The organism is Streptomyces fulvoviolaceus, assembly GCF_000718165.1.
In the GTDB taxonomy this organism is placed as follows: Bacteria; Actinomycetota; Actinomycetes; order Streptomycetales; family Streptomycetaceae; genus Streptomyces; species Streptomyces fulvoviolaceus.
This window is the reverse complement of sequence record NZ_JOEY01000020.1, coordinates 1-112,323: the sequence shown is the minus strand read 5'-3', so window position 1 is coordinate 112,323 and position 112,323 is coordinate 1. Positions and strand designations below refer to the sequence as shown.

105 protein-coding genes, 1 pseudogene and 1 riboswitch (1 of these 107 only partly in view) are annotated in these 112,323 nt (G+C 70.8%); of the genes and pseudogenes, 60 read left to right on the top strand and 46 right to left on the bottom strand.

The window, feature by feature from the left end; all coding sequences use genetic code 11:
* Positions 1 to 339, bottom strand: the beginning of a protein-coding gene (locus IG08_RS0122225; protein WP_030605251.1) for a FecCD family ABC transporter permease. 702 nt of this gene lie to the left of the window's left edge; 339 of the gene's 1,041 nt are visible here — the first part of the coding sequence; the start codon lies at positions 337 to 339; its stop codon lies off the left edge, out of view.
* Complete coding sequence (locus tag IG08_RS0122220) at positions 336 to 1,328, bottom strand: FecCD family ABC transporter permease (protein ID WP_030605248.1); 993 nt, start codon at positions 1,326 to 1,328, stop codon at positions 336 to 338. Before IG08_RS0122220 ends, IG08_RS0122225 begins: the two co-directional genes overlap by 4 nt.
* Before the next feature lie 189 nt (positions 1,329 to 1,517).
* On the opposite strand from IG08_RS0122220, the gene IG08_RS0122215 reads away from it, so the two are divergent.
* Positions 1,518 to 2,354 carry a (2Fe-2S)-binding protein gene (locus IG08_RS0122215; protein ID WP_030605245.1) on the top strand — a complete coding sequence of 279 codons (837 nt, stop codon included), beginning with the start codon at positions 1,518 to 1,520 and terminating at the stop codon, positions 2,352 to 2,354.
* Here the strand turns inward: IG08_RS0122215 and IG08_RS0122210 are convergent.
* The 4 genes from IG08_RS0122210 to IG08_RS0122195 are packed head-to-tail and all read right to left on the bottom strand — an operon-like array spanning position 2,351 to position 7,765.
* Complete coding sequence (locus IG08_RS0122210; RefSeq protein WP_030605242.1) at positions 2,351 to 4,105, bottom strand: ABC transporter ATP-binding protein; 1,755 nt, start codon at positions 4,103 to 4,105, stop codon at positions 2,351 to 2,353. The two genes, IG08_RS0122215 and IG08_RS0122210, sit on opposite strands and share 4 nt — an antisense overlap.
* A gap of 32 nt (positions 4,106 to 4,137) precedes the next feature.
* Positions 4,138 to 5,646: a TIGR00730 family Rossman fold protein gene (locus tag IG08_RS0122205; protein WP_234342939.1), complete on the bottom strand. Its 1,509-nt coding sequence runs from the start codon at positions 5,644 to 5,646 to the stop codon at positions 4,138 to 4,140.
* A 5-nt stretch (positions 5,647 to 5,651) separates the two neighbouring features.
* Positions 5,652 to 6,998, bottom strand: a complete 1,347-nt coding sequence (locus tag IG08_RS0122200; RefSeq protein ID WP_030605236.1) for an FAD-binding protein — start codon at positions 6,996 to 6,998, stop codon at positions 5,652 to 5,654.
* Complete coding sequence (locus tag IG08_RS0122195) at positions 6,995 to 7,765, bottom strand: isopentenyl transferase family protein (RefSeq protein WP_052424827.1); 771 nt, start codon at positions 7,763 to 7,765, stop codon at positions 6,995 to 6,997. The genes IG08_RS0122200 and IG08_RS0122195 overlap by 4 nt, the downstream gene beginning before the upstream one ends.
* Positions 7,766 to 8,019: 254 nt before the next feature.
* Here IG08_RS0122195 and IG08_RS0122190 point away from each other — a divergent pair, with 254 nt between their 5' ends.
* The 5 genes from IG08_RS0122190 to IG08_RS0122170 all read left to right on the top strand — a co-directional run bounded on the left by IG08_RS0122190 (position 8,020) and on the right by IG08_RS0122170 (position 11,863).
* Positions 8,020 to 8,619 (top strand): hypothetical protein, encoded by a 600-nt coding sequence (locus tag IG08_RS0122190; protein WP_030605230.1) that lies wholly within the window; start codon positions 8,020 to 8,022, stop codon positions 8,617 to 8,619.
* A 134-nt stretch (positions 8,620 to 8,753) separates the two neighbouring features.
* A complete protein-coding gene (locus tag IG08_RS0122185; protein WP_030605227.1) occupies positions 8,754 to 9,842 on the top strand; it encodes an S-(hydroxymethyl)mycothiol dehydrogenase in 1,089 nt (362 codons plus the stop codon).
* Positions 9,842 to 10,471 (top strand): MBL fold metallo-hydrolase, encoded by a 630-nt coding sequence (locus IG08_RS0122180; protein WP_030605224.1) that lies wholly within the window; start codon positions 9,842 to 9,844, stop codon positions 10,469 to 10,471. Before IG08_RS0122185 ends, IG08_RS0122180 begins: the two co-directional genes overlap by 1 nt.
* A gap of 24 nt (positions 10,472 to 10,495) precedes the next feature.
* Positions 10,496 to 10,870, top strand: a complete 375-nt coding sequence (locus tag IG08_RS0122175) for a DUF4180 domain-containing protein (RefSeq protein WP_030605222.1) — start codon at positions 10,496 to 10,498, stop codon at positions 10,868 to 10,870.
* Between the two features lie 78 nt (positions 10,871 to 10,948).
* Positions 10,949 to 11,863 carry an SDR family oxidoreductase gene (locus IG08_RS0122170; protein ID WP_030605220.1) on the top strand — a complete coding sequence of 305 codons (915 nt, stop codon included), beginning with the start codon at positions 10,949 to 10,951 and terminating at the stop codon, positions 11,861 to 11,863.
* Here the strand turns inward: IG08_RS0122170 and IG08_RS0122165 are convergent.
* Complete coding sequence (locus IG08_RS0122165; protein WP_030605219.1) at positions 11,854 to 12,405, bottom strand: hypothetical protein; 552 nt, start codon at positions 12,403 to 12,405, stop codon at positions 11,854 to 11,856. The two genes, IG08_RS0122170 and IG08_RS0122165, sit on opposite strands and share 10 nt — an antisense overlap.
* Positions 12,406 to 12,455: 50 nt before the next feature.
* On the opposite strand from IG08_RS0122165, the gene IG08_RS0122160 reads away from it, so the two are divergent.
* The 3 genes from IG08_RS0122160 to IG08_RS0122150 all read left to right on the top strand — a co-directional run bounded on the left by IG08_RS0122160 (position 12,456) and on the right by IG08_RS0122150 (position 15,405).
* Positions 12,456 to 13,253 (top strand): SDR family NAD(P)-dependent oxidoreductase, encoded by a 798-nt coding sequence (locus IG08_RS0122160; protein WP_030605217.1) that lies wholly within the window; start codon positions 12,456 to 12,458, stop codon positions 13,251 to 13,253.
* A 57-nt stretch (positions 13,254 to 13,310) separates the two neighbouring features.
* Entirely contained in the window at positions 13,311 to 14,576 is a 1,266-nt protein-coding gene (locus IG08_RS0122155) for an MFS transporter (RefSeq protein WP_030605215.1), read from the top strand.
* A 133-nt stretch (positions 14,577 to 14,709) separates the two neighbouring features.
* Positions 14,710 to 15,405: a L,D-transpeptidase family protein gene (locus tag IG08_RS0122150; protein ID WP_030605213.1), complete on the top strand. Its 696-nt coding sequence runs from the start codon at positions 14,710 to 14,712 to the stop codon at positions 15,403 to 15,405.
* 26 nt (positions 15,406 to 15,431) lie between these two features.
* Here IG08_RS0122150 and IG08_RS0122145 read toward each other — a convergent pair whose 3' ends face one another.
* The 4 genes from IG08_RS0122145 to IG08_RS0122130 are packed head-to-tail and all read right to left on the bottom strand — an operon-like array spanning position 15,432 to position 19,928.
* Positions 15,432 to 16,631, bottom strand: a complete 1,200-nt coding sequence (locus IG08_RS0122145) for a Gfo/Idh/MocA family protein (RefSeq protein ID WP_030605211.1) — start codon at positions 16,629 to 16,631, stop codon at positions 15,432 to 15,434.
* A 26-nt stretch (positions 16,632 to 16,657) separates the two neighbouring features.
* Positions 16,658 to 18,001, bottom strand: coding sequence for an ABC transporter substrate-binding protein (locus tag IG08_RS0122140; RefSeq protein WP_234342942.1), 1,344 nt, complete (start codon positions 17,999 to 18,001; stop codon positions 16,658 to 16,660).
* Between the two features lie 16 nt (positions 18,002 to 18,017).
* The gene (locus IG08_RS0122135) at positions 18,018 to 18,947 is read right to left on the bottom strand and encodes a carbohydrate ABC transporter permease (RefSeq protein ID WP_030605208.1); all 930 of its coding nucleotides are present in this window, start codon (positions 18,945 to 18,947) and stop codon (positions 18,018 to 18,020) included.
* 15 nt (positions 18,948 to 18,962) lie between these two features.
* Positions 18,963 to 19,928 (bottom strand): carbohydrate ABC transporter permease, encoded by a 966-nt coding sequence (locus IG08_RS0122130; RefSeq protein WP_030605206.1) that lies wholly within the window; start codon positions 19,926 to 19,928, stop codon positions 18,963 to 18,965.
* A gap of 168 nt (positions 19,929 to 20,096) precedes the next feature.
* Between IG08_RS0122130 and IG08_RS0122125 the strand changes: the two genes are divergently transcribed.
* Positions 20,097 to 21,257, top strand: coding sequence for an ROK family transcriptional regulator (locus tag IG08_RS0122125; RefSeq protein WP_030605204.1), 1,161 nt, complete (start codon positions 20,097 to 20,099; stop codon positions 21,255 to 21,257).
* A 111-nt stretch (positions 21,258 to 21,368) separates the two neighbouring features.
* The gene (locus IG08_RS60700; RefSeq protein ID WP_199820888.1) at positions 21,369 to 21,521 is read left to right on the top strand and encodes a hypothetical protein; all 153 of its coding nucleotides are present in this window, start codon (positions 21,369 to 21,371) and stop codon (positions 21,519 to 21,521) included.
* Between the two features lie 61 nt (positions 21,522 to 21,582).
* Here IG08_RS60700 and IG08_RS0122115 read toward each other — a convergent pair whose 3' ends face one another.
* Positions 21,583 to 22,959, bottom strand: a complete 1,377-nt coding sequence (locus tag IG08_RS0122115; protein WP_030605201.1) for a S1 family peptidase — start codon at positions 22,957 to 22,959, stop codon at positions 21,583 to 21,585.
* Positions 22,960 to 23,090: 131 nt separating this feature from the next.
* Complete coding sequence (locus IG08_RS0122110) at positions 23,091 to 24,116, bottom strand: hypothetical protein (protein ID WP_030605198.1); 1,026 nt, start codon at positions 24,114 to 24,116, stop codon at positions 23,091 to 23,093.
* Between the two features lie 25 nt (positions 24,117 to 24,141).
* Between IG08_RS0122110 and IG08_RS0122105 the strand changes: the two genes are divergently transcribed.
* Together IG08_RS0122105 and IG08_RS0122100 are read left to right on the top strand one after the other, a co-directional pair.
* Complete coding sequence (locus IG08_RS0122105; RefSeq protein WP_030605195.1) at positions 24,142 to 25,320, top strand: MalY/PatB family protein; 1,179 nt, start codon at positions 24,142 to 24,144, stop codon at positions 25,318 to 25,320.
* A 49-nt stretch (positions 25,321 to 25,369) separates the two neighbouring features.
* Complete coding sequence (locus tag IG08_RS0122100; protein ID WP_030605192.1) at positions 25,370 to 25,750, top strand: PPOX class F420-dependent oxidoreductase; 381 nt, start codon at positions 25,370 to 25,372, stop codon at positions 25,748 to 25,750.
* 48 nt (positions 25,751 to 25,798) lie between these two features.
* Here the strand turns inward: IG08_RS0122100 and IG08_RS0122095 are convergent, their stop codons facing one another.
* Entirely contained in the window at positions 25,799 to 28,546 is a 2,748-nt protein-coding gene (locus IG08_RS0122095; protein WP_234342938.1) for an alpha/beta hydrolase, read from the bottom strand.
* A 209-nt stretch (positions 28,547 to 28,755) separates the two neighbouring features.
* Here IG08_RS0122095 and IG08_RS0122090 point away from each other — a divergent pair, with 209 nt between their 5' ends.
* Complete coding sequence (locus IG08_RS0122090; RefSeq protein WP_030605188.1) at positions 28,756 to 30,105, top strand: Gfo/Idh/MocA family oxidoreductase; 1,350 nt, start codon at positions 28,756 to 28,758, stop codon at positions 30,103 to 30,105.
* Positions 30,106 to 30,148: 43 nt separating this feature from the next.
* Here the strand turns inward: IG08_RS0122090 and IG08_RS0122085 are convergent, their stop codons facing one another.
* Together IG08_RS0122085 and IG08_RS0122080 are read right to left on the bottom strand one after the other, a co-directional pair.
* Positions 30,149 to 30,562, bottom strand: coding sequence for a Zn-ribbon domain-containing OB-fold protein (locus tag IG08_RS0122085; RefSeq protein WP_030605185.1), 414 nt, complete (start codon positions 30,560 to 30,562; stop codon positions 30,149 to 30,151).
* Positions 30,563 to 30,750: 188 nt separating this feature from the next.
* Entirely contained in the window at positions 30,751 to 31,458 is a 708-nt protein-coding gene (locus IG08_RS0122080; protein WP_078655688.1) for a TetR family transcriptional regulator, read from the bottom strand.
* 174 nt (positions 31,459 to 31,632) lie between these two features.
* Between IG08_RS0122080 and IG08_RS0122075 the strand changes: the two genes are divergently transcribed.
* The 7 genes from IG08_RS0122075 (at position 31,633) to IG08_RS0122045 (ending at position 39,726) form a co-directional block, all read left to right on the top strand.
* Positions 31,633 to 32,724 (top strand): substrate-binding domain-containing protein, encoded by a 1,092-nt coding sequence (locus tag IG08_RS0122075; protein ID WP_030605180.1) that lies wholly within the window; start codon positions 31,633 to 31,635, stop codon positions 32,722 to 32,724.
* 116 nt (positions 32,725 to 32,840) lie between these two features.
* On the top strand, positions 32,841 to 34,148 hold the full coding sequence (locus IG08_RS0122070) for an ABC transporter substrate-binding protein (protein ID WP_030605178.1): 1,308 nt from the start codon (positions 32,841 to 32,843) through the stop codon (positions 34,146 to 34,148).
* A 193-nt stretch (positions 34,149 to 34,341) separates the two neighbouring features.
* The gene (locus IG08_RS0122065; protein ID WP_234342937.1) at positions 34,342 to 35,310 is read left to right on the top strand and encodes a carbohydrate ABC transporter permease; all 969 of its coding nucleotides are present in this window, start codon (positions 34,342 to 34,344) and stop codon (positions 35,308 to 35,310) included.
* Positions 35,307 to 36,230: a carbohydrate ABC transporter permease gene (locus IG08_RS0122060; protein ID WP_030605174.1), complete on the top strand. Its 924-nt coding sequence runs from the start codon at positions 35,307 to 35,309 to the stop codon at positions 36,228 to 36,230. Before IG08_RS0122065 ends, IG08_RS0122060 begins: the two co-directional genes overlap by 4 nt.
* Positions 36,231 to 36,232: 2 nt before the next feature.
* Positions 36,233 to 37,288: a hydroxyacid dehydrogenase gene (locus IG08_RS0122055; RefSeq protein ID WP_052424826.1), complete on the top strand. Its 1,056-nt coding sequence runs from the start codon at positions 36,233 to 36,235 to the stop codon at positions 37,286 to 37,288.
* 64 nt (positions 37,289 to 37,352) lie between these two features.
* A complete protein-coding gene (locus IG08_RS0122050) occupies positions 37,353 to 38,822 on the top strand; it encodes an HAD-IA family hydrolase (RefSeq protein WP_030605168.1) in 1,470 nt (489 codons plus the stop codon).
* A 76-nt stretch (positions 38,823 to 38,898) separates the two neighbouring features.
* Positions 38,899 to 39,726 carry an ATP-grasp domain-containing protein gene (locus IG08_RS0122045; protein WP_030605163.1) on the top strand — a complete coding sequence of 276 codons (828 nt, stop codon included), beginning with the start codon at positions 38,899 to 38,901 and terminating at the stop codon, positions 39,724 to 39,726.
* Positions 39,727 to 39,729: 3 nt separating this feature from the next.
* On the opposite strand, the gene IG08_RS0122040 is transcribed toward IG08_RS0122045, so the two are convergent.
* Positions 39,730 to 42,162 carry a polysaccharide lyase 8 family protein gene (locus IG08_RS0122040; protein ID WP_030605160.1) on the bottom strand — a complete coding sequence of 811 codons (2,433 nt, stop codon included), beginning with the start codon at positions 42,160 to 42,162 and terminating at the stop codon, positions 39,730 to 39,732.
* A gap of 190 nt (positions 42,163 to 42,352) precedes the next feature.
* Here IG08_RS0122040 and IG08_RS0122035 point away from each other — a divergent pair, with 190 nt between their 5' ends.
* Positions 42,353 to 43,015 carry a peptidoglycan-binding domain-containing protein gene (locus IG08_RS0122035; protein WP_030605157.1) on the top strand — a complete coding sequence of 221 codons (663 nt, stop codon included), beginning with the start codon at positions 42,353 to 42,355 and terminating at the stop codon, positions 43,013 to 43,015.
* A 254-nt stretch (positions 43,016 to 43,269) separates the two neighbouring features.
* Here the strand turns inward: IG08_RS0122035 and IG08_RS0122025 are convergent, their stop codons facing one another.
* The 3 genes from IG08_RS0122025 to IG08_RS0122015 all read right to left on the bottom strand — a co-directional run bounded on the left by IG08_RS0122025 (position 43,270) and on the right by IG08_RS0122015 (position 47,660).
* Complete coding sequence (locus IG08_RS0122025; protein WP_030605154.1) at positions 43,270 to 45,681, bottom strand: SpoIIE family protein phosphatase; 2,412 nt, start codon at positions 45,679 to 45,681, stop codon at positions 43,270 to 43,272.
* Positions 45,682 to 45,912: 231 nt separating this feature from the next.
* On the bottom strand, positions 45,913 to 46,299 hold the full coding sequence (locus tag IG08_RS0122020) for a hypothetical protein (protein ID WP_030605152.1): 387 nt from the start codon (positions 46,297 to 46,299) through the stop codon (positions 45,913 to 45,915).
* Between the two features lie 437 nt (positions 46,300 to 46,736).
* Complete coding sequence (locus IG08_RS0122015; protein WP_030605149.1) at positions 46,737 to 47,660, bottom strand: MurR/RpiR family transcriptional regulator; 924 nt, start codon at positions 47,658 to 47,660, stop codon at positions 46,737 to 46,739.
* Positions 47,661 to 47,850: 190 nt separating this feature from the next.
* Here IG08_RS0122015 and IG08_RS0122010 point away from each other — a divergent pair, with 190 nt between their 5' ends.
* The gene (locus IG08_RS0122010; protein WP_052424824.1) at positions 47,851 to 48,291 is read left to right on the top strand and encodes a DUF3662 domain-containing protein; all 441 of its coding nucleotides are present in this window, start codon (positions 47,851 to 47,853) and stop codon (positions 48,289 to 48,291) included.
* Here IG08_RS0122010 and IG08_RS0122005 read toward each other — a convergent pair.
* The 3 genes from IG08_RS0122005 to IG08_RS0121995 all read right to left on the bottom strand — a co-directional run bounded on the left by IG08_RS0122005 (position 48,279) and on the right by IG08_RS0121995 (position 53,088).
* A complete protein-coding gene (locus IG08_RS0122005; protein WP_078655686.1) occupies positions 48,279 to 49,979 on the bottom strand; it encodes a phospholipid carrier-dependent glycosyltransferase in 1,701 nt (566 codons plus the stop codon). The genes IG08_RS0122010 and IG08_RS0122005 overlap by 13 nt on opposite strands.
* Before the next feature lie 93 nt (positions 49,980 to 50,072).
* Entirely contained in the window at positions 50,073 to 52,007 is a 1,935-nt protein-coding gene (locus tag IG08_RS0122000) for a phosphatase PAP2 family protein (RefSeq protein ID WP_030605142.1), read from the bottom strand.
* A 172-nt stretch (positions 52,008 to 52,179) separates the two neighbouring features.
* Positions 52,180 to 53,088: an N-acetylglucosamine kinase gene (locus IG08_RS0121995; protein WP_030605139.1), complete on the bottom strand. Its 909-nt coding sequence runs from the start codon at positions 53,086 to 53,088 to the stop codon at positions 52,180 to 52,182.
* Positions 53,089 to 53,407: 319 nt separating this feature from the next.
* On the opposite strand from IG08_RS0121995, the gene IG08_RS0121990 reads away from it, so the two are divergent.
* The 6 genes from IG08_RS0121990 to IG08_RS0121965 all read left to right on the top strand — a co-directional run bounded on the left by IG08_RS0121990 (position 53,408) and on the right by IG08_RS0121965 (position 61,675).
* Positions 53,408 to 54,541, top strand: coding sequence for an ROK family transcriptional regulator (locus tag IG08_RS0121990; RefSeq protein WP_234342936.1), 1,134 nt, complete (start codon positions 53,408 to 53,410; stop codon positions 54,539 to 54,541).
* Between the two features lie 276 nt (positions 54,542 to 54,817).
* Positions 54,818 to 56,140, top strand: a complete 1,323-nt coding sequence (locus IG08_RS0121985; protein ID WP_030605134.1) for an extracellular solute-binding protein — start codon at positions 54,818 to 54,820, stop codon at positions 56,138 to 56,140.
* Between the two features lie 122 nt (positions 56,141 to 56,262).
* Positions 56,263 to 57,174 carry a carbohydrate ABC transporter permease gene (locus IG08_RS0121980; RefSeq protein ID WP_030605132.1) on the top strand — a complete coding sequence of 304 codons (912 nt, stop codon included), beginning with the start codon at positions 56,263 to 56,265 and terminating at the stop codon, positions 57,172 to 57,174.
* Positions 57,171 to 58,073: a carbohydrate ABC transporter permease gene (locus tag IG08_RS0121975; protein WP_030605129.1), complete on the top strand. Its 903-nt coding sequence runs from the start codon at positions 57,171 to 57,173 to the stop codon at positions 58,071 to 58,073. The genes IG08_RS0121980 and IG08_RS0121975 overlap by 4 nt, the downstream gene beginning before the upstream one ends.
* Positions 58,074 to 58,075: 2 nt before the next feature.
* Complete coding sequence (locus IG08_RS0121970) at positions 58,076 to 59,794, top strand: hypothetical protein (RefSeq protein ID WP_030605125.1); 1,719 nt, start codon at positions 58,076 to 58,078, stop codon at positions 59,792 to 59,794.
* A gap of 51 nt (positions 59,795 to 59,845) precedes the next feature.
* The gene (locus IG08_RS0121965; protein WP_030605121.1) at positions 59,846 to 61,675 is read left to right on the top strand and encodes a hypothetical protein; all 1,830 of its coding nucleotides are present in this window, start codon (positions 59,846 to 59,848) and stop codon (positions 61,673 to 61,675) included.
* A gap of 39 nt (positions 61,676 to 61,714) precedes the next feature.
* On the opposite strand, the gene IG08_RS0121960 is transcribed toward IG08_RS0121965, so the two are convergent.
* Positions 61,715 to 62,377, bottom strand: coding sequence for a nucleoside/nucleotide kinase family protein (locus IG08_RS0121960; protein ID WP_030605118.1), 663 nt, complete (start codon positions 62,375 to 62,377; stop codon positions 61,715 to 61,717).
* A gap of 88 nt (positions 62,378 to 62,465) precedes the next feature.
* Here IG08_RS0121960 and IG08_RS0121955 point away from each other — a divergent pair, with 88 nt between their 5' ends.
* The 4 genes from IG08_RS0121955 to prcB all read left to right on the top strand — a co-directional run bounded on the left by IG08_RS0121955 (position 62,466) and on the right by prcB (position 66,582).
* Positions 62,466 to 62,861, top strand: coding sequence for a YybH family protein (locus IG08_RS0121955; RefSeq protein WP_030605115.1), 396 nt, complete (start codon positions 62,466 to 62,468; stop codon positions 62,859 to 62,861).
* A gap of 357 nt (positions 62,862 to 63,218) precedes the next feature.
* On the top strand, positions 63,219 to 64,715 hold the full coding sequence (locus IG08_RS0121950) for a membrane protein (RefSeq protein ID WP_030605112.1): 1,497 nt from the start codon (positions 63,219 to 63,221) through the stop codon (positions 64,713 to 64,715).
* Entirely contained in the window at positions 64,712 to 65,653 is a 942-nt protein-coding gene (locus IG08_RS0121945) for a lysylphosphatidylglycerol synthase transmembrane domain-containing protein (protein ID WP_030605109.1), read from the top strand. Before IG08_RS0121950 ends, IG08_RS0121945 begins: the two co-directional genes overlap by 4 nt.
* Before the next feature lie 74 nt (positions 65,654 to 65,727).
* Positions 65,728 to 66,582: a proteasome subunit beta gene (gene prcB / locus IG08_RS0121940; protein ID WP_030605106.1), complete on the top strand. Its 855-nt coding sequence runs from the start codon at positions 65,728 to 65,730 to the stop codon at positions 66,580 to 66,582.
* 262 nt (positions 66,583 to 66,844) lie between these two features.
* Here the strand turns inward: prcB and IG08_RS0121935 are convergent, their stop codons facing one another.
* The 4 genes from IG08_RS0121935 to sthA all read right to left on the bottom strand — a co-directional run bounded on the left by IG08_RS0121935 (position 66,845) and on the right by sthA (position 71,504).
* Entirely contained in the window at positions 66,845 to 67,435 is a 591-nt protein-coding gene (locus tag IG08_RS0121935; protein ID WP_030605104.1) for a GrpB family protein, read from the bottom strand.
* Positions 67,436 to 67,462: 27 nt separating this feature from the next.
* The gene (locus IG08_RS0121930) at positions 67,463 to 68,422 is read right to left on the bottom strand and encodes a hypothetical protein (protein WP_030605103.1); all 960 of its coding nucleotides are present in this window, start codon (positions 68,420 to 68,422) and stop codon (positions 67,463 to 67,465) included.
* Positions 68,423 to 68,433: 11 nt separating this feature from the next.
* Positions 68,434 to 69,906, bottom strand: coding sequence for an APC family permease (locus IG08_RS0121925; protein WP_030605100.1), 1,473 nt, complete (start codon positions 69,904 to 69,906; stop codon positions 68,434 to 68,436).
* A 194-nt stretch (positions 69,907 to 70,100) separates the two neighbouring features.
* Positions 70,101 to 71,504: a Si-specific NAD(P)(+) transhydrogenase gene (sthA, locus tag IG08_RS0121920; RefSeq protein ID WP_030605097.1), complete on the bottom strand. Its 1,404-nt coding sequence runs from the start codon at positions 71,502 to 71,504 to the stop codon at positions 70,101 to 70,103.
* A gap of 161 nt (positions 71,505 to 71,665) precedes the next feature.
* On the opposite strand from sthA, the gene IG08_RS0121915 reads away from it, so the two are divergent.
* Positions 71,666 to 72,796 (top strand): sulfite oxidase, encoded by a 1,131-nt coding sequence (locus IG08_RS0121915; RefSeq protein ID WP_030605094.1) that lies wholly within the window; start codon positions 71,666 to 71,668, stop codon positions 72,794 to 72,796.
* 37 nt (positions 72,797 to 72,833) lie between these two features.
* On the opposite strand, the gene IG08_RS0121910 is transcribed toward IG08_RS0121915, so the two are convergent.
* The gene (locus IG08_RS0121910; protein ID WP_030605091.1) at positions 72,834 to 73,040 is read right to left on the bottom strand and encodes a hypothetical protein; all 207 of its coding nucleotides are present in this window, start codon (positions 73,038 to 73,040) and stop codon (positions 72,834 to 72,836) included.
* 237 nt (positions 73,041 to 73,277) lie between these two features.
* Here IG08_RS0121910 and IG08_RS0121905 point away from each other — a divergent pair, with 237 nt between their 5' ends.
* Positions 73,278 to 75,548 (top strand): MMPL family transporter, encoded by a 2,271-nt coding sequence (locus IG08_RS0121905; RefSeq protein WP_030605088.1) that lies wholly within the window; start codon positions 73,278 to 73,280, stop codon positions 75,546 to 75,548.
* Here IG08_RS0121905 and IG08_RS0121900 read toward each other — a convergent pair.
* Both IG08_RS0121900 and IG08_RS0121895 read right to left on the bottom strand, forming a co-directional pair.
* Positions 75,505 to 76,605: a PP2C family protein-serine/threonine phosphatase gene (locus tag IG08_RS0121900; protein ID WP_030605086.1), complete on the bottom strand. Its 1,101-nt coding sequence runs from the start codon at positions 76,603 to 76,605 to the stop codon at positions 75,505 to 75,507. The genes IG08_RS0121905 and IG08_RS0121900 overlap by 44 nt on opposite strands.
* Positions 76,606 to 76,659: 54 nt before the next feature.
* Positions 76,660 to 77,850: a beta-1,3-glucanase family protein gene (locus IG08_RS0121895; protein ID WP_030605084.1), complete on the bottom strand. Its 1,191-nt coding sequence runs from the start codon at positions 77,848 to 77,850 to the stop codon at positions 76,660 to 76,662.
* 320 nt (positions 77,851 to 78,170) lie between these two features.
* On the opposite strand from IG08_RS0121895, the gene IG08_RS0121890 reads away from it, so the two are divergent.
* Positions 78,171 to 79,076 carry a GNAT family N-acetyltransferase gene (locus tag IG08_RS0121890; protein WP_030605083.1) on the top strand — a complete coding sequence of 302 codons (906 nt, stop codon included), beginning with the start codon at positions 78,171 to 78,173 and terminating at the stop codon, positions 79,074 to 79,076.
* Positions 79,077 to 79,170: 94 nt separating this feature from the next.
* The gene (locus IG08_RS0121885) at positions 79,171 to 79,503 is read left to right on the top strand and encodes a hypothetical protein (protein ID WP_030605082.1); all 333 of its coding nucleotides are present in this window, start codon (positions 79,171 to 79,173) and stop codon (positions 79,501 to 79,503) included.
* A gap of 6 nt (positions 79,504 to 79,509) precedes the next feature.
* Here the strand turns inward: IG08_RS0121885 and IG08_RS0121880 are convergent, their stop codons facing one another.
* A complete protein-coding gene (locus tag IG08_RS0121880; RefSeq protein ID WP_030605081.1) occupies positions 79,510 to 80,397 on the bottom strand; it encodes a Gfo/Idh/MocA family protein in 888 nt (295 codons plus the stop codon).
* Between the two features lie 284 nt (positions 80,398 to 80,681).
* On the opposite strand from IG08_RS0121880, the gene IG08_RS0121875 reads away from it, so the two are divergent.
* Entirely contained in the window at positions 80,682 to 81,539 is an 858-nt protein-coding gene (locus IG08_RS0121875; protein WP_030605080.1) for an aldo/keto reductase, read from the top strand.
* Between the two features lie 58 nt (positions 81,540 to 81,597).
* Here IG08_RS0121875 and IG08_RS0121870 read toward each other — a convergent pair whose 3' ends face one another.
* Both IG08_RS0121870 and IG08_RS0121865 read right to left on the bottom strand, forming a co-directional pair.
* Complete coding sequence (locus IG08_RS0121870) at positions 81,598 to 82,170, bottom strand: dihydrofolate reductase family protein (protein WP_030605078.1); 573 nt, start codon at positions 82,168 to 82,170, stop codon at positions 81,598 to 81,600.
* 89 nt (positions 82,171 to 82,259) lie between these two features.
* Complete coding sequence (locus IG08_RS0121865) at positions 82,260 to 82,823, bottom strand: CGNR zinc finger domain-containing protein (RefSeq protein ID WP_052424823.1); 564 nt, start codon at positions 82,821 to 82,823, stop codon at positions 82,260 to 82,262.
* A 26-nt stretch (positions 82,824 to 82,849) separates the two neighbouring features.
* Between IG08_RS0121865 and IG08_RS0121860 the strand changes: the two genes are divergently transcribed.
* The 5 genes from IG08_RS0121860 (at position 82,850) to IG08_RS0121840 (ending at position 87,267) form a co-directional block, all read left to right on the top strand.
* Complete coding sequence (locus tag IG08_RS0121860; protein ID WP_030605074.1) at positions 82,850 to 83,353, top strand: GNAT family N-acetyltransferase; 504 nt, start codon at positions 82,850 to 82,852, stop codon at positions 83,351 to 83,353.
* Complete coding sequence (locus IG08_RS0121855) at positions 83,350 to 84,591, top strand: MFS transporter (RefSeq protein WP_030605065.1); 1,242 nt, start codon at positions 83,350 to 83,352, stop codon at positions 84,589 to 84,591. The genes IG08_RS0121860 and IG08_RS0121855 overlap by 4 nt, the downstream gene beginning before the upstream one ends.
* Positions 84,579 to 85,796, top strand: coding sequence for an MFS transporter (locus tag IG08_RS0121850; RefSeq protein WP_030605063.1), 1,218 nt, complete (start codon positions 84,579 to 84,581; stop codon positions 85,794 to 85,796). The genes IG08_RS0121855 and IG08_RS0121850 overlap by 13 nt, the downstream gene beginning before the upstream one ends.
* A 111-nt stretch (positions 85,797 to 85,907) precedes the next feature.
* Entirely contained in the window at positions 85,908 to 86,546 is a 639-nt protein-coding gene (locus tag IG08_RS0121845; RefSeq protein ID WP_030605060.1) for a hypothetical protein, read from the top strand.
* 106 nt (positions 86,547 to 86,652) lie between these two features.
* Positions 86,653 to 87,267 carry a sigma-70 family RNA polymerase sigma factor gene (locus IG08_RS0121840; RefSeq protein ID WP_030605059.1) on the top strand — a complete coding sequence of 205 codons (615 nt, stop codon included), beginning with the start codon at positions 86,653 to 86,655 and terminating at the stop codon, positions 87,265 to 87,267.
* A gap of 5 nt (positions 87,268 to 87,272) precedes the next feature.
* On the opposite strand, the gene IG08_RS0121835 is transcribed toward IG08_RS0121840, so the two are convergent.
* Positions 87,273 to 87,752 carry a MarR family winged helix-turn-helix transcriptional regulator gene (locus tag IG08_RS0121835; RefSeq protein WP_030605055.1) on the bottom strand — a complete coding sequence of 160 codons (480 nt, stop codon included), beginning with the start codon at positions 87,750 to 87,752 and terminating at the stop codon, positions 87,273 to 87,275.
* 407 nt (positions 87,753 to 88,159) lie between these two features.
* Here IG08_RS0121835 and urtA point away from each other — a divergent pair, with 407 nt between their 5' ends.
* The 5 genes from urtA (at position 88,160) to urtE (ending at position 92,958) form a co-directional block, all read left to right on the top strand.
* Positions 88,160 to 89,413 carry an urea ABC transporter substrate-binding protein gene (gene urtA / locus IG08_RS0121830; RefSeq protein WP_030605052.1) on the top strand — a complete coding sequence of 418 codons (1,254 nt, stop codon included), beginning with the start codon at positions 88,160 to 88,162 and terminating at the stop codon, positions 89,411 to 89,413.
* An 86-nt stretch (positions 89,414 to 89,499) separates the two neighbouring features.
* Complete coding sequence (urtB, locus tag IG08_RS0121825; RefSeq protein ID WP_030605050.1) at positions 89,500 to 90,387, top strand: urea ABC transporter permease subunit UrtB; 888 nt, start codon at positions 89,500 to 89,502, stop codon at positions 90,385 to 90,387.
* Positions 90,384 to 91,490: an urea ABC transporter permease subunit UrtC gene (gene urtC / locus IG08_RS0121820; protein WP_030605047.1), complete on the top strand. Its 1,107-nt coding sequence runs from the start codon at positions 90,384 to 90,386 to the stop codon at positions 91,488 to 91,490. Before urtB ends, urtC begins: the two co-directional genes overlap by 4 nt.
* A complete protein-coding gene (gene urtD, locus IG08_RS0121815; RefSeq protein WP_030605045.1) occupies positions 91,487 to 92,260 on the top strand; it encodes an urea ABC transporter ATP-binding protein UrtD in 774 nt (257 codons plus the stop codon). Before urtC ends, urtD begins: the two co-directional genes overlap by 4 nt.
* 5 nt (positions 92,261 to 92,265) lie before the next feature.
* Positions 92,266 to 92,958: an urea ABC transporter ATP-binding subunit UrtE gene (gene urtE, locus IG08_RS0121810; RefSeq protein WP_030605042.1), complete on the top strand. Its 693-nt coding sequence runs from the start codon at positions 92,266 to 92,268 to the stop codon at positions 92,956 to 92,958.
* A 39-nt stretch (positions 92,959 to 92,997) separates the two neighbouring features.
* Here the strand turns inward: urtE and metE are convergent, their stop codons facing one another.
* Complete coding sequence (metE, locus tag IG08_RS0121805) at positions 92,998 to 95,322, bottom strand: 5-methyltetrahydropteroyltriglutamate--homocysteine S-methyltransferase (protein WP_030605039.1); 2,325 nt, start codon at positions 95,320 to 95,322, stop codon at positions 92,998 to 93,000.
* A 156-nt stretch (positions 95,323 to 95,478) separates the two neighbouring features.
* Positions 95,479 to 95,695, bottom strand: a riboswitch (cobalamin riboswitch).
* Between the two features lie 146 nt (positions 95,696 to 95,841).
* On the opposite strand from metE, the gene IG08_RS0121800 reads away from it, so the two are divergent.
* Positions 95,842 to 96,660: an SAM-dependent methyltransferase gene (locus tag IG08_RS0121800; RefSeq protein ID WP_030605036.1), complete on the top strand. Its 819-nt coding sequence runs from the start codon at positions 95,842 to 95,844 to the stop codon at positions 96,658 to 96,660.
* Positions 96,661 to 96,711: 51 nt separating this feature from the next.
* Here IG08_RS0121800 and IG08_RS0121795 read toward each other — a convergent pair whose 3' ends face one another.
* Positions 96,712 to 97,635 carry a helix-turn-helix domain-containing protein gene (locus IG08_RS0121795; RefSeq protein WP_030605033.1) on the bottom strand — a complete coding sequence of 308 codons (924 nt, stop codon included), beginning with the start codon at positions 97,633 to 97,635 and terminating at the stop codon, positions 96,712 to 96,714.
* A gap of 130 nt (positions 97,636 to 97,765) precedes the next feature.
* Positions 97,766 to 97,996 carry a DUF397 domain-containing protein gene (locus tag IG08_RS0121790; protein WP_030605030.1) on the bottom strand — a complete coding sequence of 77 codons (231 nt, stop codon included), beginning with the start codon at positions 97,994 to 97,996 and terminating at the stop codon, positions 97,766 to 97,768.
* Positions 97,997 to 98,274: 278 nt separating this feature from the next.
* On the opposite strand from IG08_RS0121790, the gene IG08_RS0121785 reads away from it, so the two are divergent.
* From IG08_RS0121785 to IG08_RS0121775, 3 genes are all read left to right on the top strand, one after another.
* Complete coding sequence (locus IG08_RS0121785; protein WP_106980996.1) at positions 98,275 to 98,769, top strand: ATP-binding protein; 495 nt, start codon at positions 98,275 to 98,277, stop codon at positions 98,767 to 98,769.
* Positions 98,770 to 98,798: 29 nt separating this feature from the next.
* A complete protein-coding gene (locus tag IG08_RS0121780; RefSeq protein ID WP_030605023.1) occupies positions 98,799 to 99,341 on the top strand; it encodes a hypothetical protein in 543 nt (180 codons plus the stop codon).
* Positions 99,342 to 99,470: 129 nt separating this feature from the next.
* Positions 99,471 to 101,240, top strand: a complete 1,770-nt coding sequence (locus tag IG08_RS0121775) for an ABC transporter ATP-binding protein (RefSeq protein WP_030605021.1) — start codon at positions 99,471 to 99,473, stop codon at positions 101,238 to 101,240.
* Positions 101,241 to 101,259: 19 nt separating this feature from the next.
* Here IG08_RS0121775 and IG08_RS0121770 read toward each other — a convergent pair whose 3' ends face one another.
* Positions 101,260 to 101,607 (bottom strand): hypothetical protein, encoded by a 348-nt coding sequence (locus IG08_RS0121770; RefSeq protein WP_030605018.1) that lies wholly within the window; start codon positions 101,605 to 101,607, stop codon positions 101,260 to 101,262.
* A gap of 172 nt (positions 101,608 to 101,779) precedes the next feature.
* Between IG08_RS0121770 and IG08_RS0121765 the strand changes: the two genes are divergently transcribed.
* Positions 101,780 to 102,025 carry a DUF5133 domain-containing protein gene (locus IG08_RS0121765; RefSeq protein ID WP_030605015.1) on the top strand — a complete coding sequence of 82 codons (246 nt, stop codon included), beginning with the start codon at positions 101,780 to 101,782 and terminating at the stop codon, positions 102,023 to 102,025.
* Positions 102,026 to 102,049: 24 nt separating this feature from the next.
* Here IG08_RS0121765 and IG08_RS0121760 read toward each other — a convergent pair whose 3' ends face one another.
* On the bottom strand, positions 102,050 to 103,021 hold the full coding sequence (locus tag IG08_RS0121760) for a GlxA family transcriptional regulator (protein WP_030605014.1): 972 nt from the start codon (positions 103,019 to 103,021) through the stop codon (positions 102,050 to 102,052).
* A 194-nt stretch (positions 103,022 to 103,215) separates the two neighbouring features.
* On the opposite strand from IG08_RS0121760, the gene IG08_RS0121755 reads away from it, so the two are divergent.
* Together IG08_RS0121755 and IG08_RS0121750 are read left to right on the top strand one after the other, a co-directional pair.
* Positions 103,216 to 103,686 carry a hypothetical protein gene (locus tag IG08_RS0121755; RefSeq protein WP_030605011.1) on the top strand — a complete coding sequence of 157 codons (471 nt, stop codon included), beginning with the start codon at positions 103,216 to 103,218 and terminating at the stop codon, positions 103,684 to 103,686.
* 115 nt (positions 103,687 to 103,801) lie between these two features.
* Positions 103,802 to 104,014: a hypothetical protein gene (locus tag IG08_RS0121750; protein WP_030605008.1), complete on the top strand. Its 213-nt coding sequence runs from the start codon at positions 103,802 to 103,804 to the stop codon at positions 104,012 to 104,014.
* A 10-nt stretch (positions 104,015 to 104,024) separates the two neighbouring features.
* On the opposite strand, the gene tgmB is transcribed toward IG08_RS0121750, so the two are convergent.
* The 3 genes from tgmB to IG08_RS0121735 form a co-directional block, all read right to left on the bottom strand.
* Positions 104,025 to 105,008 (bottom strand): ATP-grasp ribosomal peptide maturase, encoded by a 984-nt coding sequence (tgmB, locus tag IG08_RS0121745; protein WP_030605005.1) that lies wholly within the window; start codon positions 105,006 to 105,008, stop codon positions 104,025 to 104,027.
* Positions 105,009 to 105,024: 16 nt separating this feature from the next.
* Positions 105,025 to 105,216: a putative ATP-grasp-modified RiPP gene (gene tgmA, locus IG08_RS0121740; protein WP_030605002.1), complete on the bottom strand. Its 192-nt coding sequence runs from the start codon at positions 105,214 to 105,216 to the stop codon at positions 105,025 to 105,027.
* Positions 105,217 to 105,348: 132 nt separating this feature from the next.
* A complete protein-coding gene (locus tag IG08_RS0121735; protein ID WP_030605000.1) occupies positions 105,349 to 105,666 on the bottom strand; it encodes a YkvA family protein in 318 nt (105 codons plus the stop codon).
* A gap of 215 nt (positions 105,667 to 105,881) precedes the next feature.
* Between IG08_RS0121735 and IG08_RS54330 the strand changes: the two genes are divergently transcribed.
* Entirely contained in the window at positions 105,882 to 106,907 is a 1,026-nt protein-coding gene (locus tag IG08_RS54330; RefSeq protein WP_030604998.1) for a hypothetical protein, read from the top strand.
* Between the two features lie 180 nt (positions 106,908 to 107,087).
* Positions 107,088 to 107,657 (top strand): maleylpyruvate isomerase N-terminal domain-containing protein, encoded by a 570-nt coding sequence (locus IG08_RS54325; RefSeq protein WP_234342934.1) that lies wholly within the window; start codon positions 107,088 to 107,090, stop codon positions 107,655 to 107,657.
* Here the strand turns inward: IG08_RS54325 and IG08_RS0121720 are convergent.
* Positions 107,650 to 108,777 (bottom strand): hypothetical protein, encoded by a 1,128-nt coding sequence (locus IG08_RS0121720; RefSeq protein ID WP_043454867.1) that lies wholly within the window; start codon positions 108,775 to 108,777, stop codon positions 107,650 to 107,652. The two genes, IG08_RS54325 and IG08_RS0121720, sit on opposite strands and share 8 nt — an antisense overlap.
* A gap of 334 nt (positions 108,778 to 109,111) precedes the next feature.
* On the opposite strand from IG08_RS0121720, the gene IG08_RS0121715 reads away from it, so the two are divergent.
* From IG08_RS0121715 to IG08_RS0121705, 3 genes are all read left to right on the top strand, one after another.
* On the top strand, positions 109,112 to 109,732 hold the full coding sequence (locus IG08_RS0121715; RefSeq protein WP_030604993.1) for a hypothetical protein: 621 nt from the start codon (positions 109,112 to 109,114) through the stop codon (positions 109,730 to 109,732).
* Positions 109,733 to 109,857: 125 nt separating this feature from the next.
* Complete coding sequence (locus IG08_RS0121710) at positions 109,858 to 110,214, top strand: PadR family transcriptional regulator (protein ID WP_030604992.1); 357 nt, start codon at positions 109,858 to 109,860, stop codon at positions 110,212 to 110,214.
* Positions 110,211 to 111,212, top strand: a complete 1,002-nt coding sequence (locus IG08_RS0121705) for a hypothetical protein (RefSeq protein ID WP_030604990.1) — start codon at positions 110,211 to 110,213, stop codon at positions 111,210 to 111,212. The genes IG08_RS0121710 and IG08_RS0121705 overlap by 4 nt, the downstream gene beginning before the upstream one ends.
* 18 nt (positions 111,213 to 111,230) lie before the next feature.
* Here IG08_RS0121705 and IG08_RS0121700 read toward each other — a convergent pair whose 3' ends face one another.
* Entirely contained in the window at positions 111,231 to 111,725 is a 495-nt protein-coding gene (locus tag IG08_RS0121700) for a lamin tail domain-containing protein (RefSeq protein WP_030604985.1), read from the bottom strand.
* 87 nt (positions 111,726 to 111,812) lie between these two features.
* Positions 111,813 to 112,121: pseudogene (locus IG08_RS0121695) on the bottom strand (FAD-dependent oxidoreductase); the annotation flags it as partial.
* Between the last annotated feature and the right edge of the window lie 202 nt (positions 112,122 to 112,323).

Here is a 112,323-nt window from a genome sequence, read left to right as displayed (position 1 = left end):
CAGCGAGGCACCGCCGGTCACGCCCATGACATCGGGAGACGCCAGGGGATTGCGGAACAGCCGCTGCAGCACGCATCCCGCCGCCCCCAGCCCCGCACCGGCGACGATCGCCGCCACGGACCGGGGCGCCCGGAACTGCTGCACCACCAGCACATCACCCGGGTCCCCGAGCCCGACGAGGGCGCGCAGAGCGGTGGTTGCGGGGATGCTCATCTCACCCGTCGTCAGGGACACGGTGAGCAGGACGAACAGAGCAGCGGCACCGGTGGCGGTGAACGCCAGGACACGGCGACGGAGGCGAGCACGCGAAGTGGCCCCCTTGCGAACGACGCTCGTCATCGGGCCACCTTCCGGGCGAGCAGCGCCAGCAGAGGCGCACCCAGGAACGCGGTCACGATGCCGACCTCCAGCTCCGAGGGGCGGATCACCAGCCGGCCGAGCACGTCGGCCGACAGGAGCAGCAGCGGGCCGGCGATCAGACAGCCGGGCACCAGCAGCCGGTGGTCGCCGCCGAGCAGGGGCCGTACGAGATGGGGCGCGGCGAGGCCGATGAAGGCGACCGGCCCGGCCACGGCGACCGCCGATCCGGCGAGCAGCACGACCGCGATGCCGCCCGCGAGGCGGATCCGGGTGACGGGAACCCCGAGCGCCTGAGCCGAATCGTCGCCCAGGGCAAGGGCGTTGAGTGCGGGGGAGACGGCCAGTGCGATCACCAGGCCGAGCATCAGGGTCGGCAGCACCGGCCACAGCACGTCGAGGGGCCGCCCGGACAGCGATCCGGCGAGCCAGAAGCGGGCCTCGTCGAGCGTGCGCTGGTTCATCAGCATCACCGCCGACGTCCAGGACAGCAGCACGAGTTGGAGCACGGTGCCGCCGAGCGCGAGCCGTACGGGATCGATGTCCCCGGCCCGGCGGGCCAGCGCCTGGGCGAACAGGGCGGCACCGGCCGCACCGGCGAACGCGAACCACACGTACTCGACAGGGTCGTTGAGCTTCAGCGCGAAGATCGCGACGACCACCGCGAAACCGGCGCCCGCGTTGATGCCGAGCGTGGTCGGCGACGCGAGCGGGTTGCGGGTGATTGCCTGCGCAACGGCTCCCGCCACGCCGAGCGCCGCGCCGACCGCGAGGCCGATGACCGTGCGCGGCAGGCGCAGGCCGGTCACCACGAGCGCGTCCCGTCCGTGGGCGTCGCCGAAGAGGGCGTCCGTCACCGTGGACAGGGGCACGGAACGGGCGCCGAGGGCGAGGCTCAGTGCGGTGCAGAGGGTCAGGGCTCCGAGGCCGACGAGGAAGAGGGTTATGTGCCTGAAGGCACGAAAGGGCACACCTGTGGTGGGTGCGCCCCGTTGGGTCGCGGTCACGAGGTGTGAGCTTAGGTTAGCCTTGCTTTACATTTCAACTGCCTGTGCGAGCGCCTTGACATGGAACTCCCTTGATCGCCCGCACGTTGATCTTAGGGGTAAGGTGAGCCTTACCTATCCAATTCTCTATGAATTCCTTGTGCAGGAGTGCCGATGTCCGTGGTTCTGAAGACTCAGCCGGACAATGCGGTCACGCACGCCCTCGGGGAGGTGTACCGGCGGCTGGCCGACGTCTGCGAGGCCTTGACCGTGCGCGTGGTGGACGGGACGGTTCAAGCGGGCGTGACAGCCGCCGATCTGATGGCGGACCAGGACCTGCTCGATGCCTTCGTCGACGCCGAGGCGACCCGAATTCACAATCGCTACGGTGTGCGCGTCCGCCGGGACGTCGCAGCCTCGCGCGCCCTGCACGACTACGCCTGGACCGTCGGCGTACTGATGGGCGGTGCCTGGTACCTGGAACGGCGGGTGCCCCGGATCCGTCCCGAGGACCTTCGGCTCGATCTCGCCACAGGTGCGTACGCGCTCACACCCGGCACCGAGCTCGCCTGTCTGGCCGGCGATCCCGTCGCCGGCCTTCCCGGAGTGCTGATGCTCCCTCAGGAGGAGCTGCTGAGGGCACAGTTGCGCATGGCGGTCGCCGACCACATGCGCCCGCTGCTGGCCGTGATCGGTCCCGTCGCACGACGCCGGGCGCGGGCCCTGTGGGGCATGGTCGCGGACGATCTCGTCTCCGGCATCTGGTATCTCGGCCGGATGCTCGGCCAGGAGGGCGCGGCCGTCCGCGCCGCCACCGAAGTGCTCCCGATCGGTGTGCCCCCGTACCCGGACGGCGCCGGCTTCCGGTACCTGGTGGGGGAGGACGGCCGACGGCACGCGACCCGGACCCGCACCGGATGCTGCATGTTCTACGCGATCCGTCCGGCCGAGGCATGCGGGACCTGCCCCCGTACGTCCGACGCCGCACGGCTGCGCCGACTGGAGAACTAGCCGGCCGTCGCGAGGAACTGCGTCGCCGCCAGCTCCGCGTACAGCGGATCGGCGGCCACCAGTTCGCGATGGGTTCCCACCGCGCGGACCCGGCCCGCGTCCATCACGACGATCCGGTCGGCCATCGTCACCGTGGACAGCCGGTGCGCGACGACCAGAACCGTGGTCGTACGGGAGACGTCGGCCACGGTGTCGCGCAGCGCCGCCTCGTTCACCGCGTCCAGCTGCGAGGTGGCCTCGTCCAGGAGCAGCAGGCGGGGACGGCGCAACAGGGCACGGGCGATGGCCACGCGCTGGCGTTCGCCGCCCGACAGCCTGGTACCGCGGTGCCCCACCAGCGTGTCCAGGCCCTTGGGCAGGCGGGCGATCATGCCGTCGAGCCGGGTCGTCTTCAGCACACGCGTGAGGGCGTCGTCGTCCGCGTCCGGGTTGCCCAGCAGCAGGTTGTCCCGCAGCGAACCCGACAGGACGGGCGCGTCCTGCTCCACATAGCCGATCGCGGAACGGAGCTGGGACAGCTCCCAGTCCGCGAGGTCCCGGCCGTCCAGCGTGACGGTCCCGGACTCGGGGTCGTAGAACCGCTCGATGAGCGAGAAGACGGTGGTCTTGCCCGCGCCGGACGGGCCGACGAACGCCGTCATGCCCTGGGCGGGTACGGCGAACGTCACCCCGTGGTGGACGTACGGCAGATCGTCGGCGTACCGGAAGCGCACGTCGTCGAAGGCCAGGGCGGCGGGTTCCGCCGAGGGGGCGGGCAACGGCGAGGGCAGGGAGGCCGGTTCGGCGGGCAGGCTCAGCGCCTCCTGGATACGGGCGAGGGCCGCGGCACCCGTCTGGTACTGGGTGATCGCGCCCACGACCTGCTGGATCGGCGACATGAGGTAGAAGACGTACAGCAGGAACGCGACCAGCGTGCCCACGTCGATGGCATCGGTCGCGACCCGTGCCCCGCCCACCGCGAGCACCGTGATGAACGCGATCTGCATCGCCAGCCCCGCCGTGTTGCCCGCCGCCGCCGACCACTTGGCGGCCCGCACGCTCTGCCGCCACGACTCCTCGGCGGCCGCGTGCAGCGTGCGCTCCTCCCGGTGCTCGGCGCCGGACGCCTTCACCGTGCGCAGCGCGCCGAGGATCCGCTCCAGCGAGGCACCCATCACGCCGACCGCGTCCTGCGCCTGCCGGCTGGCCCGGTTGATGCGGGGCACGATCACGCCGAGGATCGTGCCCGCGGCCAGGATCACCGCCAGCGTGACGCCCAGCAGCACCGGATCGACCAGACCCATCATGGCCACCGTCGCGACCAGTGTGAGGCCGCCGGTGCCGAGGCCTACGAGCGAGTCGGTGGTCACCTCGCGCAGCAGGGTGGTGTCCGAGGTGATGCGGGCCATCAGATCGCCCGGCTCGCTGCGGTCCACGGCCGTGATACGCAGCCGCAGCAGATACGACGACAGGGCCCGCCGCGCACCGAGCACCACCGACTCCGCGGTGCGCCGCAGCACGTACGAACCCAGCGCGCCCACCGCCGCGTTGGCGACCACCAGCCCCGACATGAGCACCAGCGCACCGGTGATGGTGCGGTCGTGCGAGAGATCGTCGATCAACTCCCGTGCCACCAGCGGCAGCAGCAGCCCGGTGGCCCCGGTGACGAGCGAGAGGAGGGCGCCCGCCAGCAGGGCCCACCGGTGCGGCCGTACGTATCCGAGGAGCAGCCGCCACGCGGGCGGACCGGTTTCCGACTTGGTGATGCTCACGGCGCTCCTTCGGGCCTGCGGGTGCGGCGCGTTCAGGCTACGTCGGCGTCCTCCCGCGGTGCCTGCCAGTTACGGGCGACGGACAGCACGAGCGGCCGGGCACCGCCCGGGGGCAGGCAGGCGCCGAGCATGCCCGCCAGCACCTCGCCCGGCCCCAGTTCCACGTAGGCGGTCACGCCGTCGTGGTGCATACGGCCGACCGCGTCCGCGAAACGGACGGGTTCGCGGACCGTGCGCACCCAGAAGTCGGGTGCGGTGGCCTGCTCCGCCGTGACCGGCTCGGCGGCGGTGTCGGAGAGCAACGGGCGGCGCGGAGCGCGCAGGTCCATGGTGAGCAGGGTGCGGCGGTACTCGTCCAGCAGGGGGTCGAAGCGTGGGGAGTGCGGCGCGACGTCGGCGCGCAGCACCTGCGTGCGGCGCCCGCGCGTCGCCCACTCCTCGCACACCTCGGCCACCGCCTCGGCGTCGCCCGACACGACCACGGACCGCGGTCCGTTGACCGCGGCGACCACCACGCCCCGCCCCAGGCGCAGTTCGCCCGGGGACGCCTCGACGGCCGCCATCCGGCCACCCTCCGGCAGCCCGGCCATCAGCCGCGACAGCGTGCCCATCGCACGGCAGGCGTCCGGCAGCGAGAAGACGCCCGCCGCGTGGGCGGCGGCCAGGTGTCCGGCCGAGTACCCGAACAGCACGTCCGGTTCGAGCCCCTGGCTCTCCAGGAGCCGGTACTGCGCGACCTGCAGAGCGAAGATCGCCGGAGCACCGAACGCGATGCGGTCGAGGAGCGCGGAGGTGGACGTGCCGGCAGGTGCGAACATCACGTCCCGGAGCGGCAGTTCGAGGTACGGGTCGAGGAGTGCGCAGGCCTCGTCGAGAGCCGCCGCGAACACCGGGAACGCGGCGTGGAGTTCACGGCCCATGCCCGGCTGCTGCGAACCGGCCGCGGAGAACAGGAACGCGGTCCGGGCCCGGGGGAGCGGCACCGGGACCGTGCTGGTCTTCACGGGAGCCGCCAGACGGTCGACCACATCCCGGGCCGAGCGGCACACCACGATCCGCTCCAAGTCGCCGGGATGCAGGAACCCCTCGTCCTGCGCGTGCTCCAGGAAGGACAGCAGCGGCTCGTAGAAACCGGACGGATCCAGCAGCAGACACGGCTTGTCATGGATCCGCAACTGCGCCCACGACAGCACCTCGATCAGCTCCTCCACGGTGCCCAGCCCGCCCGGCAGCGCCACGAACGCGTCGCCCAACTCGCCCATCCGGGCCTTGCGTTGATGCAGGTCCCCGACCACGTCCAGCCGGGTCAGCCCGGTGTGCGTGAGCTCGTACGGCAGCATGCGGCGCGGCACCACGCCGGTCACCGTCCCTCCGGCGCCCAGGGCCGCGTCCGCGAGCGCGCCCATGAGCCCGGTGCGGGCGCCGCCGTAGACCACTCCCAGGCCGGCCTCCGCGAGCGCGCGGCCGAGCTCCTCGGCGTTCCGCAGATGGTCGGGGCGACGGCCCGGGGAGGCGCCGCAGAACACGGTCACGGTGGTCACGGCGTTTACGGCCACAGTCCGTACCCCCGGGTGAGGATCCGGTACGGGTCGTGGCGGTCCTTGGCGTGGGCGAGATCCTGCCAGGCCGGGCCGAAGTGGCCGTGCCAGTCCGACGGGGTCATCGGGAGCGCGCTGACCGGGTGCAGGACTCCGCCGACGGCCCTGGCCCGTTCGTAGACCGTGCGGTTGGCGGAGACCAGCCGCCGTACTGCGGCCGGGTCCGTGGGCGGGGCCGTCCGCATCAGGGTGAGCAGGCACAGGCGCTCGTCCGGGGGCCTGCGCAGCAGCGGGGCCCGGAGCGTACGGCCCGTCAGCGGGCGGAGCTGGACCACACCGCAGGTGCGCAGCCCCTGTTGGTCCGGGTCGGCCAGCACGGCCGGCACGAAGGAGGCGGCGGCGTCCTCCGGGAGCAGCAGCGACAGCCACGGGTGCGGGCGCTGCCACTCGCCCGTGGCGCGCAGGAGGCGCTCGTCGCGGTCCGGACGGTGCAGGTACTCCTCGTAGGAGAGATCCTCGATCTCCACGGTGTCGCGGTCGTGGCCCAGGTTCCCGATCAACAGGTCGTCGTCGACGGGCAGTTCGGGTGTGTGCGGGGCGACCGCCTCGATCATGCAGGTCCAGGTGCCGCCGACCGAGGGCCGGACCTGTCCGCAGACGTGGCTGAAACGGCCGTCACGGCAGAGCCGCCGCTGGTCGGTGAGGTAGCTCTCCGGCGCGGCGTGGTACAGGCGGAAGCGCCGGACGTGTGCGGGGGCGGGGAGCAGCTGGAGGGTGGCCCGGACGATCAGCGCGCACTGGCCGAGACCGGCGAGAACGGCGTCGAACAGGTCGGGATGCCGCTGCCGCGAGCAGGTCAGCAGCTCGCCGGCACCCGTGACGACGTCCAACTCCCGTACCCAGTCCGCGACCAGGCCGTGCCGGTGACTGGTCGCGCCGAAGCCTCCGGTGCTCAGCACCCCGCCGAGGCTGGTGCCGAGATGGTCGGGGATCACCGGCGGCGCGAGCCCCTCGGCCAGGGCGGTCCCCACGACATCGCTCCACGTCGCGCCCGCCCCGGCGCTCAGCGTCCGGTCGCCCGGCTCACAGCGCACCTCGTTCAGCCGACCCGTGTCGACGACGTATCCGCCGTGCGCCTGCCCCTGGCCGTACAGCGCGTGTCCGCCGCCGCGCGCGGAGACCGGGAGTCCGCGCGGACCGGCGAAGGCCACCAGTTCCCGGATCGCGTCGGCGGAGTGCGCCGCGAGGACGCCCAGGGGCCGGGAGCCGACGATGTGACCGAAGTCGTCCGCCGCGCCCGTCATACGCTCGGCACGGGCGTCGGGCAGGGAAAGGAGATCGGATATTCCCTTCATGCCGCCCGCCCCCACGAACCGTGGCCGAATTCAGGTCCCGAAATCCGGTCCCCGAAGATGTCGCCGAAGATCCGGTGCTGCAGAAGTCCGTGCTCCGCGTGCCGTTCCGCGATCAGCGCGGCCATTCGGGTCAGGACGTTTTCGGACAGTTCCCCGTCGGCGACCTTCTCCACATCAAGTGAATACTTGGCGCAACATTCGAGCACGGCCTCAAAACCGTTGACGGAGGCCGCGAGCCGCCGCTGCCGGGGATCGTGCCAGAGTGCGGCCAGCTCATCGAGGAGGCTCCGGCCGGGGGCGGCCGGAGCGAGCATCGTGAACGCCCGGCGGGTGAGGGCGGCGACGTACGAGTCGTGGTCGGGAAGCGGGAGGACGCTGACCGTCAGCCGCCAGGGCAGCTCGGCCCGGCGGGCGGACAGCTCCCGCAGGAGCGAGATCGACCCCCCTTCGATGATCACCGACGGATGCTCCGCACCGAGCCGGTCCACCAGCTCGACCAGGGCATTCGTCGCCTCGACCGCGGACAGGTCGCCGTCCGCGAAGGTCCGGTCCCCGAGCCAGTGCCTGCACACGCCCGGCTCGTCTGCGCCCGCCCGGGCGCTTGTCGTGGCCAGGTCGGTGAAGCACTGCAAGCGGTCCGCGACGACGATCGGTGCCCCGCTCGCGCGGGCCAGCTCGGTGGCCGCCGCGCTCTTTCCGACGCCGGTCGGCCCCGCGATGAGATGGACCTGCGGACGCGCCTCCTGAGGCGTTTCCCTCTCCGTCATGACGGTGTCCCCTTCCGCTTTGTGTGCAGGGAAAGACGAGCGTCAACCTACGCGCGAGATGCGTGATCACGAACCAGGCGCGGACCTGGACGGGGCAAAGAGATAGCCACATTTCTGTGAGCTTGTTAAAGGTTAAAGTGCCCGGCTTTGCAAGCTTGCTGGAAGGGAATCCAGATCTATATGAATGAGCGTCCACGGAATTCTTGTCGAATTCTTGCCGTGCTCACGGAACTCACCCGCAGGAGGTCGCTCCCATGCAGTCCGACATGCTGCTCGCCGTCGCCGAAACCGTTCCCCCGTCCCCGACCGGTGATGGCAGCGTCGTCGTCGGCTACGGAACCGTGGAGGAACTGACCCGGTTCGCCGCCGACCCGAACTGGACCCTTCACGTGCCCGGACACCCCGTCGAGGTGCGGCAGGCGATCCTGGGCGCCGTCCGGCGCGGGGAGCGGGCCTACGTCCATGTCTCCGCCGAGTCCAACGCCGAACCGCGCGCCGCGACCGAAGGCTTCGAGCTGGTCCGGGAAGGGCTCGCCGGCGTGGTCCTCGCGGTGGGCGCCACGCTCGATCCGGTGCTCCGTGCCACGGCCGGACTGGACCTGGCCGTGCTCTACGCCCGCACCCTGCGGCCCTTCGACGAGGTCGGCCTGCGGACGGCCGTACTCGCCGCCGACCACGCGGACGTGGTGCTCGTCGGACCAGGGCTGCCCGGCACCTCGGCCCGCCATGTCGCCGAGACGCTGGTCCATGTGCCACACCGGTTGCTGTCCCTGGACGGCCGGGGCGGCCAGGACGGCCGGAGCGGCCTGGACGAGGAGGCCGTCGCGGGGGCCGTCCGGGACTTCCTGCGGTGACGGGCGTGGGCTTGCCGGGGCCACGGCCGTGGGCTTCCCGCGGGCACGGCCGTGACCGACGATCCATGCCGTTACTGATCAGTTACCCGTAGGGTCGGAAGGACGTACACCGGTCGAACGAAGGGGTCAGGACCATGGCGCAGGAGGTACGCGGGGTGATCGCACCGGGGAAGGACGAGCCGGTGCGGATCGAGACGATCGTCGTCCCGGACCCGGGACCGGGCGAGGCCGTGGTGCAGATCCAGGCCTGCGGCGTCTGCCACACCGACCTGCACTACAAGCAGGGCGGCATCAATGACGAGTTCCCCTTCCTGCTCGGCCACGAGGCCGCGGGCGTGGTGGAGTCGGTCGGCGAGGGCGTGACCGACGTGGCGCCCGGCGACTTCGTGATTCTCAACTGGCGGGCGGTGTGCGGGAAGTGTCGGGCCTGTCTGCGCGGGCGGCCCTGGTACTGCTTCGACACCCACAACGCGACGCAGAGGATGACGCTCGCCTCGACCGGGCAGGAGCTCTCCCCGGCGCTGGGCATCGGCGCGTTCGCGGAGAAGACGCTGGTCGCGGCCGGGCAGTGCACCAAGGTCGACCCGTCGGTCTCCGCCGCGGTGGCCGGGCTCCTCGGCTGCGGAGTGATGGCCGGCATCGGCGCGGCGATCAACACCGGCCAGGTCGGCCGGGGTGACACCGTGGCGGTGATCGGCTGCGGCGGGGTCGGCGACGCGGCCGTCGCCGGGGCCAGCCTGGCCGGCGCCGCGAAGATCATCGCCGTGGACATCGACGAGCACAAGCTGACCAAGGCGCGCGAGATGGGCGCCACCCACACCGTCAACTCGCGCGAGACCGACCCGGTCGAGGCGATCCGCGAGCTGACCGGCGGCTTCGGCGCCGACGTGGTCATCGAGGCGGTCGGCCACCCCGAGACGTACAAGCAGGCCTTCTACGCCCGCGACCTGGCCGGCACGGTCGTCCTGGTCGGTGTGCCCACCCCGGAGATGAAGCTGGAACTCCCGCTCCTGGACGTGTTCGGGCGCGGCGGTTCGCTGAAGTCCTCCTGGTACGGCGACTGCCTGCCGAGCCGTGACTTCCCGATGCTGATCGACCTGCATCTGCAAGGCCGCCTGGACCTGGAGGCGTTCGTGACCGAGACCATCCAACTCGACGAGGTGGAGAAGGCGTTCGAGCGCATGCACCACGGCGACGTCCTGCGCTCGGTGGTGGTGCTCTGATGACCGCGCGCATCGAACGCCTCGTCACCTCCGGGCAGTTCAGCCTCGACGGCGGCACCTGGGACGTCGACAACAACGTGTGGATCGTCGGTGACGACCACGAGGTCGTCGTCATCGACGCCGCCCACGACGCCGACGCCATCGCCGAGGCCGTCGGCGACCGTCGGCTGACCGCGATCGTGTGCACCCACGCCCACAACGACCACATCGACGCCGCCCCGGCCCTCGCCGACCGCACCGGCGCCACGATCTGGCTGCACCCCGACGACCTGCCGCTGTGGAAGCAGACCCACCCCGACCGCGACCCCGACGCGCACCTCCTCGACGGCCAGGTGATCGAGGCTGCCGGAGTCGATCTGAGGGTGCTGCACACCCCCGGTCACGCGCCCGGTGCGGTCTGCCTCTACGACCCGGGTCTGGCGACCGTGTTCACCGGCGACACCCTCTTCCAGGGCGGTCCCGGCGCCACCGGCCGCTCCTACTCCCACTTCCCGACGATCATCGACTCGATCCGCGACCGCCTGCTCGCGCTCCCACCCGAGACGAAGGTCCTCACCGGCCACGGCGACCCCACCACCATCGGCGCCGAGGCCCCGCACCTTCAGGAGTGGATCGCCCGCGGGCACTGATCGACCGGCGATACGCCACCTGCCATGACCTCCGACGAACTCGTGAACCTCCATGGCGTGGGCGTGCTGCGCTGCGCTTCCGACGGGCCGCAACTCGACGGCGAGGGCGCGGCGCTCGATCTGATCGGCGACGCGATGGGGCGGGACGCGCAGGTCGTCGCAGTCCCCGCGGAACGGGTCGGCGAGGAGTTCTTCCGGCTGCGGTCGGGGATCGCGGGCGCGATCATGCAGAAGTTCGTGAACTACCGGGTACGGCTCGCCGTCGTCGGGGACGTCTCCCACCACGTGGCCGGGAGCACGGCTCTGCGTGACTTCGTCCACGAGACGAGCCAGGGCGGCCACATCTGGTTCCTGGCGGATCTCGACGCTCTGGACGAGAAACTGCGCGCGGCCGGGTGATCCGAAAGAAAAGGTGACAGAGGTTGTCCGGCTTTCCGGTCATGCTCGATACGACATCGGGCACACGGGAGGTCGGACATGTCACAGCCGCTGCAGGGCAAGGTCGCACTGGTAGCCGGAGCCACCAGGGGAGCCGGACGCGGCATCGCCGTGGAGCTCGGGGCGGCCGGTGCCACCGTGTACGTCACCGGGCGCAGCACCCGGGAGCGGCGCTCGGAGTACGACCGCCCGGAGACCATCGAGGACACCGCCGACCTGGTCACCGGGGCCGGCGGCCACGGCGTCGCCGTACCCACCGACCATCTGGACCCGGCGCAGGTCCGCACGCTCGTCGACCGCATCGCCGCCGACCAGGGCCGCCTCGACGTCCTCGTCAACGACATCTGGGGCGGCGAGAAGCTCTTCGAGTGGGACAGCCCCATTTGGGAGCACGACCTCGACAACGGGCTCAGGCTGCTCAGGCTCGCGGTCGAGACGCACGCCATCACCAACCACCACGCCCTGCCGCTGCTCCTGCGAAACCCCGGCGGACTGGTGGTCGAGATGACCGACGGCACCGCGGACTACAACCGCGACACCTACCGCAACTCCTTCTTCTACGACCTCGCCAAGGCGTCCGTCCTGCGCATGGCCTTCGCCCTCGGCCATGAACTCGGACCACGCGGAGCCACGGCCGTCGCCCTGACCCCCGGCTGGCTGCGTTCGGAGATGATGCTGGACAACTTCGGGGTGCGCGAGGAGAACTGGCGCGACGCCCTCAACCGCGTCCCGCACTTCGCCATCTCGGAGACACCCCGCTACGTGGGCCGCGCCGTCGCCGCGCTCGCCTCCGACCCCGACGTGGCCCGCTGGAACGGCGAGTCCCTCTCCAGCGGCGCACTCGCCAGGACGTACGGCTTCACGGACCTCGACGGCAGCCGCCCGGACGCCTGGCGCTACCTCGTCGAGGTCCAGGACGCGGGCAAGCCGGCGGACACGACGGGCTACCGCTGAGGCTCAGGCCCTGTGCCGTTCACCGGCAGCGGCCAGCGCGCCGAGTGGCCGGGCGGCAGCGCCAGATCGTCCCGTACGGCGGCGTAGTAGCCCTCGCGTCCGGCGCGCTGCCGCTCCAGCAGGGCCTGCCACGCCGCCGGATCCCGCGTCCCCTCGCGCAGGAACCTCTCCATCTCCACGACCACGACGACCCATGCCCGGGCCCGCTCCACCACATCCGTGCTGCCCAGCAGGATCAGCGCCTCCCCGGCCGGGTCCCGCGCGACATCGGCCTCGGCCAGCAGCGGCGCGGCCTCCTCCGGAGACAGGGAATGCGGGTTCGGATCGTTGCCGAAGTGTGCGGCGAGCCGGTAGGTCAGCGTGACGGACCTCTTCACCGCCCGCGCGTACTCGGTGTACACCGCGAGTTTCCGCTCCTCCCAGCGCACCGCCTGCTCGCCCTGGAACCGGACGCGGTCGCCCCGGACGACCGCGAGATAGGAACCGAGCGCGCCGATGACGACGCCGATGAGCGCGGGGAGTTGCTGTATGAACGCGGACATGGGCGCACGCTATCTGCCCGGTTGATCTTTCCGGGACTACCTTCGAGCCCATGACGCACACAAAGCGCTTTGAGGGGTACGGAGTTCTCGTCACCGGAGCGGCTCGCGGTATCGGCGCGGCCATCGCCCGCAGGCTCGCCGAGGAAGGGGCGAGGGTGCTGCTGACCGACAGGGACGGCCCGGTGGCCGAGAAGACCGCGGCGGAGCTGCGCGAACAGGGGCTGACGGCGGAGGCGTTGGAGTGCGACGTGGCGGACCGGACATCCGTCGAGGGGGCCGTCGCCCACGCCGTCGACGCGTTCGGCTCGCTCGACGTCCTGGTCAACAGCGCCGCCAGCTGCACCCCCGCCGCCCCGCTCTTCGAGGACGAACCCGACGAGACGTGGGCACGCGACCTGGACATCACCCTGACCGGCCCGTACCGCTGCTGCCGCGCCGCCCTCCCGCACCTGGCCGCCTCCGGACGGGGCGCGGTCGTCAACATCGGCTCCGTCAACGGCCTCCAGGACTTCGGCAACCACGCCTACAGCGCCGCCAAGGCCGGTCTCGGCTCCCTGACCCGCACCGTGGCCGGACACGCGGCCGCCCGCGGAGTGCGCGTCAACCTGGTCGTGCCCGGCACCGTCCGCACCAGCGCCTGGGAGGGACGCGACGACGAACTCGCCGAGATGCGCAAGCTGTATCCGCTCGGCCGGGTCGGCGAACCCGAGGACATCGCGGCCGCCGTCGCCTTCCTCGCCTCCCGCGACGCGGCCTGGATCACCGGCACGACAGTGGTCGTCGACGGCGGCCTCACCGCGGTCAACAACGGATTCCACGCAGCGGTCCGACACGGTAGCGACACTTAAGGATCGCTGGAGATCTTTTCACTTGTCCTGTGAGGATCTCTCGGGCAGCGTTCTCGTGTGCCGACCGAATCCCCTTGGCGTACCGCCGACTTCCGCATCCTGTTCGCCGCGAGCACGCTCAGCCAGCTCGGCACGAACGTCAGCTACGTCGCCGTACCCCTGATCGCCGTCGTGGCCCTGGACGCCGACCCCGGCCAGGTCGGCGCCCTGGCCACGCTCAGCACCCTGGCGTTCCTGCTCATCGGGCTGCCCGCCGGGGCGTGGGTGGACCGGATGCGACACCGCGGGGTGCTCATCGCGGCGGACCTGGCCCGGGCGGTGCTGTTCGCCTCCGTCCCGCTCGCCTGGTGGGCGGACACACTCACCCTCGGCCAGCTCTACGCGGTCGTCCTGCTGAACGGCTGCGCGACCGTCTTCTTCGACGTCGGCTCGCAGAGCGTCCTGCCCGCGCTCGTGGGCCGTGAGGCCCTCGTGCCCGCCAACGCCGCCATGGTCAGCCTGCAGGCGGTCGGCAACATCGGCGGACGCAGCGCGGGCGGCGCCCTCGTCCAACTCCTCGGCGCACCCGTCGCCGTGCTCTGCGCGGCGGCGACCTATCTCGCCTCCGCGCTCCAACTCACCTTCGTCCGCCGCAAGGAGGCACTTCCCGCCCCGGCACACGACACCGGACTGCGCGCCCAGATCGTCGAAGGCCTGCGGCACGTCTTCGGCAACCCGGAGCTGCGCGCCCTCGCCCTCACCGCCACCCTCACCAACCTGGGCATGCAGACCATCAACACCATGCTCCCGGTCCTGTTCGTGCGTGAACTGCGGCTGCCCGCCGGTGCGTTGGGCCTGTTCTGGGCGGCCGGCGGGCTCGGCCTCCTGGTCGGCGCCCGCTGCGCCCGGTCCCTCGCCGGGCGCCTCGGGTACGGCCGTACGCTCGGACTGGCCGGAGCCGTCCTCGCACCCGCCGGACTGCTGGTTCCGCTGATCGACCGCGGACCCTGGCTGTGGCTCGCGGGCGCGGGCTGGATGCTGGCCCTGTTCAAGACGGGCACGGACAACGTCCTCGGTGTGAGCCTGCGCCAGCGGATGACCTCGGACGACCTCCTCGGCCGTATGAACGCCACGTTCCGCTGCGTGCTCACCGGAGCGCTCGCCATCGGCGGCGCCCTGTCCGGCCTCGTCGGTGAACTGGCCGGGGTGCGCGCCACGCTGTGGGTGGGCGGAGTCCTGCTGAGCGTCGCGTTCCTGCCGGTCTTCCTCTCCCCGGTCCGCACCCGCCGTGAACTCCCCGCCCAGCAGACCGTGTCGGCCGTCAGGCAACCGGCGGCGAGGTGAAGGGCGCCGAGCAGACGCGGAGGCCCTGGGTTTTTGTCACCGTTTTGTCGCAGCGCGTCCAGCAGTACAACGAAGGGGAGCGGGCACCGGTCTAGCTGGCAGGGATCACAGGACCGGGTGAAAGGGACAGGCCATGGGGGACATACGCAGACGGGCAGCCGTCGTACTGGGCGTCACCGGACTCGTCGCACCGCTCACGCTCGCGCTCGGCACCGCGCCGGCGCAGGCCGCGAGCTGCACGACGCAGACCGGGCCGTACCAGAAGCAGGTGGAGAAGTTCCTCGGCCGGCCGGTCGACGGCAAGCAGTCCGCCGCCGACTGCAAGGCCATCCAGGCCTTCCAGAACAAGCACGGCATCACCCCGAACGCCGGGTACGCGGGCCCCGTCACCTGGGGCGTCATGGACTTGATGAACAAGCAGAAGGCCGTCGGGAACAACCCCAACAAGGCCGGCAAGTGCCCGGTGAACAAGGGCCGTATCGCCTGCGTGAACCTGACCCTCCAGCTGAGCTGGATCCAGGACGGCAAGACGCTCGTGTACGGCCCCGTCCCGGTCCGCACCGGCCGCAACGGGTACGAGACCCGCACCGGCCTGAAGAAGATCTACTGGCGGAACATCGACCACGTGTCGACCATCTACAACGTGCCGATGCCCTACAGCCAGTTCTTCGACGGCGGCCAGGCCTTCCACTCGGTCAGTCTCAGCATGTGGAACCCGCCGGGCTCGCACGGCTGCGTCAACATGACCAAGGCCACCGCCAAGAAGTACTGGTCGCTGCTGAAGAAGGGCGACGACGTCTACGTGTACGGCCGCAAGCCGGGCACCTGAGGCAGGTGCCCGGCTTGCGCGCCCCGCTACTGGGGCGCGTCCCCGAAGTCCGGGATCTCCAGCCTCGCCCCGCCCTGCCGCGCGGACTCGTGCGCGACGATGCCCGGCAGGGTGTAGCGGGCCGCGACCCACGCGTTCACGGACGGCAGCGTCCGCGTGTTGACCGCGGTCACGAAGTCGTCCACCAGGAAGTGATGGCTGCCTTCGTGCCCGTTGTGCAGGTTGTCGAACTCCCGCGGCAGCCGCGACCGGTCGTGCACCGGCGCCGACCCGGAGGTGAAGGCGGCCCGCAGATCCGGCGCGATGTGCTGGAGGGAGGGATCGTCGGGAGACAACGTGGGCTTGGGCTCGAGGAGTTCGCTGATGTCCTTCACCCCCTTCTTGTCCTGCCAGAAGGCCACCGTGGCGAGCTGCTCCATACTCGCCTCCGTCCCGAAGAACCGGAAACGCGACTCCCGGATGTGTGAGGGATAGCCGACCCGTCGGAACTCGTTCGTACGGAACGAGCCGCCGCCCGCCACCTCGAACAGCGCGGTCGCGTTGGAGACGTCGTTGCCGAACTGGCTGACGTCCTTGTCGAACACGCCGTCCCCGCGGTCGTCGGTCACCCCGATCGCCGACACGCTCACCGCGTGCGTCTGCCAGGCACCCAGCACCCCGCCCACCGAGTGCGTCGGGTAGAGGAGCGGGGGATAGCTGGCGGTCGCCTTCCAGTTGTCGCCGCCGCTGTATTGGTACGCCTCGTAGAACCCGAGGTCCATGTCGTGGACGTAGTCGCCCTCGGCGTAGAAGATCCGCCCGAAGGCGCCCTCCGCGATCTGGTTGCGGGCGTGCACGGTGGCCGGGTTGTACTGGCTGGTCTCGCCCATCATGTACGTCAGTCCGGTCGCCTTGACCGCGTCGATGATCGCCGAGATCTCCTCCGTGGCGATGGCCATGGGGACGGCGGAGTACACGTGCTTGCCGGCATTGAGACCCTGCAGGACGAGCGGTCCGTGCGTCCAGCGCTGGGTGAAGATCGCGACCGCGTCGACGGCCTTCGATTCCAGCATCGCCTCGTACGACGGGAAGGTGCCCGTCAGGTCCTCGGCGGCGGCGAGCAGCTCGGCCCGGTCGGACAGGAGGTCGGTGACGTAGACGTCGCTGACGCCGGGGTGGGCCAGGAACAGCTTGGCGAACTGTCCCGAGAACTGTCCGGCGCCGACGATGCCGAGGGAGAACGTCATGGATGGCGTGCCCTTCACTGGTTGCTTCACTGGTCGAGGATCAGGTTGATCTGGCTGTTGGTCTGGTCGAGGCCGGTCACGGACTTCCCGTTGCCGAAGATGTCCTGCATGGCCGGGTGCATCAGCGCGTACACGTCGGCCGCGTAGTTGGTGATCGGATAGGAGAAGGTCGTGAAGTCCTTCTTGTCGGCGACCGGTTCGGTGAACGCGCTGACGTCGAGGCCCTTCTTCTTGTACGCCGCCACCGCGGCCTTCGTGCCGTCGGGTGTGGCCGGGAAGACGATCCCGTAACTGCCCACCGTCTTCTGGCACTCGTTCGAGGCCAGGTACTCGACCCACTTCTTCGCGCCCGCCTTGTTGTCGGCGTTCTTGGTGATCGAGTCGGCGAGGCCGTTCATCATCGTGGCGCGCTTGCCGGTCGGGCCGGCGGGCGTGACGGCGGTGTCCATGTCCATGCCCTTGAAGCCGGCGTACGACGAGATCATCCACGCCCCGTCGAAGGCGGAGGCCGCCTTGCCCGCGGCCACCTGGGTGTTGGCCTGGTTGGACTGGGAGTTGTAGTCGGTGAAGGGCACCATGTAGCCCTTGTTCGCCATCCCGAAGTACCACTTGATGACCGACTGGAAGGTCTTGCTGTCGTACTGGTACTTCGTGCCCCAGCGCTTCTGGTCCGTGTAGGTCCAGCCGGCGGAGGCGGTGAAGGTGCTCCACTGGGTCTGGCCGTCGCCGTCCCCGCCGCCGTTGGTGGCGAGGCCGTACACCTTGACGTTGTTCTTGTCGAAGCCCGGCTCGTCGCCCCGCCTGCCCTTGTTGTCCACCGTGAGGTGCGCGATCGCCTTCTCGAAGGTGCCGCCGTCCTTCGGGTTCCAGGACAGGTTGTTGAGCTGCTCGGCGGTGAGGCCCGCGTCCTTCGCCATCTTGCGGTTGTAGAAGAGGGCGACGGTGTCCCAGTCCTTGGGGGCGCCGTAGCGGTGGCCGTCCTGGCCCATCCAGTTGGCGCCGAGCCCCGGCTGGTAGTTCGCGTCGTCGATGCCCAGGTCATCCAGTGGTTCGAGGACCTTCAGATCGGCGAACTGGCCGAACTTCTGGATGTGGTCCGTGAACACGTCAGGCTCGGTCCCGGCGATGAAGCTCGCGGTGAGCTTGGTCCAGTAGTCGTCCCAGCCCAACTGGGTGATCTTCACCTTCAGCCCGGGGTTCTGCTGCGCGAAGTCCTTCGCGCACGCCTCGTAGGCGGGCAGCTGGTTGGCGTCCCACAGCCAGTACGTCACTGTGTTCGCCGACGACCCGGCACCCCCGCCCTGGGCGCAGCCGCTCACCAGGGACAGCGCGAGCGCCCCGGTCAGCGCGGTGACCGTACGCATACGAATCCGCATGTCCGTCCCCTTACTTGATGCCGGTGAAGCTGATGGTGCTGACGATGCGGCGCGCGAAGAACCCGAAGAGCACGAGCATGGGCAGGGCCGCGATGAGCGTCGCCGCCATCAGGCCCGACCAGTCGGTGCCGGTCTGCGGGGTCTGCGCCCGGAAGATGGCCAGCGCCACCGTGAGCACGCGCGAGGTGTCGCTGTAGGACACCATCAGCGGCCAGAAGTAGTCGTTCCAGGACGTGATGTACGTCAGCACCGCCAGGGTCAGGACCGGCGTGGACGCCATCGGCAGCAGCACCCGGAAGAAGATCCGCACCTTCCCGGCGCCGTCGAGCAGCGCCGCCTCCTCGACCTCCCTCGGGATGTTCATGAAGAACTGCCGGAGGAAGAACACCGCGAACGGCGTCATGAACATCGTCGGCAGGGCGATCCCCAACAGGGAGTCCACCAGGCCGAGTTCCTTGATGAGCACGAAGTTCGGCAGCAGGGTGAAGATGGTCGGCACCATCAGACCGGCGAGGAACAGGGCGAACACCTTGTCCCGGCCGCGCCAGCGCAGCCGTGCGAAGGCGTACGCGGCCATGGCGGAGAAGAAGATCTGGCAGACGGTGACGATGGTCGAAACGACCACCGAATTGAGCAGGTAGCGCCAGAACTTCAGCCCGCCGCCCGCACCGCCCTGGGCGATCGCCTCCTTGGTCGACTGGAGACCGAGCGCTCGCTCGAAACCGCCCGCGGTCATGTCGACCGGCAAGGGATCACCTGGGCTCGCCGCGAGTCCGGAGTTGGTGGACAGCGCGGTGCGCAGGATCCAGTAGAACGGCAACAGGGTGACGAGCACGATCGCGGCCATCACCGCCCAGGCCACGATCCGCCCGGGGGAGAGGCGGCGCCTGGCGGGCCGTATGTCGGTGGTCTGCGTCGTCGGGGCAGCTACAGCAGCCATGTCGACTCCTCCCGTTCAGCCGAGGTCGGTCTGACCGGCTCGGGTGAGCCGGTACTGGACGAAGGTGATCGCGCTGAGCACGACGAGCAGGGCGACCGACATCGCGGAGGCGTAGCCGAACTGGAAGCGGCCGAAGGCGGCGCCGTAGATGTAGTACTGCAGGACGTTGGTGGCGTCCGCCGGGCCGCCCCTGGTGGTCACGGCGACCGTGTCGAACACCTGGAACGAACCGATCACCGTCATGATCAGTACGACCGCGAGGACCGGACGCAGCAGCGGCATCGTGATCCGCCAGAACATCCGCCACTCGCTCGCGCCGTCCACCTTCGCCGCCTCGTACATGTCGTTCGGGATGGCCTGCAGACCGGCGAACAGCAGCAGCGCGGTGTAGCCGATGTGCCGCCACACATTGATCAAGGCGATCGTCGGGATCGCCCAGGTCTCGTCGGCCAGGAACGGGATGCGGTCGAAGCCGAGCCCTGCGATGATCTCGTTGCCGATGCCGAGCTGGGTGTCCAGGATCCAGAGCCAGACGATGCCGGCGACGACGTTGGACATCAGATACGGCGTGAGCACGACCCCGCGCAGCACTGCCGACTGCGTCAGCCGCTGCAGCAGCACGGCGACCGCCAGCGCCGCGACCGTCTGCACCCCGATGTTGATGATCACGTACACGACTGTGACCTTGAGGGAGTTCCAGAAGATCGGGTCGTGGACCATGCGGACGTAGTTGTCGAAGCCGACCCACTCGGCCGGGGTGAGCAGGTTGAAGCGGGTGAAGCTCAGATAGATGCCCCGCAGTGTCGGCCAGAGCAGGAAGACCACGAAACCCAGCAGGGCCGGCGCGATGAACACCGCGGCCAGACGCCCGTCGCCCCGGCTCTCACCTGCCCCTCGCCGGTCCGTCCTCGACTTGGTCAGGCCACCCTCTGCGCTGCCCAGCGGCAGACGCGACGGAGGGCTGCTGGAGGCGATGGTCATCGGGAGACTCCCTTGTCCGCGGCGGCTCGTCCTCGGTCACTTACTTTTGTGGCGAAAGAATCCAGGCGTCAAGGGTCGTGACAACATCTTTTCCAGGACGGGTTCGGGGTCCTAGAATGGTCATGTTGCTTTTACTGTGAAAAAAAGTGGTGGGGGAGACTGACCTTCATGACCGCAGTTGCCGCCAGCTGGCTTCCCCTGAGCCCGGGTGAACGCTCCGTGGCGATCGAGGTGCTCGTCCACGGCCCGCTGTCGCGCACCGAAATCGCCCGACGGCTGAACCTCTCCGCCGGCAGCCTCACCAGGCTGACCAAACCGCTGATCGAGTCGGGCCTGCTGATCGAGGTCCCCGAGGCGGGCACCCCGGCGGAAGTGCGCCAGGGCCGCCCGTCACAGCCGCTGGACGTCGTCGCCGAGTCCCGCGCCTTCATCGGCTTCAAGATCACCGAAGACATGGTCTACGGCGTCGTCACCACCCTCAGAAGCGAGATCGTCGCCCGCCACGACCGGCCGCTCACCACCCACGACCCCGCCGAAGTCGCCGACCTGCTCGCGGAGATGACGGCCGAGCTCGCCCACGACCATCCGCGCCTCGCCGGCATCGGCATCGGGGTCGGCGGCCTGGTCCAGGACCGTGCCGTGGTCGGCGAGTCCCCGTTCCTGCGCTGGCGGGACGTCCCGCTGGCCGAACTCGTCGAGGTGCGCACGGGGTTGCCGGTGGTCGTCGAGAACGACGTAGCCGCACTCGTCGAGGCCGAGACCTGGTTCGGCGCCGGCCGCGGCCTCGACCGCTTCGTGGTCCTGACCATCGGCGCCGGCATCGGCTACGGCCTCGTCCTGGGCGGCAAGCGGGTGCCCTGCGCCGAGGAGGACCGGGGCTTCGGCCGCCACTGGATCATCAACCCCAACGGCCCGCTCACTCCCGACGGCGAACGTGGCAGCGCCGTCTCCCTGTTGACCATCTCCAGCATCCGCTACCAGGTCCGGGCCGCCACCGGCCGTGACCTGATGTACGAGGAGATCCTCGAACTCGCCGCCGCCGACGAGTCGATGCCCGCCCGCGTCATCGACGAGGCGGCACGCGCCCTCGGCACGCTCGTCGCCCACATCGCCAACTTCGCCATGCCCCAGAAGATCCTGCTCGCCGGAGAGGGCGTCGGCCTGATGGACGTGGCGGGCAAGGCGGTCGCGGAGACCGTCCGGCTCCACCGGCATCCGCTGGCGCCGCCCGTCGCCCTGGAGACCAAGGTGTCCGACTTCCACGACTGGGCCCGCGGAGCTGCTGTGTTGGCTATCCAGGTGCTGGTCCTGGGTGCGGCCGAAGCGTGAACCGGAGCACGGATCCCGGCGGATGGACGTGATCAGCAACACGGTCCGTTATGTCCGGTTTCTCGTTCTTACTCACAGCCCCTTCACTTCCGGAGCCGTATGCTTCACACCATGTCCACCACCGTTGAACCCGCTACCGATCGATCGGCTGACGAGGTCAACGAGGAGATCCGGGCCCTGTGGCACCGATCGGGCGGGACACTGAGCGTCGAGCAGCGCGAGGAGTACCAGCGGCTCGTCCTCGAGTGGGCCGCCGCGGCCTGACCGCCATCTGAAGCCCGTCCTCTCCTCGTTCCGTACTTCCCCGCATCCGACGGGCGCCCCCTCAGCCCCACGTGGCCGAGTAGTAGCGCTGGTAGGCCTTGCGATCCTGTTCCGCGCGGATGTACCGCGTCGCCACCAGCGCGATCAGACTGCCCCCGATGACCAGCAGACCGGGACCGATGTTTCGGGTGTCCGTGAGCCGCGCCAGCAGTGTCGTGCCCAGCGCCCCGGCCCCGCCCGTCACCGGCGCCGACGCTCCCGGCGTAGCCGCACCGGGGGCGACCGAGCTCTGCGTCGAGGACGCGGACGGCGTCGGCGAGGGAGACGCCCCCGCCGCCGGGGTCGCCACGATCAACTGCACCCCGAGCTCGGACAACGCCTTGGTCACCGGCTGGAAGAACGTCGTGCCGCCCTGGGTGCAGTCCCCGCTGCCGCCCGACGTCACGCCGAGCGCGATCCCCTCGGAGAACATCGGCCCGCCGCTGTCCCCGGGCTCGGCGCACACGTTCGTCTCGATCAGGCCGCTGACGGTGCCCTCGGGATAGTTCACCGTCGCGTTGACCGCCGTCACCTGACCGTCGCGCAGCCCGCTCGTACTGCCGCTGCGGAACACCCGCTGCCCCACGGACGGATCGCCCACGCCGGTGATCTGCACGCCCCTGCCGTCACCGATGGACACGACACCCGCACCGTCACCGGCCTGTCCGTTGTCGTACTGCACCAGGGAGAAGTCGCTGCCCGGGAAGTTCTGCGTGATCGTCTTGCCGACCTGCCGGCTGCCTCCGGTGTCCGCGAACCAGACCGAACCCGTGGGCCCGCAGTGCCCGGCCGTGAGGATGAAGTCGCTCTGGCCGTTCGTCACGTTGAAGCCCGCCGAACAGCGTCCGGCGGTCGACAGGATCGGCTGTGCGCCGTTGAGACGCGTCTGGAAGGTGCCTTCGGTGCGCTCCATGCGGACGAAGCCGCCGATGCCGTCCGCGACCTGCGTCATCCGGGACCAGTCGGTCGAGGAGACCGTGCGGTCGCCCTGGACCACCACCTGGTTGGTCGTGTAGTCCAGGGACCAGGCCGTGCCGGCCACCCTGGGCGCCGAACGCAGCGTCGCCGTCGCCGACTTGAGCTCGTTCATGCTGTGCTCCACGACCTTCGCCTCGGCGCCCGCGCGCCGCACGTCGGCTGCCGCCCGCTCGTCGGTGACCGCGACCACCGGCTTGCCGCCGGCGCCGATCCAGGTGCCCGCCGTACGGGAGGTCCCGAGCCGCGACACCAGTCCTGCGCCCGTGTCCCCGGCCTCCTGGGCGTATGTACGCGTCAAGGCGGAGTCTCCCGGGGTTTCGCTCGCCACGGCCCGCGTGACCATCGTCCCCCCGAGGAGGAGTCCGCCGACGGCCGCCAGCCGTGTCACTCGCCGGACGACCCGTCGTCGTGCGTGCCTCATGCATGGCTCCCGAACCCGAACGCGCGGTGTGCACCGCGGGGCCCTCCGGTCGTTGAGCGCCCTCGTCCCATACGTGGCCGGAGGCGGACGCGTTCACGACAGCCGCTGATCTCGTGTCTTCGAGGGGTGCGTCAACTCCGTTGGGCCGGCCCGGTCGGCGCGCCGAGCCGCGCCCAGCTGCGCGCGTCGCCCCACACGGAGGCCGCGCCGACGTAGGGGCGCAGCAGAGCGGTCAGTGTCGCGTCGCCGTGTCCGTTCAGCTCGTCGGAGGAGATCTTGCGGGCGATCCCGGCGAGCAGGTCGGCGAGCATGACACGAGGATCGAGCCGGGCCTCCACGAGCCGGAGCCCGCCGAAGTGCGCACCGGATCGCCGGGCCGTCTCCGTGATCCAGTCGATCCGGTCCGGGGTCAGCATGTTCTGCCGGTCGTGCACCAACTGCACGGGACTCTCACTGCCCGCGCTCCAGTGGGCGGCCGTCATGACGACGGCTGACAGCAGCGGATTGAGGACCGGAATCAGCGAGAACCCGTCGGCCGCGATCCGCGCCCGATAGGCATCGGCGGCGGGACGGGCGGCCGCGAGCCGAGCCAGGGTTTCCGACACCTCCGCCGGGGATTCCGTGTGCCCCAGGGCGTCCACCGCCCGGAAGAATCCGTCGGCGGACTCATCCGGCTCCCCGCCGCCTCGCACCCGCAGCAATTGGTTGCTCGCCGTGAGGAATTCCCGCCACCGCTCGCGGCCGAAGACCAGTGGTCCCGCGCGGAACAGGGCGAGGGCCGCGGAGCGGTCGTCGAGCAGCAGGTCGACGGTCCGGTCCACGACGAAGAACGCCTTCTCGACGAGAAGCACATGAGCGTGTCCGTGGATCGGCCCCGCGGGTGCGAGGAACCATTCCAGTACCGCCCGGTGTTTCTCCCGCAGCAGTTGGTTCGCCTTGTACTCCACCGCGGGCGAGCGAATCCGGTCCCGTATTTCCCGTACGCACCCGGCGGCGGATTCCACGGACAGCCGCACACTCCCGTGCGCGAACACATCGGTGTTCCCGGCGAGCAGGTTCTCGCCGTCCGAACCCGATTCGTCGCACGCGACTTCCATGGTCCCGCCGGCGGACGCGGGCCCCGCTCCCCGTACCCCGTCCTCACGATTCCAGGTCACACCACAGCCCCCTATCTTGTGCCCCATGACCAGGATCCCGCACGCATCGTCCGGTGAACCGAATCCCCTGCGCGCACTCACCCTCGACCAGCTCCGATGTCGTACGAGCATGAAATGGCGCACCCACCCCGACGACGTCCTGCCGATGTGGGTCGCCGAGATGGACGTCCCCCTCGCCGAACCCGTCGTCCGCGCGGTCACCGACGCCCTCGCGCGCGGGGACACCGGCTACCCCGCGGGCTCCGCCTTCGCCGAGGCACTCGCCGACTTCGCCGACGAGCGATGGGGCTGGAAGGGGCTCGCGGTGGAGCGGACCGCGATCGTGCCCGACGTGATGATGGGCGTCGTCGAGATGCTGAAACTGGTCACCGGACCCGGCGATCCCGTCGTCGTGAACACGCCGGTGTATCCGCCGTTCTTCCATTTCGTGGAGCACATGGACCGGCAGGTCGTCGAAGCCCCGCTCGGCGCCGGCCTGCGCATCGACCTCGACCGCCTGGAGGAGGCCTTCCGGCGGGCCGTCGCGCAGGGGCGGCGGGCCGCCTACCTGCTGTGCAGCCCGCACAACCCGACCGGCACCGTGCACACCGCCGACGAACTGGCCGCCGTCGCCGGCCTCGCCGACCGGTACGGCGTGCACGTCGTCGCCGACGAGATCCACGCGCAGCTCGTCGTCGGTGACGTGGACTTCGTGCCGTACCTGAGCGTGCCGGGTGCGGAGAACGGCCTGTCGCTGATGTCGGCCTCCAAGGCCTGGAACCTGGCCGGGCTCAAGGCCGCGCTCGCCGTGGCCGGGCCCACGGCCGCCGCCGACCTGGCCCGGCTGCCCGAAGAGGTGAGCCACGGCCCGAGCCACGTCGGCGTCATCGCCCACACCGCCGCCCTGCGCGACGGCACCGCCTGGCTGGACGCCCTGCTGTCCGGCCTCGACGACAACAGGCGTCTGCTCACCGATCTGCTGGCCGAGCACCTGCCCGCGATCACCTACCGCCCCGGCGAGGCCACGTACTTCGCCTGGCTCGACTGCCGCGCGCTCGGCCTCGGCGACGATCCGGCGGACCGCTTCCTGCGCCGCGGCCGGGTGGCACTCAACTCGGGGATCCCGTTCGGCACCGGCGGTGCGGGGCACGTACGCCTGAATCTGGCGACGACGCCGGAGATCGTCGCGGAGGGGGTACGGCGGATGGCGGCGGCGCTGAAGTGAGACCGGCCGGATGTACGACGGGGGTGCCACGCTGCATAGACTCCCCGGTATGGACGAGAAGGCGCTGGACCGGCTCGGTGCGGGGAAGTACCTGCTGCTCACCAGCTATCGGAAGAACGGCACCCCGGTCGCGACCCCCGTCTGGGTGGTGCGTGACGGCGACACGCTCGGTGCCTGGTCGGCCGCCGACGCCTGGAAGGTGAAGCGGATCCGGGCACGCGGTGACGTCCTCGTCGGCCCCTGCGACCTGCGGGGCAACCCGACGGGCGACCAGATCCCGGCCACCGCGGAGATCGTCGACGCGGAGACCACCGCCCACTATCGCAAGCTCCTCGCCCGCAAGTACGGCGTCCTCGGCCGCCTCACCCTCCTCGGCAGCCGGCTGCGCCGGGGCCTGGACGGGACTGTGGGCATCCGCGTGACCCTGTGACGGAAGGGGCACGGACCTTGATCGGCCGTGCCCCTTCCGCGAAACGCGTTACGGCGCGTCCAGCACCGTGCCCGTCAGCACCGGACGGTCCGGCAGCGGCTCGGCGTCGTAGTCGGTCAGCGCCAGGCGCATCGACTCGGTCGGCTCGGCCACCTGGTCCTTGATGGTCGGCACCTCGAAGTCGATGCCCGTGCTGCCGGCCGGGATGCCCATCCACACCCACAGGTTCGCCTGGGACAGCGGGCGCTCCGGGTCGGGCACGTCACCCGCGTAGTCCAGGAGCCACTGCGGGTCCACGTCCTTGGTGGACAACTCGGCGCCCTCGGTGACCGGAAGCACCCGGACCGGCTGCCAGATCTCCACGTCGGCGGGCTCGGACAGGGACATCCGCCAGGCCAGCGTCTCCCCTTCGGTCACCCGGTCCGCGACCGGCGTCAGGGTGATCACCGGCTCGGGGTCGTCGTTCTGCGTGGTGACCCCGCCCCGGTGCGCACCGACGACGGCATTCCGCACCGCCTTGACGAGGACGTCGTGCTGCACGTCGTAGGAGAAGCGCGTGTCGCCCTTCACCTCGACCGGTACGTCGATGGCGTTGCTGCCCGGCCGTACCGTCACCAGCTTGTCCGTGCCCAGCCCGGTGTCCGGGTCGAGGACGTACACGCGGACCTGACCGCTGCCGTGCCCGGAGATGTCGACCGGTACGTGGTACGTGCGGGTTCCCGAGTCGCCCTCCTCGACCGTGAGCCGGCCGACGTCGACGCGGGGCAGCGCAGCCACCTTGACCGCCGGGGTACCGGGGGCCCAGCCCCAGGCGTCCATCAGCCAGGCCTGCCCCGACCGCGAACGCGGGGTCAGCTCAAGGGACTTGACGTGCTTCAGGTCGAGCCCGGCCCGGGTGGCCGCGGTCAGCGGGACGCGGACCTCACGTGCCCAGTACGAGGCGGTGCGGTCACTGCCGGGCAGCCCGTCCACCTCGACCCGGCCGAGCTCGACCCGGCGTCCGGAGGCGTCGGTGACGGCGACGTCGAGCTTCGTGCCGGTCGTGTTCGGCGGCACGAACACCCGCAGCGCCAGGTCCTTGGAACCGGCGAGGGAGAGCGGCTCGGCGGGGGTGACACGCGCCGCCGTGCCCGGCGCCGACCACTTCAGCGCGACCGCGCGGCGGCCGGACTCCCGCCCCGTCTCCCACCACGCGAAGTGCGGTGAGGAACCGGCGGTCTCGGGGTCCAGACAGGCGACGGCCGGGTCGGGGTCGATCGCCGAACACAGCCTGGCGCCGGTCACCTCGATCTGGCCGTCGGGCAGGAAGCCGGCGCCGCGGCGCGCACCCACCGCGTGGGTCAGCACCCGGGCGGGATCGGCCGAGGGGGCCCGCCTGCCCGAGCCGTCGAGCAGCGGACGTACGCGATCGTCCCCGCCGACGAACAGCCGGGCCGCGGCGGCGATGTAGGTGGCGCCCGCCTTGTGCTGCTGGTCGGCGGTCAGCCGGGTCGCGGTGCCTGCCGAACACACCGGGTCCGGCTGCTCCTCGTCCTCCCAGAAGTCGTCCCAGGACGGTGCCTCGGCCTGCCCCGGTGTCCACTCGCTGTTGAAGTAGTTGTGATTGGCGCCGATCATGTAGACGGCGCTGTGCAGTGCGGTACCCCGGCTGACCCCGCGCGTCCCGTCGACGTACACCTCGCCCTGGAGGTCGGACACGTCGCCGTCGCAGCCCGGCAGGATCGTCACGGACGGCACGTCGGCGACCGGATTCTGGCCGAAGATGGTCGGTCCGATGAGCACGGTGCCCCGCACCTTCCAGCGCACCGGGCCGCGATAGCCGTCCTGGGCCGCGGGCGGCGGGTAGAGGCTGTCCATGGCGGCCCGGTTGACGCCCTCGCCGCCGCGCGAGTGGCCGACGAGCAGGACGCGGGAGAGGTCCGCCTTCGGTGCGTTGCGTACGACGCCCGGGGCGGTCGCCGGGTGGGAGGCCCAGTCGGCCCAGCGGGCGAGGTGCTGCCGCACCAGCGACGAGCGCGCCTGCGCGCCGCCGTCCTCGGCCGTCCAGTCCTGGCTGTTGATGCCGTTCGCCGAGATCGACACCGTCACATAGCCCTGGGAGGCCAGGAGTTGCTGGTCGCGCAGATAGCCCTGGTGGCTCGGGATCGCCTTCATGTCGGCCTGGCAGGGCCAGTCGCCGGTCCAGTCGTCCTCGGTCCCCCCGGGCTTGTAGCAGGTGGGATGGCGGCCGTGCAGGAACAGTGCGAGCGGGCGACTGCCGGTGGCATCCTTCGGCGCCACGACTTCGGCGCGCATCTCCACCGGGACGTCGAACCCGGGGAGTTTCACCGGGTCCAGGTCGTACTCGCCGGTGACCGTGCGGTACGAGCCCGGTTTCCCGGGGTCGACAGCGCCGGGCGGAAGCGCGGCCGGAGGCTGTGCGGGGGCAAGCGAGTCCCGATTGCTCTCACTCGCCGCCGCGTCCAACCGCCGCCCGGCGGCCAGCACTTGAAGGTCCGTCAGCCGAGCCGTGGAGGCCTCGCCGAGGTCCAGCCGGAATGTCCGGCCGTCCTTCGAGGGCGTCGGCAACCCGAGCAACCGGTCCCCGGTACGGAACTCGACCCGGGCGTCCCCCATGGGCACGGGCTCCGGCGTACGCCAGACCAGCTCGCGCTCCGCACCCTCCCCACCGAGCCGCCAGCCCGGCGGCAGCCCGTTGTCGTCCGTCGCGCTCAACGGCCGTCCCGTGGTGGGCTGTTGGGCCTGTGCCAGTCCGGGCGATCCCGCCAGGGCCGCCAGTACCGCCACGGCGGTCACACATATTCGCCGGGCACGTCTCAATGGTCCCCTCCTCAAAACCCCTTGCGTGGGCGCCCCGTCGGTCTCGGGAGCCTCGCGCGTCACAGAGGACGGAAAGGGGTGTCTGTGGGTTGTCTGTGAGGAGGGGTGCTCGGTGTTCAGTGATGAGATCAAGCCAGCGGGAGCCCGGGGGACTGGCGGGGGCGGTGGTGGGGAAAGCGCTTGCCATGAGCCGAGCCACCCGCCACCGCGCAGCCGTCGTCGGCACCGGGCACCGCGCCCAGCTGTTTACCCGGGCCCTCGCCGAACGCCCCGACCACCGGGTCGCCGCCCTGTGCGATCCGAGCCCCACCCGTATGGACTTCCACAACGGCGTGCTGACCGCGGCCGGCGAACGCGCCGCCACCCGGTGGGATCCCGAGCACTTCACCGACATGCTCGCCAAGGAGGACATCGACGAGGTCGTCGTCACCACCGTCGACGCCGAACACGACCGCTACATCGTCCCCGCCCTGCAGGCGGGCTGCCGCGTCGTCACCGAGAAGCCGATGACCGTCGACGCGGACCGCTGCGCCCGCATCCTGGACACGGTCCGCGACACCGGCAACTCCCTGACCGTCGCCTTCAACTACCGCTTCAACCCCGTGCACGAGAAGGTCCGCTCGCTGCTCGCCGAGGGCGCGATCGGAGAGGTCCTGTCCATCCACTTCGAGTGGCTGCTCGACGTACGCCACGGAGCGGACTACTTCCGCCGCTGGCACCGCGAGAAGCGCAACAGCGGCGGCCTGATGATCCACAAGTCGAGCCACCACTTCGACCTCGTCAACTGGTGGCTCGCCGACGAGCCGAGCGACGTCTTCGGCTACGGACGTCTCGGCTTCTACGGCCGCACTGCGGGCGAACGCCACGGACTGCGCCGGAACTACGACCGCGCCCACGGCGCCGACCCTGCCGCCGCCGACCCCTTCGCCCTCGACCTCACGGCCGACGACACCCTGCGCGCCCTCTACCTCGACGCCGAGCAGGACAATGGCTACGTCCGCGACTGCAACGTCTTCGACGGCCCCGTCACCATCGAGGAGGACATGGCGGTCCTCGTCCGCTACGCCCAGGGCGCGACGATGACGTACCACCTCACCGCCTACTCCCCGTGGGAGGGCTACCGGGTCATGTTCAACGGCAGCGCGGGACGCCTGGAACTCGAGGTGGAGGAGAGCCGCTGGCAGACACCCCGGACCCGGATCAGGTCGAGCAGCGGCGCCCTGCACGAGGACACCGCGGCGGAACACGCGGGCGGCGCGCGCCTCACTCTGCGCCCGCTGTGGCAGCCCCCGTCAGAGGTCCCGCTGGTGACCGCCCACGAGGCCCACGGCGGGGGAGACCCGCGCATGCTCGACGCCCTCTTCGGGCGCGTCGCTCCCGGCGCGGCGCAGGACACCGGCGCCGCCTCCCATCCGACGGCCACCGAACGCGACGGCGCCCTCGCGCTGGCTGTCGGGCTCGGCGCGAATCAGTGCTTCGAGACGGGGCGGCCGGTGCGCCTACGGGACCTGGTGTCCGGGGTGTGGGAGCGGTGAGGCGGAGTCGACTCCCAGTCGGTCAGGGATTGTTGACGCCCCGTCAGGACCAGGCGCGGTAGGGCTCGTCGATCAGCTGGAACACGGGCTCGCCCCGGACCGGGTCCTTGGCGGTCGACAGCCGCACGCGGTCGCCGCTGTGGATGGCGATCGGCGGGCCCATGACCCGGCCGCGTACGACGAAGCCCTCGGCCATCTCGACCAGTGACACGTTGCGCGCACCGGGCGTGTTCCGGTTGACCACCGTGGCGTGGCGGACCGTCCCCGTGCCCTCGCTGCGCTCCGTGCGCAGGTCGCTGCCCTGGCAGACCGGACACAGCAGCCGGTGGTACATCGCAGTGCCGCACCAGTTGCAACGCTGGAAGAGGACGGTCTCCGTCGCCGGGCCGACGGGATCCAGTACGCCCGCCGTGGAGCCGGCTGCCTGACGAACAACGTTTCCTGAGGGGTGGTACACGCTGGTCAACTCCCTGCACTCGGCCGGAATCCCACGTGCGCGGGTCACCGTGCACGCACATGCGCGGTTCGCCGTGCCACCGTGCACAGCCTCAGCGTATGGCACTGAGTGCCACCCGTAAAGGCACTGCGTACCCCTGATTTTTCGCAGAGAGGGGAGCGGGCCGGCTGTGTGGGTCGGTCGTGAGGTCAGTCGCGACCGAGTGCGGACTCGATCTCCTGGACCACCCGCCACAGGGGTGCTCCGCGCCGCGACACGATCACCACCACGTCCTCGGGCTGCTCACCGGTGAGAGGTACGGCGGGAGGCACGGGGGCCGCACCGAACGCGGACTGCACATACCCCAGTGCGTGGTCCACCGTGTCGCTCGCGTCGCCCTGTCCGTCGGTGCGCAGCCAGGAGCGCAGCGCGTTGTTGTGCGCCGCGACCACGGCGGCGGCGATCACGTCGGCCTGCAGGGTCCCGTCGCGCCGGCCGGCGAAGCGCCCGCGCAGGTACTCGGCGAGGGCGCGCTCGTAGCGCCACACCACGGACAGCTCGTACGCGCGCAGACCGGGCACCTTCTTGGTGAGCCGGTAGCGCTGCACGGAGAACGTCGGGTTCTCGGCGTACATCCGAAGGACCAGCCGGGCCGCGTCGCAGACCCGCTGCACGGGTTCGTGCCCGTCGTCGCTCGCGGCCAGGAAGGCCGTCATGTCGGCCAGGCACCGTTCGTGGTCGGGGAAGACCACGTCCTCCTTGGAGGGGAAGTACCGGAAGAACGAACGGCGTCCCACTCCCGCGAGCGCCACGATGTCGTCGACGGTGGTCTGCTCGTAGCCCCGCTCCAGAAAGAGCTGGAAGGCTGCCGCGACCAGGGCGTCCCGCATGGGCGGCTTCGCACTGCTGGAGCTCATGAACGGGAACGTAGCACCAGGGTGGCGCATATGGCACTCAGTGCAGTTCCGCGGGGGAACTGAGTGCAGTGGCCTTGGTGACTCTCTCTGTGATCGTATCGATCGCAAACGATCGATACGACTGTGGGCGTAGAGTTGGTGATCCACGGGATCACGCCTGCCCCAGGGGGAACCATGCGACTGCACGTCGACCAGCGCCACGAGCGGGTGCTCGAACTCGTTCGGGAGCGGGGCAGCCTCCGTGTCTCCGAACTGGCCGCCGAACTCGGCGTCTCCGCGGTCACCTTGAGGCGCGACGTCGAGGCGCTCGCCGCGCAGGGCCGGGTGCACCGGCTGCACGGCGCGGTGGTGTGGCCTGGAGACTCGGCCGCCCCCGCGCAGGAACGGCCGCAGAGCGCCGAGGGCGCGGTGATCGGAATGATCGTGCCGACCACGACCCTCATCTTCGCCGACATCATCCGTGGCGCCCGCGAGGCCGTGGTGGCCCAGGGCGGCCGCCTCGTCCTCGGCGTGTCCGGGTACGTCGACAGCGAGGACGCCGTACAGGCCGGCCATCTTGTCTCGGGTGGCGCGGAGGGGCTGCTCGTGGCGCCCAGCTGGTTCGGCGGCGTCCCCGAGAGGGGGCAGGAGAAGTGGCTGCTGGACCAGGGTGTGCCGGCGGTCCTGGTCGAACGCTCGGCTCCGCCCGGCAACCCGGCGTCCGTTCTGGACCGGGTGTGTACCGACCGCGCCCATGGCGCCGCCGTGGTGGTCGATCACTTCGCGACGCTGGGCCACCGCAGGATCACCGCCGTGCTCCAGGAGGGCCCGCACGCCACCCAGATCTCCACGGGCTTCGAGATGGCCGTCCGGTCCCTGGGGCTCGAGGTGGACCCGGGGGCGCCGACCGTCCGTGAGCACGGGGACTACGAAGCCAGTGTCGACTACCTGGTCGAGGCGGTGAAGAAGCGGGGCGTCACCGCGGCGCTCGTGCACAGCGACGAGGACGCGATCGTGCTCGTGCCCCGACTTCAGGCGTGTGGCATCCGGGTGCCGGAAGACCTGGCGATCGTCGCGTACGACGACGGGGTCGCCGGCCTTGCCGACGTGCCGCTCTCCGCGGTCGCCCCGCCCACTCGCTCGGTGGGGGAGCTGGCCGCCAAACTGCTGCTGCAGCGGCTCGCGGAACTCCGAAACGGTCAGCGGCCCGGACCCCGTCAACACCTCGACCTTCTCCCGGAGTTGAGGGTCCGCAAGTCCTGCGGTGGCGAATCGATCACCGAATGAGCGTTGTGCGATCGTTTTGATTGTCTTGGTCGAACGCTCTTGACGTCGATCGTGTGTGCGCAAAAGATGTCCTGCGAACCGCCTCTTCCCGTACGAGGTCTCGTAGGAGACGTGCAATGACGCGCACTTCACGTTCGTTCCGTATGACCGCCACCGTCGCCGTGGCCGCCCTGGGTCTGCTGGCCACCGCCTGCGGCTCGGGCGGCGACTCGACCGACACGGCGTCCGACGGCAAGCCGGTCACCTTGAACTACTGGACCTGGACACTCGGCGCCAAGTCGACCGTCGAGGCGTTCAACAGAACGCACAAGGACATCAAGGTCAAGTTCAGTGAGATACCGAGCGGCACCGAGGGCTACAGCAAGCTCGCCAACGCCGTGAAGGCGGGCAACGCGCCCGACGTGGCCACCATCGAGTACCAGATGGTCCCGGAGTTCGCGAGCCAGGGCAATCTGATCGATTTGAGCGAGTACGCCGGGGAAACGGTCAAGACGAAGTTCCCGCAGTCGATCCAGGACCTGGTGACGTTCGGCGGCAAGACCTGGACCGTCCCGTACGACGCGGCGCCGCAGATGTACTACTACCGCACCGACCTCTTCGAGAAGTACGGCATCGAAGTCCCGGGGACCTGGGACGAGTTCAAGACCGCCGCCGAGAAGGTCAAGAAGAAGGACAAGGACGTCCGCCTCGCCTCCATGCCGAAGAGCGACCCGGCCCTGCTGGCCGCGCTCGCCTGGCAGGCCGGCGGGAAGTGGTTCTCCATCGACGGCGACGCCTGGAAGCCCGGCGTCGACGACGCCGCCACCAACAAGGTCGCCACCTACTGGGACGGCCTCATCAAGGATGATCTCGTCCAGACGTTCACCGGCTGGAGCCCCGAGGAGACCAAGGCCCGGGCCTCCGGAAAGACCCTCTCCTTCCTCGGCGCCTCCTGGTCCGCGGGCGGCATGAAGACCTCCATGCCCGACCTCTCCGGCAAGTGGGCCGCCGCCCCCATGCCGAACTGGGGCACAGCGGCCGGCGGCAACTACGGCGGCACCTCCTACGGCGTCCTCAAGGGCAGCGAACACACCGAGGCGGCCACCGAGTTCATCACCTGGCTCACCACGAACAAGGCCGGCGTCGAGGCCCGGCTCGCCGACCTGGAGTCCCCGAGCAGCGCCCTGCCGGCCAACCCCGAGATGCGCGAGGTGGCCGCCGCCAAGTTCGACACCGGTTACTTCAACGGCCAGGACATCTACCAGCTGGCCTCGGAGCAGGTGGACGCCATCGTCCCCGGCTGGACCTGGGGGCCGAACCAGATGGACGTCTACACGGCGATCCAGGACGAGACCGCCAAGTCCGGCTTCACCCAAGGCATCCGGGCAGGCCAGGAGAAGGCCGAGAAGGGCATCACGGAACGCGGCCTGGAGCTCGCGAAGTAGGCACGAACCGCGACCGGGCCGCCGTACCGGCACATCCCGCCGGCGCCCGTGCCCGACGCCGACACGGGCACGGGCCCACCGCGGCCCGGCCGCACGCTCCGCCCGTCGCCCGTCGCCCGTCGCCCGTCGCCCGTCGCCCGTCGCCCGGCCCGAACCGGCCGTCCCCACGCGTCCACCCCGCCAAGGAGTCACCGTGGCAGCACCATCCGCCCCAGCAGTGGGGCACAAGGCAGTACACGCACCCGCGGCCGGCCCGCCGGGCACCTCGCGTCTGCGGCGCGGCCAGCGCCGTACCGCCGCGCTCTTCATCGTCCCGTTCTTCGTCCTGTTCGCCGTGGTCATGGTGGCGCCCATCGGCTACGCGGTGTGGATGAGCCTGTTCGAGGAGCGCTCCTCCGGCCTCGGGTTCGGCGGCACCGAGCGGGCGTTCGCCGGCCTCGCGAACTACACCAAGGCCCTGTCGGACGCCGGATTCCGGGACTCCTTCGTGCACATCGCGCTCTACTGCGCCGTGTACATCCCGGTGATGATCGGCGGCTCGCTCGCCCTGGCGCTGCTGGTCGACTCCGCGCTCGCCCGTGCCAAGCGGTTCTTCCAGCTCGCCCTGTTCCTGCCGCACGCGATCCCCGGACTGATCGCTTCGATCATCTGGATCTACCTCTACACCCCGGGCCTGAGCCCCGTGCTCGACCTGATCGGTTCGTTCGGTGGCTCCTGGGACTTCTACAGCAACGATCACGTACTGCTCTCGATGGTCAACCTGTGCGCCTGGCAGTGGATGGGCTACAACATGGTCATCTTCTACGCCGCCCTGCAGGCCGTTCCGCGCGAAGTGATCGAAGCGGCCACAGTGGACGGAGCCGGAGCGTTCCGCACCGCCCTGCAGATCAAGGTGCCGATGATCGCTTCAGCGGTCGTCATGACCGTTCTGTTCACCTGCGTCGGTGCGATCCAGATCTTCACCGAGCCGAAACTCCTCAACCAGCGCGGCGCACCCTCCATCGACACCGAGTGGTCACCCACCTTGTTCATCTGGAAGGCGGGCTTCGTACAGCACGACTACGGGACGGCGGCCGCGGCCTCCCTGATGCTCGCCCTGCTCGGCGTCGTCCTCTCCTACCTCGTCACCCGGCTCGGCAACCGATGGAAGGCGGCGCAATGAGCACGCTCACCCACGACACCGCCCCCTCCGCCCGGCCCTCGGCCGCGCCCCGCAGGCCCGCGGCGACCGCCCGCCGCACCTCCCCGAACGCCCTGCTCTCCAAGGGCGTCGTCAACGGCTTCCTCATCGTCGCCGCGCTCTACACACTCATGCCCGTCAGCTGGCTGCTGTTCGCCGCCACCAAGAACCACCGCGACCTGTTCGCCACCTCCGGATTCGCGTTCGGCGACTTCAACCTCCTGGCCAACATCCAGCACGTCTTCACCTTCAACGACGGCATCTACCTGCGCTGGTTCGGCAACAGCGTCCTCTACTCCGTCGTCGGCTCCGCCGCCTCCACCTTCCTGTGCGTGGCCACCGGCTACGCCTTCGACAAGTACGACTTCCGGGGCAAGGAGAAGCTGTTCGGCCTGGTCCTCGGCGGCGTCCTGGTCCCGACCACCGTCATCCAGCTGCCGATGTACCTGCTCGCCACCAAGGCCGGAGTCGTCAACACCTACTGGGCGCTGCTCCTGCCCGCCCTGGTCAACCCCTTCGGCGTCTACCTCGCCCGCGTCTTCTCCGAGGGATACGTGCCGAACGAGGTCCTGGAGGCGGCCCGTGTCGACGGTGCGGGTGAACTGGGCACCTTCGCCCGTATCTCCCTGCCCATGCTGGCCCCGGGCTTCATGACGATCTTCCTGTTCTCGTTCACGGCCAGCTGGAACAACTTCTTCGGCGCCCTCGTCATGCTCAACGACGAGGAGCTCTACCCGGTCAACCTGGGCCTGTTCATGTGGAACAGCGTGACCGGGCAACAGCCCGAGTACTACTCGCTCGTCATCACCGGCTCCCTCGTCGCCGTCGTCCCGCTGATCGTCGCGTTCGTCTGCCTGCAGCGCTTCTGGCGCTCCGGTCTCACCGCCGGCGCGGTGAAGTGACGATGCCCGCACCGGAAGGCACCCTCCTGAACGGCCCGCACCCCCTGCCCGCCCCACCCCGCCCGCACACCGTCCTGGCCATGGACACCGAGATCCATCACCAGCTCCGTACCGAAGGCGCCCTGGACCGGCTCCCCTCCGTGGCCCGCGTCGACACCACGACCACGGTCACCGACCTCACCACCGCCGACCCCCGTCAACTCGCCCGCGCCGAGGTCCTCTTCACCCACTGGGGCGCACCCCTGCTGACCGAGGACGCACTGCGCCGCCTGCCCCGGCTGCGGGCAGTCGTCCACGCGGCCGGCTCCGTCAAGCACCACGTCACGGAAGCCGTCTGGCAGCGAGGCATCACCGTCTCCTCAGCGGCGGCCGCCAACGCCCTCCCGGTCGCCGAATTCACCCTCGCCGCCATCCTGTTCGCGAACAAGCGCGTCCTCGACGTCGCCCGCGCCTACGCCGAGAACCGCACACCGCCCGCCGTTCTCCCGTACTACCGCGGCCACGGCAACTACCACCGCACCGTCGGCATCGTCGGAGCCTCCCGCATCGGACGCCGGGTGATCGACCTGCTGCGCCCGCTCGACCTCGACGTCCTCCTCTACGACCCCTACCTCGACACCAACGAGGCCCGCGACCTCGGCGTCGAACAGGTGGGCCTCGACGAACTCGTCCGACGCAGCGACGTGGTGTCCGTCCACGCGCCCCAACTGCCCGAGACACGGCACATGTTCGACGCCCGCCGCATCGCGCTCCTGAAGGACGGCGCCACCCTCGTCAACACCGCACGCGGCTCTCTCGTCGACACCGACGCGCTCACCGCGCACCTGACCTCCGGCCGGATCCACGCGGTCCTCGACGTCACCGAGCCGGACGTGCCGCCCGCCGACTCCCCGCTGTACCGCCTGCCGAACGTGCTGCTCACCCCGCACATCGCCGGCTCCCTCGGCAACGAACTGGGCCGCATGACCCACTGGGCCGTCGACGAGGTGTCCCGGTACGCGCAAGGCCTGCCGTTCGCGTACGAGGTCGCGCCGGACGAGCTGACCCGATCGGCATGAGCGACCGCGCACGCACAACGATCAATGTGATCGGCCGCCGTACGAGTCGTATGAGAGGACTCCCATGACCCGCCCCGCCGACCGTGTCCTGGTCGTCGGCATCGACGGCGTGCGCCTCGACGTACTGCGCCGCCTGCCCACCCCACACCTCGACGCGGTCGCCGCCAACGGCTTCCTCACCCCCGTGGAGGTGGACGCGGAGACGCCCACCATGTCGGGACCCTGCTGGGCGACCGTCGTCACCGGTGTCGGCCCTGCCAAGCACGGGGTGTGGAGCAACGACCTCACCGGTCACCGACTCGACGTCTTCCCCGACTTCGCGACCCGCCTCGCGGTCCAGGACGGCCGCCGCACGTTCGTCGCCGCCGGCTGGCAGCCCCTCATGCAGGCACGGGACGGCGGTCCCCTGTTCCGCGCCCCGTCCAGAAGCGTGTACGTCTCTCCGACGGCGGACACTCCCGAGGCCTGGGACTACTGCGACGAGCAGATCACCGAAGCCGCCGCACGCGTGCTCGCCAACGACACCGACGACCTCGCCGTGTCGTTCGTCTACCTCGGCGCCCCCGACGAGACCGCGCACATCCTGGGCTGCGGCGAGGCCTACGAAACCGCGATCCGCCAGGCCGACGCCCGGCTCGGCCGTCTGCTGGCCGCGGTGCGCTCCCGGCCCTCGTACCGCGACGAGCGATGGACCGTGCTGGTCGTCACCGACCATGGCCATGTCGACGCGGGCGGACACGGCGGCCGTACGCAAGAAGAGCGCACGGCCTGGCTGGCCGCGTCGGGCCCGGGCATGGGCTCGGCACCACGGGCCGTACGCCATGCCGACGTCGCCGCGCAGGTGTTCGCCTCCCTCGGCCGCCACCCCGACCGGCACTGGACGCTGGACGGCCGCCCCTTCGCCGCGCCACCCCACGCCGTCCTCCTCGACATGGACGGCACGCTCGTCGACACCGAGTCGCTGTGGCTGCGCACGGTGCGCGAGGTCGCGCCGCGGATCGAGGTGGACGACCTGTTCCAGCTGCTGGGCCGCTCGGCCGCCGAGGCCGCCGCACATGTGCACCGGTTCACCGGCGGAGACGTACAGGAACTGGCCGCCGAACTGGAAGCCCGCTTCCTGAAGGCCGTCCAGCAGGAGGCGACCCCGATGCCGGGCGCCCTCGAACTCCTGGACCTGCTCCGGGAATCGGGCATCCCGACGGCCCTGGTCTCGGCCTCCTCACGGCCCGTCGTCGACGCCGTCCTCACCTCGCTGGGCGCCGACCGGTTCCGTACGACGGTCGCCGAGGGCGAGACACCCCGTACGAAACCGTCCGCCGACCCGTACCTGGCCGCCGCCCGCACCCTCGGCATGGACCCCGCGGCCTGTCTCGCCGTGGAGGACTCGCCCACGGGCGTCGCGGCCGCGGAGGCGGCGGGCTGCAGAGTGCTCGCCGTGCCGTCGTACGTCCCGATCCAGCCCGGACCACGACGGACAGTGCGCCGCGACCTCAAGGGAATCGGCAGGCAGGAGCTGTGGACGGCAGGACTGTGAACCGGCAGTAAGGCATTTGTTCGGTGGATGTTCTGCCGCATACGATCACCACTCCCTGTCCACCGAGGAGCCCCGTATGCCCCGCCCCCGCATCCTGTACGTCACCGACCTGGCCTACCAGGCCCGCGGGCGCCGCTACTGCGACGAGGACATCTTCCTCACCTCGCGACTGCGGGAGGACTTCGGCCTCGCCCTGTGCCATCCGCGGGACGCGGCCGGGCTGATGGAGGGCTTCGACGGCGTTGTCGTCCGCAACAGCGGGCCCGTCCTCGCCTATCAGGAGGCGTACGACGACTTCCGCGAGCGTGCGATGCGGAGCGGGGTGCGCGTCTACAACCAGCTCTCCGGCAAGGCCGACATGGCCGGCAAGCAGTACCTGCTGGACCTCACGGCCGCGGGATACCCGGTCATCCCCACGGTCGACCGACCGGAGGACGTGCGCCGCCTGCCGGAGACGGACGCCTACGTCGTCAAGCCCAAGCTCGGCGCCGACTCCATAGGCCTGCGGATCGTGCCCGCCGAGCGCGTGCGCGACCTGGTCGACGGAGACGTCCTCGTCCAGCCGCGCATCGACTTCGCCTACGAGGTGTCCTTCTTCTTCGTCGACCACGACTTCCAGTACGCCCTCTACGCGCCGCACACCGACCGCCGCTGGCAGCTGGAGCCGTACGAACCCACCTCGGACGACCTCGAGTTCGCCCGGCGTTTCATCGACTGGAACGGCATCGACCACGGCATCCAGCGGGTAGACGCCTGCCGGGCCCCGGGCGGCGAACTCCTGCTGGTCGAGCTGGAGGATCTCAACCCCTACCTGTCCCTGGACGCCCTGAGCGACAAGGGCAGGGACGCCTTCGTGACCGCGATGAAGGCGTCCCTGCACCGTTTCCTCGGCACCCCGGCCTGAAGGTCACCCCAGCTTGACGGTGATCTTCTGTGTGACGCCGACCGTCGTGGTCAGGTCGCCGAAGGTGAGCTGAAGTGAGGAGCCGGTCGTCGCCGAGGTCACGGTGGACGGCTTGGACGTCACCGCGGACACCGCCCGGTTCCAGGTGAGCGTCAGGCCCGTCCGCATCCGCATCGGATCACTGACACAGATCACCGCGGTGCCGTCGCTCTTCTCGCTGATCATCACGCAGCACGGATCGCTCGCGACGAGGTCCCCGACGGTGCCGCCGAACCAGAAGTTGACCCCGGTGAAACCCAGTGAGGGCACGGAAACGCCCTGCTGGTTGTCGGTGTTGGCGAGGACGGTCAGCCAGCTCGTGGCGGCGGCCCGCGCCTGGGTCTGGGCGGCCGTGGCGCCCGGCATGAGGAGGTAGGCGTAGGTGCCGTTCGTCGGGTTCGTGCCGTGGTCGACGTACATCGTGAGGTACTTGCGGTTGAGGACCGTCGTGGAGCCGCCCTTGTTGATGTCGCTCCACTTGCCGTCCCGCGCCTCGCGCAGTGCCTTGACGGTGGCGCCGCCGGGAAAGACGTAGCCGCCCATGCCGCCGATGTGGGCCCAGGTGGCGCCGGTGAGCGTCTCGGACCAGGGGTAGGTGGCCGACTTGGTCGTGCCGTCGACAGTGAAGGAGTGGCTGCCGGTGGGGCCGAGGTTGCGGTTCTCGATCGTCGACTCCACGACTGTGCCGTCGGTGCACTTGATGCCTGCGCCGAGGCAGACGATCGTGTCGTCGAGGCAGAACCACGACTTCTTCGCCATCAGGGTGGACTGCAGACCCTTGAGGTACTGGCCGATCGCGGCCCCCTGTCCGTCGGTGGCGCCACCCACCCAGTTCACGTCGGGCAGTGAGGCGCCCCAGTCGCCGCCGGCCGCGTCCGCGAGCGCCAGGCGCGAGGCGGTGGTGCCGGGGAGCCGGTAGGGGTCGACGGTGGGCCAGAAGGCGTCGCTGTACTGGCCGTTGGCGAAGGTGTCGCCCCACCAGTAGAGCATCCCGGAACCGGTGTGCCAGCCGCGCAGGTTCTCGCCGTTGCCCGTCTCGTAGTACGTGATCCGCCGGTCGGCCATGCTGATCGACGCGGCCCAGCCGGGTCTGCGGTGGGCGGCCCGGGCCATGCCGGTGAACAGCCGGTGGCCGGTCGGCTCGGCGATCGCGGTGACCGAGGTGTCGTCCAGAACCCCCTTGAGGCGGACGAGACCGGTCAGGCCGATCGAGGGGTTGCTCATCGGCGGGCTGTAGTAGTCGCGCTGCAGCCAGCCCTTCACCAGGCCGCGCCAGCGCGCGTTCTCCGTCGTGCTCGCGCCCTGCCCGAGCAGAACGATCGCCGCGAGGATCGGATGACCGCGCAGGTGATCGTCCTGCTGGATCTGCTTCGTGTCGGTCGCGGACAGGCCGCGGCTGATCGCCCGGCCCGCCACACCGTCCATGATCAGCCCGTTGTAGAGGAACGGCGCCCATGCGTTCTCCACCGCGTCGAACACGATCTGCCGGTTCGCGTCGGTGACCTCCCAGCTCGATCCGGCGAGCAGGGCGAAGAGCATCCCGAGCCCGCCGAGCATGACCGAGCCGTACGAGCCCGTGTAGGGAACGCTGGTGTGCTGGATGAACGACCCGTCGGTGTAGAGCCCGTCGCCGCTCGTGACGTAGGGGAAGACGGGGGAGAGGGCGTCCCGGGCCAGCGCGATCTTCGCGGAGCTCGCGCCGACGACCCCGCGCAGCGCCAGCACTCGGCACAGGTCCACCCGGTTGGCGCCGGTGCTGGTGCCGGAGTAACCGGCCACCGCCGAGTCGGGCACGAAGTGGTCCACCGCCGCGAGATGGTTGGCGATCTGCGTCGCCGACAGCTGGTCGTACATCAGCACACAGACGTCGAGCAGCGCCTGCGGGGCGCCGATCTGCCAGCTGTACCAGTTGCCGTAGCGGGTCTGGCTCGCGTTGTAGACCTCGGAGTGGAGATGGTCGAGCCCGGTGAGGATCGCGTCCGCGAGCCCCGCGTCGCCGGTCAGTCCCGTGCCCTGCTGGCAGTAGGCCTGCGCGAGCGTGCCCAGTCGGTTGTAACTGCTGTTGAGGTTGCCCGAGTAGCCGTACGACTCCTGGTCCGTGTCCGGCTCCGGATCCGCGTACACCAGGTCGGGCCACAGGGAGCCGGACGCCGGGGCCATGGAGGAGTACAACGTGCTTGCCGTGGTGCCCAGTTCGGCGAGCCGGCTCTTGAACGGCTCGGCGGTGGGGCTGAAGCCCTCGCCGAGGATGAGCGTGCGCCACTTCGCCCGCAGGGTCGCGAACTCGTCCGCGTCCGCGGCCGCGACAGCGGGGCTCGATGGGGTGGAGATTCCGAATGCGACAGCAGTAGCGGTGCTTGCGGTCAGGAAGCCGCGACGTGACCAACGAGTCGTCATGACGGCGGTTTCTAGCACGGTTGCGTTCAAACGCTCAATACGCCCGGCCTAATTGAGCGTATCGATCGTTTCGGGAGGTGGTGATGTCCGCACAATCCGCGAGCAGTTGCTGAACTCCGGGCGCCGCGGCCCCGTATCACTCCTCGGGGGAAGGCGGAGTCCCGCGCGTACGGGACGGAAGGGGAGCAGCATGCCGACACCGTCCGACCGAGGGCCGTCGCCGGACAGCCCGGCCCTCGAACCCATCCGTGTGCTGCGTCCCCGCCGCACCGACGCCCTCGCGGAGCTGCTCAGGGACCTACCCCGCCGGGGCACCGGGGAATACGAAGCCGTCGCACTGCCCGCTCCGCCGGCCGGATCCGAGGACCGCACGCAGGAACTGCCGCCCGTCACGGACGACGAGCGCGCGCTTCCGCCCGGCGCCTCCCACGGCCGCGGCCGGGTGCGAGGACTGCGGCGCACCGCCATCGCGGGCGCCGTCACCACGGCCGCAGTGATCGGCTTCGGCTGCGCACTCCTGTTGCCCGGCCGCGACGACGACACCGCCGCGCAGGCTCCCCAGCCGTCCGCGACCGCCTCCGCCGAGCCCACCGCGACGGCTTCCGGCGCGGCCGATCCCGACGGCCCAGGCACCCTCCGCGAAGGAGCCAGCGGCCCCGAGGTGACCGACCTCCAGCAACGCCTGCTGCGCATCCCGGACGTCTACGCGGGCGGCTCCACCAGCGGCAGCTACGACTCCGCCCTGAGGGAGGCGGTGGCCCGCTTCCAGCTCTGGTACGGCATCAGGGGCGACGAGACCGGCGTGTACGGCAACGACACCCGCCAGGACCTGGAATCCCGCACAGGCGGCTGACCGGCCGCCCTCGGCCTCGAACACCGGGCAACGGATCGGGGAAAGCACCGGCAACGGCCGGCTGCCCCGCGTCACCATGGGCGGCCGACGGGCGAGACGCCCCGCACGTCCCGAGACCGAAGGCCACGCCGATGAACGGCTCCCGCATCCCGGGCCTGGTGCTGCCCACCGCCTTCCTGCCGGCCCTGATCATCGGCATGTGCCGGTACTGGCGGCACCGTGGAGACGACTGAGCCGCGCCAACCGCCCTCGCCTCACTCCGCCCCGGACGGCACCCGGATGTCGAGGACGCAGACGTCGTCGCGCCGATCGCCCGCCAGCACCGTGGCGAGCAACGGGACCAGGGCGCCGGGCTCGTCCGCGTGATGCGCCGCGACCGCCTCGGCGAGCCGTGCCAGGCCGAGATCGAGGCCCTCCGTGGGCCGCTCGACCAGGCCGTCCGTGTAGAGCATGAGCCGGTCTCCCGGTTCGAGGCGGCACTCCGCCTCCTCGAAGGGCGGTGAGGCGCTCGCACCGAGCAGCATGCCGCCCGGACGGTCGAGATAGCGCACCTTGCCGCCGCGCACCAGCAGCGGCGGCGGATGGCCCGCCTGCGCCCAGACAAGGCGGCGCGCGGCGGAGTTGTAGCGGGCCAGGACCATGGTCGCGGTGCCGTGCGAGTCGCGCGAGTGCAGCAGCAGCGTGTTGAGCCGGGTGAGTGCGCCGGTCAGCGACGAACCCGTGATGACCATGCCCTTGGCGGTGAAGCGCAGTTGGGCCATCGTGGCGACGGCGTCGATGCCGTGCCCGGCGACGTCACCGACCACGAACAGGGCGTCGCCGTCGGGCAGTTCGATCGCGCTGAACCAGTCACCGCCGACGTGGATCCCCGACTGGGCGGGCAGATACGCGACATCGACGCGCAGCCCGGCCAGTTGGACCGGTCGGGTGGGCAGGGGCAGCAGCGCGTGCTGCAGCCGGGAGGCGAGCGTCCGTTCGGCACGCAGCACGTCGTGCTGGGTCAGCATCGCCTGTTCGCTCTCGACCAGAGCCAGTTCGGCGCTGCGCTGCGCGGTGAGGTCCTGCACGAAGCCGTGCACCTCCACGGGCGTGCCGTCGGTGTCCGCCACCGCCTCGGCGACCACCCGTAGATGACGCACCCCGCCCGCGACCGGGATCCGGAACGGAATGTCGAACGGCCGCCCCGCGCGCACGAGTTCCCGTACCACCCGGCTCAGCGCCGGCACGTCCTCGGGCAGCGCGAGATGGGGGAGGTCGAAGAGGCCCACCGCGCCGTCCTCGGGATCCCGGTCGAGGACGGAGAAGGCCTGGGAGGACCAGCTCGCCTCGTGCGTGACCAGGTTCCAGTTCGCCCAGCCCAGGTTCCCCAGCCGCTGGACGTCCGCCAGTCGCTGCTCCTGTCGGTCCGAGGAGGCGTGCCGGACCCAGGTGACGACCAGGCCGCCGCCGAGGCGCGCCGAGCGTACCGAGTACGTGGACAGTTCCGCGGCGCCGGCCACGATCTCCTGGTAGGCGAACGGGTCGCCCTCGAACGGCTCCCCGGTCGTCAGCGTGCGCAGGCAGCCGCGCCACAGCGCGTCCTCCGCCATGCTCGGGAAGCACTCAAGGATTCGCCGCCCGACCAGTTCCCGGCCGGTTCGGCCGACGATGTCGACCGCCTCCGCGGTGGCGGCGTCGATGCGGTAGTCCTCGACCTCTCCCGCGGTGGTACGCAGGGGTGTGAGCAGCATCGCCGCGCCCGGCAGCGAGTCGAACACCGCCTGCGCGGCGTCGGTCGCGGCGCCGACGACGATCTCCTGCCGGGTGCCGAACGCCTGGAACCAGCCGGCACAGAGCCGGGCGACGGCCCGCAGGAGGTGCCGGGTGCGCGGCGTGAACGGTCCGGCCTGCGCCCGCAGGATCCCGACGCAGACGTCGGCCTTGTCCGCGGCCGGCACCGGCAGCCAGGCGCGGGACAGCCAGCGCTCGGGCGGGTCCCCGATGAGCAGGTACCGCTCCCGGTCCCTCGCGATGTCCTCGAGCCAGCGCGGCTCCCGCGCCCGGAGGGCGTCGAGCGCGCCGACCCCGGTCAGCGGAGGGACCCGCTGCCACTGGGCGGCCAGGGTGTCGTCGATGCCGGCGTGGCCGACCAGCTCGAGTCCGCCGGCGGGCAGCCGCTGAAAGAGCATGACGGCTTCGGCACCCACGTCCGGCCCGAGGTGTTCGAGGAGGCAGTGGGCGAGGTCCTGCGGTGTCGCGACGCGGACGAGGGCCTTGCCGAGGCGGCCGAGAGCGGTGAAGCCCTCGTCCGTGTCGTCGGTGCCCCTGGTGGCCGGGATGCCGGGGCTCGGGTGGTCGGCCCCGAAGTCGCGCAGCCCGGCGCCGCCGGGGCCGGGGAGGGCGGACACGGATCCGCCGGGCAGGTCGTCGGAGAGGCGCGGCTCCGGGGTGGTGGGGTGCAGCGGGGGCACCAGACCGCCGAGGGTCATCCAGCACTCCTCGAGGAGGGTGCGGTTCGCGGCCTTGGCACGCTGCAGCAGTTCCTCGCCGGCGGCGACCGGGGTGCAGCCGGTCAGTGCCATGAGCGCGCCCTTGGCCCGCTCCAGGACGGCCGATGTCGCCGCCTGGTCCCGTAGCCGGTCCATCTCGGCGCGCTGCCGGGCGACGACCTTGGCCAGCTCGGCCATGTCGGGCGCAGTGCCGGACTCAACGGGGCCGGCGGGCTCGCTCGTCACGCGACGAGCATGGCACATGGAGCGTGGTTCGATCGCGGGCTTGTCGGTGATGGCTCACTCGACCGTGGGACGGTCCCCGCCCAGGGCCCGGTGATGGTGTCTGCCGAGGCACGATCAGCGGTTGGGCGGTGGAAACAGCCGCGGTCGCGACAGCCTGGCAAGGCCCGCGGCCCGGCGCGACGGTCAGCGACCGTGGGCGTGCTCGACCAGGGCCTCGGTGACCGCCCGCACACTGCGCGCGATGTGCTGCAACTGCAGAACCTCCGCCGCGTACAGCTTGATCGTGTGCTCGATGACCGACTCCGGCAGCCCGAGCGCCGGAAGGTCGGCCCGCGCGCTCTGCAGCGCGGTGCGGGCGACCCGGACCTCGTGCTGGACCTGGATCGTCGCGTGCCGGGCGAGCAGTACGGGGTGGCGGATCAGGGCCGGGTAGCTGGCGTAGCGCGCCGGTACCAGCTCGCGCAGCCACTTGGCCGCCGAGCGCTCCCAGTCGTAGCTGCCGGGCGTCTTGACCTGGCAGGGCCAGTCCGGGCTGATGCGCGTGGAGGTCCGCGTGGTCGTCACAGGCATGGTCGTCGCCTCCGGGTGTGCGGCGTCGTGAGGGGTGGTCCGACGGTTGGGGCGGCCCCGGCCTAGGGGATGACCGGGGCCGCCATGGGCGCTCGCGCAGGCGATGCCCTACCGAACACCCCGGGCGCCGACGCGGGTAGGAGACGGCGGCTTGGGGTGTCCGTACAGAAGCCCTGGAAGGCAGGGCGGTGCCCGCGCGGCGGATGGTGCAGCGTGCGCATGGGCGGACCGTCGGCTTTCTCGGGCGGATGCGGGGACGGGGGCACAGGTGCGGAAGGTGTCCCGGAGCGGTCCCGAGGCGCGATCCGTGAGAAGTATTTATATATGCCGTCTGCTTTGCAAGGCGTATGAAAACATTCATGCGCGATATGTGGCGAATGGTCCCGTTGTGACGCCGCTTGGCCGGAGTGGGATGCGGTGCCGGAAGGACCGCCGGGTCAGTCCCTCAGGAAGAACTGGTGCTGGTCGGAGATCTGTTCGTACTCCTCGAGCCGCGCCTGGGTGCGCTCCGGGTCGGCGTCGGTCATGGCCTGCAGCAGTGCGGCGGCGATCACGCCGGGCGCGGCGTAGGAGTCGAAGACCAGGCGGGAGCCCGTCCCGGTGCTGAAGACGACGTCCGCCTCGTCCGCCACCGGACCGAGCGCCAGGTCGGTGATCAGTGCGACGCGCAGCCCCGCGCTGCGTGCGACGCGGACGGCCGTGAGGGTCTCCTGGGCGTGCCGGGGCATCGAGAATGCGAGCACCCAGGTGCCGCCGGCCTCGCGTGACTGGAGCAGCGCGTCGTAGGCGACGCTCCCGCCGCGGGTCACCAGTCGTACGTCCGGGTGGATGCGGCGTGCCGCGTACGCGAAGTACTCGGCGAGCGACGCCGAGATGCGCAGGCCCAGGATGGTCAGCGGGGTCGACCCGGACATCTTGCGGCCGGTGTCGATCACCAGGTCGGGGTCGGCGAAGTCGCGGCGCAGGTTCTCCAGGTTCTCGATCTCCGCGTCGACCGCCGCCTGGAGCTCGTTGCTGCCGTTCTCCTCGTCCGGCCCGGGGCCGCCCGCGAGGGTACCGAGTGCGATCGACTGGAGCTTTTCGCGCAGCGCGGGGTAACCGCTGAAGCCGACCGCCGCGGCGAAACGCGTCACCGAGGGCTGGCTCACGCCGACGCGCTCCGCGAGATCGGTGATCGAAAGGAACGCCGCTTCGGTGATGTGTTCGATCAGGTACTGCGCGATGCGCCGCTGTCCCGGGGAGAGCCGGGGCCTGTCGAACAGCGTCCTGAGCTGAGAGGCCGGGGCGGCCTCCACCTCAGGTGCGGTCTTTCCCGAGGTGATCGCGGACGCCTGGGCACGTGCCTGCTGCGGCGATGGCACCGGCGCGTTTCCTTTGTCTCCCACAGCGACTCAACATAGCTCACACCCCACGGTGACCAGCGCTTGTCGGGCAGCATCCGGCAACCGCCGGAGAGGACGGATGTCCGGCCCCTGAACGGGCACCCGCCCCAATGCAGAGTCCGCGGGTGTCCCGGCAGGCGAAACCAGACCTTTCGGCAGGTGAGACGAGATGAGTGCGCTGAGCGCGCTGGAACAGGCCCTGGAGAACCGGTGGGAGGCGCTGTGGGCGCGGGTCTTCGACAAGGAGCCCGTCGAACTCCTGGACGCCCTGCGACGCGAGTGCGACAGCAATGTGGTCGTCTGCAGCGGGCGCCGGGTCGTGGTCCCGAACGCCTACGACATCGAACTCGCGGACTTCGTGCACGACGAACTCACGCGCCGGGGCAGCCGGGTGGGCCAGGCACTCACCGACAGCCTGGCCCGGCACGGCGAGCATCACGGCTACGAGTGGGCCGGCCCGCTCACCGTGCACATCACGAAGTCCCGGCGGGTGCCCAACGGCCGCTATCGCGTGGCCAGTCGCGTGATGCCGCACGTGAGCGCCGAGGCGTTCAGGCACCCGGCAGGTGGCCCGGCAGGCAGCCCATCAGGTGGCGATCACCGGCGATAGATCGTGATCGAATGACCGACCTCGTCGATCGGACGACTGCTGTCGATCAACTCGGCCAGCCGCCCCTTCGCCTTGGCGGCCGACGAGTCCGACACGACCATCAGCCCGTGCACGTCGTCGACGGGCACCTTGCGCGGGTCGGACGCGTCGACGCCGTAGAAGGACGGCACGCCACTGCCCTTGTACACGAGCCAGATCCGCTCGCCGGGGTACCGCTCGCGCAGCCGGTCGGCGAGCCGCCCGAGGTCCTGGCCCCAGTCGACGTTGGAGTCGTGGAGCCGCAGATGGGTCGTGGCCGGTCCGCCGAACGCCTCGTTGGAGTACGGCAGATAGTAGGGAAACGTCCGCAGTGAACTGACCGCGACGAACAGCACCAGCACCCCCGTCACGACCGGCGCCCACTTCCAACGCACCGTCAGGACGCAGCCCGCCGCCACCGCCAGGAACATCGGCAGGAAGATCGCGTACCGGGTGCCGAAGTCCCGTGACCCGTCCATGGCCGCGGCCAGCAGCACCCCGGCGGGGAGCAGCAGGTACGGCGCCGCCGGACGCAGCCGCCGTACCGCCGCCACCGCGACGGCACCGGCCGCCCACAGCGCGAGCATGCCGAGCGGGGTCTTCACCAGCAGTGCGGTCGGCAGGTAGTACCAGAGAGAGCCGGTGTACAACCGGCCGAACAGGAAGCCCTCCCACGGGTAGTTCTCCAGGCCGAACTGGATGCGCATCCCGTCCCGGTACGCCTCCGGGAACGGCAGCAGATCGACCAGCAGTCCGCGCAGCCCGTGCACCGTGGGCACGTGGTCCTGGGCGGCCCACCGCAGCCGCGGATCGACGACCAGATACGAGGCCCATACGACGGCGATCGCGGCCACCGCCATGACGCCCGCACCCGCGAGCGCCCACAGCCATGTCCTACGGAGCCCGAGGCCGCGGCGCGCGCTCCACACCGAGACGGCGGCCAGCGCCAGCAGCACGGGGACCGCCGGCAGCGCGCTCATCTTCGTGGCCAGGGCCGCCCCCAGCGCCAGCCCGGCGAGCGGCAGATACAGGCGTGGCCGCCGACGCGCCCGCCACAGCAGCCACACCGACGTGAGCAGGAACCCGGCCATCGGCACGTCGAGGGTGGCCAGCGAGCCGTGCGCGACGACATCGGGGGAGAAGGCGTACAGGGCGAGCGCCGCCAACGCACCCGCGGAGCCGGCGAGTTCCCGGGCGAAGGCGAACACGACCAGCCCGAACAGGAGCGTCAGCACGATCACCGGCAGCCGGGCCCACACCATGAGCTGCCAGGGGTCGTTGTCGGACTCGTAGAGCAGATGCTGCCCCAGCAGTGGCTGCGGACCGTCGAACGACGTGTCCACGTGCGGGTCGGCCAGAGCCACCCCGACGCCGATGATCAGCTTCCCCAGAGGCGGATGCTCGGGGTTGTAGCTCAGGCCCTGACCATGCAGATACTCGGCGGCCGTGCCCACGTACACCGGTTCGTCGATGGTCGGGGTCTGCTGCACGGCCGTCGTCACCATCGCGACGGCCATCTGCGCGAGCAGCACGACCACGAGGAGCGGCACCAGCCACCGCCTGCCGAACCACCGGCCGGCCGGACTCGCCGCCGTCCCCTCCGGCCGAGGCCGCTCGTCGCCGTCGAGCGGCCCGGGATCGAGGACCGTGTGCTGTTCGCTCGCCATCATCCGCCCCGCGGAGGCACCGGGCGGGCGGTGGCGGGAGTGATCCGGAGGCACTTCATGGCGCCTACTCTCGCATCAGCTCCCGCCACTCGGGCGTCACCGCTTCAGGAGTCGTACCGACAGACCTTCCGCCGTGTAGACGGGTACGGCCCGCAGTGTGTCGGAGTTCAGTTCGACGCGGTCGAACTGGCCCCGCAGCCCGGCGGCGCCGAGGACGCGCACCGTGCTCCCCGCGGCCGGCGGCTTGTCGGCGTCGAGCCGCAGCGACAGCACGCTGCCCGCGCCGAGCACCGCGCGCCGCGTCACCTCAAGGGCGGGCCCGCGGCCCGAACGCAGCGTGACCTCCAGCGCGGACGACTCCTGTGCGTACGTGCCGTGGATCTGCACCGACGACTTGGTCGCCACCCGCAGTGTGCCGCCCGACACCCGGACGTCCCCGTGCCCGAGCGCGTGGGCCGAACCGGCGGCCAGCACACCGTCCTTCAGCACGGTCCCGCCCGTGTACCGGTTGTGGCCCGTCAGCGTCAGCGTGCCGGTGCCCCGCTTGGTCAGGGAGCCGCGCCCGTCGATGTCGTTGCGCCAGCTGTCGGCCGCGCCGAAACCGCCGGCGGCCGCGTCGAGCGTGACGGTCACGCCGGAGTCGAAGGCGCCGTAACCGTCGGCCGCCGCGAAGAGGTTGAGCCGACCCCACTGCTCGAAGCCGTCCAGCAGGACGTACCCGGAGGGCAGCGCGGTGGTCCTGAGGACCTCGCGCCGCTGGGCCGCGTCCAGGTACGGCAGCCGCGTCTCGAGCAGCACCTCCGCGCCCTTCGGCACGGTCAGGGGCTCGTTGCCGCCGTCCCGGTTCAGCACGTACGTCAACCGGGGCTTGACGGCCTGGGCGTTGTCGTCCCGGTCCGCGTACTGGTCGTCGGCGTCCGAGTGGGCGTAGGCGAAGAGCGTGTCGGCCGTGGTGCCCGTCTGCGCCTGGAAGTAGGCGAGGGCCTGGGCGCGCGCGGCGGCCTTGAGGTCGGCGTTCGCTGAGTCGGCCAGAGCGGCGGCGGCCAGCGCGGTGGCCATGATGCGGCCGCCGAGGACGTCGACCGTGGAGTGCATGCCCGACATGATCCGGGTGTGGCTGAGCTCGAAGGCCCGGGTCACCAGCTCCTGGAAGCGCTCCGGTACGGCGTACGCGAACGCCAGGCCCGCCAGGTGGAAGGCGTTGGTGTGGCCGCTGGGGAAGCCGCCGTCCTCGGCGCCGTTGGTGCTGCGCTGCCGCAGCAGCTGCGTGACGACGACCACCTCCGAGTCGTACACCGGGTAGCCGAGCGCGTCCTTCGCCCCCGTGTCGACGACCTCGCTGTCCTCGTTCATGCGCCACGGACGCGGGTACTGGAAGGCGAACTTGCCGGGGTTGCCCGAGGCGTACGGGCCGCGCACCGTGTCGACCAGCTTGGCCACCTGGCCGAGCGCCGAGTCGTAGGAGCCGGCGCCGAGCGCGGATCCGGCGGGGGCGTCGGCGGGCACGGCGTCGCTGATCGTGGTCGCGGGCGTGGTGTCCGGCGCGCTGGTGATCGAGGTGACCGCCTTGGCACCGGACTTGTACAGGTCCGCCAGCGGGCCCAGGGCGGCGATCATCGCGTAGCTCTGGTGCTGCCGGTCGTAGACGAACGCCTCCTTCGCCTGCGCCTCCGTGCGCGCGGACGTGATCCGGGCGCAGTAGCGCATGTTGGCGCGCAGCACCTCGGGCCGCAGCGGCGTGCCGGTGTTCCAGGCGGCACCCGTCTTCCACACCTCGGCCATGCCGCCGAGGACGCGGACCACGGCGTTGGTCTCGGGCGTCAGGTTCGCCACGACGTTGGACTTGTAGTCGTCCACGAATGCGGCAGCTGCCGTGGCGGCCTTCGCGTCCGCGGCGCCCAGCCAGGAGGCGAAGGTGGGCGCGGCCAGAACACCGGCCGAGGCGCCCAGGGAGGTCTTGAGGAAACCCCTGCGCTTCATGGCGCGTTCGGTGACCGACACGGGGGAGTGGTGCCCGGCGGGTGACGGCATGCGTCTGCCTCTCTTGAGTTCAACGGCCGTGCGGCCGGGGGAGGTGGTGCGATCGATGCGGCTCATGGTGCGGCAGATGACACAGGAGTCGAATGCGTTTTCTCAAGCCGTACGAGCGAAGATCTACGGGCGAGTTGTGTCGGATCGGGGCTGATCCGGTGACCGACACCTGTCATACGAGTGAACGGGCCATCGCCACCGCTCCGTCGACCGGAGCCGCGCGCAAGGGCCTCGGACGAGCCCTGGGCACGCGTTCGGCCAGGGACGACACGAAGGCGTCGTACAGGGCGGGTTGGGCGAGGATCGTGCTGCCCGCGATCACCACGTCGTCCACGGGCACCCCGCGCGTGGCGAGCCGTTCGACGAGAGCGGCGAGCGCGTGTCCGCCCTCGGAGATGACGGTCCGGGCGAGCGGTGAGCCCGCTTCGGCGGCGGCGAACACCACGGGTGCGTGCCGGCCCCACTCGGCGGAGATGTCGGTGGCGCGCTCGAGCGCCGCTCCGAGCGCCGGTACCTCGGCGACACCGAACGCGCTGATGAGGCCCTTGGCCAGTGCGTCCGGTTCCGCGCCGCGGTCGTGGGCCGCCCATACGGCTCGCGCGGCCTCCCGGACGAGACCGGCCGCGCCGCCCTCGTCGCCGAGGGCCGCGCCCCAGCCGCCGACCTTGACGGGGCTGCCGTCGCCGAGGCGGCCGACCGCGACCGAACCGGTGCCGGCGACCAGGCCGACGCCCCGGTCCAGACCGCCGGCGGGTACGAGGAGTTCGGCGTCGCCCATGACGAGCGCGGGCGCGTCGAAGTGGAGTTGCAGGGCGGTGCGTATCTGGGTGCACTGCCGGGGTGTCTCGCAGCCGTGCCCGCCCACGGCGACCGCGGACGGGCGGGAGCCCGCCGGCAGTGCCTCGGCGATCAGCGCGGCCAGCCAGCCGGCGGCGGCAAGGGGGTCGTGCGGCCGCCAGCCGCTGCTCGGCCGGACGTGATCGGCGACGGAGTGCCCGCCCGCGAGGGCGCGCAGATGCGTCTTGGTGCCGCCCACGTCGATACCGACCACGAGAGGGTCAGAGGGGGGAGCGTCCTGCACGGGTCCTCTTTCGTCGTTGCGCAAGGCTTCGACGGTGGGCGAACCGTACCTGGAACAGGGTGAGTTGAAGAACTAGGGAAGCCCCGGGACGGGCTTCTGACGGACCACGGCAGGCGAGTACCGTGACGTTCGTTAGGAAGTTAACTAACCAAGTACAGTGCGTCAAGAGGCATCGCACACCCGATCCTCGCGGCGGCTTGTCCAGACCGCCGCGGGACGGGAAACCGCGAGGCCAGGGCATCCCATCGCCGCACCCTGCTCAGACGACCGATCCGGGCGTGCGGCCCTTGACCTGTGTGGGAGAACTGTGGAACACGACGTGGCGAAAGCCCCCCGCCTGACCGAGAGCGCGAGCGCGGTGTTCGCCGTGCTGGCGGGGGCGGGCCGGGCGACCCGGCCGCAGCTGGCGAGCCTGGCGGGCCTGTCGAAGCCGACGGTGTCCACCGCCGTGGCCGAACTGGAGACCGCCCGTCTCGCCGCCCATTCCGGCACCGCCTCCAGTGGCACCGGACGCACCGCAGCCGTCTACCGGCTCGGTCCGGCCGCCGGGTCCGTGCTCGCCGTCGATCTCGGCCCCGCCCTCACCCGGGTGCGCGGCTGCGCCCTCGACGGCACCCTCCTCGCCCAGGCCACCGGCGCCCGTGAGGACGCCGCCGACGTGGTGCGCGAGGCCCTCGAAGCGTTGCCCGCCGACGCGCCGCTGCGCACCATCGTCGTCGCCGTCGGTGACGTCACCGCCCAGGAGCAGGAGGGCGCCGTGGAGCGCCCCGCGACCGCGAAGGCCCGCCCCGTCTTCGACGCCATGGCCGTCGCGCTGCCCCCGGGTGTGCCCGTGCACCTCGAGAACAACGTGAACTGCGCCGCGCTCGCCGAGCTGCACGAGGGCGCCGCCCGCGGCCAGCACTCCTTCGGCTATCTGCGGATCGGCGTGGGCATCGGCCTCGGCATCGTCGTCGGCGGCCATGTGCTGCGCGGAGCGAACGGCGCCGCCGGAGAGCTGGCCCGGCTGCCCTACCCCTGGGACGACGACCGCGAGCCCCGCCAGGAGGCCCTGGAGGAGTACATGGGCGCCCGCTCCCTGCTGAGACGGGCCGCCGAGGCCTGGCCGGACGGCGACGGGCCCTTCCCTGACACCGCCGAGCGGCTCTTCGCCCTCGCCGGGGAGGGCAGGGCCGCGGCCCGCGACGTCGTCGGCCGTCATGCGGCGGACGTCGGCCGGCTCGCCGCCGCCGTGACCGCCGTACTGGACCCGGGACTGATCGTGCTGGGCGGGAGCACGGGCGCGGACCCGCAGCTCCTGCCGGGGGTCCGTACCGAACTGGAACGGCTGAGCTGGCCCACCGAGGTGGTCAGCAGCACGGTCGGGGACCTGGGCACTGTTGTGGGCGCCGCCCGCCTCGCGGTCGCCCGGGGAGTCCAAACCGTGACCGCATCCGGGCGGACGAAGGATTGACGGTTTCGGACTCGGTCTGCCAATGTCCGGACAAGCGCTTTCTAAGTCGGCCGGGACGTCGGCTTGGGCGAGCGTCCCGCCCGTACTCGACGTACGGCAACCGCACCAGGGCGTGCTTGTGCGGCGACGGCCACAGCGGCCGGGGACCCTCACCCGTCAGGATGACGCGGCCGGGCGAGGCCGCGCCCTCGGAAAGCGAACCTTCCTGACAAAATGCACCCGTGCCGCTTCGGTCGGCGCCGTGCTCCGTCCCCTACGACGAAAAAGGGATCGAAGATGACCACTGTAGGTGTGCGGCGCTCTCGCCGACTCGGCCGCGGCGGTATGCGCCGCATGGTTCCCCTCGCTGCCGTGGCCACGGCAGGTGCTCTGCTGCTCTCCGCCTGCGGAGGAGGCTCCGACTCGGGCGGTACCTCCAAGTCGCTGACGTTCTGGATCTCCACGGTTCCGGGGCAGGACGCGGGCTGGAAGAAGATGGTGGCGCAGTACAAGAAGGAAACCGGCGTCGCCGTCAAGCTCGTCAACATCCCCTACGACGGCTACACGACGAAGCTGCACAACGCCGCGCAGGCGAACTCGCTGCCCGACGTGGCGGCCGTGCCGGCGCTGGACCCGATCTGGTCGAACAAGCTGATCGACCTCAGCTCCATCGCCAACAACAAGACCAACAAGATCAACGCCAACTTCGTCGCCAAGGACTCGTCCGGGAAGGTGCTGTCCATCCCCTCGGACGTCACCGCGTCCGGCATGTTCATCAACAAGTCGCTCTTCGAGAAGGCCGGCGTCTCCTTCCCGACCTCGCCCTCGAAGACTTGGACCTGGACCGAGTTCATCAAGGCGGCGAACGAGGTCCGGGAGAAGACCGACGCCAAGTACTCCCTGACGTTCGACCAGTCGCCGTCCCGGCTCCGCGCCATGGTGTACGAGATGGGCGGCCAGTACGTCCACGCGGACTCCTCGGGCAAGTTCTCGGTGGACGCGGCGACCAAGAAGGCCGTGAACACCTTCGTCGGATGGAACGACGACAAGGTCATGCCGAAGTCGGTGTGGACCAGCGGCGCCGACCCGGCGGCCATGTTCCAGAGCGGTGACGTCGTCGCCTACTGGTCCGGCGTGTGGCAGGTTCCGGCCTTCGCGGACAGCATCACGAAGTTCGAGTGGGCGAGCGTTCCGACTCCCGCCCAGCCGGTGCAGGCCAGCGATGTCAACAGCGGCGGCATGACGGTGGGCTTCAACAACAACGCGGACGCGTCCAAGGCCGCGACGAAGTTCTTGTCCTGGCTGTACGAGCCGGCCCACTACAAGGCGCTGTGCGAGGCGTCCGGGTTCCTGCCCGTCGAGAGCGGTCTGAACCCGACGTACCCCTTCAAGTCCGAGGCGGCGCAGGCGGCGTTCAAGCTCTACAACGAGTCGATCCCGCTCTACGCCCCGATCTCCGGCTACTTCAACAGCGCGCAGACGAACTGGGTGCTGAAGGGCAAGAGCCTCACCGAGGACCCGACCAAGACGGAGCTCGGCAAGGCGATCAACGGCCAGCAGTCGGCCGACAAGGCCCTGCAGAACATCGTGGACGGCTACAACCAGCAGGTCGGCGGCTGAGCGTAGACCAGAGGGCCGGGCGGCGGGTCGAGATACCGCCGCCCGGCCCTGGGCGCCTACGCGATGCCGGGCTCAATGCGTGAGCCCACAGCAATCCAATCCACCAGCACGGAGTCAGGAAGATGACAAAACGCGCCTCGGACGTGTCCGTGAGCTCGCCCAGGAGACGCAATAGCTACACCATTGCGCCGCTCGTCCTCATCGCGGCCAATGTCGTGCTCTTCTCGCTGTTCTTCGTCTGGCCGGCGGTGATCGGGCTCGTCTACTCCTTCACGAACTACACGGGCGTAGGGGCGTTCCAGTTCGTCGGACTGGACAACTATCAGAACCTGTTCGGCGACTCCATCTTCTACGACGCGCTGTTCCGGACGCTGCTGTACGCCGTGCTCGTCGTTCCGCTGAACTTCGCGCTCTCGCTGCTCATCGCCAACCTGGTGGTGAGCAAGCAGGCCAAGGGCGCGTCGATCGCCCGTGTCATCTTCTTCATCCCGTGGCTCATCTCGCCCATCGTCGTGGGTGTCCTGTGGCGGTGGCTGTTCGGTGAGAACTTCGGACTGATCAACTACGTCATCGAGAAGCTCGGCGGGAACGCGATCGCGTGGCAGTCGAACGCGGACCTGTCGCTGGGTGTGGTGGTGATGGCGGGCGCCTGGTGGGGAACGGCCTTCTCGATGCTGTTGTTCATCGCGGCGATCAAGAACGTGCCCACCTCGTACTACGAGGCGGCCTCGCTCGACGGCGCGGGGCCCTGGCGCCAGTTCATCAGCATCACACTGCCGAGCATCGCGCCCACCTCCTTCATCGTCATCCTGCTCAACACGATCAACGCGATGAAGGAATACCCGCTCTTCCTCGCCCTCAACAACGGCGGACCGGGAACGTCCAACAACCTGATGGTCCAGTACATCTACCAAACCGGCTTCAAAACGGGCCAGATCGGCTACGCGAGCGCCGCGTCGTTCGTGCTCATGCTCATCCTGATGGCCGTCGCGATCATCCAGCTGATCGTCAACCGGCGGATGGAGAACCGATGACCACCACAGACACGCCGCGTAAGATCGACGCCGGTTCCGTACGGGCCCTCTCCAAGAGGCGGCCCCGCAACGCGGGCAGCGGTGGGCTTCGGCGAGCGGTACCCGCGACGACCCTGCTGTGGATCCTGGCGGCCCTCTACGGGCTGCCGGTGCTGTGGTTCGTCCTCAGCTCCTTCAAGCCGGCGGGAGACCTGTTCTCGCTTCCGCTGACGGTGCTTCCGCACAACCCCACCCTGTCGGGTTACGAGGCAGCGTGGGACAGCGCGAATTTCTCCCAGTACTTCATCAACACGGCCATCGTGTGCGTGATCACGACGATCCTCACGGTGGGAGCCAGCTGCTGCACCGGGTACGCGCTGGCCAAGTACGACAACAAGTGGCTCAAGGTCTTCTTCATCTGCATCCTGGCCACCACGATGCTGCCGTCCGAGGTCATGCTCGCCCCGGAGTTCCTGGTCGTCCGCGACCTCGGCCTCTACAACTCGTTCGGCGGCATCATCCTCCCGGCCGTGCTCACCGCGACCGGATGCTTCATGTTCCGCCAGTTCTTCCTGACGGTCCCCGACGAGCTCATCGAGGCCGCCCGCATCGACGGCGCCCGCGAACTGTCGATCTTCCTGAGGATCATGGTGCCGATCTCCCGGCCCATCATGCTGACCCTCGCCATCCTGTCGTTCCAGTGGCGGTGGAACGACTACATCTGGCCGCTGCTGATGCTCAACGACCCCGACAAGTTCACCGTGCAGATCGGCATCCAGAGCCTCGTCGGGGCGCAGAACATCAACTGGTCGGTGCTGCTCGGCGGATCGGTCATCTCCATGATCCCGCTGATCGCCGTCTTCCTGGTTTTCCAGCGTTACGTCATGAGCGCCGACATCAATGCCGGACTGAAGGACTGACCTTGCCCACCCCGCTCGACCACGAGTTCGTCCGCGCGGTGGCCCGCGCGGCCGACCGGCCGGCCGCCCCGTTGGCGGCCGGCCCGGACGTGGAACCCGCCGGTGTGACCCACCGCGTTCTGGCCCGCCGGGTGAAGACCCTGGTCGCGGCGTACCGTTCCCCGGACTCGGCACTGCACGGCAGCAGCCAGGCCGTCGCCGCCACGATGACCCATCTCCGTGCCCTGCGGGCCGTGCAGACGGCCTCCGGCCTCTTCGCGGGTGGCGACAACGTGCAGTCACCGCCGGACTCCGCGTTCACCGTCAACGACGTGTGCGACGCGCACGTCCTCGCCGCCGGCGCGGGGCCGGAACTGCACGACGTCACTGCCGCGCTCGCCGAGATCGTCGGCGCAGCCACCGCCGGTCTCCTGACGGGTGGGGTGCACACCCCCAACCACCGCTGGGAGCTGTGCGCCGCGCTGGCCCGGCTGCACCGGTCATTCCCGGACGGCCGGCTGCTCGACCGCGTCGAGGAGTGGCTCGCCGAGGGCGTCGACATCGACGCGGAAGGCCTGTACTCGGAACGCAGCGCCAACTACGCGGCCCATGTGTCCAACCCGTCGCTGCTGCTGCTGGCCGAAGTGCTCGGCCGCGCCGACCTCCTGTACACCGTCGAACGCAATCTCGCCACCACCCTGGACCTGATCAGGCCGGACGGCACGGTGGAGACCGTCCACTCGCGACGGCAGGACCAGTACCGCCCGTTCCCGTTGGCGCCCTACCTGCCGCACTACCGGCTGCTCGCGATCCGCACCGGCCGGGGCGACTTCGCCCGGGTGGCGCGGCTGGCGGCCGCCGGCGGTATCGACGACCCCGACCTGCTCGCCGAGACACTCCTCACCCCGGACCTGTGCCGCGCCCTGCCGGCCCCGACTGCGGAGCCCCTTCCGCGCGACCGGTACCTCACCACCGCACGCCTCGCCGCACGCGCCTCGGCCACCGCGCACACGGTGGTGTACGGCGGCTCCGACGTGCCCGAGCACCGCCGCATCCGCTCGGGCCTCGCCTGCAACCCCACCTTCCTGCGTCTGTTCGCCGGCGACGCCGTCCTCGACGCGGTCCGTCTCTCGCGAGGCTTCTTCGACCTGGGCCCGTTCCGCGCCGCCGACATGGAACAGCTCGCCGCCAACCGGTACCGGCTCACCGAAACCCTCACGGCCGCCTACTACCAGCCGCTGCCGAAGGGCGAGAGGCGGGACGACGGCGTCTACCGGCTGGTGGACGAGGGACGCTTCTCGGCCGCGATGGCCTTCCCGGACCGGCCTCGGGACGAGGTCTCGCACACGACCCGCGTCGAGGTGGACCTGAGGGAAGACGGTGCCGACCTGCGGATCGACATCAACGGACCACGGGTGCCCTGGGCCCTCGAACTGACCTTCCGGCCGGGCGGCGTGGCAGAGGGCGCCGTACCGATCGGCGACGGACGCTGGTGCCTGACGACCGGGCCGATGACCTACCGGGTCGGTGACGACGAGATCCGGGTCGAGGCCGGCGTCGAGGCAGGCGAACCGCTTGCCGGGCCGGACCGGAGTGACGTACTGCGGTACGACCCGGGTCAGGACTACACCGTGGTGGGCGGCACCGACGCGACGACCGGGAACCGCGTCTACATCGGTGGACTCGGCCCGCAGACACTGACCGTCGCAATGCACGCCCGCCGCCCCGCACCCGTCTTGTGACCCCGACGACCCACGCCATGGCCACCTCCGGCATGAAGGGCTGATCCACCCGTGCACCTCCTCCACCAGCGCGGCCCGCTGCACGACCTCCCGGATACCCCGGAGGCGTACGACACCGTCCTCGCCGACGTCGTCGAGCAGGCCCTGGCCCGGCTCACGCCGGAGGGCAACCTCGAACACCCCGACTGCGTCGACGACATCGGCGACACTGCCCTCGGCATCACCTCGCTGCTGGCGCTCGCCTGGCAGCGCGGCAAGGACCCGCGGCTGCCGGAGGCGGTGCACCGCAGCCTCGACTTCCACCTGAACGAGCGGGTGTACACCGAGGACAACGCCGGCTACCCGAACCTGAGGGTCCGCAACTCCGGGCTGCCGTATGCCCGTTACACCCTCGCTGCCGGAGCACACCCCATCGGCGACTGGCCGAGCACGGTGTGGGCGCTGCTCCAGGCGGTCAACGTGCTGGACGCGGCGGACGGACTCGTCGACGACGAGCAGCTGTCGCGGTTGCTGGACGTGGCGCGCGGTTACTGGCGCTGGCTGACCGAGGCGACCTTCTTCAACCCGCAGGAGGCAGGCAATCAGGCGATCGGCTGTGTGGTCGGCGGCCTGATGCTGGCGGCCCATCTGCCGGGCCCGGAAGGGGAGTCGGTCCGCGCGCGGGCCCTCCAGCTGTACACCGAGAAGATCCGTGCCCACCGGGTCGAGGACCGCGGCGCGGCCCTGCCCCCCGAGCACGGCGGCGCCTACGACAACAACTACGGCCCGATCTCCCTGTCCTTCCTCGCCCAGGCCCACCGGGTCAGCGGCGAGGAGATCTTCGCGGAGGACGGCGAGGCGCTCGCCCGCTACATCGACGCCCGCCTGACGAACGGCGGCTTCGACAACGGCGGCCCGCGCTACAGCGAACAGCACTCCGCGTTCGAGTCGGTCCTCGGCCTGCGCTACTTCGGCGCCCGTATCGGCGCCGACCTCGGCCGCTACCGGGGCGACAGCCGCTGGGCCCGGCACGCGGTCAAGGCGGACGGCGGGGTCGACGGGCACTTCGCGTGGATGCTGGTCTGGCAGATCCAGGACACCACGCGCTGGCACCGGGAGCCGTCCACGGCGATCGCCCGTCACCAACTGCGCGCGGGCACCGTGTCGGTGGCCTTCGACACCAGGATGACTCCGGCGGTCGTCGAGGCCGCGGGCACCTACTACCTGCCGGCGGCCGTCAACCGACAGCACGGCTTCGGCCCGGTCGTCGACGGCTTCCTGCTGTGCCGTCCGATGGGCGAGGTCCGGGTGCGTGACGTGCGCGCCGACGGCCTCGCGGCCAAGCTGGTCACCAAGCCGGTCGTCGGCCGCGACCACGTCCTGCGCCACATCCAGTCCCTGTACGTCACCGACGGCACGAGCCTGTGGGTGACGGTCGCGGTGGAGCGGCTCCCCGGGAGGCCGTACCTCCTCGCCGGACTGCCGTACGCCACCGACGACGGCGACCGGGTCCTCAGGACGGCGGAGGGTGAGGTCACGTCGGCGGGCGAACTGCGGCTGACGCACCCGCAGTCGGAGGGAGCTCACCACTTCGACGCCCGCGCGGAGCTCACCCAGGAACAGGCGGCCTTCGCTCTCGCCGCCGACCCCCGCGGCTACGGCAACCCGGACGAGGGCTGGCGTCACCTGGTTTCTTCTACGGCACTGGAGGCGGCCCCCGCCCCCGGCGCACCGGAGGACCTGCACGTCTTCGCCGTGCGCTACGGGCCCGGCGGTCCGTTCGCGCCGGCGTTCGAGCGCGACGGGGAAGTCCTGACGGTCCGCACCGAGGCGTTCACCGCGCGGCTCGGAGAGGTCGCGGGCGACGCCCACGGCGAGCCGGTACTGACACTGTCCGTCTGAGTCACAGGGGAAGGCCGAGCGATTTCTCGCTCGGCCTTCTCACACTTCCGCGTCCACGCGCGGCAGCGCAGTCATCGGCACCACCAGGTCCGCCCGCCCCCGCGTCCCCGCGACCAGCTCGGCGTTGCGCTGATCGGTGCGGAGCACCCAGGCCACCGCCTCCTCGTGGGCCTTGCCGAACTCCTCGTGCCGGGCGACGAGCCGCCGGACGCGCTCGTCCTCGTCGAGCGCGCAGAACCACACCTCGTCCAGTTGGGGCCGGAGCAGGGCCCACGCACCGGTGTCGAGGAGCAGATAGTTCCCCTCGGTCACGATCAGCTCGGCGGTCGGCGGCACCGGGATCGCCCCCGCGATCGGCTGCTCCAGCACTCGCTCGAAGCCGGGCGCGTAGACGATGCCCCCGTCGGTCTCCTCGCGCAGCCGACGCAGCAGAGCCGCGTACCCGGCCGCGTCGAAGGTGTCGGGCGCGCCCTTGCGATCGCGCAGGCCGAGCCGGTCCAGCTCGACGTCGGCGAGGTGGAAGCCGTCCATGGGGACGTGCGCGACCCACGGCTCACCGGACCCGTTGAGCGCGCGCACCAGATGCTCGGCGAGCGTCGTCTTGCCCGCGCCGGGGCTGCCGGCGATGCCGAGGATCGCGCGCCGCCCGGGCCGTGTGAGGCCGCGGGCGCGCGTGAGGAGGTCGTCGAAAGTCAGCCGCACACCGCAGAGTGTGTCACCCGGCGTCGAGTCGATGACTTCAGGAACAGGGCGCAGTCTGGTCAGTGAGGGGGAGGAGGGAGCCCGCACCTTGCCCGACGACGAAACGCAGATCCGCACCCTGATCACCCGATGGGCCGAGGCCGTCCACCGGGGCGACCTCGACGGCGTCCTCGCGGACCACGCCGAGGACATCGTGATGTACGACGTACCGCCGCCGCACGACGGCATCCGAGGCCTCGACGCCTACCGCGCCGCCTGGCCGCCCTTCTTCGCCTGGCAGGCACAGGGCGCCTGCTTCGACATCGACACCCTCGACGTGACCGCCGGAACCGACGTCGCCTACGCCCACGCCCTGCTGCGCTGCGGCACCCCGGAGGAACTCGCCGCCTACCCCACCCTGCGTCTGCGCCTCACCTTCGGCCTGCGCAAGGAGCGGGGCCGCTGGCTGGTCGCACACGAGCACCACTCGTTCCCGCACGACTGAGCGCGGCGCCGCCTTGGCGGGAGTCCGGTCGGTGATCAGGCCCAGGGGGACGCGGGCATGCTTGCCGCGCTCCTGGTGTCGGGCTGTCGGGCGTGGCCTCGGACCGGATCGGCCGCGAGACGGTGCTGCTGCCCGCGCCGGCCCTGCCCGCAGCGACGATCGGGCTCTCGGCGATGTTCGCATGCGCCGGGCTGCGGGCGCGCTGTTCCCGGCCACGCGCCGTGAGGCGTCAGGCACCTGGCCGAACTCCACCCGGCACGCCTGTCCGATACGGGTTAGTTTGCTGATGTTTTCCTGCTCCGGCTCCCGTCTTCGGGTCTGAGAAGCCCTACGACGTGTAGGGGTGAGGGGTGGACGATGGGTCACGGCGAGAACGCGATGCTTGTCGGTATGCGACGGCGCGATCCGGCGACCGTGTCCGGCGCGTCCCGGCGGGCGCGGGGTGACGGCCTGCTCGCCGTGGTGGCCGTCGCCTTCACGGTCGCCCAACTCGCCCTTGTCCGCCCGGGCATGGGCCTCGGCTGGGACGAGACGGTCTACGTCAGCCAGGTCGGCACCCAGGCCCCGGCCGCCTTCTTCAGCGCACCGCGCGCCCGTGGTGTCTCCCTGCTCGTGGCCCCGATCGCCGGCTGGTCGGACTCCACCCCGCTGCTGCGCGTCTATCTCGCGCTGCTGTCCGGCCTCGGCCTCTACCTCGCGCTGCGCGCCTGGCGCGGACTGTTCCCCGCCCGCGTCCTGGCCGCCGCCGGCGCCCTCTTCGGCTCGTTGTGGGTGACGCTGTTCTACGGCCCGCAGGCCATGCCCAACTACTGGGTCGCGATCGGCGCGCTGGCCTGCGTCGGCTGCTTCCTGCGGGCCCGGGCGGACAGGATCGACCGCGCGGCCCTGTGGGGCGTCGTGGCGGGCGCCGCGCTCATGGCGTGGATGCGGCCCACCGACGCCGTGTGGGTCACGCTCCCGCTCCTCGTCCTCGCGGCCGTGGCCCGCCACGGCCGGCTCGCCGCCGCACTCGTGGGCGGACTCGTCGTGGGCGCCGGCCAGTGGGTGATCGAGGCGTACGTCGGTTACGGCGGCCTGGGGCAGCGTCTGTCCGACGCCTCCCGGATCCAGGGCGGACTCGGATGGCATTTCGCCGTCGACGACCAACTGCGCAGCCTCGTCGGCCGGACCCTGTGCCGCCCGTGCACCGGATCGATGCCGCACCCCGCGGTCATGGCCTGGTGGTTCGTCCTCCCGCTGCTCGCCGCCGTCGGCCTTGCCGTCGCGGTCCGGGCCCGGCGCACCGGGCGCACCTCGCTCCCGCTGCTCTGCGCCACGACGGCCGCCGTGCCGTACCTGTTCATGATCGGCTACGCGGCGCCCCGCTTTCTGCTCCCCGCCTACGCGTTGCTCGCGATCCCGGTCGCGGACGCGCTGTTCCACCTGGTCACCACGCCGAACGGCCGATGGCGCCCGTTGGCGGCGACCCTCGTCGCGCTCGGGTTGGCCGGACACCTCGCCGTGCAGTACGCCGTCCTGGACCACACGGCGCGGCGCACCACGGCCCTCCACCGCGACTGGGCCCGCACCGCGGCCGAACTCCACCGCCTCGGAGTGCGCCCGCCCTGCCTGCTCATCGGGCACCGGGCGATCCCGATCGCCTACTACACCGGCTGCTCCTCGGCTGCGACGCACGGCAACAACGCCAACAGCACCAAGGCCGACATCCTCCGCACCGCCCGCCGCATGCCGGTGGCTGCCATCAGCCGGCCCGGCGACCCGCCACCCGCGTACGCCCGCGACTGGGTGGCCCACCGGTCCGCCCCCCTGCACGTCCACATCGCGCCGAGCGCACGCGAGGACGGGCCCGCATGACGTCCGAGCAGATCACCGTCGCGCCCGCCCGCAGACGCGCCCACTGGCACACCGCCCTCACGCTCGCCGTCCTGGTGACCGCGGTCTGCCTGGCCCGACGCCACTGGCCCGTGCTGGAGACCGGGGCCCTGCGCCTCGCCGTCGCCGACCACGGCTGGCTGCTCGTCGCCGCCACGGCCGCCGCCGCGACCTGGGCGTGCGCCGCGCTCGCCCAGCAGGGCGCGGTGCTACGGCCACTGCCCTCCCGGCGGCTGGTGGCCGCGCAGTTCGCCGCCTCCGCCGCAGGCCAGCTGTTGCCCGCCGGTCTCGGCGCGGGTGCGGTGAACCTCCGCTTCCTCATGCGCTGCGGGCTGCCGGCGGGCCGCTCGGCGACCGCGCTCGCGGTCAAGGCCACGGCCTGCGGGGTCGTACGGGGAGCCCTGATCGCCGTACTCGCGGCAGCCTGTCCCGGCACCCTGGGGCTTGCGCACCTTTCCGCCGGCTGGATCGCCCTGGCCGTCGCGGCCATCGGCCTGATCGTCCTGCTGGGCGGCGCGCTGTGGCCGCGGTGGCGACGGGCGCCGGCCCTGGTGCTCGCGGACATCCGGGCCGTTCACGCGCGACCGCACCGGGCGGCTGCCCTGTGGGGCGGTTCGCTGGGCTTCGCCGTACTGCACGCGCTTGTGCTGATCGCCGTCACCCGGGCCGTCGACCTGCCCCTGGCCCCGGTCCGGGTGGCGCTGCTCTACTTCGCCGCGAGCAGCGCGGCCGCCCTGCTGCCCACCCCGGGCGGCCTCGGCTCCCTCGACGCCGCGCTCGCCCTCGCGTTCACCGCCACGGGAGCGCCGGCCGCTGCGGCCGCCTCCGCCGTGCTCGGCTACCGGCTGCTGACCGTGTGGCTCCCGCTGGTCCCGGGTCTGGTCGTGCTCGGGGTGCTGATCCGGCGCAAGGCCCTCTGAGCACGACCGGTGTTTCCCGTCCCCCGGGTCCTGGTAGGACTTCCGTTGTCGGCCCGGAGGCGAGGGGGAGTGCCATGACGTGGAACGAGAACGGCGGGCGGTTAGGGGAGGAGTTCTTCACTCCCGGGACCTCGTCCTTCGCCGATTTCCTGGCGGCACACCGGCCGGAGCTGCTGAGCACACGCCGCGTCCTCCCCGACGGCGTGGTGGCCGCACCCGACCAAGTGCCGCACGGCACCACCGTGCTGGCCCTCGCCTACCGCGACGGCGTGCTGATCGCCGGCGACCGCAGGGCCACCATGGGCAACCTCATCGCCCAGCGCGACCTGGAGAAGGTGCACCCCGCGGACGACTACACGGCGGTCGCCTTCGCCGGTACCGTCGGACTCGCCCTGGACATGGTCAAGCTCTACCAGGTCGAACTGACGCACTTCGAGAAGATCGAGGGCGTCGCGATGAGCCTCGACGGAAAGGCGCGGCGCCTGGCCGGCATGATCCGGCAGAACCTCGGCCAGGCCATGCAGGGCCTCGCCGTCGTACCGCTCCTCACCGGCTACGACGCCTCGGCCCCCGAGGGCGAGAAGGGCCGCATCTTCAGCTTCGACGTCGCCGGCGGACTGTACGAGAAGACGGACTTCCACGCCGAGGGCTCCGGATCGCCGTACGCCCGGGGCGCGTTGAAGAAGCTGTTCCGCAAGGGCATGGACCGGCGCGAGGCCGCCCTGTCCGCGCTGCAGGCCCTGTACGACGCGGCGGACGACGACTCCGCGACCGGCGGCCCGGACATCAACCGCCGTATCTTCCCCATCGTCTCGGTCATCACCGAGGACGGCTTCGAGCGCCTGTCCGAGACGGAGACCGAGAACCTGAGCCGCGAGATGGTCGAGCAACGCAGCAGCAGGCCGGACGGACCGAACGCGAGCCCCTGACAGGGGACTTTCCCCGCTCATGGGGAAGACGTGCCACGGCCTTTTACTGCACACGCCTAGCAAGTGGGGCAGGACGGCACAAGGCTGCTGATCGCGGCCGCACGCCGAAAGGAAGAACCCCCGCCCGATGACGGCCGCCCCTGACTCCGCTCCACCCCTCCTCCCCGCCACCGCCCCCGAGAGGGGCTCGGCCCGGCACCGCGTCCGTGGCTCCATGACGCGGCAGGAGTGGATCAGGGCGGGCGGCACGCTCCCGTCGCGGTCAGTGGCCGACGGGCCTGGCCGCCGGCGGGCTCCAGCCCGTCGCCCCGGCCCAGCGCTCGGCGGCCCTCATCAGGACCACGGTCGCCGGAGCCTTGATCTGCCCGTTCGCCAGGAGGTCGGGCACGCTCCCCGCCAGCCGCCGTTTGAAGTCGCCCCACGCCGCACGGGCCACCGGATCGGCCCGCAAGTAGTCCCGGAACAGCAGGGCGAGGCGCGCGCCTGCGCCCCCGTCCTCCCGGACATGCACATTGCACCGCCGCGCTCCGACGGGCGGTGCGAAGACCAGCTTCCGGCACTCCTGTCCGGACGACGTCTCCGACCGGTTCCACGGCTCCGGCCGCAGCCGGAAGCCGATCGCGCCGAACAGCCGGGTGACGCGGACCTCGTCGATCCGCGCCACCCGCACCTGGACGTCCACACAGTCCTTCGCCGCCAGCCCCGGCACGGAGGTGGAACCGACGTGGTCGACAGCCAGGGCGACACCCCCCAGCGCCCGGGCCACCTGTGCGGCGATCACCTCGAACTCCTGCCGCCACTCGGGCCGGTGGTCCACCACGGTCGCCGTGCTCGGCTCATCGGGAAAGGGCATGGCACGGTCCTACCCAACGTGCAGTGATCATCCCCGCACCTTGAACTCCTTGCGCCACTTGGTGAACTGCTGCTCCGGGTCCCCGGTGTACGACCACGGAGTACGCGTGGCCCGCGGCCCGAGCATCCGCAGCAGCGGGGCGGCGACGTCCGTGAGTCCCGCGTGACAGGCCGCGTGGGCAAGGTAGTTGAGGTCGCGCAGCTCGCCGGGGATGACGACGCTCTCGGGCCGGCCCGAGATCCAGCGCTGCCAGGTGCGCCGTACGTCGCTCACGGCCCCGTCGTTGCTCCAGTGCTGCCCGAACCCCACGGCCGCCTGCCCGCCCTCGGCCACGTCCAGGGCGTACCGGTACTCCTCGACCCGGGCGTACTGCACCAGCACCGGCAGTGCGCAGCCGGGCGGCGCCACGCCGGCCGCGTCGCGGGCGAAGTCGTACATCAGACCGTGCGAGCCGTGCCAGCGTGACGAGTAGTAGTGCAGCACCTGGAGATGGCCCTCCACGCTGTACGGGTCCCGTCCGTGCAACTGGTCCCACCAGCGCGCCAGTTCCTGCCTCCGCACCCCGGACGGGTACAGCCGTGCCACGGAGATGAGCGAGACCCATGGCGTCGGGTCGTCGAGGTAGGCCTCCGCGGCCTGGAGACAGGTCAGCACGGCGGCGTCGATGCGGTTCGGGTCGATCGGCACGCCTCGCCCCGCGGAGATGGCCAGGTTGAACGCCCGGGCCGTCTCGGTCGCCGCGCGCAGCAGCAGCGCGTCGGCGCTGTGCGGCTCCGCGGCCAGCCACGACTCCGCCGTCGAACTGTCCGCACAGGCCTGGGCGAGCACCCGGACCCGGTGGCCCCGGGCGAGCCAGTCGGGGCCGGTGGCCCGCAGCAGCTCGCGCAGTCCCTGCCAGCGGCCGATGACGATGTCCTGGCGGGCGGTGGTGAGGGGGACGTCCCCGCAGTCGGGATCGAAGTCGGGAGCGAAACGGCCTCGCGCCATCGGAGTACCCCTCAGAAGTCGGTGGGGAGACCCTGGTGGACACGGGAGGCCCCGGCCGGCGCGCCCACCGGGACGTAGTCCACCTGGACGGTGCGGCTGGCGTCCAGTCTTGCGGGCCGGTAGTACTCGCTGCCCCGCTTCCAGTACCAGAGCATCGGGACCAGGCCCACGGCCAGCCCGCCGATGCCGATCACGACCGCGGCGGTGTCGAGCTCGCCCAGCGACTCGAAGAAGATCCAGAACATGAACAGGGCGCCGAACAGCGGCCACAGCCCGCCCAGGACGAAGTCGGTCACCGACTTCAGCAGCATCTTGCGGTAGGCGACGACCACCGCGAGTCCGGCCAGTCCGTAGTAGACGGCGATCTGCAGACCGATCGCCGAGATGGCGTCGGAGAGGATGTCGCCCACCGTGCCCAGGGAGTTGGCGGCGATGAACATCACCAGCGCCACCGCCCCGACCACCACGATCGCGACCCAGGGCGTGTTCCACCGGCGGTGCACCCGGCCCAGCGCGGACGGCATCGTACGGTCCCGGCCCATCGCGAACAGCGAGCGCGTGACCTGGATGAGCGTGGTCTCCAGCGTGGCGATGGTGGAGAGCATCACCGCCACGATCAGCAGCTTGCCGCCCCAGCCCGGCCAGACCTCCTCGCCGAGCACGGCCAGCACGTTGGCGTCGTTGTCCTCGATCTGCCGTGAGGAGAGGATGACGTTCACCGCGATGGTGAACACCTCGAAGAGCAGGAAGACGATGCCGACCCCGATCAGCCCCGCGAGTCCGGTCGTACGGCGGCTGTTGCGGGTCTCCTCGCTCAGGTTGCTGGTGACGTCCCAGCCCCAGTAGTAGAACGCGGCGATCAGCGCGCCCGAGGCGAAGCCCGCCATCCCGTCGAAGTGGCCGAAGCCCAGCCAGGACCAGTCGAACGCACGGGCGTTGCCGGTGTGGAAGAAGGCGAGCACCGCGAACACGGCCAGAATGGCCAGCTCGACACCGGACATGAGGAGCTGCGCACGGACGGTGAGGCGGGCGCCACCGAGCACCACAAGCAGCATGACCAGGAACCAGCCGGCCCCCACCACCGTGGACAGCGCGGTGTTCTGCGCGAGCTTGTCGTCGAAGAGGGCGAGCGTCATCGACCCGGCGGGCAGCGAACCGGCCACCATGAAGATGGTCGCCGAGATCACCAGCGCCCAGCCGCTGATGAAGCCCAGAAAGGGATGCAGCGTACGCCCCACCCAGGAGTAACTGGCGCCCGCGTTCACGTCGATCCGGCCGAGATAGCTGAACGCGAGCGCGATGCCCAGCATGGGTATCGCGCAGTACAACAGGGCCGCCGGGCTGGCCAGTCCCACCGCACCGACCAGCACCGCGGTGCTCGCGGCGATCGAGTACGCGGGTGCACTGCCCGCTACGGCCATCACCACGGTGTCGAACGTGCCGAGGGCATTGGCCTGCAGCCCTCTGCCCCTGCTGTTGCTCATGGTCGCGCTGCTCTCCGGTCAGGGGCGGTGAAGGGTGAAGGGTGAAAGGAGGGGAGAAGAAAGGGGTGTTGAATACCGTCCGGTCGCTGCGTCGACGGACGGTCACTCCGTGTGTGCGAGTGATGATAGCCCTATTTCTTGACCTTTCAAGATTAACTGGGGGGTAACGTTCCGAACCGTCGAGGGCCTTGAGCTCAGTCCCCGATCCGGTCGATCTGGCGGAGCTTGTTGGTGGCGTCCAGAGCCGCGATCTTGTAGGACTCCGCCAGTGTCGGGTAGTTGAACACCGCGTCGACCAGATAGTCGACGGTGCCGCCGCAGCCCATCACGGACTGGCCGATGTGGATCAGCTCGGTGGCCCCGGTGCCGAAGCAGTGCACGCCGAGCAGGCTGCGGTCCTCGGGGGAGACCAGCAGCTTCAGCATGCCGTGCGAGTCGCCGATGATCTGTCCGCGGGCCAGTTCGCGGTAGCGGGATATCCCGACCTCGAAGGGGACGCATTCCTCGGTGAGTTGGTCCTCGGTCCGTCCCACGAAGCTGATCTCCGGGATGGTGTAGATGCCGATCGGCTGGAGGTTGTGCATCCGCCCGACGGGCTCTCCGCACGCGTGGTACGCCGCTGAGCGTCCCTGTTCCATCGAGGTCGCGGCGAGCGCCGGGAAGCCGATGACGTCGCCGACGGCGTAGATGTGCGGCACCTCGGTGCGGTAGTGCTCGTCGACCGTGATCCGGCCGCGCCGGTCCGCCGACAGGCCCGCCTTGTCGAGGTCGAGGTCGTCGGTGAGCCCCTGCCGGCCCGCCGAGTACATGACCGCGTCGGCGGGGATCTTCTTGCCGCTCTCCAGGATGGTGAGCGTGCCCCGGGGGTGGCGCTCGACCGCGGCCACCGTCTCCCCGAAGCGGAACGTCACGGCGAGGTCCCGCAGGTGGTACTTGAGCGACTCGATCACCTCGATGTCGCACATGTCGAGCATCCCGGCACGCTTCTCGACCACGGTGACCTTGCTGCCGAGCGCGGCGAACATGGACGCGTACTCCATGCCGATGACACCGGCGCCGACGATCACCATGGAACGTGGCACCCGTTCGAGGTTGAGGACGTTGTCGGAGTCCATGATCGTGCGTTCGTCGAACTCGACGCTGTCCGGCCTCGCGGGCTTGGTCCCGGTGGCGATGACGATGTGCTCGGCGCTGATCAGACGTTCATGGCCGGTGACCTCGCGCAGGGCGACGGTGTGGTCGTCGACGAAGCGGCCGGTGCCGGCGTAGAGGGCGACGTGGTTGCGGGAGAGCTGGCTGCGGATGACGTCGACCTCGCGGCCGACCACGTGCTGGGTGCGGGCGGTCAGGTCGGCGACGGTGATGTCGTCCTTGAGCCGGTAGCTCTGGCCGTACAGATCGCGCTGGGTGAGACCGGTCAGGTAGAGGACCGCCTCGCGCAGGGTCTTGGAGGGAATGGTGCCGGTGTGGATGGAGACCCCGCCGACCATGTCGGGGCGGTCGACGACGGCGACCCGGCGGCCCAGCTTGGCCGCGGCGATGGCGGCCTTCTGGCCGCCCGGACCGGATCCTATGACAAGCATGTCGAAGTCGGGCACCCTCAGGAGTCTGGCAGCCGGAAGACCCTTTTCGAAAGAGTGAACAGGTAACCATTGCCCCGGTGAAGTGCCGGATCGCGAGCGGAAGTTGCGTGGGCGCACCACGATGCCTCCGTCTCTCCACGGGGACAGACCGGGCGGCGCCGCGCGATAATGCGCCTATGGGTCACCGACTCGCCGACGCGAGCACACCGGCCCGGCTGGCCGCCCCTGACGAGGGCATCGGCCGGGACGAACTGGCGCTCGCCACCCGCAACCACGGACTGCCGCTCGAAGCCCTGCGCTACGACCTCACCCCGCCGGGCCTGCACTACGTCCTGACGCACTACGACATCCCGTACGTCCCCGAAGACACCCCGTGGCGGCTGGCCATCGGCGGCCGGGTCCGCCGCCCGCTGACGCTGACCCCGGCCGACCTGCGTACCTTCCCGCAGGTCACCACCCGGGTCACGATGGAGTGCGCGGGTAACGGCCGGGCCCTGCTCACCCCGCGGCCGGTCAGTCAGCCCTGGCTGGTCGAGGCCGTCGGCACCGCCGAGTGGACGGGCGTACCGCTGCGGCTGCTGCTCGCCGAGGCCGGTCTGGCGACCGATGCCGTCGACGTGGTGTTCACCGGCGCCGACCACGGCGTGGAGCGCGGCGTCGAACAGGACTACCAGCGGTCCCTTCCCGTCGACGTGGCCACGGGTGACGAACCTGAAGTGCTCGTGGCGTACGCGATGAACGGCGCCCCGCTGCCCCCGCAGCACGGCCACCCCCTCCGGCTGGTCGTGCCCGGCTGGTACGGCATGGCGCACGTGAAGTGGCTGCGCGAAGTCACCGTCACCGACACGCCGTTCACGGGATTCCAGCAGACCGTCGCCTATCGCCTCAGGCAGCACCCCGGGGACGAGGGCGAGCCGGTCACCCGGATCGCACCGCGCGCCCTGCTGGTCCCGCCCGGATTCCCGGACTTCATGTCCCGGGCCCGCGTGGTCCGGCCGGGCCCGGTGACGCTGGAGGGGCGCGCCTGGTCGGGGCGGGCACCGGTGACACGGGCCGAGGTCAGCACGGACGCGGAACGCACCTGGCAGGAGGCCGAGTTGGAACCGGACAGCGGTCACCGGTGGGCGTGGCGCCGCTGGCGTATCACCTGGACCGCGACACCGGGCGAGCATGTGCTGAGCGCCCGGGCCACCGACGCCGAGGGTCACACCCAGCCGCTGGACCAGCCCTGGAACCGCGGCGGCTTCGCCAGCAACCTGGTGCAGCGGGTGCCGGTGCTGTGCCTGGACGAGGACGCACCGGACTGAGGGGCCCGGCCGGTGCCGGGCCCTTGGGGTCGTGGGGTCAGGGCAGCAGCTTGTCGAGGGCGGCGGGGCCCTCGGTCTCCAGCTTGCGCCGAGCCCATTCGAGGTTGCGGGGGGTGATGTCCTTGCCTGAGGCCAGGACCAGGTCCTCCGGCGACACGTCGCCGCCGGCTCCGGTGTGCAGCAGGGCGTCCGGGGTGGCCCGGTCCTCGGACGGCCCGGACGCGTCGGGCTGTGACGTCGGCATGATTCTGCTCCTCGGGTCCGGATCGCTTCTTCGGCCCCCGGTGCTGTCATCGGGTCCGATATCACCATTCACCGCGGGAGCGCGCCGTGCATCCGGAGACGCCGTACGACGGTCTTTTCCGGGCGCCGCAGGAGTACCGCCGACGGTCCGGACGTAGCCTCCGAGCCGCCCGCGTCCGGGATGCCGCGATGATCGGCCGGGCGTGTAATGGAGGTATCGCGAACGAAGGCCAGGGTCATGTCACCCACCCGCAGCACCACGAGGGACGAGGGGACCACCGCCGCCGGGGGACTGCGGCGGCTGGGGGAGTGGTGCGCCCGCCACTTCGTGATCGTCATCGTGGCCTGGCTCGTCGCCCTGGCTGCCCTGCAGACCCTGAACCGGTCCGTCGGCGGGGAGTACTCCGACGACTTCTCCCTGCCCGGTGTGCAGTCCCAGCAGGGCCTGGACGTCCTGCAGAAGCACGACCCGGCCGCGGGCGGCTACAGCAGTCAGATCGTCGTGCACGACGGGCAGAAGGCCCTCACCTCGCTGGACTCCCAGATGTCGACGACGGTCGGCGACCTGCAGAAACTCCCGCACGTTCTGGCGGTCCAGAACCCCCTGACCGGCTCCGCGTCGGCCGTCGGGCCGCTGTCCTCCGACGCCAAGACGGCCTACATCACCGTCCGCTTCGACGTCCAGCCCTCCACCCTCGGTGACGACTACCTGCCCGGAGTGGCTGACGCGGTGCAGCCGCTCCGGGCGGCGGGCGCCGATGTCGAGTACGGCGGACCGCTCGGCGAGCTGGCGCGGCCGGCCGCCGACGACCGGGTGAGCGAATTGATCGGCTTCGCCGTCGCGATCGTGGTCCTGCTGGTCGGCTTCGGCAGCGTGATCGCCGCGGGCCTGCCCCTGGTGACTGCTTTGATCAGCGCGGTCGGCGGGCTCGCCTGCCTGGGGCTGCTCGCCGCGGCGTTCACCTTCGCCACCGTCTCGCCGACCCTGGCCACGATGATCGGGCTCGGCGTCGGCATCGACTACGCCCTGTTCCTGATCACCCGTCACCGGCAGAACCTCATGGACGGCGCCGACCCGGTGACCTCCGCGGGCCGGGCCACCGCCACCAGCGGCCGCGCCGTGCTCGTCTCAGGCTGCACGGTGATCGTCGCGCTCGCGGGCCTGTCGGCGTCCGGAGTGTCCTTCATCGGCAAACTGGGGCTCGCCGCCGCCGTGACGGTGGTGTCCGCCGTGCTGGGCGCGCTCACCCTCGTCCCCGCCCTGCTCGGGCTGATCGGCACCCGGATCGACCGCTACCGGATGCGCCGCCCCGTCGCCGAGACCGACGCGGCCGAGGGCGCGGCCTCGCAGGGCACCTGGCACCGGTACGCGCAGCGCGTCGAGCGGCGGCCCTTGCGCTACCTGGCCGCGGGCGTCACCGCCGTCGTCGTGCTCGCCATCCCGGTCTTCTCGATCCAGCTCGGCCACATCGGCGACGGCGCCGACCCCACCTCGTTCACCGACCGGCGGGCCTACGACCTGATGACCGACGCGTTCGGCCCCGGCTCCAACGGCCCGCTCACCGTCGTCATCGACCAGACGGCCGTACCGGACTCGGGGCGCTCCGCCCTCGCCACGCAGGCGCAGAAGACCCTCGACGGCGTGTCCGGCGCGGCCGCCGTCACCCCGCTGACGCCCACGACGGACGGCGACGTCCTGATCGGCACCGTCTACTCGAAGGAGTCCCCGCAGAGCGCCGCCACCACGGACCTGACGAACCGGCTGGTCGACCGGACCCTGCCCGACGCGGTCTCCGGCACCGACGCCAAGGGCTATGTCACCGGCACGACAGCGGCCCAGGTCGACTTCCGAGACATCGTCTCCAGCCGGCTGCCCCTGATCATCGGCGTCGTCGTCGCCCTGGCGTTCCTGATCATCCTCGCGGTCTTCCGCGGCCTGCTCGTCGCCCTCAAGGCGGCCGTCCTCAATGTCCTGTCGATCGCGGCCTCCTACGGCGTCGTCGTCGCCGTCTTCCAGTGGGGCTGGGGCGGACCCGCGCTCGGGGTCTCCGGCAAGGTGCCCATCGAGAGCTATGTGCCGATGATGATGTTCGCGATCATCTTCGGACTCAGCATGGACTACGAGATCTTCCTGCTCTCCCGCATCCATGAGGCGTGGCTGCGCACCGGCGACGCCAAGGCCTCGGTCGCCCACGCGCTGGAGATCACCGCCCGGGTGATCACGTGTGCGGCGCTGATCATGGTGAGCGTCTTCGCCGCGTTCATCGTCAGCGACAACATCGTGGTCAAGATGCTCGGACTGGGCCTCGCCGTGAGCGTGCTGATCGATGCGACCGTTGTGCGTCTGCTGATGGTTCCGGCCGTGATGACCCTGCTGGGGCGGCACGCCTGGTGGACACCCCGGTGGCTCGACCGGATCCTTCCGCACATCGACGCGGAGGGGGAGCACGAGGCGGACGCGACGGTCAGTGGGACTCCGGCGTCCCGGGCGTCAGGACGAGCATCGTGACGTCGTCCTGGAGCGTACGGCCGTACCGGACGAGGTCCGCCCACACGCGCTCGGCGAGGACGGCCGGATCGTCGTCGGCGAACCCCGGGAGCCGCTCGGTGAGGGGATAGAAGGCACCGGTCCCGTCCCGGGTCTCCCACACGCCGTCCGAGGCCAGGAAGAGCCGGTCCCCGGGCCGCAGCGACACCGTGAACCCTGTCGGAGGCGAGGCGTCGGACAGGCCCAGGCCCAGCGGGGTGCCGGACGGAACCTCGAGCTCGACGGCCCGGCCGTCGCGCAGCAGCACCGGGGCCGGATGCCCGCACGCCACGAACCGCACCTCGGTCGCGTCGGCGGAGAACTCCAGCAGCAGTGCCGTCGCGAACAGCTCCGAGTGCCGCAGGCCCGCGGAGTCCACCTCCAGCCTGCGGTCGAGGCGCGCGGCCACCGACTCGGGGCCCGGCTGGTCGAGCACCGCCTCCCGGAACGCCCCCAGCAGCGAGGCGACCGTCGCCACGGCCGACAGCCCGTGCCCCTGCACATCGCCCATGACCGCCCGCACCCCGTGGGGACCCTCCCGTACGTCGAAGAAGTCACCCCCGACCAGCGTCCCGCGCTGCGCGGCCCGGTACAGACCCGCACACCGCACCGGCCCCACCCACTCGGGCAGCGGAGGCACGACCGCGCGCTGGGCGGCCTCGGCGACGGCACGCTCGGTGACCAGCTGGGCGTCCCGCCGGCTGCGGACGAAGGACACGGCCACGCTCAGCGCCGCGACGAAGCCGACGGTCAGCAGATCGGCGCTGCCCGGATCGTCCAGCCGGAAGGCCGGCACGAGCAGCACGGCCACCACGAGCCCGCCGAGGACCGCGGTCGCCGCAGGCCCGTACGACAGCACGGCCAGCGGCGGGATGGCGCCCAGCAGGAATCCGATGTCGAGCGGGTCGGGGCTCGCCAGGGTCGCCGCGCACACCCCCGCCAGCAGAGCGGCGGGCAGCACCCGCACCCACCCTGGTGGCGGCGCGCCCCGCAGCCAGCTTCGCCGGTCCCGGTCGTGGTGCGACGACCGGCCGCGCAGTCCGCTCACACCACTACGCTGCTACGACCCACCCGGCACCGCACGCCGAACCGTCTAGAACGGCGTGAGCGTCAGCCGGATCCCCGTCGGCGCCGTGTCCTGGATGTACGAGGCGAAGTCGGCCACGTCGTCGAAGGCGAAGCCGTACGCCTTGCCGTCCTCGGTCACCGCGTGCATCGCCTTGGCGTAGTGGTTCGTGAGCCCGGTCCGGTAGAAGGACGCGGGATCGGTCGTCGGCTGCGCGGCCTGGGCGACCAGCGTCGAGCGGTTGAAACCGGCGCCGAGCACCGCGGCGACGGGTCCGGTCGTGCCGTCGTTCGGCGCGGCCAGGTTGCCGTCGCAGAAGAGCACGTCCCGCGTCGACGGCCGGGCGAAGGAGACCTGCGCGGGCCCGGCGAAGGTGAGCTGGTCGCCGCGTACCCGCCCGGTGAAGGTGCCCGCGTTGGTGGTGACCGTGAGGTCCTTCCCGGTGTAGGTGCTCCACACCTCGTCGATGTACGGCGCGAAGTAGTCGCTCGGGAACAGACCGGCGTCCAGACCGTGCCCGGGTGCGATGACGCGCGTGTCGTCCACGACCAGCGGCGCGAACTCCTCGACCTGCCGTACGGCCGCGAAGGCGTCCGCCCGCCCGGAGGCACGCAGCGTCCCCGTCGTCTGGTCCTTCGCCCCGGTCAGCCGGATGCTCAGGGGTACGCTGAACATGTCCACCATGGTCGTGTTGCAGAACATGCCGGCCGAGTTGTACGTGAACTCCGCACAGTCGTGCAGCACCGCGTAGTTGGGGTCCGAGGTGACCCAGCCGGCCGGGTACTGCAGCGCGGCGTTGCCGTTGCCGTCCGTGACGGCCTTGAACCTGAGCTTCGCGCCGAGCGACACATAGATCCGGCCGGAGAGGTAGGGGAGGGACAGCGTGGTCTCGCCGCTGCCGGCCAGGCTGATCGCGTAGTCGGTGTAGCCGTCGGCGCCGTTGTCCGACAGGGCGATGGGCGCGAGTGTCCCGTCGGGGGTGACCCGCACCTGCCTGCCGTCCAGGTTGCCGACGACGTAGACGTGGACGTTCGCGTTGTCGAAGGAACCGGTGTTGTTGACGATCGTCAGCGGGAGAGCGCCCGCCACTGTGGTGGCGTTGCCGTCCGCGAGCGCGTAGGGGGCCATCGCGGCGACGGCGGGAGCGGCTGCAATTGCGCCGCCGAGGGCGAAGAGGACTTTGCGGCGTCCGGGACTGCGCTGGTGATGAGGTGTCATGTGGGGGGTCTCCTCGGGTACTTGGGGGGATTCGTCGCCGACGTGGGAGCGTGCGAAGGGGAGTTGAGAGCGCTCTCACGCTGTCGTTCGGCCCCGATGCTACGTACGGTCGTGCCGCCCGTGCACACGGCTGCGAGCGTTTAATTCGGCCTTAAGGACCGCTTAAGCGGTGTACGGTGAGGCGCCACGCCCCGAGACCGACGGAAGGAGGCGAGTGCCGTGCAGTTCACAACTCTCCAGCGCTCCCTTGCCGTTGTCCCGGCGTGCTTCGTCTGATCCGACCGGGAGCGCTCCACGCAGCATGTATCCCGGAGGAATCCATGACCGACACGGTCATCCGCGCGCTCGACGAGCGCGACGCCCATCTCTTCGACGCACACCCCGACCCGCTGGGCGCGGCCGAGGCACACCGGCGCACCCGGCACCGGCCCGACTGGAAGCGTGTCGCCCTGCGCGACGGCGAGGTCGTCGCCCGCGGCGCCTGGTGGGGCGGCCCCGACGACACGGAGCCCCTCAACATCAACTGGTTCGACGTGGCCGAAGGGGAGGAGGAGGCCGGAGCCGAACTCCTGCGCAGCGCCCCCTGGCAGGTCGAACTCGAAATGAACCTGCCCGGCGGCTGGCGCGAGGATTCCGGCCTGCGCTCCGCCGCCGAGGCCCGCTTCACCGCCGTACGCAAGGCCGGATACGAGCTCCTGGTGGAGCGCTTCCTGTACCGGTGGACGCCGGAGCGCGGGCTGCCCGAGCGGCCGGGCCGCCTGGTGTTCCGTCCGGAACCGGACGACGCCGTGTTCTTCGACGCGCTGCGCCGCATCCACTCCGCCACCCTGGACACCCATGCGCTGCGGGCCGTCGAGGAAGGCGGGCTCGACCAGGCCGCCCAGGAGGAACTCGACTTCTTCCACTGGTGTCCCTCGCCCCGGGAGTGGTGGCAGGTCGCGTACACCCCGCAGGGTGATCCGGTGGGCATCCACATTCCGGCGCACAACCCGTCGGGCCCCTGCATCGGCTTCATCGGCGTGCTGCCGGAGCATCGGGGGCGCGGCTACGCCTACGACCTCCTGACGGAGTGCACCCACTTCCTGGTCGAGCAGGGCGCGGACTTCGTCTCCGGCGCGACGGACCAGGGCAACTTCCCCATGGCCGCGAACTTCACCAAGGCGGGCTTCCCCGTCGAACGGGAACGCCTGAACTTCCACGTGCCCCGCACCGGTTCGAGCCACTGAGCCCACACTGACGGGCGGCTGCATCCGGCCGCCTGTCAGTGCCCGGTGGCATGCTGGTCATCGGCTTGATCGACTGCGGACGGGCGGAGGCGGAGTGGGGTTCGAGGGCGAGGTCTGGCGGGTGCGCAGTGGCGACGAGGCCGTGGGGGAGATCCTCATCGACGACGCCGACTTCCCCTGGCTGTCGGGCCGGTTCACGTCCGGTCCCGCCTTCAGCGCCGTACAGGAGCTGTTCGCCCGCGAACTCGCCCTGACGGAGCGGGACGAGGCAGGGCACTGGGGCGAGTGGGAGTCGGCCTACGACGAGATCCGACGGCGCGTGTCGCTGCTGTCGCCGGACGGACCCGTGCCCGAGTTCCTGCTGCACATCGAGGGCGACCGGGCCTGGTTCCGGTGGAGCGACGAACCGTTCGGGGACGACGCGTGACGCAGGTCAGCGGGCCTCGCCGCTCAGGAGCTCGTCCGCCGTCGCGAGGATCTCCGTGACCCGCAGGCCGAACGCGGCGTCGCACGGGTGCGGGCTGCCGGTGCGGGCGGCGTCGAGCAGCGCGTCCGCCGCGCGGACGAGGGCGGGGACGGCCCCCTCGGAGGTTTCCGGCAGCAGTGTCACCCCTGCCGTGCCCCGCAGTTCCACCACGGCCCCCGCCGCGGCGGGCGGGGCCGTGAGGCTCAGCGTCAGGGTGCTCGACGCGCCACTGGCGTGCTGGAGGACGAGGTGGACGGTGTCCCCGGGACCGTGCACCGCCGCGGCTACCTTCCGGACGTCGCCGAGCACCGGCAGCAGCACGGACAGAGCATGCGGACCTACGTCCCACAGAGCGCCCTTCTCGCGCCGCCACGGCGAGTCGGCGAACGGGCTGTCACTGGTGAAGACCGAGCCCAGCCACTGCGCCCGAGCCGTGAACCAGCCCTCCTTGCCCGCCTGTTCGCCGATCCACGCCTCGGTCTCGGCCACGAAACGCGTGGTGAAGAAGACCACCGAGGCGACCCCGGCCGACTTCACCGCCTCGACCACCGCCCGCCCCTCCTCGACCGTCGCGGCAAGAGGCTTGTCCAGCAGCAGATGGCAGCCCGCTCGCGCGGCCCGTGCCGCGAGCGGGGCCTGGACGGCCGGCGGCAGGGCTACGGCGACGGCGTCCACGTCGGCGAGCAGCGCGTCGACGTCGTCGTAGGCACGCGTGCCGTGCTCGTCGGCCAGTTCCTTGGCGGCGTCCGCACGGCGGCCCCACACCCCGACGAAGTCCAGTTCGCCGTGGCCGCTCAGAGCGGGGGCGTGAGCCATCCGGGCCCAGGGGCCGGTGCCGAGCAGTCCGATGCGCATGCCGCTGCCTCTCCACGATGCCGAAGCTCATGACGACCGGTGCCGGGGCGCAGGTCGGTCGAGGCTGAGCGTGTCACAGGGGCGGGGTGGACGCGCAACCAGGTTCCCCTGCGCGGGCCACCGGGATTCAGTTGCCCGATCGCTGAATCCGTTCACTTTCTTCTATTGGACCGTCGGCGTCCGGGCCAGCCACGCTGGTACGAGTCCGGCGTCGCCGTCATCCCCCGTGCAGTGGCGCCGGACGCCATCGGGTTCCGTGGGACAGCCGAAAGAGGTCGCAGCACATGCACACTCGCCGCATCGGTGATGTCGAGGTCAGCGCGATCGGCCTGGGCGGGATGCCCATGTCCATCGAGGGACGACCGGACGAGGCACGGTCCATCGCCACCATCCACGCCGCGCTCGACGCGGGCGTGACCCTGATCGACACCGCCGACGCCTACCACCGGGACGCCGACGAGGTCGGTCACAACGAGAGCCTGATCGCCAAGGCGCTCGCCTCCCACGACCTGGGCCGGGACGTCCTGGTCGCCACCAAGGGCGGACATCTGCGTCCCGGCGACGGCAGTTGGACGCTCGACGGCAGCCCCCGCCACCTCAAGCAGGCCTGCGAGGCCTCGCTGAGCCGCCTGGGCGTGGAGGCCATCGGGCTCTACCAGTTCCACCGCCCCGACCCCCGGGTGCCCTACGCGGACTCCGTCGGTGCTGTGCGGGAACTCCTCGACGAGGGCAAGATCCGCCTGGCCGGCATCTCCAACGCGAACCCGGACCAGATCCGGCTGGCGAACGAGATCCTCGGCGGCCGGCTGGTCTCCGTGCAGAACCAGTTCTCCCCGGCCTTCCGCTCCAGCGAGCCGGAACTGCGCCTGTGCGACGAACTCGGCATCGCCTTCCTGCCCTGGAGCCCGCTCGGCGGCATCTCCCGGGCCGGCGAACTGGGCTCCGCCCACGCCCCGTTCGCGCGGATCGCCCAGGCCCACGGGGTGAGCCCGCAGCGCGCGACCCTCGCCTGGATGCTCGCCAAGTCGCCGGTGGTCGTACCGATCCCGGGCGCGAGCCGTCCGGAGACGATCCGCGACTCGGCCGCGGCGACGGAACTGGTCCTCGGCGCGGACGAGATCGCGGAGCTGGACGGGGCCTAGCCGGCAGTTTCGGTGGTCGTTCGTTCGGCGTCATCGCCCTTCGCCCGAGGGCGGACCGTCAGCGGATGACGTCGAAGACGTTCTTCTGCAGGCCGTTGGCGTACACCTCGGACTCGACGAGCTTCAGCTGCTGGGTGTCCTTGTCCGTGGTGCTGAACAGACGCTTGCCCGTGCCCAGCAGCAACGGGAAGACCAGCAGGTGGTAGCGGTCGATGAGGCCGGCGTCGGAGAGGCCGCGGTTGAGGGTGGCGCTGCCGTGGATGATGATGGGGCCGCCCTCGCTCTCCTTCAGCGCGGCGACGTCGTCGAGCGAGCGCAGGATCGTGGTGTCGCCCCAGTCCGAGACCAGGTCGTCCTCGGTGAGGGTGGTGGAGACGACGTACTTCGGCATCACCTTGTACTCGGGGAAGTCCTCCATGTTCGGCCAGATCGGGCTGAACGCCTCGTAGCTGACGCGGCCCATCAGCATTGCGGTGGCTTCCTTCTGCTCCCGGCCCTTGATCTCGTACGCCTCCGGGAGGAACTCGATGTCCTTGAAGGTCCAACCGGAGTTCCGGTAGCCGGGCTCGCCGCCCGGGGCCTCCACGACGCCGTCGAGCGAGACGAAAGCCGTGCTGATCAGAGTGCGCATCTCGGGTCTCCTGGGTGTGTCTCGTGGCTGGTGCTCAGCCGGTTCTCACTGACAGACTCCGGGGCGTGGTGAAACTCATCGGCCGTCGCCTACGAACGCGGCGGCGATGAGCGGTGCGTCCCCGCCTCGGCGGGCGGCGCGGTGCGTGACCGGTGACGGCGTACCGCGTCGCGGTTGGCACAGCGTGGGGAGCAGTAGCGCTGTCGTCCGGTGCGTGAGGTGTCGGCGAAGACGACGGTGCACTCGGTCACCTCGCAGCGCCGGAGCCGGTGCATGCCTCGCCCCGCCAGGTGCAGTGCGGTGCCGACGGAGATCAGGGAGAAGAGCAGGGAGCCGAGCGGCTGCCGTTCGTCACGGTAGTGCAGGTGCCAGCCGGTGCCGACGTGGTTGGTCATCCGCGGGTAGGTGGCGGCCGCCGCCAGCATCCGGTTCAGTAGCTCGGCGCGCTCGTGCTCGTCGGTGGTGTCGACGACCTTCTCCCACGCCTCCAGCACCTCCTGGGTGCGCTCCAGATCCTGTCGTGTGACCGGGAGCTCCAGCACCAGTCCGGCGGCGCGGCAGCGGTCCGCGAGTTCCTCGGCGTCGGCCGGGCGCCGGTTGACCAGATCGGCGGCCAGGTTCACGACGTCCTCGCCGTAAGGGTTGAGGTGCATAAGGGCATTACATCAGCCTGGTCGGCATGGGACAACGCACCGGACACCGGCCCGACGTACGCCAGGCGAGGGAGTACGACCTCGTGGAGCTCGTACGCCTGCGGGCCTTGCTCTTCGACACCCTCGGCGGGGACTTCTTCGATCCGGCGTCCGGTGACGACGACTGGCTGGACGCCCTGGCCGTCGTACTGAAGGAACAGCTGACCGCGGACACCGTGCGCATCCTCGTCGTGGACGGCGACGGCGACGGCGACGGTGGCCTGGCCGCCTGCGGCATCGGCACGATCGAGCAACGGCTGCCCGGCCCGCACCTGCGCAACGGCCGGATCGGGCAGGTGATCGGCGTGGTCACCGACCCGGCGCACCGGCGGCGCGGCCACAGCCGCGCGATCATGCGAGGGCTGCTCGACTGGTTCGGGGACCGCGAGGTCGCGCGGGTGGATCTGTACGCCTCCGCCGAAGGCGAACCGCTGTATCGCGAACTCGGCTTCACCCACCACCCCGACCCCTCGCTGTACCGGCGCCCGTGAGGGGCGGTGCGCTGCGGTACCGGTGGATCGTCCTCGGCATCGCGACCTTCACCCAGGCCGCGTCCGGCTTCTTCGTGCAGGGCATCGGGGCACTGGGCATCCACCTGCAACGTGATCTGAGCCTGAGCACGGCCCAGTTGGGGCTGCTGATCTCGGCGGCCCAGCTGGTACCCCTGGTCGGGCTGCTGGTGGCGGGGGAGTTGCTGGACCGCTGCAACGAGCGGTGGGTCGTCGGGGCGGGCGCCTGCGTGGTCGCCACGGGGCTCGGCGTGGGAAGCATGGCGCCGGGATATGTGTCCCTGCTCTGCGTGCTGTTGGTCGTCGGCGCGGGATACAGCACGGTCCAGCCCGGCGGGAGCAAGTCGGTGGCGTCCTGGTTCGACAGCTCCCGGCGAGGGTTCGCGATGGGTGTCCGCCAGGCGGGACTTCCGTTGGGGGCCGCGCTCGCCTCGGCCGTACTGCCGTTCCTGGCCGGGGAGTTCGGCTGGCGGGCCACGCTCGTGGCCGGCGGGCTCGTCGCGTTGCTGGGGGCCGGTGTCTTCATGGGCTTCTACTGCCGGCCGCCCGTCCCGCAGGACAGCGAGCCGCACGCCTCCCTCACGGTGCAGCTCGGCGCCCGGCGGCAGTTGGTCCGCGAACCGTCCATGGTGAGAACGATGCTGTCCGGGACGAGCCTGATCTCGGTGCAGTGCGGCGTGGGCATCCTGACCGTGCTCTACCTCCACGAGGTGACGTCCTTCGGAGCCGGCCCGGCGGCCCTGGTCCTGGTGGCGGTCCAGATCGCGGGCGTCGTCGGCCGTGTCTGCCTGGCGGCCTGGAGCGACCGCAGCGCGTCCGGACGCCACCGCTTGGTCGGCGTGTGCATGGTCGCCGTCATCGCCGGGATGACCGTGCTGCTGACCCCTGCGGGGCGTTCACCCGCCGCGGCCTGCTGCACGTTCGTCTGGCTCGGCTTCTTCGGATACGGCTGGTACGGCCCCTGGGTCGCCCAGGTGACCGAAACGGCGCCGCCGGGCAGGACGGGATTCGCCCTCGGACTCGCCATGTCCGTCAACCAGATCGCCATCGTCGTCATGCCCCCCACGCTCGGCCTGCTCAAGGACCTCACCGGCAGCTTCGCCCCGGCCTGGGGCCTCCTGATCACGATGACCTTCGTCGCGTTGAGGGTCTCGGCCCGCACAGAGCGTCGCGCGGGTACCGACTCCCCACGAAGCGGAGCCACTTCATGCCCCGGCTGACACCCGAGACCCGGCCACAGCGTGTGCTCGCCGCCTCCAACTTCGTCTACACCGTGGGCAGCGGTCTCTACCTGACGGCCGGCGTCCTGTACTTCACGCAGGCCGTGCACCTCCCGGCGGCCCAGGTGGGGCTCGGACTCGGAATCGCCGGATTCGTTGCGATGGCCGTGGGCATCGCCGTCGGCCACCTCGCCGACGTGTACGGAGCGCGCGGCGTCCATGCGGCCACCCTCGTCGTCCAGGCGCTGGCCACGGCCGGCTTCGTCCTGGCGGAGAGCTTCTGGGCGTTCGTCCTCGTGGTGTGCGTGGCCGCCGGGGCGAAGGCGGCAGGCCTCGCCGCGCGCAGCCCGCTGATCAGACACTACGGAGGAGACCGGCCGCAGGAGTTCCGCGCCTATCTGCGTGCGGTGACCAACGTCGGCATCTCTCTCGGCGCCGTGGGGGCGGGCTGGGTCGTCCAGGTGGGCACCCTCACCGCCTATCACCTCATGGTCATCGGGAACGCCATCGCCTTCGCGGTCTCCGCGGCGATCGTGCTCCTCCTGCCGCCGGTCGCCCCCGGTCCTGTCGTCGGCGGCCCCCGCTGGATCGCCCTCCGGGACCACCCCTATCTGCTGCTCACCGCCCTCGACGGCATCATGGCCAGCCAGTTCAAGGTGCTCACCGTGGCCATCCCGCTCTGGCTGGTCGGGGCGACCACCGCGCCGCACTGGCTCATCTCGGGCACGATGCTCACCGGCACGGTCATCGTCGTCGCTTTTCAGGTGCGGGCGAGCCGAGGCGTCGATTCGCCCGCGGCCGGCGGCAACGCCTACCGCCGAGCGGGCGTGGCCTTCCTCGTCTCCTGTTCCCTGATCTCGCTGGCCGCGGGTGTTCCGGCGTGGGCTGCCGGCGCGCTCCTCATGTCCGCCGTGGTCGTCCACACGGTCGGTGAACTGTGGCACTCCGCCGCCGGATTCGAGGTGTCCTTCGCCCTCGCCCCCCACCACGCCACCGGGCAGTACCTGGGCGTGTTCGGCCTGGGCGCCGGCCTCGCCGAGGCCCTCGGCCCGGGCCTGCTCATCGCGCTCTGCATCACCTGGGGCCGCCCCGGTTGGTACGTGGTCGGAGCGTTGTTCCTGCTCACAGGCCTGGCGGGACCTCCCGCGGTCCGCTGGTCCCTACGCCGCCAACTCGCCCGGCCGCCCTACCTCGCCGTGCGCTGAAGGTCGGGGGAGCAGGTCCACGGCCCGGGCGAGGACCTGCGCGTGAGCGAATACGGGGCGGTTTGCGTACCACCCATGACGACCGTCGGCCGGATGCGAGGATGGGGCGCCATGACAGCAGGGTGGTGTTCTCGCACAGTACGCGCCGCGGTGTTCGCGGCCGTCTGTGTGCTGCTCGCCTCCCTGGGCCACGTCATGATGTCCGGCCGTCACGTGCCGGCCTGGGTGCTGGCCGCCGGCGTGGCTGTGACCGGTGCAGTGGGCTGGTTCCTCGCGGGGCGTGAGCGCGGGCTGCCGCTGATCGTGGCGGTCGTGGTCGCCGCACAGACCGCACTGCACTCGGCCTTCTCGCTCGCTCAGTCATCAGGTCGGGGAACGGCCGGATCGGCGACCGCTGACATGACCTCCATGGACATGGGCTCGATGCACATGCACTCCATGGACGCCATGGACATGGGCGTGAGCCACTCCACGAGCGGCTCGTCGACGTTCGACATGCTCGCCGCCCACCTGCTGGCCGCACTGTTGTGCGGCCTGTGGCTTGCCTACGGCGAGAAGGCGGCGTTCCGCATCCTGCGGGCCGCGGCCGGACGGCTGGCGGCACCGCTGCGGCTGTTGCTCGCCCTGCCCCTCGTACCGGACCGTCCGCGCCTTCGCGTGCGCCGCCACGGCTCGGACCGGACGCCGCGCCTTCTCCTCGTCCATGCGATCACCTCTCGGGGGCCGCCCCTGGGGACCGCTGTCGCCTGACGACAGCCGGAACCCCGAGGTCGCCTCCGCGTACCTCGGGTATCGGTCGTACGCCCGCGCAGGCGTCGTACGGCCGTCTCCCCACGGATGACGAGAAGGACACCAGGTGATCACTTCTGTCTTGCCCGCCTCCCGCGACAAAAGCGGGAGAACGGCGTCGGCCGACGAGGCGACAACCGCATGGGCGCTCGCCGCACGGAGCGGCGACGCGGACGCGGTCGAGCACTTCGTGCGTGCCCTGCACCGCGACGTCCGGCGCTATGTCGCCCACCTCTGCGGCGATCCCCAGGCGGTCGACGACCTGGCACAGGACACCTTCCTGCGCGCGCTCGGCAGCCTCCACCGGTTCGAGGGCCGCTCCTCGGCCCGCTCCTGGCTGCTGTCCATCGCCCGCCGCGCGGTGATCGACAGCTATCGGCACGCCGCGGCCCGGCCCCGCCTGTCCGACGTACCGGACTGGCAGCTGGCCATCGAGAACGCGCAGCCGCGGGACCTGCCCGGCTTCGACGACGGCATCGCACTGCTCGACCTGCTGTCCGCGCTGCCCGACGACCGCAGGGAGGCGTTCCTCCTCACCCAACTGGTCGGTCTGCCCTACGCGGAGGCGGCCGAGGTCGGCGACTGCCCGGTCGGCACGGTCCGTTCACGCGTGGCACGGGCTCGGGCGACCCTGATGGATCTGCTGGACGAACCGGAGGAGCCCGTCCTGCAGGCGGCCTGATCCCGCTACCGTGCGCGCCCGACCGCGCGCGTTGTCGTGACCCTGCTCCGGCCCTCTTCGAGAGTTGCCGCCAGCCGGTCGAGCAGGGTCTCCAGCCGTGCGCCCTCCTCCTCGCCGAGGTCGCCGAGTAGCGGCTCCAACTCCGCCCAGTCGGCCCGTACTTCACGCACCAGCTGCTGCCAGCGCTGCACGCCGCGCGGCGTGAGGTGGGCCAGGACGCGGCGTCGGTCGGCGGGGTCGACGCGGCGGTAGACGAGGTTCTGGTCGACGAGGTGGTCGATCAGCTTGGTCAGGCTCGGTGCCGGCAGGAAGGCGTGGTCGGCGAGGGCCGTCATGTTGTGGCCCTGCCCGTCCGAGAGCAGGTCGAGGACCCGCCACGCCTCCACCGAGCAGTCGAATTCGTCCAGTACGGACTGCACTCGGCGTACGGACAGGCGCTCGGCCCTGGTCAGCAGGTGGAGCAGTTCCTGGGGCCGCCTCGCCATCGCACTCCTCCGCTCGAAGCCCTGGTTCCCCGTGCGGGGTTGCCACGAGCCTACCTTCGATCATCTCGGCCTTGACAAGAGGAACAGGCAAAACAGATCCTTTCCGCAGGAAGTATTAATTGCCGTTGCTGAGATGTCGTCAAGTGCGCATCCCCGGCAACGGTTCTGTCTTTTTGGCCCACGTTTTTACTTCCACTGGAAACTGTTCTTCAATTGCGCCGAAACGCGGTGGAAACAGTTTCCTCGCAGGCTGTGGACGCACTTCAGCGACCAGCCCGGACCGGCACCCCGATACGGCTGGGGGATCCGTGCGTCAACGCCGCCGTTTCTGAAGCGTGTTCCACCCATTCCCTCCCCAGAGTCATTCCGCTCTCTTCGCAACTCCCTTCGGGGTATGGAGGTCTTGTATGTCCGGGCTCAGCATCAGCAGGCGTGGTCTGCTGGCCGGTATGTCGGCCGTCGGCGCGTCCGCGGCCCTCAGCGCCTGCGGCGCCAAGACCGGCAGTGACACGTCGTCGGACTCCGCCGCCAAGGCGGACACCTCCGGCAGCACCGTCAAGGTCGGTCTGCTCAACTCGCTGTCGGGCACGATGGCGATCAGTGAGGTCACGGTCCACAACTCGCTGCTGCTGGCCATCAAGGAGATCAACGCCGCCGGCGGTGTGCTGGGCAAGAAGCTGAAGCCCATCAGCCAGGACGGCGCCTCCGACTGGCCGACCTTCGCCGAGAAGGCGGAGGCCCTGATCACGGACGACAAGGTGGTGGCCACCTTCGGCTGCTGGACCTCGGCCAGCCGCAAGGCCGTCAAGCCGGTCTTCGAGCGTTACAAGTCGCTGCTCTTCTACCCCGTGCAGTACGAGGGCCTGGAGGAGTCGCCGTACATCTTCTACATCGGCGCGACCACCAACCAGCAGATCGTCCCGGCCCTCGACTACCTCAAGAAGCAGGGCCTGACCAAGCTCTACCTGGTCGGCAGCGACTACGTCTTCCCGCGCACCGCCAACAAGATCATCAAGGCGTACGCGAAGGCCAAGGGCATGACCGTGGTCGGCGAGGACTACGCGCCGCTGGGCTCCACGGAGTTCGGCACCATCGTCAACAAGGTCAAGGACTCCGGCGCGGACGCCGTGTTCAACACCCTCAACGGCGACAGCAACGTGGCCTTCTTCAAGGAGTACAAGTCCTCGGGGCTGACCGCGAAGAGCATGCCGGTGCTGTCGGTCTCCATCGCCGAGGAGGAGGTCAAGAGCATCGGTACCCAGTACCTGGAAGGCCAGTTGACCGCCTGGAACTACTACGAGACCACGCCGGGTGCGGCGAACACCAAGTTCGTGAAGGCGTACCAGGCCGCGTACGGCAAGGGCAAGCCGACCAGCGACCCGATGGAGGCCGCGTACATCTCCGTCTACCTCTGGAAGGAGATGGTCGAGAAGGCGGGGTCCTTCGACGTCGCCAAGGTCAAGACGGCATCCGACGGCATCACCTTCGAGGCCCCCGAGGGCAAGGTCACCGTCGACGGCGCGAGCCAGCACGTCTACAAGACCGCCCGGATCGGCAAGGTCGCGGCGGACGGCCTCATCGAGGAGGTCTGGAACTCGGGCGGCCCGATCAAGCCGGACCCGTACCTCAAGGGTTACTCCTGGGCGTCCGGCCTGTCCTGACCCCCTTTTCGTAGCCGGACCCGGCCTCCTCGCAGGCCGGGTCCGGCCCCGCGCCCGCACTCCCGTCCCCGACCCGGAGCCGCTCCATGACGGTCATCCTCAACCAGTCCTTCACCGGCATCAGTATCGGTGCCGTCCTCCTGCTCATCGCGCTCGGCCTGACCCTGACCTTCGGCCAGATGGGCGTGATCAACATGGCGCACGGCGAGTTCATCATGGCCGGCGCCTACACGACGTACGTCCTGCAGAAGTCCATCAGCAGTGCCGGCGTCTCGCTGCTCGTCGCCCTGCCCCTGGCGTTCCTCGTGGCCGGAGCGATGGGCGTGCTGCTCGAATGGCTGCTGATCCGGCGCCTCTACACCCGGCCACTGGACACCCTGCTGGTCACCTGGGGCGTCTCCCTGATGCTCCAGCAGCTGGCCCGTGACATCTTCGGCGCCCCCAACGTGCAGACCAGCGCGCCCGATCTGCTCACGGGCAACATCTCCCTGGGCGGCGGCATCACCTTCGCCAACAGCCGGCTGTTCATCCTCGGCCTCGCGCTGCTGTGCGTCCTCGCGTTGACGCTGATCCTGAAGCTCACCCCGCTCGGCCGGCGCATCCGCGCGGTCGTGCAGAACCGCGACCTCGCCGAGGTGTCCGGCATCGCCACCGGCCAGGTCGACCGCATGACCTTCTTCATCGGCTCGGGCCTCGCGGGCGTCGCCGGCGTCGCGCTCACCCTGGTCGGCCCGATCGGCCCGACAATGGGCACCAACTACATCGTCGACGCCTTCCTGGTCGTCGTCGTGGGCGGCATCGGCCAGCTCAAGGGCAGCGTCATCACCGCCTTCGCGCTCGGCGTGCTCCAGTCGGTCCTCGAGTACTCGACGACGGTCAGCGTCGCGAAGGTCATGGTGCTCGTGGCGATCGTCGCCTTCCTCCAGTGGCGACCCCAGGGCCTGTACACACTGCGCACCCGGAGCCTGGCATGACGACAACGACCCCCTCGGTGACCTCTGTGCCCCTGCTGGAACGCTTCCGTGTGCCCGGCGGGTTCGTCCTCGGCGCCGTCCTCCTCCTCGGCGTCGCCCCGCTCGCCCTCTCCGACTTCCGCCTCTCCCTCCTCGCGAAGTACCTGTGCTACGCGATCGTCGCCGTCGGCGTCAGCCTCGCCTGGGGCCGGGGCGGGCTCATGGTGCTGGGCCAGGGCGTCTTCTTCGGCCTCGGCGGCTACGCCATGGCCATGCACCTCAAGCTCGCCGACGCGGCCGCGACCGGCGAGACCCTGCCCGACTTCATGCAGCTCTACGGCACCGGCGACGCCCTGCCCTGGTGGTGGAAGCCCTTCGCCAACCCGGCCTTCGCGCTCGCCATGACCGTGCTGCTGCCCATGGCCGTCGCCGCGGTGCTCGGCTTCTTCGTCTTCCAACGCCGGGTCAAGGGTGCCTACTTCGCGATCCTGAGCCAGGCCCTGGCGGCCGCCCTGTCCATCTGGCTGATCGGCCAGCAGGCGACGACCGGCGGCACGAACGGCCTCACCGACATCCAGGGCTTCTTCGGCTACGACCTCAACGACCCCGTCAACCAGCGGATGGTGTACTTCATCATCGCCGCCGTGCTGCTGGTGCTGATGGCCATCGCCCGCCAGCTGTTCGTCAGCCGCTACGGCGAACTCCTCATCGCCGTACGGGACTCGGAGGAGCGGGTCCGCTTCCTCGGCTACAACCCGGCCAACGTCAAACTCGTCGCCTACGTCGTCGCCGCAGGGATGGCGGGACTGGCCGGCGCCCTCTTCGTGCCCGCCGTAGGGATCATCTCGCCGGCCCTGATCGGGATCGTGCCGTCCATCGGCTTCGTCATCGGCGCGGCGGTCGGCGGCCGGGCCTCGCTGGTCGGCGCGGTGCTGGGTGCGATAGCCGTGGCCTGGGCGCAGAGCACGCTCTCCGACGCCTTCCCCGCGGCATGGACGTACCTCCAGGGCCTGCTGTTCGTCGTGGCGGTCGGCTTCCTGCCCGGCGGCCTCGCCTCCCTCGGCGTCGTCCTGCGCAAGCGTCGTACCCGTACGACCCCGATCCCGACGGGAGAGACAGCATGAGCGGCGAGGGACTGACCGTCCGCGACCTGCGGGTGACGTTCGACGGCTTCAAGGCGGTCGACGGCGTCGACCTGGACATCCGGCCCGGTGACCTGCGCTTCCTCATAGGCCCGAACGGCGCCGGCAAGACCACCCTGGTCGACGCGGTGACCGGCCTGGTGAAGGCCACCGGATCAGTGACCTTCGGCGGCGAGGAACTCCTTGGCAAGCCCGTGCACAAGATCGCCCGCCTGGGCATCGGCCGCACCTTCCAGACGGCCACCGTCTTCGAGGAACTGACGGTCCTGCAGAACCTCGACATCGCGGCGGGCTCCGGACGCGGCCCGCTGACACTGCTGCGGCGCCGCAAGGGCGTACCGGAGTCGGTGACGAAGGCGCTGGAGACCACCGGCCTGACCGACCTGCGCGACCGCCCGGCGGGCGTGCTGGCCCACGGCCAGAAGCAGTGGCTGGAGATCGGCATGCTGCTCGTCCAGGACGTGAAGCTGCTGCTGCTCGACGAGCCGGTCGCCGGCATGAGCCACGACGAGCGCGAGGCCACCGGCGCACTGCTGCAACGGGTCAGCGAGGACCACACCGTCGTCGTCATCGAGCACGACATGGACTTCATGCGCTCCTTCGCCCGCAGCGTCAGCGTCCTGCACGCCGGCAAGATGCTCAGCGAGGGCACGGTCGCCGAGGTCCAGGCCGACGCCAAGGTCCAGGAGGTCTACCTCGGACGCGCCTCCGAACCCGAGCCCGCGGCCGTACCCGTTCCCGAGGAGGCGTGACGCCCATGCTGGAGATCAGCTCCGTCCAGGCCGGCTACGACCGCACGACCGTGCTGCACGGTGTGACCGTCTCCGTCCCGAAGGACGGCGTCGCCGCCGTCCTTGGCCACAACGGCGCCGGCAAGAGCACCCTGTTGCGGGCCGCCATGGGCCTGATCAAGCCCACCGGCGGTACTGTCCGGCTGGACGGCGAGGACATCACACGCCTCGCCCCTCACCAGCGCGTCGCCAGGGGCATGGCCTACGTCCCCCAGGGCCAGCAGTCCTTCCCGCACCTCACCACCGCCGAGAACCTCCAGCTCGTCGCCGACGGCCGCCCCGACGGCAAGGAGGCGGTCGCCGAGGCCCTGGACCTGTTCCCGGTCCTGAGCGAGCTGTCCGGTCGCCGCGCCGGCCTCCTGTCCGGCGGCCAGCGCCAGCAACTCGCCATCGCCCGCGCCCTGGTCACCCGGCCGCGGCTGCTCCTGCTCGACGAGCCGACGGAGGGCATCCAGCCGTCCGTCGTCGCCGAGATCGAGGAGACGATCCTCACCCTCGCCGGGCGCGGCGGGCTGTCCGTCCTTCTCGTCGAGCAGCACGTCGGCTTCGCCATGCGGGCCGCCCAGCACTACTACGTCCTGGAAGCGGGCCGGGTGACGTCCTCGGGCGAGGGCGGAACGGGCGCCGAGCAGACGGTGCGGGCGGCGCTCAGCGTGTAAGGCGAAGGGCGGCCGGTGCCCGCACCGGCCGCCCCTGCCTCAGAAGGCGCCGGAAGACAGCTGACCGCGGACCTCACGCGCCGCCGTCACCAGGTTCTCCAGCGACGCGCGCACCTCGGGCCAGCCGCGGGTCTTGAGACCGCAGTCGGGGTTGACCCACAGCCGTTCGGCCGGGATGGCCTCAAGTCCCTTGCGCAGCAGGGCCGTTGCCTCGGCCGCGCTCGGCACCCGCGGTGAGTGGATGTCGTACACCCCCGGTCCCGCCTCCCGCGGATAGCCGTGCTCGGCGAGTTCGCGGGCCACCTGCATATGGGAGCGGGCCGCCTCCAGGCTGATGACGTCGGCGTCGAGGTCGTCGATGGCCTGGACGACGTCCCCGAACTCGGCGTAGCACATGTGCGTGTGGATCTGCGTGGCCGGCCGCGCGCCCCCGGTGGTGAGCCGGAACGCCTCGGTGGCCCAGGCCAGATACGCGGCCCGGCCGGCGGCCCGCAGCGGCAGCGTCTCGCGCAGCGCGGGCTCGTCCACCTGGATGACCGAAGTCCCGGCCGCCTCCAGGTCGTTGACCTCGTCACGCAGGGCGAGGGCGACCTGGCGCGCGGTCTCCGAAAGGGGCTGGTCGTCGCGGACGAAGGACCAGGCGAGCATGGTGACCGGTCCGGTGAGCATGCCCTTGACCGGGCGAGAGGTCAGCGACTGGGCATACGTCGTCCAGCGCACCGTCATCGGCTCCGGACGGGAGATGTCCCCGGCGAGGATCGGTGGGCGGACGTAACGGGTCCCGTAGGACTGGACCCAGCCGTGCCGCGTGGCGAGGTAGCCGGTCAGCTGCTCGGCGAAGTACTGGACCATGTCGTTGCGTTCGGGCTCCCCGTGCACCAGGACGTCGAGCCCGGCCTTCTCCTGGAAGGCGATCACCTCGCGGATCTCGGCCTCGATGCGCCGCTCATAGGCGGCCGTGCCGATCCGCCCGGCCCTCAAGTCCGCGCGGGCTGTGCGCAGTTCACCGGTCTGCGGGAAGGAGCCGATCGTCGTGGTGGGCAGCGGCGGCAGGTTCAGGTGGGCGCGCTGAGCGACCGAGCGTTCGGTGTACGACGGGGAGCGGCGGGTGTCGGCCACGGTGACCGCGTGACTGCGGGAGCGCACGGCCGGGTCGTGGGTGATGGGGGAGCCGGCGCGGGAGGCCAGGTCGGCACGGTTGGCGGCGAGTTCGGCGGCGATGGTGTCGGTGCCCCGGGCCAGGCCGCGCGCCAGGGTGACGACCTCGGTGGTCTTCTGCCGGGCGAAGGCGAGCCAGCGGGCGATCTGCGGCTCGATGTCGCGCTCGGCGGCGGCGTCGAGCGGGACGTGGAGGAGGGAGCAGGAGGCGGACACGTCCACGCGGTCGGCGAGACCGAGCAGGGTGCCCAGGACGGACAGGGACCTCTCGAAGTCGTTGATCCAGATGTTGCGTCCGTCGACCACCCCCGCGACCAGCCGCTTCCCGGGCAGCCCGCCGACCGCCGCGAGGTCGTCGAGGTTGCCGGCGGCCGGACCGGTGAAGTCCAGCGCCAGCCCGTCGACAGGCGCCTTGGCCAGGACGGGCAGGGCTTCCCCGAGCCGGTCGAAGTACGAGGCCACCAGCAGCCTCGGCCGGTCGGTGAGCGTGCCGAGCTCGCGGTAGGCGCGGGCGGCGGCGTTCAGTTCGGCCGGGGTGCGGTCCTGGACCAGGGCGGGCTCGTCCAGCTGTACCCACTCCGCGCCGGCGGCCCGGAGATCCGCGAGCACCTCGGCGTAGACGGGCAGCAGCCGGTCCAGGAGCGTCAGTGGCTCGAAGTCGTCCGGAACTCCGGGTGCGGGCTTGGCCAGCAGCAGGTACGTGACCGGGCCGACCAGGACGGGCCGGGCGGCCAGGCCGAGGGCCAGGGCTTCCCGCAGCTCACCGACCTGCTTGGCGGAGTCCGCGGCGAACACGGTGTCGGGCCCCAACTCGGGCACCAGATAGTGGTAGTTGGTGTCGAACCACTTGGTCATCTCCAGCGGCGCCACCTCCTGGGTGCCGCGAGCCATGGCGAAGTAGCCGTCCAACGCGTCGGCCTTGACGGCGGCCCGGTGGCGGTCGGGGATCGCGCCGACCATGACGGTGGCGTCCAGGACGTGGTCGTAGTACGAGAAGTCACCGGTCGGCACCTCGTGGACACCGGCCTCGGCCAACTGCCGCCAGGCGGACCGGCGCAGCTCGGCGGCCGTCCGGTGGAGCGTGTCGGCGGTCACGCGGCCCTTCCAGTAGCCCTCGATCGCCTTCTTCAGTTCCCGGTCCGGGCCCTGGCGGGGGTAGCCGTACACGGTCGCGCGTGCTGCCGCGGCTGCGGACTTGGCTGTCACGGAACTCTCCTTCGCGAGCTGTTCTCGTCGAACGACCCCGGCGACGGAGTGAAGGGGCGAAGGAAACGGCCGACCGGGCGGACGCACGAAACCCGTGCCCGCCTGGTGCGTACGCCGACCCGCCCTCGAGGTCACCGAGATCTCCGCGCACGAGTGGGTCGTACACGGGCAGTGGCAGGTCTTCGGACTCGCGAGCACGCCTCGTGTCGTACGAGGCACCTACTGGCCGTCGCTTCCCGGACCCGCTTGCCGGATCCAGTGCGTATGACGGCGGTCGTTCCCGCTCACCGCTGCGGGGCAGTCCCGGATTCCCACCGGGTTCCCTCTTACGACGCGCCTGCCGTGGGGGTCCCCCCATGCCTTTAGGGCTATGGGGGAGGACAGGGCGAACCAGCTGCACCGTTCAGCCTACACAGACCCCCACCGGATCACCCGCGGACTGGCATCGGTGAAGCCCGCTTCTCTAGGATGTACTCCCAGTCCTGCCAGGCCAGTTGGCAGCTCGAAGCTGGGGGAAAGATGAGTACCGGTAAGCAGCTGTCCACGTCGATCGACGCCACCGTGCCCACGGCCGCGCGGATGTACGACCACTACCTGGGCGGCAAGGACAACTACGCGGCCGACCGCGCGGCGTGCGAGGAACTCGACAAGGTCGTGCCGAGCACCCGCCGCCTCGCCGTGAACAACCGGCGCTTCCTGCAGCGCGTGGTGAAGACGCTCGCCGCGGAGCACGGCATCCGGCAGTTCCTCGACCACGGATCAGGCCTGCCCACCCAGGACAACGTCCACCAGGTCGCCCAGCGCATCGACCCCGCCTCGCGCGTGGTCTATGTCGACAACGACCCCATGGTGCTGGTCCACGGCCGGGCGCTGCTGGAGCAGGACGAGCGCACCGCCGTCATCCACGCGGACATGCGGGAGACCGAGGCGATTCTCGCGCACGCCGACACTCAGCGCCTGATCGACTTCAGTCAGCCCGTCGCCGTGCTCTTCAACTCGGTCATGCACTGCATCCCCGACAGTGACACCGACGGGCCGCTCGCCGTGGCCCGCCGCGTCGCCGAGATGCTGGTGCCCGGCAGCTTCATGGTGATGTGTCAGCTGGTCAGCGAGGACCCCGAAGTACGCGACTTCGTCACCAACTTCATGGACCAGGCGACTCAGGGGCACTGGGGGAGGGTCCGGGAGCCGAAGGACGTCGCAGAGTGGTTCGAGGGCCTCGAGATCCTCGAACCGGGCCTCGTCGAGGTCTCCACCTGGCGACCGGACTCCGAGGTGGCGCCCCGTCAGCTCACCCACGAGTGGATCGAGTTCGGCGGCGTGGGCCGCATCCTCTAGGGGAGTGGGACCGCTTCAAAAGCCCCTCGCGATCTCGCGAGGGGCTTTCGTTCAGTCGCGTACGGCGTAGCGCTGCTCCATCGTGGTGCGCAGCAGCTCCAGGGACTCGCGCGGCTTGAGGGCCTCGTCGGCCAGCCGGTCCAGGGCGAGCCGGTACTCCTCCGTCTCGTCGCGGTCCTCGAGGAAGTTGGCGCTCTTGATGTGCTCGAGATAGACGACGTCCGGCAGGTCGAGGCCGCCGAAGCGCAGATAGGTGATCGGGATGGCGGGCGCGGACGCGTTCGTCACGTCCAACGGCACGACCTGCACGGTCACGTTGGGCCGCTGTGCCATGGCGACGAGGTGCGCGAGCTGCTCACCCATGATCTCGCGGCTGCCCAGGACGCGCAGCAGCACCGACTCGTCGATCACCGCCCACAGTTGCGGGGCATCGGCCCGCAGCAGCAACTCCGCGCGCCGGGTGCGCAGTTCGACGCGGCGCCCAACCTCGCTCGCGGCCGCGGTCGGCAATCCGCGCTCCACCACCGCGCGGGTGTAGTCCGGAGTCTGCAACAGCCCGGGCACGTACTGGATCTCGAAGGTACGGATGGCGGCGGCCGCCTCCTGCAGCCCGACCAGCCGGTCGAACCACTCGGGCATGAGCCGCTTGTCGTAACGCTGCCACCAGCCCGGCTCACCGGCGCGCTGCAGCAACTTCAGGAGTACCGAGGCCTCGTAGGTGTCGGTGCCGTACAGCTTCAACAGCGCCTGGACGTCGCTCTGCACCGGAGGCCTGCGACCCTTGCCCGACTCGATGCGGGACAGCTTCGCCGGACTGAACCCGAGGGCTCGCGCCGCCTGGTCCTGGGCGAGCCCGGCATCCTCGCGGAAACCCGCCAACTGGACGCCGACCAGCATCTTCAACAGAGTCGGAGCCGGCTCGGGCCGGTCCAGATAAGGTTCCAGACGGGAGATGCGATGCGACGCGGCAGACATCCAGGCTCCCAATAAACCGGCATAGAGGCGACTCAGACTATCGCACTCGGCCGGGCCGCACCGCATCAACCCGTACAAGCCTGTAGCAGCAAGGGAGTTGGGCCAACCTCACACGAGAGGCGGACCGACCTCACAGGAGGTGATCGAACTCACCCTCCTTCGCGCCGGCCAGGAACGCCGCGACCTCGGCCGGCGTGTACACGAGCGCAGGACCGTCGGGATCGCGGGAGTTGCGTACAGCGATGCCCCCACCCATCAGTGAGGCCACTTCGACGCAGTTGCCCTCGGCGTTGCTGTGACGGCTCTTGACCCAGCGGGCGTCCAACGAACTCGCCCGCACTCCGTTCTGCACTGGTGGCACGGCAGTCTCCTTGCTGTTCACGTTCCTCGCCCGGCGCTGTGCCCGGCCGCCCGGGAGGGACGGGGCGAACTTCCGCAGCCCCTCCCGCCCCACCCGTCTTTCGCGCAATTTCTCGTGCAATTGCACGCGGGCGCTTTCAGCGTGGATAATAGCTGCGGCGTCAACCCTCGTGGTTGCGCCCCGCCTTGACGTCGCATCAGGGAGATGCCGTGCCATCACCTGCGAACCACGTGCTCCGGCCGCCGAGCCAGGCTGGGTCGGAGGCGGGGAGTGCGGCCATGGCCGGCGCTGTTCCGTCACGGCCGGGACCGGCCGACGCGCAGGGACAGTCCTCCCCGAGGCCTGCGACCCCGGGCGGCGCGGAGAACTCGGCCGCCCTGCTCATCAGCTGCAGCGGGGAGGGATTCGCCCGCGCCCGTGCCTTCACCCGCGACACCCTGCGCTGCTGGTCGCTCGACCATCGCGGCGACGACGCCGCCCTCGTGATCACCGAGCTGGCGGCCAACGCCGTCGCGCACGGGGTACCCCGCGCCGTGACGGGTGAGGCGGAGGTGTGGCTGGGGCTCGTCCTGGACCCCGCCCACCTGCTCCTCACCGTCTCCGACCCGGGCGAGGAGCCGCCCGAGTGCGCGACCGCCGACACCTCCGGGCTGCTGGAGCACGGGCGTGGCCTGTACATCGTCGACGCCCTGGCCGAGGAGTGGGGCTGGACGCTGCGGCCCCCGGCCGGCAAGACCGTCTGGGCCAAGCTGTCGACCTCACCTCCACCCTGACAATGACCGCCGCGGAAAGGCCCCCCATCATGCGCACCGCTCCGGACCAGCCGAGCACCGAGCGCACAGACTGCCCCGTGTCGTCGACCGGGGTGGCACGGACCACGCCCCTCATGGCTCTGAGCCGGGTGCCGTGGGGCGAGATCCAGGACTCCACCGGCAGCGCGGCGGCCATCCCCCTGCTCCTGAACAGCGTTGCCTGGGGCGACGCCGGCACCGCCAGCGCCGCACTCGGCGACCTGCGCAAACGGATCTGCCAGTACGGCTTCGTGGTCGAGCAGGCCACCGCCGCCACCGTCCCCTTCCTCTGGGAGCTCGCCCAGCTGCCCCGGGTGACCTGCCGGGCCGAGATCATCCAGCTGCTCAGGAGCATCGCGGGCGCCCGCCAGTGGGAGAGCACGGCCGCCGTCTACCCCAAGCTGCTCAACCACCGCGAGAACCCCGTGGTCTGGGAGCGCGAGGCGAGGCAGGCCGTCCACGCCCGGCGCGGCGCCCTGCGGCGGCTGATGGACGACGAGGACACCGTCGTCGCCCGGGCAACCACGGAACTCGCCCGCACGCTGGGGGAGTAGCAACCCCGAGTGTGCCCCCCTGGCTGGTAGAGCCCCTCCCCGAATCGCGTCCCCTGTCTGGTGTACTCCTCGTCGACAAGGGAAGAAAGCGCTTGCCCTCGATCCGGCAACTGGGGAGGACCACCGTCGATGGCATCGTCGTCGGAGAAACCACTCGACCATCGCTACCGGGGCGAACACCCGATACGCACCCTCGCCTACCTCTTCCGCGCCGACCGTCGCCAACTGGCCGCGGCCGTCGTGGTCTTCACCGTCAAGCACAGCCCTGTCTGGCTGCTGCCCCTGATCACCGCGTCCATCATCGACACCGTCGTCCAGCACCAGCCGATCGGCAGGCTCTGGACGAGCACCGGGATCATCCTGTTCACCCTGCTGGTCAACTACCCGCTGCACGTCCTGTACGTGCGCCTCCTGTACGGCAGCGTCCGCCGCATGGGCACCGCCCTGCGCTCCGCGCTGTGCACGCGCATGCAGCAGCTGTCCATCGGCTACCACTCACGCGTCAGCGCCGGCGTGCTGCAGGCCAAGGTGGTGCGCGACGTCGAGACCGTCGAGCAGATGGTGCAGCAGACCGCCGAGACCGGGCTCGGGGCGACCACCGTGCTCGTCGGCGGCCTGGTCATCATCGCCGTACGGACACCGGAGTTCGTCCCCGTGTTTCTCCTCGTGGTGCCCGCGGCGGCCCTCGTCGTGGCCCGTCTCAGGGCCCGGCTGCGCACCCACAACGAGCACTTCCGGCATGAGGTGGAGACCTTGTCGTCCCAGGTGACGGAGATGACCCGGCTCATCCCGGTCACCCGCGCCCACGGCCTGGAGGGCAAGGCGCTGCGCCGTATGGACGGCACCCTGCGCAGCCTGCTGACCTCCGGGATGCGCCTCGACCTGGTCAACGGCCGCTTCGGCTCGCTGGCCTGGGTCGTCCTCAACGTGGTCGGCGTGCTGGTCCTCGCCGGGGCCGCGCTGGTGTCGTACTACGGCGTCTGGGGTGTCACCGCGGGCGACGTCGTGATGCTCAGCGCGTTCCTGACCACCCTCACCAACTCGACGACAACGTTGGCAGGGCTCGCACCCGTCATCACCAAGGGCCTCGAATCCATCCGCTCCGTCGGCGAGGTCCTCCAGGCGCCCGAACTGGAGGACAACGAGGGCAAGACCGAACTCACCTCACTGCGCGGTGCCGTCACCTTCGCGGGTGTCGGGTACGCGTACGAGGACGGCAACCGTCCCGCCGTGCGCGACTTCACCCTCCGCGTCGAACCCGGCGAGACCGTCGCCCTCGTGGGCGCCTCCGGCGCGGGCAAGTCCACGGTCCTCAACCTCGTCATCGGTTTCATCCGGCCGACCTCGGGCCGGCTGCTGCTCGACGGGACCGACATGAGCAGCCTCGACCTGCGCACCTACCGGCGCTTCGTGTCCGTCGTACCGCAGGAGTCCGTCCTCTTCGACGCCACGATCCGCGAGAACGTCGCCTACGGCATGGACGAGGCCGACGAGGAGACGGTGCGGGCCGCGCTGCGCGACGCCAACGCGCTGGAGTTCGTCGAGCGGCTGCCGCAGGGCCTGGACACCCTGGTCGGTGAGCACGGGGCCCGGCTGTCCGGCGGGCAGCGGCAGCGCCTGGCCATCGCCCGGGCCCTGATCCGGGACCCCCGGGTCCTGGTCCTCGACGAGGCGACCTCCGCGCTGGACACCCGCTCCGAGGCGCTCGTCCAGCAGGCGCTCGCCCGGCTGCTGCGCGGCCGCACCACGTTCGTCGTGGCGCACCGGCTGTCCACCGTGCGCGGCGCCGACCGCATCGTGGTGATGGGGGACGGCCGGATCCAGGAGATCGGGACGCACGAGGAACTCCTGCGCCGGGGCGGGGCCTACACCGCGCTGCACGCCGGACAGGTCGCCTGACCGCGGCCGCCGGGAGGTCTCACGCGGCGCTGCTCCGCGGGACCCGGCGGGGGCAGGTCGCGTCGTGGTCGGTGCCGAAGCTCGTCCACCAGCGCTCGCAGCACGCGGCGTCGAGCTCGGCACGGACGATCAGGTCGGCGGCCCCCTCGCCGGACCCGCGCGCCCGCTTCCTGAGGTCGGCCACCGTCCGCCGCTGCTCGCAGATCACGCTCTCGCGCACGACGGCGATGACCGGGACCAGACTGGCGGCGGCGAACAGACAAGCGGCCCACAGGGGGCCGTAGCGGAGTTCGAGGACCGCGGTCCAGGCGAGTCCGGTGCTGGTGGTGAGGTAGAGGGCGCTGAGCAGGCCGAGTGAGCGGTTCATGGCGTATACCGTTCGTGGTGCGAGGGATGCCCCTTGTCCAACGTTTTGAGGCGCTTGGGGAAGCGGGTGGTGTCGTGCGGTATTGCGCCAATTGCGTGTCAGGGGGCGGTGGATGGGATTGCCCCGGCGCAGGTGGGGCATAGGCAGCGAAAAATCGAGAGAGGGGCGCTTCGTGCTCGTTCCGGACCCGAAGGTCATCAGGAAGCTGCTGACCCGGTATGCATCGCTGCGGATCGCTCAGGCGGAGAAGGAGAGGCAGGCGGCGGCACGTGAGCTCGTCGACCTCAGCTACACCCTGTGCGTGATGATGGGCGTCACCGACGTCCACGAAGCGATCGCCAAGGCGGACGCCCTGCTGGCGGACGCCGCACGTACGGCGGACGCGGACGGGGAGAGCGGTCTGCCGCTGGCCGTGTGAGGTGGCGTCGTCCCGGCCCTTCGCTCAGGAGTGCGCCGCCGGGACGGCGTCTCTTCCGTGGAACGCCGAGCGGTACGCCTGCGGTGTGGTGCCGACCACCCGGCGGAAGCGCTCACGGAACGCGGTGGGCGAGCCGAACCCCACCTGCTGCGCGATCCGTTCGACCGGGTGGTCGGTGTTCTCCAGCAGGTACTGGGCGCGCCGCACCCGCGCCCGCAGCAGCCACTGCAGGGGCGTGGTGCCGGTCTGCTCACGAAAGCGGCGGCTGAAGGTGCGCTCGCTCATCCCCGCGCGGGCCGCCAGCGTCGCCAGGGTGATGTCGCGGGCCAGGTTGTCCTCGATCCACTCCAACAGCGGCTCGAGCGTCGAGCCCCGGGGTACGGGCGGGTGGTCGTGCACGATGAACTGGGCCTGGCCGCCCTCCCGTTCGAGGGGCATGACGGACATCCTGGCGGCATGCGCGGCGACCGCTGACCCCAGGTCCCGGCGGATCATGTGCAGGCACATGTCGAGGGCCGCGGCGGCGCCGGCGGAGGTCAGGATCTGTCCGTTGTCGACGTACAGGACGTCCGGCTGCACCTCGACGTCAGGGAAACGGTGTGCCAGCGCGTCGGCGGCCACCCAGTGGGTCGTGGCGCGCAGCCCGTCGAGCAGCCCGGCCTCCGCCAGTACGAAGGCGCCCACGCACACGGAGGCGATCCGTGTGCCCGCCTCCGCGGCCCGGCGCAGTTCCGCCAGGACGCGCGCGGAAGGCGGCCCGGCCGCGGGGGAACAGCCGGGGACGATGATGGTGTCGGCATCCGCGAGGGCTTCCAGCCCCTGATCGATCCGCAGGGAGAAACCGCCGTCGGCGCGTACCTCCGGTGACTCGGCGCACAGGCGGACCCGGTAGGCGGGGCGGCCGTCGGGCAGCCGAGTCCAGTCGAACACCTGCATGGGGGCCGCCATGTCGAACGGCACCACGTCGTCGAGAACCAGGATCGCCACGGTGTGCATGACGGGCACGATAGGTGGATTCCCGCCACCTCCACGAGGCCCTGCTGAGGTGGGATTCCCCACGGGGCATTCCTGAGTACAGGGTTGGCGAGAACCCGTTGAAAGCTGTCGTTCCAGCCTCTGTGTGATCACTCGCCGGCTTCCTAGGGTGGGCCGGGCACCGCCGACCGCGCCACAGAAGGACACGCCACCCGATGACCAAGTTCCTGCTGACCCTGCACGTCCTCGCCGCTATCGTCGCCGTGGGCCCCGTGACCGTCGCGGCCAGCATGTTCCCGCCGGCCGCGCGCCGCGCCCACGCGAGGGCGGACGGTCCGGACGCGGTGGGGGCGGTCACCGTGCACCTTCTGCACCGCATCTGCCGTGTCTACTCCGGCATAGGCCTCGCGGTGCCCGTCCTCGGTCTCGCCACCGCGGCCGCGATGGGCGTCCTGGGCGACGGATGGCTCACCACGTCCATCGCCCTGACCGCCGCGGCCGCCGGCGTTCTGGCCGCCTTCGTCCTGCCCCGCCAGGGCGAACTCATCGAGGAGCTGGGCACGCGCGGGAGCGTGGAGCGCGGCAGGACGGTTCAACTCGCCATGTTCACCGGCATCTTCAACCTCCTGTGGGCGACCGTCACCGTCCTCATGATCGTCAGGCCGGGCTCCACCACCGGCGCATGACGGCTCGACCGGCGTCAAGCCCAACGCGGGAATTCGTACGCCGGTGTTCAGGGGCGCCTACACTCGTCAACTGTGCCCATGCCGATGGGCCAAGACGCGAAAGGCGTGTTGACGGGTGTTCCAGGATTCCCCCATCTACGACCGACTCGTCGCCGAGCGCGGCGACGTCCCCACTCAGGCTCGCAGGGAGGCCGAGCGCGTGAGCAGGGAACTGGAGTACGTCATGCGACCGATGCAGCGCCTCGACATGCCCCCCGCCGACCGCTCCGCCTCCCAGGGCGCGGGATGGGAACGGGCGGCCCTGCTGCCGGGATCCCGGCCCTTCTGATCCGACCTCATCACGGCACCGTGGTGTTCCTGCCGTTGACGCGGGACCGCCGCTCCGGACCGGGCCGGGCCAGCCACTCGGCGACGCTGCGTGCGATCGGCTGGCCTGTCTCCACCTCGACGAAGCCGAACTGCCCCGACTGGTTGCACTCCAGGAACCACCAAATCCCGTCTCCGTCCTCGGCGAAGTCGAAGGCACCGTAGGCCAGTCCGGCCTCACGGAGATAGGCCCGCACGGACGTGGCGACGCGCGGCGGAACATCGGTGGGACGCCAGGGCGTCGCGGCCGGTGCGAAGCGGACGTCCACGTCGTCGGGATCCCCGTCCGCGGGGGTCGCCTTCCGGGCGGCCAGCATCCGTTCGCCCGCGACGGTGAGACGGATGTCGGCCCGCTTCGCGACGAGCCGCTGCAGCAGGGTGGGGCCGAACGCGACCGCGGAGAAGTCGGTGTCCGGAGCCACGCGGCTGGTGGGCACCGCCCTGGGCGGATCCTGCGGATGGGCGCCGGAGACCGGCTTGACCACCAGATCCGGGAAGCGCTCCGCGAACTCCCGGGCCGCCTGCGGAAACGTCGTGATGAGCGTGGCCGGCACGGGCAGGCCGCAGTGCTGGGCCAGCCGCAGCTGCCAGGGCTTGTGGCGAGCACGGTGGGCCGCGTCCGGGTGGTTCATCCAGTGGGCGTCGCAGCCGCGGAGCATGCCGTAGAGCGCCTGGGCGGACTCCTCGGTCAGCCAGGCGGACGGCTCGGCCGCCCGCGCGGCCGGTGTGCCCGGCCTGCGCACCCAGACGGAGCGCAGGCCGGAGAGGCTCACCAGGCGGCCCCCGGCCGACAGATGGCCGCGGAAGGTGCCGTGCACGTACTCGCCGGACAGCGCGGCCCCACCGGTCAGATCGGCGGGATCGAGCCGGACCACCGGTACCCCGAGCGCGTCCAGGTGCACGACCACCATGTCCGCCGTCACGTCCTCTTCGCAGGTCAGAATCAGCACGGTCATCGTCGCCGGTCCGTGTTCAGTCGTCGAAGTGCGTCTTCGAGCCCGCCGTCGAGGTCGTCGTCCCCAGTTCTCTCAGCAAGGCGTGGTCACGGGCGGCGATCCGCCCGTCCCGGAGCACGTTCAACTGCAGTCCCGAGTCGTAGGCGTACGGAATGGTGGCTTTCAACTCCGCTGCCGGACGTGCGTAGTTGAGCGCGAACGGTTGCATCGTCTCTCCCCTGCCGGTGCTGTTCCGATCAAACGACGGTCACCCCACGACCGCGCTTGGTCCGCCGACTTCCTTCGGCTTCCAGAGACTTATACGAATCGAACGGGTGATTGGTTTCCTTGCGCTGCGTAATCATCGGCGGCGGGGCACCTCCCGACGCTGCTCGGCGAGCAGCTCGGCAGCCCGGTCGGCGGGGGCGGCGCGCAGGGTGCGCAGCGCGAGCAGCAGGACGCCGATGTCGTCGAGGTACACCGGATCGACCAGCAGATCGGTCGGCAGCACCAAGTACAACAAGGCACCCCAGAAGACCCAGCGGGGTCCGGTGGGAAGTCCCGCACGCCTGAGGCTGCGCCGGGTCCGCACCAGCCGCACCAGCACCCCGACGGCCACCGCCAGGACCAGCGCCGCGAGCACTGCGGCAACGACGATCACAGTTGTGGTCGTATCCAACGGGCGACCCTCCTTCTCACGGCGCCGCGATGCGTGCGCTCTCTTTCGGATTCCCGGTTACGGCTCCCGTATGGCCTGCCGAACGGGCGCAGCTCATACCCGTGGCCCACCCGAGTGGCACGGCGCGGCACGGCCGCTTAGGAAGGGGGCACCAACACCGCGGGTCGCACGGCGGGGGCGCAGCAGCGACCGCACTCTTCCTCTGGAGCAGAGCAATGACCACCCGCTCGTCAACAGCTCACTCGAACGAACCCGGCATACCCACCGGGCAGGCCGCCGGCACCGGCGCCTCGTCGTACAGCAGCAGCGAGTCGTCGTACGGCGATCCCGTCGACGACCTGGTGCGTGCCGCCGTGGCCGACCGTCCCCTGGAGGACATCGTCCATCTGGTCACGCTGTTGGAGCAGTCGCCCGAGTACGCGCAGGCCACGGCCGCCGCACTGCGCGCGGTCGGCGTGGACCGGTCCGTGGAGGACGTCACCCGGCTCGTCGCCCTGCTGACCAGCCCGCCCCGGGACGCGGACAGCGCGGACGAGGCGATCCGGGCCGCGGCCGCGTGCCGCCCGGTGGAGGACGTGACGCGCCTGGTGGACCTGTTGCACAAGGCCCCGTTGGAGCCCCACTGCGGTCAGGAGGCGGTGCGGGCGGCCGCCACCGGCAGGCCGGTGGAGGACCTCGTGGAACTGATCGGGCGCCTGGCCGCGGAGCCTCGCGTCAGCGTGGACGCACCGCCACAGCTTTCGATCGAGAAGGAAGTACCGGAGAGTCCGGCGCCGGATCACCTCGTCCGCACTGTCCGCGTCCCGGGCCGGACGGGCAGGCCGCCGGCCTGGCCGAGCCGGCTCGCCGCCATGGCTCTCCTCGTGTGCGCACTCCTCGCCTTCCCGCTGCACCGGGACGGCGCGTCCCTGCGGGCGTACGGGTTCGCGCTCGGTGTGTCGGCGCTGTGCGTCGTCCTGGCCCTGCTGGTGAGGGTCCGGCCCGTCGTGCCGGTGCTCGCGGTGGCGGTCGTGGTGCCGGCGGCGCTGGCCGCGGGCCAGTTGCTCGAGGGCCGGTTCCGCTCCGCGCGGCTGTCCCGGGTCCTGGACCTCGCGTTCGCTCCGCCCTGGCTCGCCGGTACGGCTGCCGTGTGCGCGTCCCTGGCGGCACTGACCGCCCTGGTCGTGCGGCTGGCTTCGCAGTCCCCGGGGAACGACCCGACGATGCGGGCGCTGGTCGAGGCGGGCCACAAGGCGGACTGAGCCCCGCACGCGGGGCGCCGTATCCCGGGAAACAGACGTCCGTGCCGCTGCCTGAGCTGCCGTCATGACCGCGGAACCCGGGAACCGAACCGAGCCCGCCGAAGTGCTGCGCGCCGCCTACGAGGCCTTCGCATCCGTCGTCCGCCCCCTCGGGGACCAGGAGTCCTGGCTGTCGACCGGGTGCGAGGGCTGGGCGTCCGCGACCTGGTCTTCCACTGCGTCGGGGACGCTCAGCGCGCCCTGGTCGCCCTGCACACGCCGGCCCCCGGCCCGCCCGACCGCGACGCCGTCAGCCACTGGCGGGACTGGGAGCCGAACCCGGTCGGCGCGGCGAACGGCCGGCGCTGGATCCGGGTGAGCGCCGGCATGTTCCTCGACGTCGGACAGCTGCGTGAGCTGTACCTGGAGACCGCGGCGGCCACGGTGAGCGCGGCCGCGGCGACCCGGCCCGCCGACCTCGTCGCCACCCAGGGGCACGTACTGACCGCCGGCGACCTGATGCTCACCCTCGCCGTCGAGGCAAGCATCCACCACCTGGACCCCGTCACGGAGCTGCCCGCCGCTCCCGGCCCGTCGCCGACGGCGCTGGCCCCCGTCCGCGTCACCCTGGACGGCCTCCTCGGCCGTCCCGTTCCGCTGGGCTGGAGCGACGAGTACTACGCCCGCGCCACCACGGGACGCGTACCGTTCACGGAGGCGGAGCGCCGCGCCCCGGGAGCCGACGCCGACCGCTTCCCGCTCTTCAGTTGACCCGGTGATCCGAGGCGCCGTCGGAGGGGCCTTCCTCGCGCCCGGGACGGCGTGTGCCCTTGAGCCGGCCGAACGTCCGGGTCAGCTGCTGGAGCGGGGACGCGGCCTGCGTGTCCAGCGGACCCTGCTCGAGGGCGGGGGCGTTCGCGCGATAGGCGGCCAGCGCCTCGCTCGCCTGCTCGGCGGCCTCCCGGTACAGGTCCCGGGACTTCGTCATGGCCTCCAGCGCCTCGGCGTACATGGTCACGAGCGCGCGCTCCCGGGCGAGTTCCTCCTCGAGGGTCAGGAGCTTCCACTGTTCCCGCAGGGCGGTGACGGCGTCCCCGGCACCCTCCGGCTGCGGCTTCGGCAACCCCGCGAAACGCGTCACGACCTCGATCAGGTCGGTCGGCTCCGAGCCGTCGAGAAAGACACTCCGTACGGAGAAGTCCTGGTCGTCGTAGCCGGGCGGGACCGGAGTCCCGGGCAGCACCACGGCACCTCCCCGCGGCACCTCGACGCCGAAGTCCCGCAGGGCCCAGTTCACGACCCGCAGCTGCTGAGGCTCCGCGCGATGCTCCACCACCCGGTGCCTGAGGCTCGGCGGCAGCAGCCGGGCCAGCGGCCTGCGGCCGCGCTGATCGGTGGTCATGGCCTCGTGGACGACGACATGAACGGCCCAACTGCCGCGCACGGCCTGCCGGAGCACCCGCCGGACGTCCTTCTCGTCCGAGGGGAGCAGGCTGAGGTCCCGCAGACGCAGCCCGGTGGCGGCCTCACGGTCCCAGGGGACATCCGGCGAGTCCGGCCAGAACATCGTGGCGGGCGACGGCCACCGCTGGTCCCACGGTTGTTCCGCCTCCGCCGCCAGCACCCACTCCTGCCCGCCGCTCGACACCCGGGCAAGCGTCAGCCGGGCACGCACGGTCACGTCCTCGGCGACCCGCCAGCGCGCTTCGAAGACCCGATCCTGCACGTCCTCGGCTTCAGGTTCGGGCTCGGGCGGCGTGGAGAAGTCGTCGACGACCTCGCTGTCCTTGAGCCGCCGCAGGTTGCGCCGGAGTACGTCCTCGGCGTCGGATCCGAGATGGCGGCCGCGGGCCAGCCACACCGTAGGGGGAGTGGTGGGGGTGCTTGACATGAGTCCATCTGTGAGAAGGGGTAGGTGTGACTGCCAAGTATCCTCGCCGTGGCCCGCCGGAGATCAAGCGGGGTCCGGGTGGTGGACCGGAGATCGCCGGCCTCCGCACACGGGGCGCATCAAGTCCGCTCCGGGCAACGGCCGTTCACTCGTGCCGCGACCGTGGCCCGCCCGCCAGAATGACCCCTCGAACAGGGCCCGCCCACCATCCGCTTCGGGGCGGGTCCTGTTCGCGGCCACGGTTCCTGCGGCGCGGTACCGCCTGGTGAATTAGCCCAAGTCATGGACATGTCGTTGTGACAGACTGCCGGGACGGTGAGTGACGGGGGCGCCGGTGAGTCCGAAGCGTGTGCGGAAAATGCTGCGGCGGATGGAGAGCGGGGAGCCCGTAGAGCTCAGCCTCGCCATGACGACGATGAAGGGGCTCACTCGACTCGCCTTCATCGCCGAGCAGTTCGGGTACGAGTACGCGGACCTCTCCATGACCGGCGACAACAGGATGGTGCTGCGCATCGTGCCGGACCCGAGCCCACATGCCCGGGAGCGCGCCACGCAGAACCGGGCGCGGTATCCCGACGCGAGCGACGGGGGCGCGCTGCCGCCCGTCGTGCCCGAAGCGATCGAGCTCCTCAAGGCCCGCATGGTGTTCGACCTCGGCCGCCAGTACACCGAGAAGCAGCGGACGGCGATCGCGGCTTTCTTCTTCACCGCGATGGCCGTGGCCATCGGCTACAGGTTCGCGGAGGGCATGACCGGTGTCGTCATCACGGTCGCCGTCTGGGCCGCTTTTGTGGCCCTGCTGCCCGTCGGGCTCGTCGTCAGCCGGCATGACAACGCCAAGTACAGCGCCCAGCTGCAGGCCGCCGGGTTCACGGCGGTAACCGACCCGAACGGGCGGCTGCGGTACGTGCCGCCGGGCGGGCGGCTTCCCGGACACGGCAATCCGTTCGCCTGAGGGTGTAGGCGCCCCGGGCCGACCGAGGCCCGCCCAGCACCCCGCCGCGCAGCGACGCGCCGGTGACTCGGCGACGCGCAATATATCGGTAGCCGAGATATCATGGCTCCATGGCATCGAGGAACATGACTCAGGCGGCGTTCTTCGTCCTCACCGCTCTGGCCGACCAGCCCCGGCACGGCTACGGCATCCTGCGGGAGGTCGAGGAACTGTCCGACGGCGAGGTGCAGTTGCGCGTCGGCACCCTCTACGGCGTGCTGGACCGGCTCACCGCGGACGGACTGATCGTCCTGGACCGCGAGGAGGTGCACGAGGGCCGGCTCAGGCGCTACTACCGCCTCACCGACGAGGGGATGCAGGCCCTCGTCGCGGAGGCGGAGCGCATGGCGGCCGGAGCCAGCGCCGCCAAGCGGCGCATCGCGGAAGGGCGCCAGGCGCCGCACCCCTCGACGGGCCCCGGACTCGCGGGGGGCCTCGCATGACGACACTGCTCGAAGCCCGCTACCGCACGGTACTGCGCCTGCTTCCCGCCTACTACCGGCGCGAGCGCGAGGACGAGATGGTCGAGACGTACCTGTGGGACGTCGACCGGGAGACACAGGATCAGAGCAGGCCCACGGCGGGCGAAGTGGCGAGCGTCGCGGCCCTCGCCCTGCGCAGCAGGCTGGCCGCCACCGGAGCGCCCCGACGGTACGACCTGCTCGGCTCGGCCGCCCGCCACTTCGCTCTGTTCGCCGTACTCCTGCAGGCGGCCGCCGCGGTCGTCGACCGCGTGCTGGCGCTGACCTGGGCGACGACCCACGGCCCGCGGGAATGGGACCTGTTCCTGTCGGGATTCACCGGCCGCGGGGTGCCGACCGGCGTCGTCGAGGTCGCCCAGTGGACCCTGCCCCTGCTGTGGACGGTCGGCTTCTTCGCCCTCGTGCACGACCGTCGGCGACTCGCCCGGACCGCCGTGTTGCTCGCCGCACTGCCCACACTCTGGCCGCTCGTCGGCCCGCTGGTGACCGAACTCCTGCCGCCGGATCCCTGGTCCGCCACCGCCACCGCGCTGTTCGCCTGGCTGTCGGCGCTCGCCCTCTGCGCGGCCTACCACCGGGACGCCCCGCCGGCCTCACTGCCCGTCGGCACGCCCGGAATCGTCTTCACGGCCTGCTGCGTGGTCATGGGCGGGTCGGTCGTCCTGCTGCCCGCCATGCCCGACACGGCATGGGCGCCGGCCACCTGTTTCGTCGTCGGCGCACTCGGCTGGCTGCTGCTGCGCGGCCGCCGCAAGGACCAGAGCGTCGCCTGCGCGGCCGTCGCCCTGGCAGCCCTCGGCCTGCTGCTCCTGGCGGTGCGGGTCGCCGCGCTGCATCCGTGGCTCGGCCTGCCCCTCCCCGCCGCGTTCGTCGCCGGCGCCGTCGGTCAGGTGGCCGCGCTGACCCTGCTGACCGCGACCCTTGCCGTCGTGGCCAGGCGCGACCTGGTCACCCGGTGACCAGGCCGCGCCACCGGCTCAGCCGTGGTACTTGATGTAGCCGTTGTTGTCCGGGTCGGAACCGCTCTTGGTGTACGAGTGGACGTCGGCGCGGCTGCCGGACGGCTTGTAGACGTAGATCGTGTCCTTGTCGTTGTTCCACATGAAGTTGCAGTTGTCGCGGTAGACGACGTTGTTTCTGTCCGAGTCGGTGCCGTTGCCGCCGCGGAGCTTCACGTAGTCGCCGGGCTGCAGGTAGTGGTTGGCCGTGAACTCGAAGCGGTTGCCGGCCTTGTCCTTGACGCCGTAGCCCTTGAGGTTCACGGTCTTCGTCGACGAGTAGTTCTTGATCGCCAGGTACTCCTCGTCGGTGTTCCCGGTGGAACAGCTGTTGGAGTCGCTGCCCGGCGCGTCGTACTGGATGCCGCGGATCTTCAGCGCGGACGTGTACTCGGCGGCGTGGGCCGGTATCGCGGTCAGCACGGTCAGTGCGCCGGTGGCGGCGGCCGTGACGGCGACAAGGCGTATGCGCATGATGGAGTCCCCCCGTGAAGTTCTGGTGAAGAACCTGGAGCGTATACAAGCGGGGGTGGCTCGGAGGTCGATTCACCGAAAGCGGCGCTACCGCATCGCCTCGGCCCAGACGTCGGTGTCCCACGTCAGGAGCCGGGCAAGGTCGTCGTCCCCGGAACCGGTTGCTCCCCGGCCCGCGGGGGACGGGGCGTGGACGCCGCGGGAGATGTTTCCGCTGACGGTGATGTTCTGCTCCACGCGTGGACGACGCAGTGCTTCGTAGAAGGAGAGCGCGGCATCGGTGTCCGGCGCGTCGCGCAGGGACTTTGCCAGGATGACGGCGTCCTCCAGTGCCATCGACGCACCCTGGCCGGTCGCGGGGGAGGCCGCGTGGGCCGCGTCGCCGATGAGGAGGGTTGGGAGCTGCTGGGGTGTGGCTGGGTGGGAGTGCGTTCTGGCGCGTGGGTGAGCGTGGAGGGTCCCGGCGGGCGGCTGGGTGCTGTCGTCCCGGGAGGGGAATCGGGGTTCGTTCGTCGAATGTGTGACCTTTCCGTGCGGGGGTCGTTGGGTGTGATGAGCGGGTTATTCGAGGGGCTGTGTGGGGGTGTGGGGTGGGTGG

Coding starts and splice junctions, on each gene's coding strand:
- IG08_RS0121710 (WP_030604992.1), top strand. CDS start 109,858: ATGACTCAGGCGGCGTTCTTCGTCCTCACCGCTCTGGCCGACCAGCCC.
- IG08_RS0121915 (WP_030605094.1), top strand. CDS start 71,666: ATGGGTCACCGACTCGCCGACGCGAGCACACCGGCCCGGCTGGCCGCC.
- IG08_RS0121795 (WP_030605033.1), bottom strand. CDS start 97,635: ATGTCTGCCGCGTCGCATCGCATCTCCCGTCTGGAACCTTATCTGGAC.
- IG08_RS0121835 (WP_030605055.1), bottom strand. CDS start 87,752: ATGGCGAGGCGGCCCCAGGAACTGCTCCACCTGCTGACCAGGGCCGAG.
- IG08_RS0122045 (WP_030605163.1), top strand. CDS start 38,899: ATGCCCCGCCCCCGCATCCTGTACGTCACCGACCTGGCCTACCAGGCC.
- IG08_RS0122040 (WP_030605160.1), bottom strand. CDS start 42,162: ATGACGACTCGTTGGTCACGTCGCGGCTTCCTGACCGCAAGCACCGCT.
- tgmA (WP_030605002.1), bottom strand. CDS start 105,216: ATGCAACCGTTCGCGCTCAACTACGCACGTCCGGCAGCGGAGTTGAAA.
- IG08_RS0122170 (WP_030605220.1), top strand. CDS start 10,949: ATGTCACAGCCGCTGCAGGGCAAGGTCGCACTGGTAGCCGGAGCCACC.
- IG08_RS0122080 (WP_078655688.1), bottom strand. CDS start 31,458: ATGAGCTCCAGCAGTGCGAAGCCGCCCATGCGGGACGCCCTGGTCGCG.
- IG08_RS0122215 (WP_030605245.1), top strand. CDS start 1,518: ATGTCCGTGGTTCTGAAGACTCAGCCGGACAATGCGGTCACGCACGCC.
- IG08_RS0121925 (WP_030605100.1), bottom strand. CDS start 69,906: ATGAGCAACAGCAGGGGCAGAGGGCTGCAGGCCAATGCCCTCGGCACG.
- IG08_RS0122200 (WP_030605236.1), bottom strand. CDS start 6,998: ATGAAGGGAATATCCGATCTCCTTTCCCTGCCCGACGCCCGTGCCGAG.
- IG08_RS0121700 (WP_030604985.1), bottom strand. CDS start 111,725: ATGCGCATACGCCTTGTCGCCGTCACGGCCGCCGCCACCGGCGCACTG.
- urtC (WP_030605047.1), top strand. CDS start 90,384: ATGACGACAACGACCCCCTCGGTGACCTCTGTGCCCCTGCTGGAACGC.
- IG08_RS0121785 (WP_106980996.1), top strand. CDS start 98,275: ATGGCCGGCGCTGTTCCGTCACGGCCGGGACCGGCCGACGCGCAGGGA.
- prcB (WP_030605106.1), top strand. CDS start 65,728: ATGACGTGGAACGAGAACGGCGGGCGGTTAGGGGAGGAGTTCTTCACT.
- IG08_RS0121910 (WP_030605091.1), bottom strand. CDS start 73,040: ATGCCGACGTCACAGCCCGACGCGTCCGGGCCGTCCGAGGACCGGGCC.
- IG08_RS0122100 (WP_030605192.1), top strand. CDS start 25,370: ATGGACGAGAAGGCGCTGGACCGGCTCGGTGCGGGGAAGTACCTGCTG.
- IG08_RS0121975 (WP_030605129.1), top strand. CDS start 57,171: ATGACCACCACAGACACGCCGCGTAAGATCGACGCCGGTTCCGTACGG.
- IG08_RS0121945 (WP_030605109.1), top strand. CDS start 64,712: ATGACGTCCGAGCAGATCACCGTCGCGCCCGCCCGCAGACGCGCCCAC.
- IG08_RS0121905 (WP_030605088.1), top strand. CDS start 73,278: ATGTCACCCACCCGCAGCACCACGAGGGACGAGGGGACCACCGCCGCC.
- IG08_RS0121775 (WP_030605021.1), top strand. CDS start 99,471: ATGGCATCGTCGTCGGAGAAACCACTCGACCATCGCTACCGGGGCGAA.
- IG08_RS0121770 (WP_030605018.1), bottom strand. CDS start 101,607: ATGAACCGCTCACTCGGCCTGCTCAGCGCCCTCTACCTCACCACCAGC.
- IG08_RS0122000 (WP_030605142.1), bottom strand. CDS start 52,007: ATGCCGTCACCCGCCGGGCACCACTCCCCCGTGTCGGTCACCGAACGC.
- IG08_RS0121755 (WP_030605011.1), top strand. CDS start 103,216: ATGACCAAGTTCCTGCTGACCCTGCACGTCCTCGCCGCTATCGTCGCC.
- IG08_RS0122025 (WP_030605154.1), bottom strand. CDS start 45,681: ATGGCCGAGCTGGCCAAGGTCGTCGCCCGGCAGCGCGCCGAGATGGAC.
- IG08_RS0122090 (WP_030605188.1), top strand. CDS start 28,756: ATGAGCCGAGCCACCCGCCACCGCGCAGCCGTCGTCGGCACCGGGCAC.
- IG08_RS0121890 (WP_030605083.1), top strand. CDS start 78,171: ATGACCGACACGGTCATCCGCGCGCTCGACGAGCGCGACGCCCATCTC.
- IG08_RS0121935 (WP_030605104.1), bottom strand. CDS start 67,435: ATGCCCTTTCCCGATGAGCCGAGCACGGCGACCGTGGTGGACCACCGG.
- IG08_RS0121800 (WP_030605036.1), top strand. CDS start 95,842: ATGAGTACCGGTAAGCAGCTGTCCACGTCGATCGACGCCACCGTGCCC.
- IG08_RS0122020 (WP_030605152.1), bottom strand. CDS start 46,299: ATGCCTGTGACGACCACGCGGACCTCCACGCGCATCAGCCCGGACTGG.
- IG08_RS0121950 (WP_030605112.1), top strand. CDS start 63,219: ATGGGTCACGGCGAGAACGCGATGCTTGTCGGTATGCGACGGCGCGAT.
- IG08_RS0121860 (WP_030605074.1), top strand. CDS start 82,850: ATGGGACAACGCACCGGACACCGGCCCGACGTACGCCAGGCGAGGGAG.
- IG08_RS0122125 (WP_030605204.1), top strand. CDS start 20,097: ATGACCGCAGTTGCCGCCAGCTGGCTTCCCCTGAGCCCGGGTGAACGC.
- IG08_RS0122165 (WP_030605219.1), bottom strand. CDS start 12,405: ATGTCCGCGTTCATACAGCAACTCCCCGCGCTCATCGGCGTCGTCATC.
- IG08_RS0122060 (WP_030605174.1), top strand. CDS start 35,307: ATGAGCACGCTCACCCACGACACCGCCCCCTCCGCCCGGCCCTCGGCC.
- IG08_RS0122005 (WP_078655686.1), bottom strand. CDS start 49,979: ATGATGGCGAGCGAACAGCACACGGTCCTCGATCCCGGGCCGCTCGAC.
- IG08_RS0122190 (WP_030605230.1), top strand. CDS start 8,020: ATGCAGTCCGACATGCTGCTCGCCGTCGCCGAAACCGTTCCCCCGTCC.
- IG08_RS0122035 (WP_030605157.1), top strand. CDS start 42,353: ATGCCGACACCGTCCGACCGAGGGCCGTCGCCGGACAGCCCGGCCCTC.
- IG08_RS0122055 (WP_052424826.1), top strand. CDS start 36,233: ATGCCCGCACCGGAAGGCACCCTCCTGAACGGCCCGCACCCCCTGCCC.
- IG08_RS0122175 (WP_030605222.1), top strand. CDS start 10,496: ATGACCTCCGACGAACTCGTGAACCTCCATGGCGTGGGCGTGCTGCGC.
- IG08_RS0122180 (WP_030605224.1), top strand. CDS start 9,842: ATGACCGCGCGCATCGAACGCCTCGTCACCTCCGGGCAGTTCAGCCTC.
- IG08_RS0121875 (WP_030605080.1), top strand. CDS start 80,682: ATGCACACTCGCCGCATCGGTGATGTCGAGGTCAGCGCGATCGGCCTG.
- urtB (WP_030605050.1), top strand. CDS start 89,500: ATGACGGTCATCCTCAACCAGTCCTTCACCGGCATCAGTATCGGTGCC.
- IG08_RS0121760 (WP_030605014.1), bottom strand. CDS start 103,021: ATGCACACCGTGGCGATCCTGGTTCTCGACGACGTGGTGCCGTTCGAC.
- urtE (WP_030605042.1), top strand. CDS start 92,266: ATGCTGGAGATCAGCTCCGTCCAGGCCGGCTACGACCGCACGACCGTG.
- IG08_RS0122070 (WP_030605178.1), top strand. CDS start 32,841: ATGACGCGCACTTCACGTTCGTTCCGTATGACCGCCACCGTCGCCGTG.
- IG08_RS0122160 (WP_030605217.1), top strand. CDS start 12,456: ATGACGCACACAAAGCGCTTTGAGGGGTACGGAGTTCTCGTCACCGGA.
- IG08_RS0121930 (WP_030605103.1), bottom strand. CDS start 68,422: ATGGCGCGAGGCCGTTTCGCTCCCGACTTCGATCCCGACTGCGGGGAC.
- IG08_RS60700 (WP_199820888.1), top strand. CDS start 21,369: ATGTCCACCACCGTTGAACCCGCTACCGATCGATCGGCTGACGAGGTC.
- IG08_RS0122130 (WP_030605206.1), bottom strand. CDS start 19,928: ATGACCATCGCCTCCAGCAGCCCTCCGTCGCGTCTGCCGCTGGGCAGC.
- IG08_RS0121865 (WP_052424823.1), bottom strand. CDS start 82,823: ATGCACCTCAACCCTTACGGCGAGGACGTCGTGAACCTGGCCGCCGAT.
- IG08_RS0122185 (WP_030605227.1), top strand. CDS start 8,754: ATGGCGCAGGAGGTACGCGGGGTGATCGCACCGGGGAAGGACGAGCCG.
- IG08_RS0121895 (WP_030605084.1), bottom strand. CDS start 77,850: ATGACACCTCATCACCAGCGCAGTCCCGGACGCCGCAAAGTCCTCTTC.
- IG08_RS0122050 (WP_030605168.1), top strand. CDS start 37,353: ATGACCCGCCCCGCCGACCGTGTCCTGGTCGTCGGCATCGACGGCGTG.
- tgmB (WP_030605005.1), bottom strand. CDS start 105,008: ATGACCGTGCTGATTCTGACCTGCGAAGAGGACGTGACGGCGGACATG.
- IG08_RS54330 (WP_030604998.1), top strand. CDS start 105,882: ATGACCACCCGCTCGTCAACAGCTCACTCGAACGAACCCGGCATACCC.
- IG08_RS0121705 (WP_030604990.1), top strand. CDS start 110,211: ATGACGACACTGCTCGAAGCCCGCTACCGCACGGTACTGCGCCTGCTT.
- IG08_RS0121880 (WP_030605081.1), bottom strand. CDS start 80,397: ATGCGCATCGGACTGCTCGGCACCGGCCCCTGGGCCCGGATGGCTCAC.
- urtD (WP_030605045.1), top strand. CDS start 91,487: ATGAGCGGCGAGGGACTGACCGTCCGCGACCTGCGGGTGACGTTCGAC.
- urtA (WP_030605052.1), top strand. CDS start 88,160: ATGTCCGGGCTCAGCATCAGCAGGCGTGGTCTGCTGGCCGGTATGTCG.
- IG08_RS0121780 (WP_030605023.1), top strand. CDS start 98,799: ATGCGCACCGCTCCGGACCAGCCGAGCACCGAGCGCACAGACTGCCCC.
- IG08_RS0121720 (WP_043454867.1), bottom strand. CDS start 108,777: ATGTCAAGCACCCCCACCACTCCCCCTACGGTGTGGCTGGCCCGCGGC.
- IG08_RS0121845 (WP_030605060.1), top strand. CDS start 85,908: ATGACAGCAGGGTGGTGTTCTCGCACAGTACGCGCCGCGGTGTTCGCG.
- IG08_RS0121985 (WP_030605134.1), top strand. CDS start 54,818: ATGACCACTGTAGGTGTGCGGCGCTCTCGCCGACTCGGCCGCGGCGGT.
- IG08_RS0122195 (WP_052424827.1), bottom strand. CDS start 7,765: ATGACGGAGAGGGAAACGCCTCAGGAGGCGCGTCCGCAGGTCCATCTC.
- IG08_RS0122115 (WP_030605201.1), bottom strand. CDS start 22,959: ATGAGGCACGCACGACGACGGGTCGTCCGGCGAGTGACACGGCTGGCG.
- IG08_RS0122010 (WP_052424824.1), top strand. CDS start 47,851: ATGAGTGCGCTGAGCGCGCTGGAACAGGCCCTGGAGAACCGGTGGGAG.
- IG08_RS0122075 (WP_030605180.1), top strand. CDS start 31,633: ATGCGACTGCACGTCGACCAGCGCCACGAGCGGGTGCTCGAACTCGTT.
- IG08_RS0121870 (WP_030605078.1), bottom strand. CDS start 82,170: ATGCGCACTCTGATCAGCACGGCTTTCGTCTCGCTCGACGGCGTCGTG.
- IG08_RS0122135 (WP_030605208.1), bottom strand. CDS start 18,947: ATGGCTGCTGTAGCTGCCCCGACGACGCAGACCACCGACATACGGCCC.
- IG08_RS0121850 (WP_030605063.1), top strand. CDS start 84,579: ATGCCCCGGCTGACACCCGAGACCCGGCCACAGCGTGTGCTCGCCGCC.
- IG08_RS0122150 (WP_030605213.1), top strand. CDS start 14,710: ATGGGGGACATACGCAGACGGGCAGCCGTCGTACTGGGCGTCACCGGA.
- IG08_RS0122145 (WP_030605211.1), bottom strand. CDS start 16,631: ATGACGTTCTCCCTCGGCATCGTCGGCGCCGGACAGTTCTCGGGACAG.
- IG08_RS0121980 (WP_030605132.1), top strand. CDS start 56,263: ATGACAAAACGCGCCTCGGACGTGTCCGTGAGCTCGCCCAGGAGACGC.
- IG08_RS0122105 (WP_030605195.1), top strand. CDS start 24,142: ATGACCAGGATCCCGCACGCATCGTCCGGTGAACCGAATCCCCTGCGC.